The organism is Streptomyces sp. 4F14 (assembly GCF_048159485.1).
Taxonomy (GTDB): domain Bacteria; phylum Actinomycetota; class Actinomycetes; order Streptomycetales; family Streptomycetaceae; genus Streptomyces.
Genome location: NZ_JBLRVY010000025.1, coordinates 1 through 113,298, shown reverse-complemented (window position 1 = coordinate 113,298; position 113,298 = coordinate 1). Strand labels below are relative to the sequence as shown.

Here is a 113,298-nt window from a genome sequence, read left to right as displayed (position 1 = left end):
GCGGCCTTGCGGGCCAGACGGAACGGGGCGTACTCGTCCGGAAGAGCCAGCGACACGTCGAAAGCGGCCTTCCCGGGCAGGACCCGCGCCCGGCCGCCCAGGGAGCGGACGAGCCAGGCGACGTCGTCCGCGAGCCCGCGTGAGGCGGAACGGAGCGAGATGCCCGTGCCGTCGGTGTCGACGGTGCCGTCCGTGTCCAGCAGTCCTTGCAGCAGGGCGAGCCGGTTCTTGACCGAGGTGTTCTTGAAGTCCTCGGGGACGGACTCGGGGAGCGTGCCGTGGCCGAGGAGGTAGGGGTCCGACGGCAGTGCGGCGTCGCCTCCGAGGTCGACGGGGGTCGCCGCCGGGATGTGCCACTTCGTGGACCCGTCCGCTGCGAGCGTGTCCAGACGGATCTCCCGGGTCGTCATCACCTGGGGCGGCTCACAGCCCGTACCGACGATCCACAGGTGCTCGTCGTCGCACTCCACGGAGCTTCCGTCGGAGAGGACCAGGCGCCAGACAGGCCGCTCCCCTTGCGGGAAGACGCCGTCGACGAGCGCGATCTCGCCCTCCGGCACGATGACCTCGTCGCCCACAGCCAGACTCCCCATCCGCCGGAATCCGGTGGGGGTGAGGACCAGCGCGTCGAGCGGTTGGGCCTTGCCCGAACCGACCTCTCCCTGGAGGAGCCGGTGCATCGGGTGGCTCGTCGCGAGGTCGTCGAAGATCTCCTTGGAGACCTTCTGCTGGCCGTCGGTGAGGGTGAAGGGGAGGCGGTCGTCGAAGGCGGTGAGGAGGCCGTCGGGGGACGGGGCGCGGGGGACGGCGGGGAGCAGGGTGTCGGCGTGGCGGCGGCGGGCCAGGGCGACCTGGAGGACGAACGCCTCGTCCCATTTGAGGCGGGCGCGGGCCTCGGCGACGTCGGACTTGGTGTGGGGGCGGTGGATCTTGAGGAGGGCCTCGGGGAGGGAGACGAGGCCGCGGCCCTCGCGCAGGGCGGGCGGGAGGGGGTCCAGGGCCTCCTGGGCGGTGGGCAGGACCGTCTGGATCGCCTTGGCGAGCTTCCAGGACTCCAGCTTGGCCGTGGCGGGGTAGAGCGGGATCAGGGCTCCCGCCCAGGTCTCCACGGACTCGCCCGCTTCGGTGTCGTCGCCCTTGAGGAGCTGGTACGCGGGATGCGCGAGCTGGAGGCGGCGGTTGAAGACGGAGACCTTGCCGGAGAACATCGCACGGGTGCCGGGGAGGAGGTCCTTGTGGGGCTTGTGCACGCCGTTGCCGAAGAAGACGAGTTGGAGGCGGCCGCTGCCGTCGGTGATGGTGACTTCCAGTCGCTGTCCCTTGCCGCGGGGGGCTTTGGAGGAAGCGAACGTGTGCAGCCGGGCGTCGGCGACCATCGCGACCACCGTCACGTGCTCGTCCATGGGCAGGTCGGCGAGGTGGGTGAGCTGTCCGCGCTCCTCGTATCTGCGCGGATAGTGGTGCAGGAGGTCGCCGACCGTGTGCAGGCCGAGGTTCTCGGCCATCACCTTCGCGGTGGCGGGGCCGAGCACTTTTTTGAGCGGTTCTTCCAGTGCGGGCACGAGATCCATTGCACACCACGCCACTGACAATCCCCTAGACATGTCCTGAAACCCCTGGTCAGCCGCGTCGCTTGGGCCCTAGTATGTCGCGCCTCACGCCATCCCTTCCGCGGTCACCGCCCCATTACGGGACCGCCCGACCCCGCGCCGAGGCTTCTCCCCCCACCGGCGCTGTGACGATGGACTCCCAGACCTCGAAGTCATCCCAGGCATCCCAGTCACCTCACACGTTCCAGGTCGACCTGCGTGGTCTGGTGGACCTGCTCTCCCATCACCTCTACTCCAGTCCCAAGGTCTACCTGCGCGAACTGCTGCAGAACGCCGTGGACGCGATCACCGCCCGGCGGGCGGAGGATCCCGAGGCACCCGCGCGGGTGCGGCTGTTCACGGACGGCTCCGGCCTGCGCGTGGAGGACTCCGGCATCGGGCTGACCGAGTCGGACGTGCACAGTCTGCTGGCGACGATCGGGCGCAGCTCGAAGCGTGCCGAGGGTCTCCAGGAGGCGCGTTCGGACTTCCTCGGCCAGTTCGGGATCGGTCTGCTGGCCTGTTTCGTGGTCGCCGAGCGGATCCGGGTGGTGTCCCGGAGCGCGCGCACGCCGGGGGCGCGTCCGGTGGAGTGGACGGCGCGCGACGACGGCTCGTACTCCGTGCGCACGCTCCCGGACGAGGCGCGTCCCGAGCCGGGCACGACGGTGTACCTCCAGGCGCGCGCGGGGGCGGCCGAGTGGCTGTCCGAGGCGCGCGTGCTGGCGCTGGCGAAGGACTTCGGCTCGCTGCTGCCGTACGACGTGCGGGTGGGCGAGGAGGCGGTCACCGACCTGCCGGCGCCCTGGGACCGCTCGTACCCCTCCCCCGCGAACCGGCGGGTGGCGCTGGCCCGGCACTGCCACGGCCTGTTTGGGTTCACGCCGCTGGACTCGATCGAGCTGTCGGTGCCGCTGGCCGGGATCCGGGGCGTGGCGTACGTGCTGCCGGCGGCGGTGTCCCCGGCGCAGCGGGCGACGCACCGGGTGCACCTGAAGGGCATGCTGCTCACGGAGCGGGCCGAACAGCTCCTGCCGGACTGGGCGTTCTTCGTGCGCTGCGTCCTGGACACGGACTCCCTGCGGCCCACGGCGTCGCGCGAGTCGCTGTACGAGGACGAGACGCTGGCGGCCGTCCGTGAGGCGCTCGGGGAGCGGATCCGGGCGTGGCTGACGGGCCTCGCGGCGGGCGATCCGGAGCGCCTGGCGGCGTTCCTCGCGGTGCATCACCTGGGCGTGAAGTCGCTGGCCCGGCACGATCCGGAGATGCTGCGGACGATGCTGCCGTGGCTGCCGTTCGAGACGACGGACGGCCGCCTGTCGCTGGAGGAGTTCGCGCAGCGCCACCCGGTGGTGCACTTCACGCGCACGGTCGAGGAGTACCGCCAGGTCGCCCCGATCGCCTCCGCGCAGGGCATCGGTGTGATCAACGGCGGCTACACGTACGACAGCGAGCTGGTCGAGGCGCTGCCGTCGGTGCGTGCGGGCACGTCGGTGGCGGAGCTGGACGCGGACACGGTGACGGCTCATCTGGACGCCGTGGACACGGCGGAGGAGCTGGCGCTGGCGGGGTTCCTGGCGGCGGCGCGGGCGAAGCTGGACCCGCTGGGGTGTGACGTGGTGCTGCGGGCGTTCCATCCGCTGTCGGTGCCGGCGCTGCATCTGGACGACCGGCAGGCGCGGCACGAGCAGGCGCGCGCGCAGGCCGAGGAGCAGGCGGACGACCTGTGGGCGGGGATCCTGGGTTCGCTGCGGGGCGGCGCCCCGCGCGCGCGGCTGGTGCTGAACCATCTGAACCCGCTGATCCGGCGGATCAGTTCGCTGCGGGATCCGGAGCTGATCGGGACGGCGACGGAGTCGCTGTACGGGCAGGCGCTGCTGATGGCGCAGCGTCCGCTGCGGCCGGCCGATTCGGCCTTGCTGAACCGGGCGTTCATCGGTCTGCTGGAGTGGGCGACACACGGCGAGGGCGGCAAGGATGAGTGACATCGGAGACATCGGGGCCATCGGGGACTTCGACGCGCTGCGGCACGCGATGGCGGAGAACGGCGAGCAGCCGGAGGGTCCGGCGCGCAACGCGCGCGCGGAGCACCTGCTCGGGGAGGCGGAGCGGCTGGGGATCCCGCTGGCGGTGGTCGAGGCGCTCGGGCATCAGCTGAAGGTCTACAACTACAGCTCCGAGAAGGCGAAGATGTTCGTCCCGTTCGCGCGGCTGCTGCGCATGTGGGACGAGCGTCCGGAGGACTTCGACGAGTACGAGGCGCACTCGCTGCACTGGGTGTTCAAGTGGATGTCGGCGGGGATGCTGGACCAGCCGCACATCCCGCTGGCGTCGGTGGAGAAGTGGCTCGGCGAGATGGAGCACCGCTACCGGCTGGCGGGGCATTCGGAGCGGGCGGTGCGCAGCGCGGAGTTCAGTGTCGCGGCGCACGTCGGTGATCTCGCGCGCGCGGAGCGGGCGTTCTCGGCGTGGCTGGCGGCGGACCGGGACCAGATGGCGGACTGTCACGCGTGCGAGCTGCACGGCCAGGGCTGGTGGCGTGCGGAGTGCGGGCGCGACGAGGAGGCGCTGCGGCTGTGGGCGCCGGTCCTGGACGGCGAGTTCGCGTGCGCGCACGAGCCGCACACGGTCCTGGCGTCGTCCCTGGTGCCGCTGTTGCGGCTGGGGCGGCTGGACGAGGCGCGGGCGAACCATCTGCGGGGTTTCAGGCTGGTGCGGTCGATGGAGTCGATGCGGGGCGCGTACGCGGACCATGTCGAGTTCTGCGCGCTGACCGGCAACGAGGCGCGGGCGCTGGAACTGCTGGCGGAGCGTCCCGCGTACTTCACGGACGACGGTCATCCGCGTTCCAAGCTGGACTTCCTGAGTGTGGTGGCGCTGCTGACGGACCGGCTGACGGCGCTGGGTCTGGGGGGCCGGCCGGTGCCGGGTCCGGCGGGCCGGGAGTGGACGGCGGCACAGCTGTCGTCCCACGCGCGCGCGGAGGCGCTGCGGCTGGCCGGCGAGTTCGACGCCCGCAACGGCAGTACGCACGTGTCGCAGCGGGCCCGCGCGCGGATGGCGCAGGAGCCGCTGGCGGACCGGCTGCCGCTGGGGGTGCGCGGTGCGCGCCCGTCGGTGTCCGCGCCGGTGCCGGCGCCCCGGGTGGCCGAGGAGCCCGCCGGGGAACCGGATCTGGCGGCGCTGCTGGCGGAGGCCCGCCGTCAGTCGGACACCCTCCAGCCGCGTGCGATCGAGGCGTGGATGGCGGTGGGCGAGGCGGTCGGTGACGTCGGCGAGCTGACGGCCCGCGACCGTGCGGAGCTGGCCGAGCACGAGGGCATGGCGCGCGGCCCGGAGGGGCTGGCCTCCTTCGAGGAGGCGGCCCACTGGTACGCGGAGGCGGACGACCCGGGCGAGTGTCTGGCGTCCCGCGCGCGCGGCGCGTACGTGCGGGCGCTGGCCGGTGACGTGGAGGCGGCCCTCGCGGCGGTCGAGGAGCCCTACGACCGGGTCCTGGCGCTGTACGCCGAGGACGGCACCGGGGTGCGGCAGGCGGCCGGGGTGCTGATGAGCAGGGCGCGGATCCTGATGCGGTGCGCGCACGAGGAGGGTGCCGGGGAGGAGGTGTTCCCGGTCGCCGAGGCCGCCGTGCGCGAGGTGCTGGCGCTGGTCGGCGGGCGCGCGGGGGACGACGTCCGGCTGCACGCGCGCGTGGCGGAGGCGCACGCGATGCTCGCGGAGCTGGCGGCGCTCGGCGGGGACCCGGAGGGGGCGGCGCAGCTGTTCGCGCGCGCGTCGGCGGAGTTCGTGGCGGCGGGGCTGCCGTGGTTCGCGGTGGAGTACGAGGCGCGGCTCGCGTCCCTCGCGCACCACCTCGGGGACATGACGCAGGCGGAGCGGGCGCTGCGAGCGGCCCTGGAGCACGGCGGGCCGGTCCTGGAGCCCGTGGGGCGCGCTCAGCTGCATCTGCAGCTCGCGGAGGTCGTCGGGGGCCGGGGAGAGGCCGAGGAGGCCGCCGAGCACGCCCTGGAGGCCGCGCACTGGGCCGACGAGGCGGGCGAGGGGCCGACGTTCGGCGCGTGGGCCCGGCACCAGCTGGGCGGTCACCTGGTCCGGCAGGGCCGCTGGGCGGAGGCGGCGGAGGTCCTGGAGTCGGCGCTGGCGGACCTGACGGCCGAGACGCACGGCGACGGGACGGTCGTCCAGACGAAGTGGTGGCTCGGCGACTGTCTGAGCGAGCTCGGCGAGCACCGGGAGGCGGCCGAGCGCCGGCTCCAGGCGGCGGAGATCGCCCGGCACTGGCCGGAGCAGCACGACCACGCGACGCTGGCGCACCTGGCGGCGGAGTCGCTGAGCCAGGCGGAGCTGCTCCCGGAGGCCGATCAGGCGTACACGCGCGCGGGTGAGCTGTGGCGGGGCCTGGGGAACGTGCACGGCCTGGTGCGGGCCCTGCGCGCCCGCGCGTGGCTGGCGCTGCGCACGGACGACGGGGTGGGCAGCGCGCGCGAGCTGATGACGGCGGCGGTCACGGAGTGCGCGGACGCGCTGGACGCGCTGGATCCGGCGGACGACGAGGAGGCCCGCCACCGGCTGGTCGCGGAGCTGGGCCACACGCACCGCCAGTTCGGCGACCTGCTGGCCCGCTCGGCGCCCGAGGACGCGGACGACGACTCGATCCGCGCGGCTCTGGAGGAGGCCCTCGCGCAGGTGTCGGACGCGGTCGCGGTGTTCGCGGCCCTCGCGGACGACGCCCTGCACGCGCGCACGTCCGCCGAACTGGCCGCCGGCTGGCTGGAGGCGGACCTCGGCCGCCCGGAGGACGCCGCCGCCCGCGCGCGGGGGGTGCTGGCCGCGTACGGGCCGGGGGCGGACGACGATACGGCGGTGTCCCGGCGTACGGAGGCGGAGCAGTTGCTCCAGGGGGTGCGGGACGGCGGCTGAGTTACTCGGTTACTCGACGCCGATCAGCAGCAGCGACCCCTGGCGGCCGCCCCGGTACACCACCGTGTCGACCGCCAGGTACGCCTCGCGTACGCGCGCCTGGAGCTGGTCGGCGATGGTGTCGGGGGCGTCGTCGCCGAGGACGAGGGTGACGAGTTCGCCGCCCGCCGAGAGCATGCGGTCGAGGACCTTCCGGGCGGTGTCGGTGACGTCGGTGCCGATGACGGCGACGTCACCGTCGACGAGGCCGAGGACGTCGCCGGCCTGGCAGATGCCGGCCATGGTCCAGGACTGGCGTTCGGCGACGGTGACCTCGGCGTAGCGGGTGGCGCCGGCCGCGGAGGTCATGGCGACGACGTCCTCGTCGAAGCGGCGGTCGGGTTCGTGGACGGCGAGGGCGGCGATGCCCTGGACCGCCGAGCGGGTCGGGATCAGGGCGACCCGGATGCCCTCGGTGCGGGACTGTTCGGCGGCCGCGGCGGCCGTGTGGCGCAGGTCGGCGTCGTTGGGCAGGAGGACGACCTCGCGCGCGTGTGCGCGCCGGACGGCCTCGACGAGTTCGCCGCTCGCGGGCGGTTCCCCGGGACGCGCGAGGACGGTCGTCGCCCCCGCCTCGGTGTACAGCCCGGCGAGCCCCTCGCCCGGCACGACGGCGACCACGGCCCGCTGGACGCGTTCGCGGGGTACCCGCTCGCCGCGCGTGGTGTGCGCGTCCCCGGCGCCGAAGTGGGTGATCCGGATCCGGTAGGGCCGCCCCGCCTCCACGCCGGCCTCGACGGCGGCCCCGGCGTCGTCGACGTGGACGTGGACGTTCCACAGCCCGTCCCCGCCGACGACGACCAGAGAGTCCCCCAGCGCGTCCAGGCGGGTCCTGAGGCGGGCCACGGCCGCGTCCTCGGCCTCCAGGAGGTAGATGACCTCGAAGGCGGGCCCGTCGCCCTCGGCGCAGCCCGCGCTGTCGTCGGCATGCTCCACGCGCGCGGGGACCCCCAGTCCCACGCTCGTCACCCGTCCCCCCACCACGACCCTGGCCGGTGTCTCCCCCGTGAACGTCTCCACCAGCGCCCCCAGCACCGCCACCAGCCCCCGTCCGCCCGCGTCGACGACCCCCGCGTCCTGGAGGACGGCGAGCTGGTCCGGCGTGGCCGCCAGCGCCGTGCACGCCCCCTGGTAGGCCGCGCGGGCGACGGAGCCGCAGTCGCCGGGGTCCTGGGAGGCGGCGTCGGCGGCGGCCGTGGCGACGGTCAGGACGGTGCCCTCGACGGGGTGGGCGACGGCCTGGCGGGCGAGGTCGGCGGCGCGGTGCAGGGCGCGGCCGAGGCCGGGGCCGTCGGTGTGAGAGGCGTCACTGTCGGCGGCGAGGACCTGGGACATTCCGCGCAGGAGCTGGGCGAGGATCGTCCCCGAGTTCCCGCGCGCGCCTATGAGGGCGCCGTGGGCCATGGCGTGCGCGGCGTCGGCGAGCGAGGGCGCCGCGGGCTCGTGGGCCGTGAACACGGCCTCCACGGCGGTCGCGGCGGATTCCAGGGTCAGGTACAGGTTGGTGCCGGTGTCGCCGTCGGCGACGGGGTAGACGTTGATCGCGTCGATCTCCTCGCGGGCCCCGCCGAGGGCCGCCAGCGCGAGGCCGCACCAGGTGCGCACCGCGAGAGCATCGAGGAATGTCTGCGGCACCTGCGCCACCTGCGCCTCCCTGAGCTGCTGGATTGGACGCAGCGTAGACCGATCGTGGTAGTTTCGTTCAACGGAAGCAGTCGTTGTATGCTGCTCCGGTTGCCCGATCCCGATCGGGCCATTCCCCCGGTACCGCCACTTCCAGATCCTCGATCTCGATCCCGGCATGCCGGGATCATCCGTAAGTGCATCTGAAGTCTTTGGAGTGACCGGTGGCTGCTAACTGCGACGTCTGCGGCAAGGGTCCGGGCTTCGGCAACAACATCTCGCACTCGCACCGCCGTACGTCCCGTCGCTGGAACCCGAACATCCAGCGCGTCCGTACCGTGGTCGGCGGGACGCCGAAGCGCGTGAACGCCTGCACCTCGTGCATCAAGGCCGGCAAGGTTTCGCGCTGACGCTTCGCCGCTGAGCGCGTGGCCCCTGCTGGTCCGCCCGCATAGAGCCGATCCACCTCACGGTGGATCGGCTTTTTGCACGTCTACGACCTGACCCGCCAGCCGTGATCCACCGGCCCGATCCCCCCGCCGAGCGCGAACCCGCCCCGGATCGCCCCGGTGACGTATTCCTTGGCCGCCGCCACCGCCTCCGGTACGGCCGCCCCCTTCGCGAGCCCCGAGGCGATCGCCGACGCGAGTGTGCACCCCGTGCCGTGGGTGTGCCGGTTGTCGTACCGGGGAGCTCGGAGCCAGTGCTCCTCGCTCCCGTCCGTGAGCAGGTCCACGGCGTCCCCGGCCAGGTGCCCGCCCTTGATGAGCGCCCACGTCGGCCCGTACGCCAGCACGGCCACCGCGGCCTCCCGCATCCCCGCCTCCGTCTCGACGCGTACGCCGGTGATCTGGAGCACCTCGTCGAGGTTGGGGGTGGCGACGGTGGCCGCCGGGAGGAGCCGGTGGCGTACGGCGTCGAGGGCCGAGGCGGCGAGGAGGGCGTCGCCGTGCTTGGAGACGCCGACCGGGTCGACGACGACGGGGGCGTCGGTCGTGGCGAGCAGGCCGGCGACCGTCTCGACGAGTTCCGCCGAGGCCAGCATGCCGGTCTTCACGGCCTGGACGCCGATGTCGTCGACGACGCTGCGGTACTGGGCGCGCACGGCCTCGGCGGGGAGTTCCCAGGCGCCCTGGACGCCCAGGGAGTTCTGGGCGGTGACGGCGGTCACGACGCTCATGCCGTGCACGCCGAGCGCGAGCATCGTCTTCAGATCGGCCTGGATGCCGGCGCCGCCGCCCGAGTCGGAGCCGGCGACGGTCAGGACGCGGGGGATCACTCGACGTCCCCGAAGTGGTCCCAGCCGCCCTGCCGGGTCCAGGGCGCCCCGTCCACGGTGACCTGGGGCAGCGCGGAGGGGCCGAGGACCTCGCCGATGACCTTCCAGCGGGCGGGCAGCTTCACGTCCGGCGGGAACGTCGCCACGATCGCGTGGTCCTCTCCCCCGGTCAGCACCCACTGGATGGGGTCGACGCCGACCGCGTGGCCGATGTCGTTCATCTGTGTGGGGATGTCGATCGACTCGGAGCGGATGTCGATGCGGACCTTGCTGGCCTCGGCGATGTGCCCGAGGTCGGCGATCAGCCCGTCGCTCACGTCGCACATCGCGGTCGCGCCGAGCCGGGCCGCGGCCGGGCCCGCGTGGTACGGCGGCTCCGGACGGCGGTGCGCCTCCACGAAGGCGCGCGGCGAGCGGAACCCCCGGGCGAGGACCGCGTACCCGGCCGCCGACCAGCCCAGCCAGCCCGTCACGGCGACCAGGTCGCCGGGTTTCGCGCCGCCCCGGGTGATCGGCTCCTGGCCGCGCAGATCGCCGAGCGCGGTGATCGACACCATGATCGTGTCGCCGCGTACGACGTCCCCGCCGACCACGGAGGCGCCCGCGACCTGGCACTCGTCGCGCAGCCCGTCCATCAGCTCCGTCGGCCAGGTCACCGGCAGCTCCGCCGGGACGACCAGGCCGAGCAGCAGCGCGGTCGGTACGGCGCCCATCGCGGCGATGTCGGCGAGGTTCTGGGCGGCCGCCTTGCGGCCCACGTCGTAGGCCGTGGACCAGTCGCGGCGGAAGTGCCGGCCCTCCAGCAGGATGTCCGTGCTGGCCACGACCCTGCGGTCGGGCGCGGCGACCACCGCGGCGTCGTCCCCCGGGCCGACGCGGACCGCCGGGGTGGTGGTGAGCCGGGAGGTGAGCTCACGGATGAGCCCGAACTCGCCCAGCTCACCGACAGTGCCCTTCATCGCCCTAGAGCCCCTTCTGTGCCTGTCTCTGCCTGTCGTCGCCCGGTCGCGCGGGACCGGTGTCCTCGATACGGTCGAGGGAGCCGTCTGCTGCTGCCTTGCCGGCGCCCCGGCCCGGGGTCACGGTCATCGCGGGTCTCCCCCCGGCCCGCGGCGACGCGATACCGTGGCGTTCCTTTTCCCCACATGATCCTCGTGGCCGCCCTGGAGGTTCCGTGGTACAGGCGTACATCCTGATCCAGACGGAGGTCGGCAAGGCGTCGACCGTCGCCGAGACGATCAGCGCGATCCCTGGCGTCGTCCAGGCCGAGGACGTGACGGGGCCGTACGACGTGATCGTGCGGGCCCAGGCGGACACGGTCGACGACCTCGGGCGGCTGGTGGTCGCCAAGGTGCAGCAGGTGGAGGGAATCACCCGGACCCTGACCTGCCCCGTCGTCCATCTGTAGCCCCCGTCTACCCTTGGCCGGTGAACTTCTTCCGTCACCGGCTCAGTGGTCTGTCCGCCCTCGCCCTGCTCTGTGCCGCCGGCTGCTCATCGGCAGACGACAGCGCGTCGACCGCGGTTCCCAGTCCGTCCGCGAAAGCCGCGGAGATATGCCGGAAGCTGGACGCTGCGCTGCCGGCTCAGGTGGACGGCCTGCAGCGCCGGGACCCCGAACCCTCGTCGCCGCTGACCGCGGGTTGGGGAGACCCGGCGATCATACTGCGGTGCGGTGTCGTGAAGCCGCCGAAGATGGACGACGACAAGGCGGACGCCGGTGAGGCCGACGGGGTGGGGTGGCTGGTCGAGAAACAGGACGACGGAACGATCCGCTTCACGAGCGCGCTGCGGGTGGTGTACGTCGAGGTGACGTTGCCCAAGTCGCGGGCGGCGGAGGGGATGTCGCCGCTGATCGATCTGGCACCGGCCATGAAGAAGACGGTGCCCGAGGGGATCGCCGACTAGCGGAGCCCGGTGGAGCGGCGCAGGGCCGCCTGGATCAGGCGGTCCACCAGCTCGCCGTAGGCGACGCCCGTCTCCTCCCACATCTTGGGGTACATGGAGATCGGCGTGAAACCGGGCATCGTGTTGATCTCGTTGATGACGAACTCGCCGTCCTGGGTGAGGAAGAAGTCCGCGCGGACCAGGCCCTCGCAGGACGCCGCGTCGAAGGCCTGGACGGCCAAGTCGCGGACCTCGGCGGTCTGTTCGGGGGTCAGGGGGGCCGGGACGATGCCGGGGACCGAGTCGATGTACTTGGACTCGAAGTCGTAGTAGGCGTGGGCGGCGGGGATCTCCGCGGGGACCGAGGCACGCGGGCCGTCCTCGAACTCCAGGACGCCGCACTCGATCTCGCGGCCCCGGACGGCGGCCTCGACCAGGATCTTGGGGTCGTGGCGCTGGGCCTCGGTGATCGCCTCGTCCAGCCCGGCGGGGTCGTCGACCTTCGTGATGCCGATGGAGGAGCCGGCGCGGGCGGGCTTCACGAACAGGGGCCAGCCGTGGTCCGCCGCGAACCCGGCGATCCGCTTGCGGGCCCCGGACTCGTCCTGCGCCCACTCGCGGGGCCGGATCACCAGGTAGGGGCCGACCGCGAGGCCGAAGGAGGCGAAGACGCGCTTCATGTACTCCTTGTCCTGGCCGACGGCGGACGCGAGCACCCCGGAACCGACGTACGGCACACCGGACAGCTCCAGCAGCCCCTGGAGCGTGCCGTCCTCGCCGTACGGGCCGTGCAGCACCGGGAAGACGACGTCGACCTCGCCGAGCGCCTTCGGCACGGATCCCGGCTCGCTGTAGACGACTTCGCGGTCCGCGGGGTCCAGCGGGAGCACCACTCCCCCGTCGCCGCCCTCCGCGAGGTCGGTGACCTCGGGCGTACGGCGCTCCTCGATCGCCATCCGCTCCGGCGCGTCCGCCGTGAGCATCCAGCGGCCCTCCCGCGTGATCCCGATCGGCAGCACGTCGTACTTGTCCCGGTCGACCGCCCGCAGTACGGCGCCCGCGGTCACCACGGAGATCCCGTGCTCGGAACTGCGCCCACCGAACACGACGGCCACCCGCGGCTTGCGCGAGGGCTGCGACTCAGGGCTCTGGGGAAGGTTCTCGGTGCTCATATCGCGTCGAGAGTACCCGTAGGCAGCGGCCGAGTCAGCGTCCACCGCCCCGCTGTCGCTCAGCGTCGCGGGGCGTTCGCGGTACGTCGTGGCGGGAGTTGCCGGGCGGCCTCGGGACCCGTCGGCAACTCCCCGCCGCCCTACCGCCGTTCCGGCTTCGCGCTCCTCGACATCAGTTCCTTCAGCGCCACCACCGGCGGCTTCGCCTCGTGGACGATGTCGACGACCGTCTCCGTGATGGGCATGTCGACGCCGTGGTGGCGGGCGAGGTCCAGCACGGACCGGCAGGACTTGACGCCCTCGGCGGTCTGCCTGGTGACCGCGATCGTCTCCTGGAGGGTCATGCCCTTGCCGAGGTTGGTGCCGAAGGTGTGGTTGCGGGAGAGCGGGGAGGAGCAGGTGGCGACGAGGTCGCCGAGGCCCGCGAGCCCGGCGAAGGTCAGCGGGTCGGCGCCCATCGCGAGGCCGAGACGCGTCGTCTCCGCGAGGCCGCGCGTGATGAGGGAGCCCTTCGCGTTGTCGCCGAGTCCCATGCCGTCGGCGATGCCGACCGCGAGGCCGATGACGTTCTTGACGGCGCCGCCGAGTTCGCAGCCGACGACGTCCGTGTTGGTGTAGGGCCGGAAGTACGGGGTGTGGCAGGCGAGTTGGAGGCGCTGGGCGACGGCCTCGTCGGTGGCGGCGACGACGGCCGCGGCCGGCATCCGGGAGGCGATCTCCCGCGCGAGGTTGGGTCCGGTGACGACGGCGATGCGCTCGGCGGCGACCTTCGTGACGTCCTGGATGACCTCGCTCATCCGCATGGTGGTGCCGAGTTCGACGCCCTTCATGAGGGAGACGAGCACCGTGTCGGGCGCCAACAGGGGTGTCCAGTCGGCCAAGTTGGCGCGCAGCGTCTGGGAGGGCACCGACAGGACGGTGAAGTCGGCGCCGGCCATGGCCTCGGCGGGGTCGGTGGTCGCCCGTACCCGCTCGGGGAGTTCGAGGCCGGGGAAGTAATCGGGGTTCTGCCGCGCCGAGTTGATGGCCTCGGCGACCTCGGGGCGCCGCGCCCACAACGTCACCTCGCAGCCCGCGTCCGCGAGGACCACGGCGAAGGCCGTCCCCCATGAACCTGCGCTGAGGACTGCCGCCTTGACGGGCTCGCTCACGTGCCGATCTCTCCTTCGTGGTGCTGCGCCTCGGTACGGCGCCGCTGCTCGATCCGCTCCCGGCGCGGGTCGTAGGGCGTGTCGGGCGCCTTCTCGCCGCGGATGTCCTCCAGTTGGCGGGTGACGGCGGCCATGATGACCTCGGTGACCTCGCGCAGGAGTTCCGGCGTCATCTCCCGGTCGTAGTACGGCGTGAGGTCCAACGGCGGCCCGGCCAGCACGTGGTGGGTCTTGCGCGGCAGGATCTCGGGCTTCTTCGCGTAGGGCGGGAGGAGTTCGTTGACGCCCCACTGGGCGATCGGCACGACGGGGCACTTCGTCTCCAGCGCCACGCGCGCGGCACCGGTCTTGCCGGTCATGGGCCAGCCGTCGGGGTCGCGGGTGAGGGTGCCCTCGGGGTAGAAGACCACGCACTCGCCGCGGTGCACGGCGTCGACGGCGCCCCGGAAGGCGCTGAGCGCGTCGGTGGACTCGCGGTAGACGGGCACCTGGCCCGTGTTCCGCATCCAGGCGCCGACGATTCCCTTCTTGAAAAGCCCGCTCTTCGCCAGGAATCGCGGCATACGTCCGCTGTTGTACTGGAAGTGCGCGTACGCGAAGGGGTCGACGTAGGAATTGTGGTTCACCGCGGTGATAAATCCGCCCTCGGCCGGAATGTTCTCCATTCCGCGCCAGTCCCGCTTGAGGAGAGGCACCAGCAGTGGTTTGCAGATCACCGCGGCGAAGCGGTACCAGAAGCCGATTCTGCGGCGGGGCACGCGGACACCTACCTCTTCCTCTAGGAGCCAGGACGTCCCAGGGCCTGTTCCAAGGTCGTTCCGGGGGCCGGGAGCCGCACAAGTGTGGCCCCGGTCGGCCGGTCTGTCGAGAACACCGTACGCCCAGAAGGAAGAACCGCCAGATGGGCAAGGTTGCAGCCGGGTGACAATGACCGCGACGAGCAAGGGACGGTAAGCCGGTGCAGTGGACGTTGGTCATCCCCCTGAAACCCCTCGCGCGGGCCAAGAGCAGGCTGTCGGACACGGCCGGCGACGAGGTGCGGCCGGCTCTGGCGCTGGCGTTCGCGCAGGACACGGTGGCCGCGGCGCTGGCCTCGGCGGCCGTACGGGATGTGGCGGTCGTCACGGACGACCCGCTGGCCGGGCGGGAACTCGCGGCGCTGGGCGCGCGGATCGTCCCGGACACCCCGCGCGCGGGCCTGAACGCCGCTCTGGCGCACGGCGAGAGCGCCGTACGCGCCGTACGCCCGGAAACGGCTCTCGCGGCCCTGAACGCCGATCTCCCGGCCTTGCGCCCCCATGAATTGACCCGGGTCCTCGACGCCGCCGCGGAATTCTCCCGCGCATTTCTCCCGGATGCCGCAGGCATAGGCACGACTTTGCTGGCGGCAACCTCGGGCCATCCCCTGCTCCCCGCATTCGGCCAGGATTCCCGCCGCCTGCACCGCGCCTCGGGCGCGGCCGAACTCCTGCCGCCCGCCGTGGACTCCGTACGCCAGGACGTCGACACCGGCGACGATCTGCGTGCCGCCCTCCACCTCGGCGTGGGCCCGCACACCTCCGCCGCGACCGCCCGCCTGCTGACCCCCGGCCAGTAGGCTGCCCCCATGCAGGCGACGGCTTACACCTACGACCCCGAGACCCGCACCGGTCAGGTGCTCCTGGACGACGGGACGCCCCTGCCGTTCGGCGCGGAGGCGTTCGACGCGGGGGGCCTGCGGCTGCTGCGGGCCGGCCAGCGGGTGCGCATCGAGACCGACGAGGCCGCGGGGACGGGCAGCGCCTCGCGGATCACGCTGGTCACGCTCCAGACCTTCTGAGCTTTTCTGCGAACACACCGCGGGCCGGACTCCACAGGGTGTGGAAGTCCGGCCCGACGCGTGAGTACCGCCGACAGGGGCGCGCTTAGCTGGCCGCGGTCTTCTTCGCGGTGGTCTTGCGAGCCGTCGACTTCTTGGCCGGCGCCTTCTTCGCCGGGGCCTTCTTGGCGACGGCCTTCTTCGCGGTGGCCTTCTTGGCCGTCGTCTTCTTCGCGGCGGCGGTCTTGGCGGTGGCCGCCTTCTTCGCCGGGGCGGCCTTCTTCGCCGCGGCGGACGCCTTCTTGGCGGGCGCGGCCTTCTTCGCCGCCGCCTTCTTGACGGTCGCCGAGGCCGTACCGCTCAGGCTGCCCTTGGGGGCCTTCTTGACGGCCACGTCGTTCTTCGGGAGCTTCTTCGAGCCGCTCACCAGGTCCTTGAAACCCTGGCCCGCACGGAAGCGCGGGACGGAGGTCTTCTTGACCCGGACCCGCTCGCCCGTCTGGGGGTTGCGGGCGTACCGCGCCGGGCGGTCGACCTTCTCGAACGAACCGAAGCCGGTGACCGAGACCCGGTCACCCGCGACGACCGCGCGGACGATGGCGTCCAGAACCGCGTCCACCGCCTCGGCGGCGTTCTGACGGCCGCCGACCTTGTCGGCAATCGCTTCTACGAGCTGCGCCTTGTTCACGTCTTCCCCTTCGGAGACATTGCTGGAACGAAAGTGTCCAGGCTTTTTCGCACGTTAGGCAGATGTATACCGCAAATCAAACACGAAACGGGCTTATCACCCTTGTGCCGCAACGGACTCGACCGCATTGGGCTGTTCAGCGTTCCTCGTCGGGGAATCGCTCCTCGTCGAGGTCCGTCATGAACCGCTCCAGCCGCCTTGTCGCATCGGCGAGATCGTGCTTGGCCGCGGCCGTAATGACCAGCAGCTTCCGGGTCAGCGCCATCCGTACGCCCTCCGGGACTTGCAGTGCGCGCACCCTTCTGTGCGCTTCCTTGAGCTGGTCCGCGACGGCTCGGTAGAGCTTGAGTTGGCCGTCGTGTTCCATGCACAGATTGTGCCATCTAGGGCGAGTTGTCGCCCGCCAGGGGTGCAACTGCCGCCTCAAACAGCCGTCCGAGCACTGTTGGACACGGTGTCCACAGCAGCCGCGTACCCAGTCAACCACCCCTTTAACGTGGGAAGTTGGGAAGATTTCGAGGAGATGTGCGGGGCCGAACGGGTGCAGAAAACGCCGTACCCCCGATCGGACGGATCGGGGGTACGGCGTGGCTCGCGGTGGCCGAAAGTCGCTCTGGCGCTCAGACCTGGAGCGTGCGCGGCTTGTACGAGGGGCGCTTCGCCTCGTACGCGGCGATGTCGGCCTCGTTCTGGAGGGTGATGGAGATGTCGTCGAGCCCGTTCAGCAGCCGCCAGCGGGAGTTCTCGTCCAGCTCGAAGGAGGCGGTGACGCCCTCGGCGCGGACCTCCAGGGCTTCGAGGTCGACGGTGATCTCGGCCTGCGGGTCGCTCTCGACGACGTCCCACAGCGCGTCCACGGTCTTCTGGTCGAGGATGACCGTCAGCAGGCCGTTCTTCAGGGAGTTGCCCCGGAAGATGTCGGCGAAGCGGGACGAGATGACCGTCTTGAAGCCGTAGTTCTGCAGCGCCCACACCGCGTGCTCGCGCGAGGAGCCGGTGCCGAAGTCGGGGCCGGCCACCAGGACGGTCGCGCCCGCGCGCTCGGGGCGGTTGAGGACGAACTCCGGGTCCTTGCGCCACGCCTCGAAGAGCCCGTCCTCGAAGCCGTCCCGGGTCACCTTCTTGAGCCAGTGAGCAGGGATGATCTGGTCGGTGTCGACGTTGGAGCGGCGCAGCGGGACGGCCCGGCCGGTGTGCTTGGTGAATGCTTCCATCTGACTTCCTAGCGGAAGGGCCGACGGCTTTCGCCGCCGGGTGAATTGGTTCGTTCGCCCCCACGCCGACAAGCGGCGCGGTAATGTCGTTCCGCCCCTTGGGGGGTCGGTTCGGGCTGGACCGCAACCTTGAGGTTGGAAGCCCGCCGCGTCAGCGGTGGGCGGAGTCACGACTCTCAGACTCCAGTGGAGATATCTGAGAGATCGGCCGGAGAGGCCAGTCTGCCGAGGATGGCAGTCGCGGCGGCAACGGGCGGCGAGACCAGGTGGGTCCGGCCGCCCTTGCCCTGCCGGCCCTCGAAGTTGCGGTTGGAGGTGGACGCGGAACGCTCGCCGGGGGCCAGTTGGTCGGGGTTCATGCCCAGACACATCGAGCAGCCCGCGTGCCGCCACTCGGCGCCGGCCTCCTTGAACACGACGTCCAGACCCTCGGAGACGGCCTGCAGCCCCACTCGCGCGGAGCCCGGCACGACCAGCATCCGTACGCCGTCGGCGACTTTGCGGCCCTTGACGAGCTCGGCGGCGGCGCGCAGGTCCTCGATCCGGCCGTTGGTGCACGACCCCACGAAGACGGTGTCCACCTTGATGGACCGCAGCGGCTGCCCGGCCGCCAACCCCATGTATTCCAGGGCCTTTTCGGCGGCGAGGCGCTCCGAGGCGTCCTCGTACGAAGCCGGGTCGGGGACGTTCGCCGAAAGGGGCGCTCCCTGGCCGGGGTTGGTGCCCCAGGTGACGAACGGGGAGAGTTCGTCGGCCTTGATGACGACCTCGGCGTCGAACTCGGCGTCGTCGTCGGTGCGCAGCGTCTTCCAGTACGCGACCGCGGCGTCCCAGTCCTCGCCCTCGGGGGCGTGGGCGCGGCCCTTGAGGTAGGCGAAGGTCGTCTCGTCGGGGGCGATCATGCCCGCGCGGGCGCCGGCCTCGATGGACATGTTGCAGATGGTCATCCGGGCCTCCATCGAGAGCTTCTCGATGGCGGAGCCGCGGTACTCCAGGACGTAGCCCTGGCCGCCGCCGGTGCCGATCCTCGCGATGATGGCGAGGATCAGGTCCTTGGCGGTGACGCCGTCGGGCAGCTCGCCGTCGACCGTGATGGCCATGGTCTTCGGGCGGACCAGCGGCAGCGTCTGGGTGGCCAGCACGTGCTCCACCTGGGAGGTGCCGATACCGAACGCGAGCCCGCCGAAGGCGCCGTGCGTGGAGGTGTGGGAGTCACCGCAGACGACCGTCATACCGGGCTGGGTGAGACCGAGCTGCGGGCCGACGACGTGGACGACGCCCTGCTCGACGTCGCCCAGGGGGTGCAGGCGGACGCCGAACTCCGCGGCGTTCTTGCGCAGGGTCTCCAGCTGGACCCGGGAGACCGGGTCGGCGATGGGCTTGTCGATGTCGAGGGTCGGGGTGTTGTGGTCCTCGGTGGCGATGGTCAGGTCGAGGCGGCGGACCTTGCGGCCGCTGAGACGCAGTCCGTCGAACGCCTGGGGGCTCGTCACCTCGTGCAGCAGGTGCAGATCGATGAAGAGAAGGTCGGGCTCGCCCTCCGCGCGCCGGACGACATGGTCGTCCCAGACCTTCTCCGCGAGTGTCCTACCCATCGCTTTCCCTCCGGCCGGACAGGTGATGTCCCGGCGCAACTAGAGATCTCGGAAGCGGCGCCCGCCCCTGTTCCGGGCATCCGCCACCACGCCCGTCCGGTCAGCGGGCGTCGTACTCCCAAGGGTTGCGCGTCTCACGGGAAAATGAACTTGCGTTTCACAGAGTGAGACGCGAGTATCGTTGCATGGACAACAGTAGCGGCGTCGGCGTTCTGGACAAGGCAGCCCTTGTCCTGAGCGCCCTGGAGTCCGGACCCGCGACCCTGGCAGGACTGGTCGCGGCCACCGGACTGGCTCGACCCACGGCCCACCGGCTGGCCGTGGCCCTGGAACACCACCGCATGGTCGCCCGCGACATGCAGGGCCGGTTCATTCTCGGCCCGCGCCTCGCGGAGCTGGCGGCGGCGGCCGGCGAGGACCGCCTCCTGGCGACCGCGGGCCCCGTGCTCACGCACCTGCGGGACATCACCGGCGAGAGCGCCCAGCTGTACCGGCGCCAGGGTGACATGCGGATCTGTGTGGCCGCCGCCGAGCGGCTGTCCGGACTGCGGGACACGGTACCGGTGGGCTCGACGCTCACGATGAAGGCCGGTTCCTCCGCGCAGATCCTCATGGCCTGGGAGGAGCCCGAGCGCCTCCACCGCGGCCTCCAGGGCGCCCGCTTCACGGCCACGGCCCTGTCGGGCGTACGGCGCCGGGGCTGGGCCCAGTCCATCGGCGAGCGCGAGCCGGGCGTCGCCTCGGTGTCGGCGCCGGTGCGCGGCCCCTCGAACCGCGTCGTGGCCGCCGTCTCCGTCTCGGGCCCGATCGAGCGCCTGACCCGCCACCCGGGCCGGATGCACGCGCAGGCGGTGATCGACGCGGCGGCGCGGCTCTCCGAGGCGCTGCGCAGGACGGGCTGACCCACGCGAGAAGCTCCCGCGACAAGAGCCGTAGGACACAAGGGCCGGCCTCAACGCCGCGGCAGGCCCTTTTCACCTGGCTCTTTGTACAGGGAACACAAAAATGACCACCCGCCTCGTCTGAGGTGAGTGGTCATTCTGCTGTACCCCCGACCGGATTCGAACCGGCGCTACTGCCGTGAGAGGGCAGCGTGCTAGGCCGCTACACAACGGGGGCGGAGCTGGTCTACCTGGACTCGAACCAAGACTAACTGAACCAGAATCAGTCGTGCTGCCAATTACACCATAGACCAATGTTGGTTTAGACCAGTCAGTACCCCCGACCGGATTCGAACCGGCGCTACTGCCGTGAGAGGGCAGCGTGCTAGGCCGCTACACAACGGGGGCCCTAGCAGTCCCGACGCAAGATCGGAACCAGTACCCCCGACCGGATTCGAACCGGCGCTACTGCCGTGAGAGGGCAGCGTGCTAGGCCGCTACACAACGGGGGCGACGCAGATTTTGAGCTTCTGCAAGCTGGCCTACCTGGACTCGAACCAAGACTAACTGAACCAGAATCAGTCGTGCTGCCAATTACACCATAGGCCACTGGAACGCAAACCTTGGAAAGGATCTTGTTCTAGTAGTGCTCCCCCGGGTCTCTCGGCCTTTCGGCCCGCTCCCCGGCGGCGCAGAAAGAACATTACCCGAAGGTGGACGGGGCTCCAAAACGGGTATCCGCGCCGAGGAGCGCGGGGAGTTCGGCGAGGCTCGCGATCCGGTGCCGGCCGGGCAGGGCGACGGCGTCCGCGCCCCCGTCGTAGCGGTCGATCCAGACGGAGAGCAGGCCCGCCTCGGCCGCGCCCCGGCCGTCGATGTCGGGGTGGTCGCCGACGTAGGCGACCTGCTCGGGCGGCAGGGCGAGGGCCTCGCAGGCGGCGAGGAAGGCGCCCGCCTCGGGCTTGGAGACGCCGAGTTCGGCGGCGCAGATGATCGACTCGAAGCGGTCGTGGACGCCGAGCGTGCGGAGCTTGTGGTCCTGGACGTGGATGCTGGAGTTCGACAGGACGGAGTGCCGGTGGCTGGCCGCGAGGGCGTCCAGGACGGGCAGGACGTCCGGGAAGAGGGACCAGGCGGCCTCGTAGTGGCGCAGGTAGCGGGCGAACCAGGCGTCGGCCTCGGCGTCGGTCAGCGGCCGGTCCACGAACACCCGGACGCGGTCGCGGCGTTGGCCCTCGAAGGTGGTCTCCCCCGCGGCGAAGCGGGCCCACTGGCTGTCGGTGACCGCACGCCAGTGGGTGATGGCGTCCTCGACGGTCGGGTAGTCCGCGAGCAGCCCCTCGACGGCGAGATGGTCCCGCATGCCGAGGCTGTCGGCGGTCCTGTAGTCGAAGAGGGTGTCGTCCACGTCCCAGACCACGGCGCGAATGTCCATGATCCGACGGTACCGGGAACGGGCGGGGGCGGCACCCCGGTTGGATGCCGCCCCGGTGAACTGCCGTACTACGCCGCGAGCTTGGCGAGGGCCGCGTCGATGCGGGCCAACGACGCCTCCTTGCCGAGGACTTCGAGGGACTCGAAGAGGGGGAGGCCGACCGTGCGGCCGGTGATCGCGACGCGGACGGGGGCCTGCGCCTTGCCGAGCTTGAGGCCGTGGACCTCACCGGCGGCGAGGACGGCCTCCTTGAGGGACTCGGGGGACGTCCAGTCGGCCGCGTCCAGCTTCTCGCGGGCCGTGGCCAGGAGGGCGTCGCTGCCGTCCTTCATCGCCTTCGTCCAGGACGCCTCGTCCGCGACGGGCTCCTTCAGGAACAGGAAGTCGACGTTGTCGGTGATCTCCGAGAGGACCTTGAGGCGGGTCTGCGCGTGCGGGGCGATGGCCTCCCACTTCGCCTCGTCGAAGTCCTCCGGGGCCCAGGGCGCGAAGGGGGCCTTCAGCCAGGGGGCGCAGCGCCCGGTGAAGTCCTTGACGTCCAGCAGGCGGATGTGGTCGCCGTTGATCGCCTCGCACTTCTTCAGGTCGAAGCGGGCCGGGTTGGGCTGGACGTCCTTGATGTCGAACGCCGCGATCAGCTGGTCCGTCGTGAAGATGTCCTCGTCCGCCGAGAGCGACCACCCCAGCAGCGAGAGGTAGTTGAGCAGGCCCTCGGGGAGGAAGCCCTTCTCGCGGTAGAGGTTCAGGGACGCCTGGGGGTCGCGCTTGGAGAGCTTCTTGTTGCCCTCGCCCATGACGTACGGAAGGTGCCCGAACTCGGGGGTGGTCTTCGCGATGCCGAGGCCGATCAGGGCCTTGTACAGGGCGATCTGGCGCGGGGTGGAGGAGAGGAGGTCCTCGCCGCGCAGGACGTGCGTGATCTCCATCAGCGCGTCGTCGACCGGGTTGACCAGCGTGTACAGGGGGGCGCCGTTGGCGCGGACGATGCCGTAGTCCGGGACGTTCTCCGGGGTGAAGGTCAGCTCGCCGCGGACCAGGTCGGTGAACGTGATGGTCTCGTCCGGCATCCGGAAGCGGACGATCGGCCCCCGGCCCTCGGCCTCGTACTGCTCGACCTGCTCCGCGCTCAGGTCGCGGCAGTGGCCGTCGTAGCCGGAGGGCCTGCCGGCGGCGCGGGCGGCGTCGCGGCGGGCGTCCAGCTCCTCGGTGGAGCAGTAGCAGCGGTAGGCGTGGCCGGCGTCCTGGAGCTTCTGGGCGACGTCCTTGTAGATGTCCATGCGCTGGGACTGGCGGTACGGCGCGTGCGGGCCGCCGATCTCGGGGCCCTCGTCCCAGTCGAAGCCGAGCCAGCGCATCGCGTCGAGGAGCTGGTTGTAGGAGTCCTCGCTGTCGCGGGCCGCGTCGGTGTCCTCGATGCGGAAGACCAGGGTGCCCTGGTGGTGGCGGGCGAAGGCCCAGTTGAAGAGGGCCGTGCGGACGAGGCCGACGTGGGGGTTGCCCGTCGGGGAGGGGCAGAAACGTACGCGGACAGGTGCGCTAGTCACGCTTGACAACCTTGTTGGTGAGAGTGCCGATACCTTCGATGGTGACGGCGACCTCGTCGCCGGTCTCCAGGGGGCCGACGCCGGCCGGGGTGCCCGTGAGGATGACGTCTCCGGGGAGCAGGGTCATGGCCTCGGTGATGTTGACGATCAGGTCCTCGATGGGGGTGATCATCTCGCTGGTGCGGCCCAGCTGGCGCTGCTGGCCGTTGACCGTGAGCTGGATCGTGAGGTCGCTCGGGTCGAGGTCCGTCTCGATCCAGGGGCCGAGGGGGCAGGACGTGTCGAAGCCCTTGGCGCGCGCCCACTGCTTCTCGCGCTTCTGGACGTCGCGGGCGGTGACGTCGTTGGCGCAGGTGTAGCCGAAGATGACGTCCTTGACGCGCTCTCGGGGGACCTCGCGGCACATCCGGCCGATGACGACGGCGAGTTCGGCCTCGTGGTGCACCTCGGAGGAGAAGCCGGGGTACTGGATGGCGTCGCCGTGGCCGATCACGGACGTCGAGGGCTTGAAGAAGGCGAAGGGGGCGTCGGGTACCTCGTTGCCCAGTTCGCGGGCGTGCTCGGCGTAGTTGCGGCCGAAGGCGACGACCTTGTTGGGGAGTACGGGCGGCAGGAGCCGGACCTTGTTCAGCGGGACCTTCGTCCCGGAGAGTTCGTACTCGGCGAACGGGATGCCCTTGATGATGTCGAGGACGAGTTCGTCGTCCTTGTCACCCTCGACCGCGCCGAACGCGACGTTGCCGTCGATGGAGAACCTGGCGATGCGCACGGGATCCTCGCGCCCCTTTACCTTCTGCTGGCTGGAGTCTGACGCCCCAGGCTAACGCGCGAGACGGCCCCCACCTCGTCCATTACGGACGGGCGGGGGCCGCCTGAGTGTTTGGTGATCGTCGCGCGTACTACTCCGCGGAGACGCTGTTCGGCAGTTCCATGAGGATCGTGCGCCGCGGGTTCGCGGTCTGGGCGGGGAGGTCGGCGGAGTGTTCCTGGACCGGGGTCTCCAGCCCGTCGGCGTCCTTCAGGTGGACCAGGGTGGTGCGGCGGGGGTTGGCGGTCTTGCGGGACATGGGCGCGGGCTCCACTGGTCTCGTGTCGGATATGCCGAATCTGTAAAGCGTCAGGCTAAACATGGCATTCCCGGGGAAGTCACGGGGGGCCACCCGAGGGCGTGTGAGTTTGCTCACGGAACAGGCGTCAAACCGGTCAATTCAGGCCCGCAAGTGAACGCGGCGAAACGGACATTGACCGACTGAAGCAGTCATTCCGCTCCTGATCATGGCGACTGGGACACCTTGATCACTTTGTGGGTTTGCGGGGGTTCGAACGCTTTGGGGCGGATAGAAATCCACGCCGGGTGATTCCCCCCGTACACACTGTCACGGATGTCACAGCCAGGACACCAAACCTTGTTGGAGATCCGGCACTGTGCTGGAATCTCACGGACCGCCGCGGGATCGAGCCGGCGCGCAGGGGGCGCACAGAAGCGCCGAGTGGCGGCGAGATAGGGGGAACCAGCGCCGGGTCACTCAACGACCACCCGGGGGGCGCAGTCAGGGCGCCTCTCAAGACGCCGACACCGCCTTGTCCGTTCATTCGGGAAGGCGCCTGGTCCAGAGGTTGCGACGCTAGTGCAGGGACGATTCAAGAGGGACGGCAGTGCCCCGGCAGGGCCGGAGCCACGCGGCGGGACCGGCCCAACGACAGCCGGCGCCTCGCCCCAGCACGCCCAGAACCCGGGTCCCGCCCAGGCAGGCGACGGCAAGAGCCGCCCCGGCGCTCCCACCACCCCGGTGACCCCCACCGCCGTTCCCCCGATACCCCCGGTCAAGCCCACCAAGGGTGACTCCGGCAACCGCGTCGCCCTGCGCAACTGGCGCATCTCCACGCGCCTGGTGGCCCTGCTGACCCTCCCCGTGGTCGCCGCCACCACGCTCGGCGCGCTGCGCATCAACCAGTCCATGGAGGACATCCAGCAGCTCGACAACATGCGGCTGCTGACCGACATGACGAAGCAGGCGACCGAGCTGTCGATCGCCCTGCAGAACGAGCGCGACCGCTCCGCCGGCCCCCTCGCGCACGGCGGCAAGGCGGACGACGCCACCGTCAAGGGCCTGCGCACGACGACGGACCGCTCGCTGGACGCCTTCGTCAACGCGTCCGAGGAGATCGACGCCACCAGCAAGAGCGGCAACCTCCAGGGCGTCCGCGACAACCTCGTCGGCCTGGTCGGCGACCTCGGCAACCTGGCCAAGCTCCGCTCGACGGCGTACGTGGCGCAGGGCAACGCGATGCAGACGGTGGAGGGCTACCACCGGCTCATCACCCGCCTCGTCGACCTCTCCCAGGACATGGCCGAGGCCACCTCCAACCCGGAGATGATCCAGCGCACCCGCGCGCTGGCCGCGTTCTCCTCCGCCAAGGAGTACTCGTCGATGCAGCGCGCCGTGCTGACGGCCGCGCTCCCGGTGAACAACAAGGTCTTCGGCGACCTCAGCGACAACGACCGCAACTACGGCGAGACCGCGGTCGAGGGCGAGGACTCCGAGCTGGCGATCTTCCGCTCGATCTACGGCGACGAGGGCGCCGAGGAGCTGCTGAAGCCCATCGAGTCGGGCAACGCCACGATCGAGGAGGCCGACCAGTACGCGAACCGCGCCTTCGCCTCGGACTCCGGTCTGGAGTCGCAGGACAAGCGGTCGTACCAGGACTGGCTGGACGCCTCGGGCACCAAGCTCCAGCAGATGAAGAACATCGAGTCCGAGCTGCTCGACGACATGGAGCAGAAGGCCCGCGAGCTGCGCAACGAGACCGAGCGCGACGCGATCATCTCGGGTGTGCTGATCCTGCTGGTGCTCGGTGTCTCGCTGGTCGGCGCGTTCGTCGTCGCCCGCTCGATGATCCGCTCGCTGCGCCGCCTCCAGGAGACGGCCACGAAGGTCGCCCAGGAACGGCTGCCCGAGCTGGTCAAGCAGCTCTCCGAGTCGGACCCGCAGGACGTCGACACCTCCGTCGAGTCGGTCGGTGTGCACTCCCGGGACGAGATCGGCCAGGTGGCCGCGGCCTTCGACGACGTGCACCGCGAGGCCGTCCGGCTCGCCGCCGAGCAGGCCCTCCTGCGGGGCAACGTCAACGCGATGTTCACCAACCTCTCGCGCCGCTCCCAGGGCCTCATCCAGCGTCAGCTGTCGCTCATCTCCGAACTGGAGTCCCGCGAGGCCGACCCGGACCAGCTGTCCTCGCTGTTCAAGCTGGACCACCTCGCGACCCGTATGCGCCGTAACGGCGAGAACCTCCTCGTCCTCGCGGGTGAGGAGCCCGGCCGGCGCTGGACGCGTCCGGTGCCGCTGGTGGACGTGCTGCGTGCCGCCGCGTCCGAGGTGGAGCAGTACGAGCGCATCGAGCTGGCGTCCGTGCCGACCACCGAGGTCGCCGGGCGGGTCGTCAACGACCTCGTGCACCTCCTCGCCGAGCTCCTTGAGAACGCCACGTCGTTCTCCTCCCCGCAGACCAAGGTCAAGGTCACCGGTCACGCGCTGCCCGACGGGCGGGTCCTGATCGAGATCCACGACACCGGTATCGGCCTTTCCCCCGAGGACCTGGCCTCCATCAACGAGCGGCTCGCCTCGCCGCCGACCGTGGACGTGTCGGTGTCCCGGCGCATGGGCCTCTTCGTGGTCGGCCGCCTCTCGCAGCGGCACGGCATCCGTATCCAGCTGCGGCCCTCCGACTCGGGCGGCACGACCGCGCTGGTCATGCTGCCGGTCGACGTCGCGCAGGGCGGCAAGAAGCCCCAGCCGAAGCCCGGTCAGGGCGGTGCCCAGCCCGGTGGTCCGGCGGCGGCGCAGGCGTCGGCGGGCGCGGCCGCCGCGCGCCGCCAGGGCGGTCCCGGCAGCCAGGGCGGACCCGGTCAGGGTGCTCCCGGCGGCTTCGGCGGCGGTCCGGCCGGCGCGGGTGCGCCGGGCGGCGGCAAGGGCGGCAACTTCGGTGCCGGGCCCGGTGGTCCGGGCTCCGGCGGCGCCTTCGGCGGGTCCGGCGCGTTCGGCTCGGGTCCCGGCGGTGCCGGTGCCGGGTTCGGCGCGGGTCCCGGGGGCGGCGCCCTCGGCGGCGGTCCGCGGACCGCGCTGCCCGGACGGGACGGCGCTCCGGCACGCGGCCAGCAGCAGGGCGGGCGCCCCTCGGCGCCGGCGCCCGCGGGGACCGGTTCCTTCAACGGCCTCCAGGCCGCTCCCCCGCAGGGCCAGGGACAGGGACAGCAGGGCCAGGACCTCTTCGGCGGCGGTTCGCGTCCGCCGCGCGGCAAGGACGGGCGCGGCAACGGCAAGGACGCCGGCGAGCAGGGGCGTGGCCGGCAGCCGCAGCTCCCGGCGCGCGGTGGCCCCCGGGCCGAGCTGCCCGGCGGCAACCCCCAGCCCCGGACGCCGAGTTGGGGCGACGAGAGCGCCCGCACGCCCGCGCTGGACGCCCCGCGTGGACACGACGAGCCCGATGTGGCGCGCACCTCGCAGATGCCGCGCATCGAGGGTCCCGGCTCGACCGCCGAGATACCCCGGATCGAGGGCGACTTCGGGCGGCCGAACCCGAACCTCGTACAGAACACCGGGCAGTTCCCGGCGCTGGGCGCCCCGCAGGGGCAGAACCCGGGGCGCCAGGACGACTTCCAAGCGACGAGCCAGTTCCCGGCGATCGGCGGGGGCCAGTTCCCGGCCGACAACAGCGGGCAGTTCCAGCGGCCGGACGTCTTCGGGACCAACCCGGCGCCCGCGCAGCGCGCTCCGCAGGGGTACGACGGCTCGTCGACCGGCCAGCACGCGCTGCCGGGGCGGGTCAACGGGGCCAACAACGGGTACGCCGCCCCGCCGCAGCGTCCCGCCGCGCGCCCCGAGCCGGAGGCGCTGCCGCCGGCCGGCCCCGGGGACGGTCGTACGCCGTTGTACGACACGCTGGAGACGAACTGGTTCCACCAGCAGCAGGCTCAGCAGGGGGGTCAGGCGCAGGGGGTGCCGCAGCAGCCGCAGGCTCAGGCGCCCGCTCCCGCGCCGGTCCCGGCGCCCGCTCCGGCGGCTCCGCAGCGGCCCGCGGCCGCGCCGGCGGCGTCGTCCTCGTGGCGGGCCACTCCGAACGACGATCTGGTCCGGCAGGCCGAGCGGGTGCGTCAGCCCGCCTCGGGCGGGATCACCACCTCAGGTCTGCCGCGCCGGGTGCCCCGGGCGAACCTCGTGCCGGGCACCGCGCAGCAGCAACAGCACCAGGCGGGTCCGCAGGTCTCGCGCGCGCCGGACGACGTGCGCGGACGGCTGACCAACCTCCGTCGGGGCATCGCTCAGGGCCGCCAGGCCGGGAGCGGGCAGACAGACAGCTTCCCGAGCCCCACCCACCAGCAGGAGCGTTAGTTGAGCCAGATGAGCCAGGCGGCACAGAATCTGAACTGGTTGATCACCAACTTCGTGGACAACACCCCGGGGGTCTCGCACACCGTGGTGGTCTCCGCGGACGGTCTCCTGCTCGCGATGTCCGAGGGCTTCCCGCGTGACCGCGCCGACCAGCTGGCGGCGGTCGCCTCCGGGCTGACCTCGCTGACGGCGGGCGCCTCGCGGATCTTCGAGGGCGGCAGCGTCGCGCAGACGGTCGTGGAGATGGAACGCGGGTTCCTCTTCCTCATGTCCGTCTCGGACGGTTCGTCGCTCGCCGTCCTCGCCCACCCCGAGTGCGACATCGGCCTCGTCGGCTACGAGATGGCGCTGCTCGTCGACCGCGCGGGCGCTGTGCTCACGCCGGATCTGCGGGCCGAACTGCAAGGCAGTCTGCTCCACTAGACCGCCCCGGCACCACCCACCTCACCAAATCACCGTCCGGTCGGCACAAACCCCCCACCGGCCACCAGGGACGGCACGCGACTAAGACTTGCCGATTTGCTTGGCCCGCCCGGAGGATCCATGACCCCGCCCACCGCCCATCATGATCCGTACGCGGACCCGTACACGGACGAGGGCGACCAGCCGCTGGTGCGGCCCTACGCGATGACGGGTGGCCGGACCCGGCCGCGCTACCAGCTCGCCATCGAGGCGCTGATCAGTACGACGGCCGACCCGGCGGCGCTCATGGGGCTGCTCCCCGAGCACCAGCGGATCTGCCACCTGTGCCGCGAGGTCAAGTCGGTGGCGGAGGTCTCCGCGCTGCTCGCGATGCCGCTGGGGGTGGCCCGGATCCTGGTCGCGGACCTCGCCGAGGCCGGTCTGGTGGCGATCCACCAGCCGGGCGGCGACGAGAACAACGGCGGCGCTCCGGACGTGACGCTGCTCGAAAGGGTGCTCAGTGGACTTCGCAAGCTCTGACGGAGGCCGGGCCACCACCTCCGCGAAGATCGTGGTGGCGGGCGGCTTCGGCGTGGGCAAGACCACGTTCGTGGGCGCCGTCTCCGAGATCAACCCGCTGCGTACCGAGGCCGTGATGACGTCCGCCTCGGCGGGGATCGACGACCTGACCCACACCGGGGACAAGACCACCACGACGGTGGCGATGGACTTCGGGCGTATCACGCTGGACCAGGACCTGATCCTGTACCTGTTCGGGACGCCCGGGCAGGACCGGTTCTGGTTCATGTGGGACGACCTGGTGCGCGGGGCGATCGGCGCGATCGTGCTGGTGGACACGCGCCGGCTCGCGGACTGCTTCCCGGCGGTGGACTACTTCGAGAACAGCGGGCTGCCGTTCGTCATCGCGCTGAACGGCTTCGACGGGAGTCAGCCGTACTCGCCGGACGAGGTGCGCGAGGCGCTCCAGATCGGTCCGGACACCCCGATCATCACGACCGACGCCCGGCATCGCGCGGACGCGAAGTCGGCGCTGATCACGCTGGTCGAGCACGCGCTCATGGCCCGCCTGCGGTGATCATCAAGTAGACGCTGCCGTAGGGCAGTTGCCGTAGACTCAACCGGAGCCGACTGTGGCCTTTGACACGGTCGGCTCCGGTGTTCATAACGTTTCGGCAGAGGAATCGGGTGGTACCGCCACGCGTCGCGGTCGTGCGGTACCGCTGTGCGCATGGTGGCCCCGTCTTTTGACGGGGCTCGCTCTGTATGACCGTTTTATGAGCGCTTTACATCACACGTAATCGGCTCTTCTCACTGTTTGGAAGAGCACTGTTCGCCATGCTGGAATGCCTGAACTGCCCAATAGTCAATGACGTAACTAGCTACGAACGCAGTCGATGGCTGACTGGGCGTTGAGAGACACTGCCGCCGAGAGGTTGTTGGTCGAGTGAGGCGAAGCAAGAAAAGTCCCGAGCCTGAGGCCCGGGGCAACTTCACCCCGCCGCCGCGCGGAGCGGCGACCGCCCCCATGCCGGGCTCGGAACCCCAGGCCGCGCCGGCCAAGAGCGGTGGCCGGCTCTCCCCCCGCAACTGGCGGGTGCCGACCAGGCTGAACGCGATCCTGCTCATACCCGTGGTGGTCGGCCTCGTGATGGGCGGCTTCCAGGTGAAGGGCTCGATCGACACCTGGCAGGAGGCGCAGGACGCGGAGAACACCGCGAAACTGGTGCGGGCCGCGCTCACCTACAGCAACGCCCTCCTGGTCGAACGCGACGTCACCGCCGCCCCCCTGCTCCAGGGCAAGGGCGAGAACGACCCGACGGTCGTCGCCGCCCGCAAGGCCACCGACAAGGCGTCCGACGACTTCGACACCGCCGCGCAGTCGATGCCCGACCGCGCCAACCTGGTCCGCCGCCTCAAGGGCTTCCGCGACGTCGAGCCCCAGCTCCAGACGCTCCGCGCGGACGCCTACACCGCCAAGATGACCGGCGTGAGGACGGAGGAGGGGTACGTCAACGTCGAGCACAAGCTCCTGGAGTTCTCCAACGAACTCGGGCTCGGCACCGGCAACATCACCTCCTACGGCCGCACGGTCTACGCGCTCGCACTCGGTCAGGGCGCGCTCTCCCTCCAGCGCTCCATCGGCATGCACCTGCTGATCAAGCCGGGCACCAGCCAGACCAGCCTCTCCCAGCAGCGGGTCGCGCTCACCTCGTACGCCTACCTGGAGAACATCGCGACCCAGGAGTACCAGAGCGGCGGCACCGAGCAGGACATCGCGAAGCTCGCGGCGGCGCAGAAGCAGATCCAGGCCGACGCGGCGACGATGATCCAGGAGCAGAAGGCCAAGAACCCGGACTACGTCGCCCCGCCGACCGACCCGGTGCAGTTCCTGACCGCGATCGCCTCCATCCAGTCGACGGACGCCAGTGAGCGCGCCGCCCTCGCCGAGCAGGGGGTGACCGCCGAGAACTGGTGGGCCATGACGACCCTCAAGTTCGACGCCTACCGCAAGATGGAGTCCAGCCTCTCGGACACCGCGGTGACCGAGGCGTCCGGCATCGCGTCCGACGCCCAGCGCGACGCGTACATCACCGGTGCCATCGTCGTCGTCGCCCTGCTGCTGGCGTTCATCCTGGCCTCCGCGGTCGCCCGGCAGATGTCCCGCTCGATGCGCCAGCTGCGCAACGCGGCCTTCGGGATCGCCGAGCAGCGGCTGCCGATGCTGGTCGACCAGCTCTCGCGGACCGACCCGGGCCGGGTGGACACGCGGGTCGCGCCGATCCCGATCAACACGACGGACGAGATCGGCGAGGTCGCCCGCGCCTTCGACCAGGTCCACCGCGAGGCCGTACGGCTCGCCGCCGAGCAGGCCCTCCTGCGGGGCAACATCAACGCGATCTTCACCAACCTCTCGCGCCGCAACCAGTCGCTGATCGAGGGCCAGCTGACCCTGATCACCGACCTGGAGAACAACGAGGCCGACCCGGACCAGCTGGAGAACCTCTTCCGCCTGGACCACCTCGCGACCCGTATGCGCCGCAACGGCGAGAACCTCCTCGTCCTCGCCGGCGAGGAGCCGGGCCGCCGCTGGGACCAGCCGGTCCCGCTGGTCGACGTGCTGCGCGCCGCCTCCTCCGAGGTGGAGCAGTACGAGCGCATCGAGCTGTCGGGCGTCCCGGAGGCCGAGATCCACGGCCGCGCGGTCACCGACCTCGTGCACCTGCTCGCCGAGCTCCTGGAGAACGCCACCACGTTCTCCTCCCCGCAGACCAAGGTCCGCGTCACCGCGACCCGGCTGCCCGACGGCCGCGTGATGATCGAGATCCACGACAAGGGCATCGGCCTCACCGCCGAGGACTTCGCGGACATCAACCACAAGCTGGCCAACCCGCCGACCGTGGACGCCGCGATCTCGCAGCGCATGGGCCTCTTCGTGGTCGGGCGCCTGTCCGACCGGCACGGCATCCGCGTCCAGCTGCGCCCCTCGGGCGAGCAGGCCGGGACGACGTCGCTGGTCATGCTGCCGGACGCGATCACGCACGGCGGCGGTGGCGAACACCAGCCGGAGCAGGACCAGTTCACGGTCTCGCAGATCATCCCCGAGCAGCAGTTCGGCAAGCCCGGCGGCGAGAGCTTCGGCCAGCCGCAGCAGCAGCCGATGCGCACGGCGGCCGAACTCGGCTTCGACGACACCCGCTACGAGGTGCCGGACGACATCCGCGACCTGGACCCGGTGGGCCGTTCGCTGATGCGCGAGGAACGCCGGGCGGCGCTGGAGGCCCCTCAGGCCCCTCAGAACGACGCCTCCTTCGGCGGCCCGCAGCAGACGCAGGAGACGCCGCTGTACGGGGATTCCTTCACGGATTCTCCGCAAGTGACCCAGCAGACTCCGCAACTCCCCTACGGATCCCCGCAGAACGGCTTCGACGGGGCCCCCACGGGCTTCGTGGAGCAGCCCCAGGCTCCCCAGTCCCCCTACGGCGCCCAGTCGCCGTACGAGGGCGCACAGCAGGCGTCGTACGAAGAGCCGTACTTCGCGCCGCAGGCTCCTGCGAACGGCGGCGGGGGCTACCCGGAGCCGGGCGCGCAGGAACGCGGGGCCGGGGCGTCGAACGGGTACCCGGGCTTCGAGGAGCCGTCCTACCAGGACGACTGGCCGCAGCAGGGCGACTACCGCAACGGCTACCCGGACCAGTACGCTCCCGAAGCGGAGTCCGCGCAGGTCGCCGACGAGGCGCAGCACGTAGGCTTCGACCGTCCGGGACCTGCCCCCTCCGCCGCCCACTCGCTGACCGACGCCGGGCTCCCGCGCCGCGGGGGCGGGGCGAGCGGTGCCGGAGCGGGCGACGCCGGGGCGAACGGGGTCGGGGCCACTGCCGGAACGGGGGTCAATGGTGTCGCGCAGTCCGCGCAGCAGCAGGAGACGCCTGCTCCGCAGGCGGCGTCCGACGACGGCTCCTGGCGTTCCGCGAACGACGAACGCTGGCAGCAGGCTTCGCAGTTGCGCAAGCCGAAGGCCGGCGGGGTCACCTCCTCCGGTCTGCCGCGGCGGGTCCCCAAGGCCAACCTGGTCGAGGGCGCCGCGGAGACCACCCAACAGGGAGGTCCTCAGATCTCCCGCGCTCCCGAGGACATCCGGGGCAGGTTGAGCAACCTGCGTCGCGGGGTCCAGCGCGGACGCACCGCAGGCAGTGAAACGAACGGCCAGGGCTTCGGCCCTGACAGCACCTACAACCAGGAGCGTTAGTGTGAGCCCGATGAGCCAGGCGGCACAGAACCTGAACTGGTTGATCACCAACTTCGTGGACAACACCCCGGGGGTGTCCCACACCGTGGTGGTCTCCGCCGACGGACTCCTTCTGGCGATGTCCGAAGGCTTCCCCCGCGACCGCGCCGACCAGCTCGCGGCCGTCGCCTCCGGTCTGACGTCCCTGACGGCAGGCGCCTCCCGGATCTTCGAGGGAGGTGCCGTGAACCAGACGGTTGTGGAGATGGAGCGGGGATTCCTCTTCATCATGTCCGTATCCGACGGTTCCTCGCTCGCGGTGCTCGCCCACCCGGAGGCGGACATCGGCCTCATCGGGTACGAGATGGCGCTTTTGGTGGACCGTGCCGGTTCGGTCCTGACGCCCGATCTTCGTGCGGAGCTCCAGGGGAGCCTGCTCAACTAGCAGACGGACGGTGCGTTTTGGCGTCCCGAGGCCGTAGGGTTTCGGGACGCGGCTCCACACACGCTGCTGGAGCCCGGCACAGTCGGAGGAGGAGAGAAAGTGGCAACACCCCCAGGCGGTTCCCATCCGGGCGATTGGTCGTACGGCTCCGGCCACGGCCAGGGCGACGCCTCTCAGAACCCGAACCGCTACAACTTCCCCTCCGCACCCAGCCAGCCACGGCAGCCGTACGCCCCGCAGGGCCCCGGCCCCTCCCCGTACGACCAGCAGCCCGCGCCGCGCATCCAGCCGGTGCAGCCCCCGCAGCGCCGCATGCCCGAGCCGTCGCCCGCCGGCTCCTCGAACAACCCCCTGGTGCGTCCGTACGCCATGACCGGCGGCCGGACGCGCCCGCGCTACCAGCTCGCCATCGAGGCACTGGTGCACACCACCGCACAGCCGCACCAGATGCAGGGGCAGTTGCCCGAGCATCAGCGGATCTGCAACCTGTGCCGCGAGATCAAGTCGGTGGCGGAGATCTCCGCCCTGCTGACCATCCCTCTCGGCGTGGCCAGGATTCTCGTCGCCGACTTGGCGGAGGCGGGCCTGGTCGCCATCCATCAGCCCGGCGGCGACGAGAACGCCGGAGGCCAGCCAGACGTGACATTGCTCGAAAGGGTGCTCAGTGGACTTCGCAAGCTCTAGCGGCGGTCCTTCCCGCTCCACCACCTCCGCGAAGATCGTGGTGGCGGGCGGCTTCGGCGTGGGCAAGACCACGTTCGTTGGTGCTGTCTCGGAGATCAATCCGCTGCGTACCGAGGCCGTGATGACGTCCGCTTCCGCGGGCATCGACGACCTCACCCACACGGGGGACAAGACGACGACGACCGTCGCCATGGACTTCGGCCGTATCACGCTCGACCAGGACCTCATCCTGTACCTGTTCGGCACGCCCGGCCAGGACCGCTTCTGGTTCATGTGGGACGACCTGGTGCGGGGCGCCATCGGCGCGATCGTGCTCGTCGACACCCGCCGCCTCGCCGACTGCTTCCCGGCCGTCGACTACTTCGAGAACAGCGGGCTGCCGTTCGTCATCGCCCTCAACGGCTTCGACGGGAACCAGCCCTACTCCCCCGACGAGGTCCGCGAGGCGCTCCAGATCGGGCCCGACACCCCGATCATCACGACCGACGCCCGGCATCGGGCCGACGCCAAGTCGGCGCTGATCACGCTGGTCGAGCACGCGCTCATGGCCCGCCTGCGGTAGGGGTTTCCGCTCGAATCGGTTGCGGCCCTCGTCTTCCCTGTGGTTCTTGTGGGGGGATGGGGGCCGTTCTTTTTTGGCCTGCGAGGGGTTTCTGTGGGGGCTTACATGAACTCTGAAGACGCCGCTATGGAGTTGGGCGCGGCCGTGGGGCGGGTGGCTGCTCAGGCTTGGCTCGGCGGGCCGGTGGGGGTGCCGCTGGGTGAGCTGGTGCCGATGCAGGTGTCCGGGCGGCGGCTGGGCGATGCCGTGCTGCGGCAGTTCGGGGAGATCGCGGGGGCTGTGTACGACCGGCTGGAGCCGTTTCTCGGGCGGGAGCTGCGGGGGCTGGGCGAGGAGGAACGGCGGGCGCTGGTCGACGGGGTGAGCGGGGCGCTGGGGGTCGTGGAGCTGAGGGGCGGGGAGAGCGCCGCCGAGTCCGTGCGGAGGATCACCGGCGCCGTGCGGGTGCCCGGCGGGCGGCTCGGGGAGGCGTTGTTCGCCGAGTGCTGCGAGTACGCGGTGCGGGTCGTGCGGGCCCTGCCCGTCTTCGAGGAGCGGACCGCCGGCGTGGCCTTCGGGGTCGATGTGGCGCGGATGGTGGAGCGGTTGCCCGATCGGGCCCTGCTCGCGGAGGAGGGGATGGACCGGGACACCGCCTTTCGGCGGCGGTATCTGGAGGTCGTCAGCGAGACCCTGGACGAGGTGGAGTTGTTCCGACGGGGGGCCGAGGGGCGGTTGTCCGTGGCCTATGTGAGTCTGCGGGCAACTGGTGGGGGTGAGGGGCGCGTTGGGCGGCGGGGGGTGCCTGTGCTGCGGCCCGACATGAGCGGGTGGGAGGAGTTCACGGGGGCTGATGCGGGTGGGATGCGGGTCGAGGCGGCGCTTCGGGGGGCCTCGCGGGTACTGCTGCGCGGTGAGGCCGGGTCCGGGAAGACGACGTTGCTGCGGTGGTTGGCGGTCACTGCTGCTCGGGGGGCCTTTACCGGGGAGTTGGCCGAGTGGAACGGGGTCACTCCCGTGTTCGTGAAGCTGCGGGAGTACAGCGGGAAGGCGCTGCCCTTGCCTGGAGCCATGCTCGACTCCGTCGCCGGACCCATCACCGGGGACATGCCTGCGGGGTGGGTCGAGCGGCAACTCACCGCTGGCAGCGCGCTGTTGCTCGTCGACGGGGTGGACGAGTTGCTGGACAGCGAGCGGAGGAAGGTGCGGGAGTGGGTGCGGAAGCTTTTGATCGCATATCCCCGGGCGCGGGTGGTGGTGACGTCTCGGCCTGGGGCTGCGGGTGCGGACTGGTTGCGGCGGGATTCGTTCGTGTCGCTGCATCTGGATCGGATGAGTCCGCCGGATATCGCCGCGTTCGTTCGGCAATGGCATCTGGCTGTGCGGGAGTTGGGGGAGGAGCAGCCGGAGTATGAGCAGTCGTTGCTCAACAGCCTGAAGGATCGGGCTCATTTGCAGGCGCTGGCTGGGACTCCGCTGCTTGCGTCAATGCTGTGCGCGATGCATATGAACCGGGGGAGTCAACTGCCGCGTGACCGGATGGAGTTGTATCGGAGTGCGCTGCACATGCTGGTTCATGAGCGGGATGCGGCGCGGAATGTGCCCAGTGCGGCTGGGGAGTTGAGCCTCGGGGACAAGGTGGTGTTGTTGCGGGATCTGGCTTGGCGGTTGTCCGACAACGACCGGAGTGAGATGTCGGTGGGGCAGGCGGAGTCTTACGTGGGGCGGAAGTTGACGGGGATGCGGCACATCGGGGAGCCGGATGGGGTGGGGGTGCTGGAGCAACTGCGGGAGCGGTCCGGGATGTTGCGGTTGCCCTCTGAAGGGAGGTTGGGGTTCGTGCACCGGACGTTCCAGGAGTACTTGGCGGCGGAGGAGGCAGCCGAGGAGGACCGAATGGGGAATCTGGTCGGGCGGGCTCATCTGGATATCTGGCGCGAGACGATCATCATGGCTGCGGGGCATGCGAATACGCGGCAGCGGGAGGAGTTGCTGGGCGGCATCCTGGATCGGGCTGCGCGGGAGCCTCGGCATGCCCGGAAGCTGCGGTTGTTGGCGGCTTCCTGTCAGGAGACGATGCCGATGGTGTCCGACGGGCTCGCCGGGCGACTGGATGAGGCGGTGGATGCGCTGCTTCCGGCACGGCGGGTGACTGATCCGCCGGCGCTGGCGGCTGTGGGGGGCAGTCTGCTGCGGAAGATGCCTCGGTCGTTGGAGGGGTTGTCGGAGACAGCCGCCGTGCAGACGGTGCTGACGGCGGCTCTCATCGGGGGACGAGAGGCGTTGTCATTGCTGGTCGGCTACACGGGCGACGAACGCCGCGCAGTCATCCGTACACTCATCAGCGCCTGGGACTACTTCGACGCGCACGCGTACGCGGCCGAGGTACTGGCCGACCTGCCTCTCGCGGACTACCTCGTCACCCTGTCACACACGGGACAGTGGAGCGCGGCTGCCGACCTGTCTCACTTGCGCCGAGTATCTGCCAGCCTCCCTGCCATGGGCCTGACTCCTGTCTCCGAGCTGCCACCCCTTGATTACCTGTTCCTCATCGGCCGCCAAGACACCCTCGATCTCACTCCGCTGACGTCTCAGCCCGAGCTGACCCACCTCCACCTGGCAGGGTTCACGTCAGTCACGGGGGTGGAGGTCCTTGAGGAACTGTCACAGCTGGAGTGCTTGGTTCTGGGCATCAGCCGTCAGACGGACCTCACGAAGCTCCGCCTCGGGCCGAGCCTCACCACCCTTCAACTGTGGGACGCCGACGTACGGACGTGGCTGCGGGCCGAGTCCTTCCCCTCCAGCCTCCGCAGCCTCCTCCTCGACAACTGCACCCTCCCCGAAAACATGAATGACCTCGACTTCCCAGGTGTGAAAGTCGAGGTCATCTAGCAACAGCTCAACGCCAACTGTGCGGCGCCCTAAACCCGTTCTCGCGCTCCAACCGGCGCCAGCCCGCCTTCACGCGCCCCCGGTGCGACGGGGCCTCGGCAGAACGGGACGCCGCCCTTGCCAGGAGGATCGCCGTGATGGCCGCGACTTCCTCCGGCTCGGCGTTGCCCTTTTCGACTCGGATGTCAGGGGTGTTCATAAGTTTGAGTCTCCGTGAGAGAGGTTTCCGCAGGGTTACTGCGGGGGGTTGCCGTGTTTGCGGGACGGCAGGTCCGCGTGCTTGGAGTGGAGCATCGCCAGGGACTTGATGAGGACTTCGCGGGTCTCCGCGGGGTCGATCACGTCGTCCACGAGGCCACGTTCCGCCGCGTAGTACGGGTGCATCAGCTCGGCCTTGTACTCCTTGACCATGCGCGCGCGCATCGCCTCGGGGTCCTCCGCGCCGGCGATCTGACGGCGGAAGATGACGTTGGCCGCGCCCTCCGCGCCCATGACGGCGATCTCGTTGGTGGGCCAGGCGTACGTGAGGTCCGCGCCGATGGACTGGCTGTCCATGACGATGTAGGCACCGCCGTACGCCTTGCGCAGGATGAGGGAGATACGGGGGACCGTGGCGTTGCAGTACGCGTACAGGAGCTTCGCGCCGTGGCGGATGATGCCGCCGTGTTCCTGGTCTACGCCGGGGAGGAACCCGGGGACGTCCAGGAAGGTGACGATCGGGATATTGAAAGCGTCACACATCTGGACGAAGCGCGCAGCTTTTTCGGACGCCTCGATGTCGAGGACCCCGGCGAGGGTCTGGGGCTGGTTGGCGACGATGCCGACGACCTGGCCGTCGAGGCGGGCGAGGGCGCAGATGATGTTGCGGGCCCAGCGCTCGTGGACCTCGACGTAGTCGCCGTCGTCGACGATCTCCTCGATGACCTTGGTCATGTCGTACGGGCGGTTGCCGTCGGCGGGGACCAGGTCGAGCAGGACGTCGCTGCGGCGGTCGGCGGGGTCGGTGGACTCGACGCGCGGCGGGTTCTCGCGGTTGTTCTGCGGGAGCAGCGACAGGAGGTAGCGGACCTCCGCGATGCAGGTCTCCTCGTCGTCGTACGCGAAGTGGCAGACGCCGGAGGTCTCCGCGTGGACGTCGGCGCCGCCGAGGCCGTTCTGGGTGATCTCCTCGCCGGTGACGGCCTTGACGACGTCGGGGCCGGTGATGAACATCTGCGAGGTCTCGCGGACCATGAAGACGAAGTCGGTGAGGGCGGGGCTGTAGGCGGCGCCGCCCGCGCAGGGGCCGAGCATGACGGAGATCTGCGGGATGACGCCGGACGCCTTGGTGTTGCGCTGGAAGATGCCGCCGTACCCGGCGAGGGCGGAGACGCCCTCCTGGATGCGGGCGCCCGCGCCGTCGTTCAGCGACACCAGGGGGGCGCCGGCCGCGATGGCCATGTCCATGATCTTGTGGATCTTCGTGGCGTGGGCCTCGCCGAGGGCGCCGCCGAAGATGCGGAAGTCGTGGGCGTACACGAAGACCGTGCGGCCCTCGACGGTGCCCCAGCCGGTGATGACGCCGTCGGTGTAGGGCTTCTTGGCCTCCAGGCCGAAGCCGACCGCGCGGTGGCGGCGGAGTTGTTCGACCTCCTGGAAGGAGCCGGGGTCGAGGAGCAGCTCGATGCGCTCGCGGGCGGTCAGCTTGCCCTTGGCGTGCTGCGCCTCGGTCGCCTTCTCGCTCGGGCCGGCGATCGCGCTGGCACGGATCTCGTGCAGCTCGGCCACGCGGCCTCGCGCGTCCGCGGGTCCACCCGTCGCTTCTTCCAAAACGGTCATGTAGTGACCTTACGAAGCGCTCCAAGCATTCCGGGACGTCGACTCCGTACAGTCTCCGGCCCGTTTTCCTGGTACCCCTGAACATAAGCCGGGGCGGGTGCACTCCTTCCGACTGTTCAGGGGGGTGGTGTGTTGTGGGGGCTCCACAAAGGAGTGATGTGAGACGCGGGTCACACGCGAGGAAACGCGGCCGGACTCCAGTTCTCCTGGAGGCGATCTTCCGCGACGGAGAGTAGCTTGTCCGACACGGTAAGGAAGTTGAATGGAGGACATGATGGGGCTTTTCGGCCGCAAGAACGACGATGAGGCGCCTGCGGCGAGTGGTGACCTCGCCACTCTCACCGGCGACTACACGATCGACCCGGCGCACTCGACGCTCGGCTTCACCGCGCGGCACGCGATGGTGACGAACGTGAAGGGCAAGTTCGACGAGTTCAGCGGCGAGCTGCACCTCGACGGCTCGGACCCGTCCGCGTCCACGGCGTCCCTGGACATCGTGATGGCGAGCATCGACACCGGCTCCGCCGACCGCGACGGGCATCTGAAGAGCGCGGACTTCTTCAGGACGGACGAGTTCCCGGCGATGACGTTCCGCTCGACGAAGGCGGAGTCGCTGGGCGGGGACGACTACCGCGTCACCGGCGACCTCACGATCCTCGGGACGACGAAGCCGATCAGCATCGACCTGGAGTTCAACGGCGCCGCGAAGGACCCGTTCGGCAACGAGCGCGTCGGCTTCGAGGGCAAGGCGGAGCTGCTGCGGTCGGAGTGGGGCATCACCTGGAACGCGGCGCTGGAGACCGGTGGCGTCCTGGTGTCCGACAAGATCAAGCTCAGTTTCGACATCTCGGCGATCAAGAAGGGCTGAGAGCCGGTCGCGCAACCGTCCTCCCGGGGCAGTTTCCGTCTTTTCCTGGCAATCGGCACCAAAGGCGACTCTTCGGCCGCTTTCGGGGCATCACCCAGGCTCGGAAACACCGGCCCCGGGAGGCACGTTGAGCACGATGTCAGGTCCGCAGAACTACCCCGGCGCGGACCGCGGTCACTGGTACCAGACGAAGTACGGCGGCGACCGCATGGAGGTCAACGTCGTCGTCCTGCATACGACGGAGGGCCGTAACCTCCCCGACTACCAGGGGGGCGCCGCCGCCCCCAACCTCACCGCGGTGCCCGACCTGGCCGCGCAGAAGCTCCGCTGGTACCAGCACTTCCAGATCGACGTCTCCTCGCGCGCGCTCGTCAACTCCCCCGGCGGGGTCCAGACGAACACGCTGAACGTGTGCCAGGTCGAACTGGTCGGCACCTGCGATCCCGACATCCACGGCAAGTGGAAGGGGAACAGCACCCCGCACATCTACTGGCCGCAGGCTCCCGACTGGGCCCTGCGCGAGGTCGCCCGGTTCCTGGCCTGGATGCACGACCACCACGGCGTCCCCCTCAAGGGCCCCGCCCTGTGGCCCGCGTACCCCGCCTCGGCCGGCAACCGGGGCGGCCAGCGCATGAGCCACGACCGCTGGAACGGCTTCCGGGGTGTCTGCGGCCACATGCACGTCCCCGAGAACTGCGTCCACCCCGACACCCCGGTCCTGCGCGCCGACCTCACCTGGCAGCGCGCCGGCGGCCTCCAGGTGGGCGACGAGATCGTGTCGTTCGACGAGGAGCCACCGGACCGGCGCTACCGGACCGGCACCGTCACCCGCAACGACCCCGGCGTGAAGGAGAGTTGCCGGATCACCACCGCCGACGGCGAGCTCACCGCCACGTACGACCACCCCTGGCTGGTCCGCGAGGGCGACGGCCTCGTCTGGGTCCCCAGCAAGGAACTCGCCCCGTTCCGCCACCGCATCCTGCGGGTCCGCCCCGGCGCCGGGTGGGAGGGCACGCCCGTGGGCGCCGACGACACTGCCGTACTCGGTGTCGAATACGTGGGTGAGCAGCCCATCGCGTCCCTGTCGACCAGCACACGGACGTACGTCGCCGACGGGCTGCTCTGTCACAACACCCATGGCGATCCCGGGTCGATCGACTTCGAGCGGCTGATCGAGTTCGCCAAGGAGGGCTAGAACCAGTGCAGGCAGTGCGGAGTGCGGTCGGCGCGGAAGAGGGCGTCGGCTCGTGAGGCCGCGTCCGGGTGGTGGGCCCGGATGCGGCCGGCCCGTACGAGGGTCGTGGGTGTGGTGCCGCCCAGGTAGATCGAGCCCAAGTCGCTGACGTCCAGGGAGAGATCGGGGTCCCGGTCGGTCCGTACGCACTCCGCCTTGCCGTCGGTGACGGTCAGGAGGTAGCGGCCCCCTTCCGTGAGGAACCTGTCCTCGACGTCGAGGACCAGTTCGCCGTCCGTGAACCAGCCGCGTGCGGTGAGGGCGCGCGGGATGTCCAGGAGGCGGACCCACAACCAGTCCATGTGGCCGCTCAGTTCGCCGGCGCGGAAGTCCTCGAACTGCCAGCTGAGCGGGTGCTCCGGCGGGAACTGCTTGAACACGGCCGTCTGGGAGAGGTCGTGTTCGAGTACGTACCTGGCGAGCGCCGTGAACACCGCGTCGTCGGCGGTGATCGTCTCGTCGACGGTCACGGTGGAGCCGTCCTTCGAGTAGCTGGCGTACCCGTCGGGGGTGCCGTCCGCGTCGCGGTGGACGGCGATGTAGCGGTGGGCCGGGGCGATCGGGGGCTGGCCGGCGCGCTTCTCCCACCAGCGGTGGGGGCGGGAGAGGGCGCCGGGCTGGGTGCGGCGGTAGGTGTCGTAGACCTGTTCCATGATCTCCACGGCGGCCTCGCGGTGCAGGACCTCCACGGTGCCGGGGGCCGGCTGCGCCGGTATGAGGGCCGACCTGTGGCGCGGGACCGTCAGGGTCCGGGTGTACGTCGCCGGGCCGTAGCCGAACCTGCGGTAGATCACGGCCTCCGAGGCGAGCAGGACGGCGAGGGACTCGCCCTGTGCGCGCAGGTCGGTGAGCTGGTGGCGCATCATCGCCGTGAGGGCGCCCCGGCGGCGGTGCGTCGGGAGGACGCCGACCGCCGTGACACCGGGCGCGGAGATCAACTGCTCGCCGGGGAGGGTGAGTTCGAAGCCGTACGAGCCTGCCGTGCCGACCGGCGTTCCGTCCGGTGTCTCGGCGAACAGGTTGCGGTCCATCTCCGCCGCCGCCCACCAGACTCCCCCGCCGTCGTCCGCCGGGGTGTCGGGGGCCAGGGCGAACGCGGTGAACATGGTGGTGACGAAGAGGTCGCGGTCTTCGTCGGTGGCGGGGCGGATGTGCATGGGGTGCGGCGCCTTCCCGAAGGGGTCGTGATGATTCGCCACTGTGCCGTGCCGGGGTGCGGCGGGGTCAAGCGAATTAGCGGCACCATGGGGGGATGAACGGGGACCACATCGATTTCCGGGGCGGAACCTTCTACGGGCCGGTGTACGGCAAGGTCGAGGGCGGGACGTCGGCCGCGGTGTCGACGCTGCCCGGGGCGCCCGCCGCCTTCACCGGGCGGGAGGGTGAAGTCGCCGCTGTGCTGGGGGCGTTGGCGTCGGACCGGGTGGTCGCCGTGTCCGGGCTGGCGGGGGTGGGGAAGACGGCGTTGGCGGTCGCGGTGGCCCACGAGGCCCGGGAGCGGGGTCTCTTCCCCGGCGGTGTGCTCTTCATCGACCTGCGGGGGTACGACGAGGTTCCGGTGAGCACGGAGCAGGCCGTGTCGTCGCTGCTGTGGGCGCTCGGTGTGCGGGGCGGGGAGGCCGCCCGGTTCCGGAGCGAACTGGCGCCCCGGGAGGCGATGTTGGTGGTTCTCGACAACGCGGGCGGCAGTGAGCAGGTGGTGCCGCTGCTGCCCGGGGAGGGGGCCGGGCACCGGGTGCTGGTGACGTCCCGGGAGGTGCTGGACGCGTTTCCGGTGCGGTCGGTCGAGGTGGAGGCGTTGTCCGGGGACGCGGGGCGGGAGTTGATCGAGCGGGCGCTGCCCGGTGATCCCCGTCTCGGGGACGGCGTACGGGAGTTGGTGGAGGTGTGCGGGGGGTTGCCGTTGGCGTTGGTGATCGTCGCGGCCTTGTTGCGGAAGCGGCGGGGGTTGGGCGTGCGGGAGTTGGTGGCCGAGTTGGAGCGGGACCGGGTCGGGGTGCTGGTGGCGGAGGGGGTGGATCAGTACGGAAAGCTGCTGGTGCTGCGGCCGGTTCTCGACGCGATGTACCGGAGGTTGGGGGAAGGGACCGCTCGGGTTTTCCGCGGGCTGGGGGTGGCTCCCGGGAAGTTCGTCGATTCCGTTTCGGGTCAGCTCCTCGGTGGGGTGATGGAGGAGGGGTGGCGGGCGGCTGCGGATGAGTTGGTGGCGGCGTCACTGCTGAGTGCGTTGCCGGGCGGTGGGGGGTGGCAGATGCATGACCTCGTGCGGGCGTACGCGGGTTCCCTCGTCACGGCGGAGGAGGCGGGGCAGGCTCGGATGCAGCTCCAGGTCATGTACTACGCCCGGCTGACGCTGGCCTACGAGGTGATCACGAAGCCGGATCAGCCGGAGAAGCTGTTCCCCGGCGGGCCCGAGGGGGCGCTGAGCTGGTTCGAGGCCGAGCGGACGGGGCTGCTGAACGCGGTGCGGTGGGCCGAGAGCGAGGACCGGCAGACGGCCGTGCTCGCGCTGAAGACGGCCCTCGCGCTCACCCCCCACCTGCGCAACCGGAGCTCCTTCGACGACATGCTCGACGTGGCGACGATCGCTCGCGACACCGCTCGTCGCCTCGGCGCCGTCCAGGAGGAAGCGACCGCGCTCAACTCGCTCGACTCCGCGCTGATCTATCTGCGCCGGTTCGAGGAAGCGCTCGCCACCTCCCGGGAGGCGCTGGAACTGTGCGACCGTGTGGGCAACCTGGAGGGGCGGTACTACGCGTCGAGCGGCATCGCGGTGGCGCTGCTGCGGCTCGGGCGGCTCGACGAGGCACTCGAAGCGCGCGAACAGGCGCTGGCGCACGCCCTCGCGCTGGACGACCCGTCGTACGCCGCCCTCGCCCGGGCTCATCTCGCCACGACCCTCGCCGAGCGCGGGCGGCCGGAAGAGGCGTGCGAGGCACTGTCGTTGGCGATCGCCGAGTTCGAAGAGCTGGGCATGCGGCACCAGTTGACGGAGCCACTGTTCAACCTGGCCCAGTTCCTGCGGGGCCTCGGGCGGCTCGACGAGGCGTTGCCCCATGTCGTGCGCTCCCTGCGGATCAGCGGTGAACTCAACGACTGGCGTGGCAAGGCGGGTTCGTGGGGGCTCATCGGCTACATCCTCAGCGAGCTGCGCCGCCCCGGGGAGGCGCTGGAGGCGCTCACCCGTTCCCTGGAGTGGAGCAAGCTGATCGGCGACGAACACCAGGCGGCCGTGGCCTGGCTGGGGCTCAGTGCCACGCTGACCGACCTGAAGCGGTACCGCGAGGCGATCGACGCCGCCCGCTCGGCGATCGAACTCGGCACGCAGTTCGAGGAGTGGAGCATCGTCGGTGACGCCGGCTTCAACCTCGGGCTGTCGCTGCACAGAATCAGACACAGGAGCGAAGCCCGCCTCGCGTTCCGTGCCGCCGCCGACGCCTACACACGCGGCGACCTGCTCGAAGAGGCCACGCGGGCGCGGAAGTTGGCGGGCGGCTCCTGACTCCTGGCCAAAAACTCGTGTTCCTCCGGCTCGTTCCCACCCCTTGCGCGAACACTTACCGCTTTCTCATAATCCACCGAAGATCCTTGACCCGCCCATGACGACTCGTTGGACTTCTTATGGCGTCCGGAGTTGGCATGAGCACGACAGGATCGGTACCCGTTGCAGGTCCGTCAAGCTCCATACCCCCCTCACGGAAGGCAACACAACGGTGAAGAAGCTCCTCACGCTGGCGAAGAGATGTATGGCCGCCGCAGCCGTCACCCTCGCGGTCGTCAGCCTCCAGCCCCTCTCCACGGCCACCGCCGCGCCCGCGCCGGTCGTCGGCGGCACCCGTGCCGCGCAGGGCGAGTTCCCGTTCATGGTCCGGCTCTCCATGGGCTGCGGCGGCTCGCTGTACACCTCCCAGATCGTGCTGACCGCCGCGCACTGCGTGAACGGCACCGGCGCGAACACCAGCATCACGGCGACCGCGGGTGTCGTGGACCTCCAGTCCACCACCGGCCGCCAGCAGGTCCGTTCGACGTACGTCTACCGCGCGCCCGGCTACAACGGCACCGGCAAGGACTGGGCGCTGATCAAGCTCGCGTCCCCGATCACCGGCCTCGCGACGCTGCCGATCGCCACCACCACGGCCAACAACACCGGCACCTTCACCGTCGCCGGCTGGGGTGCGGCCGTCGAGGGCGGCGCCCAGCAGCGCTACATGCTGAAGGCCCAGGTCCCGTTCATCTCCGACGCCACCTGCCGTGCGTTCGGCGGCCTGTACAACGGCCTCGTCCCGAGCGAGGAGATCTGCGCCGGGTACGCCGCGGGCGGCACCGACACCTGCCAGGGCGACTCCGGCGGCCCCATGTTCCGCCGCGACGCGAACAACGCCTGGATCCAGGTCGGCATCGTCAGCTGGGGCGACGGCTGCGCCCAGCGCAACGCGCCCGGCGTCTACACCGAGGTCTCGACCTTCGCCTCCGCTATCGCGGCAGCGGCCCGGACGCTCTGACGTCCGCCCCGACCCTGTCGTACGGACCCGGTGCCGCAACTCGGCGCCGGGTCCGTCCCGTTGGCGTCAGAAGTCGCCGCCGAAGTCCCCTCCCCCGCCGCCGAGATCGCCGCCGCTGTCGCCGAACCCGCCCCCGAAGTCACCGGGGTCGAAGTCCGCGCCGGACAAGTCACCGCCGCCGTAGTCCTGTTGGGCGCCGAGGTCCGAGGCGTACGACGGGGTCGTCATGAGGCTCCCCAGCATCGTGCCGACCAGCAGGCCCGGCAGCAGGCCGCCGCCGAAGTAGCCGCCCGCCCAGGGGCCGTACGCCGGGCCCGCCTCCCAGTAGGGGCGGCGGCCGTAGTCGCTGTCCACCTCGCGGATCACCGGGTCGCGGCCGTCGGCCAGGCGGGTGCGGTCCGCCGCGCAGACCGGGACCTCGCGGGGGCTGCCGCCGGGCGGGGTCCAGGGCGCGTCGGACACCGAGGGGCCGTGCCGGGGGTCGAAGAAGCACGGGGGGCGGCGTTCGGGCAGCGGGCGGCCCTCCCTGCGCGCCGCGAGCTGCGCCAGCGAGAAGCGGCCGTCCTCCAGGGCCTGGGTGACCCCCCGGACGTCGTCCGGCCGCGCCGCCGCCGCCATCGCCGACTTCGCCGTGTCGTACGCGTCCAGGGCCCGTTCGTAGTCGGCGCGCATCGCGTCGTCCGCGCCCTGCTCCGCCGGGTGGAAGTCGAGGCGGTCCAGCTCCTCGCCGAACGCGGTGATGTCCTCGTCGACGACCACCCGCAGCCGGGCGAGCGCGGCCTCCTGCTCCTGCGCCCTGCGGCGCCGGGTGCGCCGTACGAGGACGTACGCTCCCCCGCCCGCCGCCGCGAGGACGCCGCCCGTCGTGATCAGCGCGGCCGTCGAAACGCCGTTGCCGTCAGGGGAACCCCAGGCCGCGGGGGCCTTGCCGTTCATGTTGGTCAGGGCCCGGGTGGTGAAGTCGGTGAGCTGGGTGCTGGTCGGGGTCGTCGTGCGGACGCTCTGTACGAGGTTGGCGACGGCCGTTCTCGGCAGGACCGCGGAGTCGGCGCGGGCGTCGAAGCGGGTGCCGAGGCGGATCGCGTACAGGCCGGTGACTCCGGTGGCCGTGCGGAGGTTCTGGAAGAGGGCCGTGGTCGGGTAGCCGGCCGGGAGGACCGCGACGAACAGGGGTTTTCCGGCGTCCTCGATGCGGTCGGCGAGGGTGCGGGCGTCCTGCTCGGAGAGCTGGTCGCGGGCGGCCGGGTCCACGTATACCGGGTTCTCGCGCAGGGCCTCCGCGATCGTCGTCAGGCTCGTCGCCGAGCGGGCCGGTGGGGCGGTCGCCGGGAGGAGGATCAGGACCGCCAAGGCCAGCCCCAGGAGGATGGCGGCTTTGACCTTCATGCTGTCGACGCTACCCGAATATCGGACAAAGGGGGCTGGGGAGGGGTTCGGGCATGATCACCGTGCCAGCATGCGGTCATGGCGGACACGGGGTGGCAGTGGGAGACCGACGGGCAGCGGCGGGCGTATCAGCAGGCGGTACGGGCCTGTCTCGCCGACAGCCGGCTGTGGGAGCTGCTGGAGCGGCGGCCGTCGGTGACGCGCGGGGCCGTGGTGGCGACCATGAGCGGGGCGGCGTACGTGGAACGGGCGCTGGAGGGGCGGGCCTTCCAAGGGGTCGCCGTGCGGTTCGCCCGGGTGCGGCGGCTGTGCCGGCCGGTGCGCGGGATGATGCCGGAGGACCAGCCGCTGGCGGAGGTGCTGGAGGGGCACGTCACGTGGGCGTGGCTGGCGCGGATGGGGCAGATGGCCGCCTGCTACGCCGCCCTCGCGCTGGTGGTGGTCCTCTGGGCGCCCTGGCCGGTGTCCCTGTGCGTGTACCTGCTGCCCACCGCCCTGCTCGCGGTGCACCTGCGGCGGACCGGGCGCTCCCTGGTCGAGGCGCTGGTGAACCCCTACGCCTGCACGCTGTGGTGGGCGGAGCGGGCCTTCGAGTGGGCGTGGAGCCGCGAACTGCGGGACGACGACTTCCACCAGGAGGTCCGCCGGGCCGTCGAGGACCTGCTCGGTGACGACCGGGGCACCCTCCTCGTCGTCGGCGGGGAGGAGGGGCTGCGGACGCCCCAGGGCGCCGGCTACTACGTCGAGAACGCTCCCGCCCGTGAACTGCGGCGCAAGATGGACCAGTTGGACGGCGGGACGATCGCCGTCAGCGGGCCGCGCGGGGCCGGCAAGAGCACGCTGATGCTCGCCGTGATCCGGCGGCGGGACTTCCACGTCGCCGTCCCCGCCCCGGCCACCTACGCCCCGCACGACTTCCTGACCTCCCTGTTCATCAGCGTCTGCCAGACGTACGTCGAGCGGGCGGGGCACCGGGTGCCGGAGTTCGTGCGGCTGTCGTACGGGCACCGGGTGTGGCGGCGGATACGGCCCGCGGTGCGGTTCCTCGTCCGGGCGGTGGTCGTGGGGATACCCGCCGCGCTGCTCATCGGGGTCGGGGTGTACGCGGCGGCGAAGCGGTTCGTGACCCGGGAGGAGCCTTGGGTGGCGGGCCGGCTGGAGGCGCTGCGGGAGGCGGTGACCTCGTTCCTCGGGGACGTGGTGGCGGGGCGGGAGCCCGCGGGGGCGGTGCTGCTGGTGCTCGCCGGGGCGTATGTGTGGACGCTGCGGACTCCGCGGTTCCGGGTGGGGCTGCTGCGCAGGGGCGGGCCGATAGCCGTGGCCGTCCTCGGGATCGCTCTGTTATCCTCCGCCCTCGTACAGCTGCTCGGCGGGATCGGTCCCGAGACGGAGATCGCCTGGTGGCAGTTGCTGCTGTTCTTCTGCTCGCTGTCGTGCTCACTGGCGTGGCAGATGACGACCCCGTCGTCCGTCCTGCGCGTCGGCAGGGTGCGGATGAACGCGCAGGTGGCCTTCGGGACGGCGGCCGTGCTGCTGCCGCTCACACTCCTGCTGCTGATGGCCGCCGTCCCGTCGTCCCGCGAGATGTTCGACCACCGGGGAGCCGCCTCTCTCACAGGGCTGCTGGTGATCGGTGTGGCGCTCTTCAACCTCCCCCGCACCCCGTGGCGCCTCCCCGGCACCGCCCCTCATCTCGTCACCGCCTGCCGCAACCACCTCTACCGGCTCCAGACCGTGCAGAGTTCGACCGCCGCGTTCACCAGCAGTGCCGCCCAGCTTCTCACGCTGGGTTCCTCGCACAGCACCGCCGTGACGACCGTGCCGCCCAACTACCCGGGTCTGGTCGCGGAGTTCAGGGCGCTGCTCGGGAGGATCGCGCAGGACGAGCACGGCAAGGGGAACCGGGTCGTCATCGCCATCGACGAGGTGGACCGGCTGGGCAGCGAGGTCCAGGCGCGGGCGTTCCTCGCGGAGATCAAGGCGATCCTCGGGGTGCCGCACGTGCACTACCTGATCTCCGTCGCCGAGGACGTGGGCGCCGCCTTCGTCCGGCGGGGGCTGCCGCACCGGGACGTCACCGACTCCTCGCTGGACGACGTACTGCACGTGCGGGCCTGCACGCTGGAGGAGTCGACGCGGATCCTGCGGCGGCGGGCGCCGGGGATCGGTGATGCGTACGTGGCGCTCGCGCATGCCCTGTCCGGAGGCATCCCGCGCGATCTGATCCGGTACGCGCGCAGGCTGGTGGAGATCCGGTCGGCCACCGCCCGGGTCGAACTCACCGACGTGGCGCGGACGTTGGTGGTCGAGGAGCTGTCGGAGACGCTCGCCGGGTTCCGGACGCTGCTCGCGAAGCACGAGTGGGGGGAGCAGGGGGCCGAGGTGCTGGGCGCGTTCCGGAGTCTCGGGGCGCATCTGCGCGGGGCGTGTCCCTGCCCCGAGCGGGCGGAGCCGCTGCGGCAGGCGCTGGCGCACTTCGTGACCCGGGATGTGGGGCAACTGGGCGGGAGCGAGCGGCAGTTGCTGGACGAGGCGGCCGCCTACGCGTATCTGTCGCTCACGTTGCTCGACGTGTTCGGGGCGCCTGCCTTCAACGTGCGGCGGGAGGTGGCCGCCTCGGTCGCCGACGGGGACCTCGACCTGTTGGCCGAGGCCCGTCAGGAGCTGGCGTTGTCGCCCGCGAGCGCGCGGGGGCTGGTCGACGCGATACGGGTGGCCTGGGGGGTGGGGGTGGTGGCACCCGTCGCGGGGATTCCGGTGCCTCGGCGGGGTGGGTGCCGGGTGCACGGGAGCGGGAGCGGGGGGTCGTAGCTCCGTCGTGGGGCCCTTGTGGGGCCGGGCGGGGTCGGGCCTGCGGGTCGGGCGGGCCCCGCCGTGCAGAAGGCCGGTGGCCGCACGGGTGGGGTGGGTGGCGTACGGCTTACTCCGCCGGGGTCACGCCCGCGCGCAGCAGGCCGTACGTGTACGCGTCCTCCAGGGCCTGCCAGGACGCGGCGATGACGTTGGCTCCTACGCCGACCGTCTGCCATTCGCCGGAGCCGTCCGTCGTGGAGATGAGGACGCGGGTCGTGGACTGGGTGCCGTGGACGCCCTCCAGGATGCGGACCTTGTAGTCGACGAGGTCCAGTTTGGCGAGCTGTGGGTAGATCTTTTCGAGGGCTACTCGGAGGGCGCGGTCGAGGGCGTTGACCGGGCCGTTGCCCTCGGCCGTCGCGACGATGCGCTCGCCCTTGGCCCAGAGTTTGACGGTGGCCTCGTTGGCGTGGGTGCCGTCGGGGCGGTCCTCGACGATCGCGCGCCAGGACTCGACCTCGAAGTAGCGCAGGGCGCTGCCCTTGACCTCGGCGCGCAGCAGGAGTTCGAAGCTGGCGTCGGCCGCTTCGTACGTGTAGCCCTTCAGTTCGCGTTCCTTGACGCGGTCCACGACGCGGCCGACGAGTTCACGGTCGCCGCCGAGGTCGATGCCGAGTTCCTTGCCCTTCAGCTCGACGGAGGCGCGGCCCGCCATGTCGGAGACCAGCATGCGCATGCTGTTGCCGACGAGCGCCGGGTCCGTGTGCTGGTAGAGGTCCGGGTCGACCTTGATCGCGGAGGCGTGCAGGCCCGCCTTGTGGGCGAACGCGGAGACGCCGACGTAGGGCTGGTGCGTGGAGGGGGTGAGGTTGACGACCTCGGCGATGGCGTGGGAGATGCGGGTCATCTCGCGGAGCCTGCCCTCGGGGAGGACCTGCTTGCCGTACTTCAGTTCCAGGGCGGCCACTACGGGGAAGAGGTTCGCGTTTCCTACGCGCTCGCCGTAGCCGTTCGCCGTGCACTGGACGTGGGTCGCGCCCGCGTCGACCGCGGCGAGGGTGTTGGCGACCGCGCAGCCGGTGTCGTCCTGGGCGTGGATGCCGAGGCGGGCGCCGGTGTCCGCGAGGACGGTCGTGACGACGGCCTGGATCTGGGCGGGGAGCATGCCGCCGTTGGTGTCGCAGAGGATGACGACGTCGGCGCCGGCCTCGCTCGCGGCGCGGACCACCGACTTCGCGTACTCCGGGTTCGCGCGGTAGCCGTCGAAGAAGTGCTCGCAGTCCACGAAGACGCGGCGGCCCTGGTCCCTGAGGTGGGCGACCGTGTCCCGGACCATCTCCAGGTTCTCGTCCAGGGTCGTGCGCAGGGCGAGTTCCACATGGCGGTCGTGGGACTTCGCGACGAGGGTGATCACCGGGGCGCCGGAGTCCAGGAGGGCCTTGACCTGGGGGTCCTCCGACGCCTTCGCGTTCGCGCGCCGGGTCGCGCCGAAGGCGACGAGCTGGGCGTGCTTGAACGTGATCTCCTGCCGCGCCCGTGCGAAGAACTCCGTGTCCCTCGGGTTCGCGCCCGGCCAGCCGCCTTCGATGAAGCCGACGCCGAAGTCGTCCAGGTGGCGGGCGATGGCCAGCTTGTCGGCGACGGTGAGGTTGATGCCTTCGCGCTGGGCGCCGTCGCGGAGGGTGGTGTCGAAGACGTGGAACGCGTCGTCGGTGTCGGTGGCGGTCATGGTCGGGGCTCCTCGATGCGGGTCGCGTGCTTCCTGGAAAACGAAAAGACCCCTCGCGGGTGCGAGAGGTCTGCGCGGGTCGCTGTGCGGCTTGCTCAGCTAGGACCGGCGCTTGTTGCTAATAATCGTGACGTTTGAGGGCACGGGGCAGTCTTGCACGGGTTTCGGGTGAGGGCGGGGGGTGTCTCAGTATGCGGGAGGGGTTTGGGACGCGCGCTCGTCTGCCTGGTGGAGATTTGCGGGCGGGTGCAGGCCGGTTCGTGGTTCTCGCGCCCACGCGGCGGAGCCGCACATCAGATGCAGCCCCGCGCCCCCAGCGGCATACAGTCCCGCCCACTACGACGTCACCCTTCGATCTTGTGCATCCAGCCGTGCTCGTCCTGCGTCGTTCCCCGCTGGATGTTCAGGAGGGCCTCGCGCAGCTTCAGCGTGACCTCGCCCGGCTCGCCGCCCGACTGCTGCCACTCCTTGCCCTCGCGCTTGACCGTGCCGACGGGGGTGATGACCGCTGCCGTGCCGCAGGCGAAGACCTCGGTGAGGGTGCCGTTCTCCGAGTCGCGCTGCCACTGGTCGATGGAGACGCGGGACTCCTCGGAGGTGTAGCCGAGGTCGCGGGCGACCTGGAGGAGGGAGTCGCGGGTGACGCCCTCCAGGATGGAGCCCGTGAGGGCGGGGGTGACGATCTTGTCGCCGTAGACGAAGTACAGGTTCATGCCGCCCAGTTCCTCGACCCACTTGTGCTCGACGGCGTCGAGGTAGCAGACCTGGTCGCAGCCCTTGGCGGCGGCCTCGGCCTGGGCGAGGAGGGAGGCCGCGTAGTTGCCGCCGGTCTTCGCGTCGCCCATGCCGCCGGGGACGGCGCGGACGCGGTCCTCGGAGAGCCAGATGGAGACGGGCTTGACGCCGCCGGGGAAGTACGCGCCGGCCGGGGAGGCGATGACGAGGAAGAGGTACTCGTTGGCCGGCTTGACGCCGAGGCCGACCTCCGTGGCGATCATGAAGGGGCGCAGGTAGAGGGATTCCTCGCCGCCGTGGGCCGGGACCCATGCCTCGTCCTGGCGGACCAGCGCGTCGCACGCCTCGATGAACGTCTCGACCGGCAGCTCGGGCATGCCGAGGCGGTGCGCGGACGCCTGGAACCGCTTCGCGTTCTTCTCCGGCCGGAAGACCGCGACCGAGCCGTCGGGCTGGCGGTACGCCTTGAGGCCCTCGAAGATCTCCTGCGCGTAGTGCAGGACGGTCGTCGCCGGGTCCAGGGAGAGCGGGCCGTAGGGGACGAGCTGGCCGTCGTGCCAGCCACGGCCCTCGGTCCAGCGGATCGTCACCATGTGGTCGGTGAAGTGGCGGCCGAAGCCGGGGTTCTTCAGGATGGCCTCGCGGTCGGCCGTGGCCAGGGGGACGGCGGACGGCTTGAGCTCGATCGTGGGCGTCGTCATGAGTGGTTGTCCTTCACCGGTTGTAGTGACGGCCGCGCACACCGTCGTACAGCACTCCCGTATTCCGCGGCTCCACGTTCGATTATCGCGCGGACGGCGGCGGCACGGGAGAAACGGGGTGATTGCGGCCTGGGGCAGATGCTTTCACCCGGCGAGGGCATGGCAAAAGCCGCCGGGCGCGGATGCGGCCCGGCGGCTTCGACGGCGGTTCCGGCCGCGCCCTGAAGGGGCGCGGGGAACTGCGCGACCAGCCACGACGGTGCCGCAGTCGAAAGACGGCACCTCGCAGCGGTTTCCCGCGATGTGCCTAGCTGGTTACTCGTACGACGAGGGCGTCGCCGATCTCGGAGGTGGACCGGGCCGGGAGCGAGGCGCGCTCGGTGAGGTCGGCGGTGACCGCCTCCTCGACGCGGGTCGCCTCGGCCTCGTAGCCGAGGTGGCGCAGCAGCAGGGCGACGGACAGGACCGTGGCGGTGGGGTCGGCCTTGCCCTGGCCGGCGATGTCGGGGGCGGAGCCGTGGACGGGCTCGAACATCGACGGGAAGTCACCGGAGGGGTTGATGTTCCCGGACGCGGCGACGCCGATGCCGCCGGAGACGGCCGCGGCGAGGTCGGTGATGATGTCGCCGAAGAGGTTGTCGGTGACGATGACGTCGAAGCGGGCGGGGTCGGTGACGAGGTAGATCGTCGCCGCGTCGACGTGGATGTAGTCGGTGGTGACCTCGGGGTACTCCTCGGCCACCTGGTTGAAGATGTTCGTCCACAGGTGCCCGGCGAAGGTCAGCACGTTGTTCTTGTGGACCAGCGTGAGCTTCTTGCGCGGGCGGGCCTGCGCGCGGGCGAAGGCGTCACGGACGACGCGCTCGACGCCGTACGCCGTGTTGACGGAGACCTCGGTGGCGACCTCGTGGGGCGTGCCCTTGCGGATCGTGCCGCCGTTGCCCGTGTACGGGCCTTCCGTGCCCTCGCGGACGACGACGAAGTCGATCTCGGGCTGGCCGGCGAGGGGGGTCGCGACGCCGGGGAGCAGCTTCGAGGGGCGCAGGTTGACGTGGTGGTCGAAGGCGAAGCGGAGCTTCAGGAGGAAGCCGCGCTCCAGGACGCCGGAGGGGACGCTCGGGTCGCCGATCGCGCCCAGCAGGATGGCGTCGTGGTTCTTGAGGGAGTCGAGGTCGGCGTCGGTGAGGGTCTCACCGGTCGCGTGGTAGCGCTGGGCGCCGAAGTCGTACTCCTTCGTCTCCAGCTTCACGTCCTCCGGGAGGACAGCGGAGAGGATCTTGAGGCCCTCGGCCACGACTTCCTGCCCGATGCCATCACCGGGGATCACTGCGAGATCGATGCTGGGAGACATGGCGGCAGCCTAGCCGCCGGTCCCAGGGGGTGACACGGGGCGTCCGCGATACGGACACCCCGTGTCTACCAGGATGCGGCTCCCGGTGACTCGGCGGCCGGTATCAGTGGCCGGTCTCGCCGCCGTTGTCCCGGCGGTCGAGGGCGCGCTGGAGGGCGGCGGCCGCGTTCTTGCGGTCGTTCTCACCGGTGCGGGACACACGGCGGACTCGGCGGCGGACGGTCGTCTCGGCCATGGGTGATCGGCTCCTTCTTCACCAAGGGAACGGGTACGAGACGCCGGTGGGCGGGGAGCTGCGGACCGCAGGGGTGGCTGCGTGGGGCCCGGCTCGCGTCCGCCGTTCGCTTGGTCGAGCGAGACGTTCGGCTCCTACAAAGTTACGGGGGCGGAGCGCCGTTGTCTGCACAGTTACTCGGACTTCCTACTATCTGAGACGGCACCCCCTCTGACCTGCGCTTCACGCGCTGTGCGTGGCGCCCCTGATCGTCCGCCAGCGCTTCAGGAAGAAGTGGAGGTACAGGGTCTCGGCGAGGACGGCGTACCCGAGGACCGCGAGCACGATCAGCAGGTCGCTCGTGAAGGACCCGGAGTGCGCCTGGACCAGGAAGTACCCGCCCAGCACCTCCGCGAGCGCCCCGGTGCTGAGTATGAACACGGCCGTCGCGACGTACGGGTACCCCATGTGCGTACCGGAGGACACGAGCCGCCCCTCCCACTCCAGGTACTCCCCGCCGAGGTGGGCGTTGATCTGGTGCTCGACCTTCATGACACCGCGCCCGGCGCGCTGCGAGCGGTGGTACTCCCCCAGCCAGATCAGCAGGCTGGCCTTGGCGGCGCCCGGTACGAAGACCAGGCAGGCGGGGATCAGCACGCCTTCGGGGAGGCTGGAGTTGAGGACGGCGGCGATGACGACCGCGAGCGAGGTGAACGCGAAGTTCATGATGGTGATGCGGTTGCTGATCGCCTGGAGGCTCTCCTGGCGAAGGGAGTTGTACTCGGCGAGGAGGGCGACGAGGACGGGGTCTTCCCGGGAGGTTCTGTCCGTCATCCTCTGATGCTGTCCAGCAGACCGTCCGGCAAGGCTCCGGAGGTGGCTGAGAAGGAGTACGCCAGGGTGCGGAACCCGGCCGCGCGGGCGCGGGACAGGTTGCGGGGGCGGTCCTCGACGACGAGCGTGGCCGCGGGGTCGAGGTGCTGGGCGGCGCGCTCGAACAGACCTTGTCCCGGGGTGCCCTTGGAGACGCCCTCGCGGCAGGAGAGGAAGACGAGGGCGGGGTCGATCCACTTGTCGAGGCGCAGGCGGCCGGCCTGTTTGGCGTACCAGAACGTCGTGTTGTTGGAGACGATGCCGATGCGGTGGGTCGCGGCCGCGGAGAGCAGCGCCTCGGCGGCCGGGTTCGCGGTGAGGAGTCTCTCCTCCAACTCCCTTATCAGGAAAGGGGAGACGGGCTGGCCGAGGCGGCGGGAGAGGGCCTTCCAGTAGTCCTGCTCGGACGTCTCGCTCAGGCTGAAGCGGTGCCACAGCTTGCGGCCCGCCTCGGCGACTTGCGTGCGGTCGAGGCCCAGGCGGTCGGCGAGGCCGGTGCGTTCGGTGAGGAGGAGGGTCTCCCACGGGTCGCAGAAGAGGACGTCGCCGAGGTCGAAGAGGACTGTGGACACCGGCTCCGGGCTCATCTCGTGTGCCTTCCCGCAGAGTTGGTCCGCCACGCGTGCCGTCGGGGTCCGGGGTGCGTGACGTTAGCACGCACCCCGGGACAGGTCAGCCCATGTGCGGATACGTGTAGTCCGTGGGCGCGACCAGCGTCTCCTTGATGGCCCTGGTCAGCGTCCAGCGCATCAGGTTCTGCGGGGCGCCCGCCTTGTCGTCGGTGCCGGAGGCCCGCCCGCCGCCGAAGGGCTGCTGCCCGACGACCGCGCCGGTGGACTTGTCGTTGATGTAGAAGTTCCCGGCCGCGTACCGGAGTTTCTCCATCGTGTACGCCGCTGCCGCACGGTCCCCGGCGATGACGGAGCCGGTGAGCGCGTAGTCGGAGACCGACTCCATCTGCGTCAGCATCGCGTCGTACGTGTCGTCCTCGTAGACGTGCACGGCGAGGAACGGGCCGAAGTACTCGGTGCGGAACACCTCGTTCTCCGGGTCCGTGCACTCGACGACCGTCGGGCGGACGAACCAGCCCACGGAGTCGTCGTAGGAGCCGCCCGCGACGATCGTGCACGTCGGGTCCTGCTCGGCGCGGTCGATCGCGGCCTTGTTCTTGGCGAACGCCCGCTCGTCGATGACCGCGCCGACGAAGTTGGCGAGGTCGGTGACGTCGCCCATGGTCAGGTGGTCGACCTCGGCGGCGAACTCCTCGCGGAAACCGTCGTTCCAGATGGACGCCGGGATGTAGGCGCGGGACGTCGCGCTGCACTTCTGGCCCTGGTACTCGAACGCGCCGCGCGTCAGCGCCGTCTTGAGGACCGCGCGGTCGGCGCTGGGGTGGGCGACGACGAAGTCCTTGCCGCCGGTCTCGCCGACGAGGCGCGGGTAGGCGCGGTACTTCTCGATGTTGGCGCCGACCGTCTTCCACAGGTACTGGAAGGTCCTGGTGGAGCCGGTGAAGTGGATGCCCGCCAAGTCGCGGTGCTCCAGGGCGACTTCGGAGACGGCGATACCGTCGCCGGTGACGAGGTTGATGACGCCCTTGGGGAGACCCGCTTCCTCAAGGAGCCGCATGAGCAGGACGGCCGCGTGGGTCTGCGTCGGCGACGGCTTCCAGACGACGACGTTGCCCATGAGAGCGGGCGCGGTCGGCAGGTTGCCCGCGATGGCGGTGAAGTTGAAGGGGGTGATCGCGTAGACGAACCCCTCCAGCGGGCGGTGGTCGAGGCGGTTCCACACGCCCGGGGAGTTCGCCGGGGGCTGCTCGGCGAGGATCTGGCGGGCGTAGTGGACGTTGAAGCGCCAGAAGTCGACCAGTTCGCAGGGCGTGTCGATCTCGGCCTGCTGGACCGTCTTCGACTGGCCCAGCATCGTCGACGCGGCGATCGTCTCCCGCCAGGGCCCGGCGAGCAGTTCGGCCGCCCGCAGGATGATCGCGGCCCGGTCGTCGAAGGCCATGGCCCGCCAGGCGGGGGCGGCGGCGAGAGCGGCGTCGATCGCGTCCCGCGCGTCCTGCTGGGTGGCGTTGCGGTAACTCCCCAGCACGGCCTGGTGGTTGTGCGGCTGAACAACGTCGAAGGCGTCCCCGCCGCCCATCCGCTTCTCGCCGCCGATCGTGCACGGCAGCTCGATCGGGTTCTCCGCGAGCTCCTTCAACTTGGCTTCCAGCCGGGCCCGTTCGGGAGAGCCGGGGGCGTAGCCGCGCACCGGCTCGTTGACGGGGGTGGGGACCTGGGTCACAGCGTCCATGGACAACTCCCTTGTAGATATCAGTGCTTGGTGAGCGTGGAGCGCGCACTGTGCTTGCCCGGGGGACAACCCCCGGACCCCCGGCAGACGCCGCAGCGGCCGTGCCGCAACGGCCACCGGGATCGGCCCCCGCACAGAGAAGCCGAGGCCGGCCCCCCTCCGACGAACCGCCTCATGCTGCGTCCGGCCGGAAGGCAGCCTCCGCGAAGCGGCCCTCTCCCGTCAGCCACGGCCGACCACGCTCCGCAGGAAGAACCTCAGGTTCGCCGGCTTCTCCGCGAGGCGTCTCATGAAGTAGCCGTACCAGTCCGTCCCGTACGCCGTGTACACCCGCATCCGGTGTCCCTCGGCGGCCAGCCGCAGGTGTTCGTCGCTGCGGATGCCGTACAGCATCTGGAACTCGTACTCGTCGGGCTTGCGGTGGGCGCGGTGGGCGAGTTCCTGGGCGATGGAGATCAGGCGGGGGTCGTGGGAGCCGATCATGGGGTAGCAGTCGCCGTCCATGAGGGTGCGCAGGATGCGGACGTACGCCTTGTCGATCTCGTGTTTTTGTTGGTACGCGACTTCGGCGGGCTCTTTGTACGCGCCCTTGACCAGGCGGACCCTGCTGCCGCTCGCGGCGAGGCGGCGGGCGTCGGTCTCGGTGCGGAACAGGTACGCCTGGATGACGCAGCCGGTCTTCGGGAAGTCGCGGCGCAGGTCCGTGTGAATCGCGAACATCGAGTCGAGGGTGGTGTGGTCCTCGGCGTCGAGGGTCACGGTCGTACCGATCGCGTCGGCGGCCTCGACGACCCGGCGGACGTTGCGGTGCGCGGTCTCGGGGCCGTCGGGGAGGGACTGGCCGAACATCGACAGCTTGACGGAGACCTCGGCGCGCTCGCCGAGGCCGAGGTCGCCGAGGCGTTCGAGGAGCCGGAGGTAGGCGTCGCGGGCGGCGGTGGCCTGCGCGGGGGTCGTGATGTCCTCGCCGACGACGTCGAGGGTGAGGTCGAGGCCCTTCGCCGTGAGGTCGGTGACGATCGGGACGACGTCGTCGACCGTCTCGCCGGGGATGAACCGGTCGACGACCTGCCTGGTCACCGGGGCCGCCGAGATCAGGCGGCGCATCCGGTCGCTGCGCGAGGCGGCGAGAATCACGGGACCCAGCACGGGCACCTCCACAGACATAAAGCACCAAGTCACCGTGAACCTATGGATCTCTCCGATCGTGGGCCATCGACAGGTGTCACGCATCCGTGGCGGGGATCTCAGACAGATGTATGAACCGCCCCCGTCCCTGGCGCAGAATGGCCGGGTGACCCCGACCTACCAGGACCTCGTGGACGAGATCTCCGGCCTCCTCGGCGTCCCCGCGACCCTGGAGAGCCGGGACTTCGAACTGATCGCGTTCGGCGCGTACGACAGCGACGCCGACCTGGACGCCTCCGCGCTCGACCCGGTCCGCGCGCGCTCGATCCTGACCCGGCGTTCGACGGCCGCCGTACGGGAGTGGTTCGAGGGGTTCGGGATCACCCGCGCGAGCGGGCCCGTACGGATCCCGCCGACCCCGGAGGCGGGGGTGAACCGGGGCCGGATCTGCCTCCCCGTACGCCATCGCGGCGTCGTCCTCGGCTACGTCTGGCTCCTCGACTCCGGCACCCTCGACGACGCCCGGCTGGCGGCGGCCATGGAGGTGACGGCGCGGATCGGGGTGCTGCTCGGGGACGAGGCGCGGCACGGGGCGGACCTGAGCCGGGAGCTGCGGGCGGTGCTGGACGCGGAGGCCGGCTGGCAGCGGGACATGGCGGTCGCGGAGCTGCGTACGGCGGTGGGCGACCGGGCGGACGGCGCGTGCGTGGTGGTGTGCGTGACGCCGTGGGCGGCGGAGGTGCCGTCGGTGCGGACGGTGCCGGGGGCGGTCGCGCTGTGCGGGGTGACGCAGGGTCTCGCGGTGCTGGTCCGGCTCCGGCCGGGCGTCGACGCCGGGGTACGGCTCCTGGAGCGGGCCGGGGCGGACGCCGTCGCCGGGGTCTCGGCTCCCCGGGTGGGCCTCGGTGAGCTGGGGCTCTCCTGGACGGAGGCGTCCTCGGCGGCGCGGGCGGCGCGGGCCGAGCCGCGGTTCGGGCCGGTCGCGGAGTGGGGGCGGATCGGGGCGTACCGGCTGCTGACGGCGCTGGGGCCGGCCGCCGATCCCGCCGTGGCGCCGCTGCTCTCCCCCTCCCAGCGGGAGCTGGCGCGGACGGCCGAGGTGTATCTCGACTGCGCGGGGCAGGCGGGGCGGACGGCGGCGGTGCTGGGGATCCACCGGCAGACGCTGTACTACCGGCTGTCGCGGGTGGAGCAGTTGACGGGGCTGGACCTGGGGGACGGGGAGGACCGGCTGTTGCTGCACATGGCGTTGAAGGGGGCGCGGCTGTGAGGTGAGGGGGCGGGCGGCCGGGGACAAAGGGGGCGACTGTTGAAAACGATTGTCATCATGCTACGGTCTGGGCGACTGTGCCCTTGACCGCCCCTTTACCCGGAGTGCTCCGTGCGCCTGCCCGCTCGCCGTCTCATACCCGCCACGGCCCTCACCGCCGCCTCGGCCCTGCTCCTGTCGGGCTGCTTCACGGGGTCGTCCGAGTCGAGCGGCGACGGCGGCAAGCGCATCCGCGTCGCGATGATGCAGCCGCCGAGGTCGGGCCTGTCCCCGCTCTCCGACGACGCGTTCAAACTGTCCCGCTGGTCCACGGCGGAAACCCTCGTGAAGCTGGACGCCGACGGCGACGCCCAGCCCGCGCTGGCCACCAAGTGGACGCGTTCGGGGAAGAGTTGGACGTTCGCCCTGCGCGACGGCGTCACCTTCCACGACGGTACGGCGCTGGACGCCGAGGCGGTCGTCCGCTCCCTGGCGAGGGCCGCCGGCGCCGCCCCCAAGCCCCGCATCCTGGACGGCGTGGAGCTGACGGCGCGGGCGTCCGGTGACAACGTCGTCGTCACGACCGGTGACGAGGACCCGCTCCTCCCCCAGCGCCTCAGCTCCCCCCAGCTCTCGATCCTCGCGGCGAAGGCGTACACCGGGAAGACGGTGAACCCGCTCGGCGCCGGCACCGGCCCCTTCGAACTGGTCAAGGTGAACGGCACCTCGTCCGCGACCCTCGACCGGTACGACGGCTACTGGGGCACCAAGGCCAAGTCCCCCGGCATCGACGTGAAGTTCGTCCCCGACGGCACCGCCCGCGCGGCGGCCCTGCGCAGCGGCGAGGCGGACATCGTCGAGGCGGTCCCCGTGTCGCAGGCGGCGCTGCTCGACAAGAAGCTGATCACCGAAGTCCCGATGCCCCGCACCAACACCCTCTACCTGAACACTTCTTCGGGCCCCTTCAAGAACGCCTCCCTGCGCGCCGCCGCCCGCGAGGCCGTGGACGCCGAGTCGATCGTGAAGGGCGTGTACGAGGGCCGCGCGGACGTCGCTCAGGGGCTGCTCGGCCCCGCGCTGCCGTGGGCCGCCGGGCTGCGCAAGCCGGTGACGCGCGCCGCCGCCACCGACCCGAAGGGCGCGAGCATCACCATCGGCACGTTCACCGACCGCGCCGAACTCCCGGAGGTCGCCGCCGCGCTCCAACAACAGCTCCAGAAGGCCGGGTTCAAGGTGAAGCTGGAGGTGCGGGAGTACGCGGCGATCGAAGCGGACGCGCTCGCCGGGAAGTTCGACGCGTTCATCCTCTCCCGGGCGACCGTCCTCGACTCCGGTGACCCGGCGGCGTACCTGTACAGCGACTTCGCCTCGGACGGCTCCTTCAACATCGCGCAGCTCAAGAACCCCGCCGTGGACGCCGAGTTGAAGAAGGCGGGCGCTCAGCCGACCGGGGACGCGCGGCGGGCCGCGATCATCGCCGGGGAGGCCGCCGTGCTGGGGACGGACGCGGCTGTGCCGATGCTGCACGAGCGGGTGATCCAGGGGGACGCGGCCGGGGTGGAAGGCGCCGCGCACGACCCGCGCGAGCGGGAGTTGGTCACGGCTTCGACGTACGTCGGTTCATGAGGTCCTTCCCGCGTCCGAGTCCCGCCGGCCTGACCCGGACTCTCGGTCTCCTCACGGTCGTCGCGGCCGTCGGACTGCTCCCCTGGCTCTCCGGGAACGACCCCGCGCTGACCGTCCTGCGGGCCCGCTCCGCCGAGCAGGAGCCGACGAAGGAGGCCCTCGACGCGATCCGCCGGGACCTCGGGCTGGACGCCGGTCCCCTGTCCCTGCTGGGGAGTTGGGCCGCCGACCTGCTGCGCGGCGACCTCGGCACGTCCTGGGTGTCCGGCACCGACGTCCTGCCGTCGGTCACCGCCGGGCTCCAGGTCTCGCTGGCCCTGATGGGCGCGGCCCTCGGCGTCGCGATCCTGCTGGCCGCGCTGCTCGTCGCGCCGGTACTGGTGCGCGGGCGGGGTTCGGCGGGCGCCGGGGCCGCGATGCTGGCGGCCGTACCGGAGTTCCTGCTCGCGACCGTCGCGCTGCTGGCGTTCGGGGTGTGGCTCGGCTGGCTCCCCACGTCCGGCTGGGAGGGCCCGACGCACATGGTCCTGCCCGCCGTCGCCCTCGGCGTCCCGGCCGGCGGGCTGCTGGGGCGGCTCGTCGCGGACGCGCTGCCGTCCGTCCTTGACGAGCGGTGGGTCGAGCTGTGGCGGGGCGCAGGGGTGAGCCGTACGCGGGTCGCCGGGGCGGCGCTGCGGCGTGTACTGCCGCCGCTCGTACCGCAGTTCGGGATGGCCGCCGTCGGCCTGACGGGCGGCGCGGTCGCCGTGGAGACCGTCTTCGCGGTCCCCGGCATCGGCCGTACGGCGCTCGGCGCGGCCAAGTCGCAGGATCTGCCGCTGCTCCAGGGCTCGGTGCTGGCCCTGCTGCTGCTCGGGCTCGTCATCGGGGCGCTGTCTGCGCTGCTGCGGCGCCGGCTGCTGGGGCCGGCCCTGCGGGACGCGTCGCTCACGCTGCCGCCGCCCCGGCCGGTCCGGGTGCCGGTCGCGGTGCCGGTGACGCTGTTCGCGCTGCTCGCGGTGGCGATCGGGTGGGGGCTGCTGCGTGATCCGTACGCCGTGAACACGAACGAGCGGCTCCTGGCGCCGAGTTGGGGGCATCCGCTGGGCACGGACGGGCTGGGCCGGGATGTGCTCGCGCGGCTCGGGCACGGGGCCGCCACGACCGTCGGGACCGCGGCGGCCGTCTGTCTGCTGGGGCTGCTCGTCGGGCTCGCGCTCGGGTTCCTGCCCGGCGTCGCCTCGGGGGCCGCGGACATCGCGAACGCGCTGCCGCCGGTCATCGTGGGAATTCTGGTCGCGGCGGTGACCGGGCCCGGAACCGGCGGTGCCGCCTTGGCCGTCGCGCTGGTGTCGTGGCCCGCGCTCGCCGCGCACTCGGCCGCGCTGGTGCAGGAGGTCCGGGCCTCGGCGTTCCTCACCGCCCAACGGGCCATCGGGGCGACGCCGTTGTGGATCCTCACCCGGCATGTGCTGCCCACGGTGGCGAGGCCGGTCGCCCGGCACGCGCTGCTGCGGCTGCCGGGGGTGGCGCTGGCGCTGGCCTCGCTCGGGTTCCTCGGGCTCGGGGCCCAACCCCCGGCGCCCGAATGGGGGTTGCTGCTCGACGAGTCACGGGCCTACGTGGAGCGGGCGCCCTGGGCGGCGCTGGCGCCCGCGGTGGCTTTGGCGGTGCTGGCGGGGCTCGCGGTGTCGGGGGCAGCGTTCGTGGAGGGGCGGGAGCGGCGGAGGGCGAAGGATGAGGTGTCTCTTGCAGCATGATGAAGTGGTGGAAGCCAAAAGGGGGTTGAAGAGCGAGCAGATGCCTGCTCCCCTGCTCTGCGTCCGTGACCTCCGGGTCTCCTTCTCCGGCGTCGAAGCCGTCCGGGGCGTCTCCTTCGACGTCCGGCCCGGTGAAGTCCTCGCGATCGTCGGGGAGTCGGGCGCCGGGAAGTCGCTCACGGCCCGCGCGCTGCTCGGGATGCTGCCGAGGGAGGCGGTGCGAACCGGTTCCGTGACACCGGACTTGTCGGGTGAGCGGGGGCGGCGAATCGCGCTGGTCCCCCAGGACGCACTGTCCGCCCTCTCCCCCGTCCACCCCGTCGGGGACCAACTCGCCGCCGCCGTACGGTCGGTGCGGCGTATCTCGCGGGCCGAGGCGCGTGCCGTGGCCGTCGCCGCGCTGGAGCGGGTCGGCATTCCGGACGCCGCGCGGAAGGCGCGGGCGTATCCGCACGAGTACTCCGGGGGGATGCGGCAGCGGGCGGTCGTCGCGATGGCGACCGTCAACGAGCCGGAGATCCTCGTCGCCGACGAGCCCACGACCGCGCTGGACGAGGAGCGGCGCGAGCAGGTCCTCGGGCTGCTGCGGGCCCAGCCGGCCGCGCTGGTCCTGGTGACGCACGATGTGGAGGCGGTCCGGCGCCACGCGGACCGGGTGCTGGTGATGTACGCCGGACAGGTCGTCGAACTCGGTTCCGTGGAGCGGGTGCTGGAGACGCCGCGGGCGCCCTACACGGCCGGGCTGCTGGCCTCGCTGCCCCGGCCGGGCGGGCCGGAGCGGCTGCCCGTCCTCGCCGGGCACCCCCCGTTGCCGGGGGCGATGCCGGCGGGGTGCGCGTTCGCGCCGCGCTGCTCGTTCGCGACGGAGGTGTGCCGGGTCGAGGAGCCCCGGCTCCGCGAGACCGACGGGCGGACGGTCGCCTGCCACCATGGGGAGAGCGTGTGAGCGAGTACCTTCTCGACGTCCGTGACCTCGTCGTCCGCTACGGTTCCGCGCTCGCCGTGGACCACGTGTCCTTCTCGCTGCGGGCCGGCGAGACGCTCGCGCTGGACGGGCCGAGCGGGTGCGGGAAGTCGTCCACCGCGCTGGCCGTGCTGCAGCTGCGCCGCCCCGACTCGGGTGAAGTGCGCTTCGAGGGCCGGGAGTTGACCGGGCTGTCCGAACCGGAGCTGCGGGCGGTGCGCCCCCGTATGCAGCCCGTCTTCCAGGATCCCTACGGCTCGCTGAGCCCTCGCCACCGGGTCCGGGACGCCGTCGCCGAGCCGCTGAAGGTCCAGGGCCGCTGGGATCCGGCGACCGGCCCCGCGAAGGTCGCCGAACTCCTCGACCGGGTCGGCCTCGCCCCCGCCCACGCGGACCGGCGCCCCCACGAGCTGTCCGGCGGCCAGTGCCAACGCGTCGGCATCGCGCGGGCGTTGGCCTCGCAGCCCCGGCTCCTGGTCCTCGACGAGCCGGTGTCGGCGCTGGACCCGTCGGTGCGGGCCGGGGTGCTCAACCTGCTCGCCGATCTGCGGGACGAGCTGGGGCTCGGGTACCTGTTCATCTGTCACGACCGGTCGGTGGTACGGCACTTCGCGGACCGGGTCGTGGAGATGAGGGACGGGCGGATCACGTCACCGCAGGCATGAGAAAGGGCGGACCGATGCGACTCGGTCCGCCCTGAAGACTTTTGGCCTCAGACCAGGTTCACCGCGCGGGCCGACGTCGCGCCGATCTCCTCGGCCACCTCCGTCAGCACGCTCGCGGCGACCGCCTCGTCGACCGTGAGGACGGCCAGCGCCTCCCCGCCGGCGGCGGAGCGGGCGACCTGCATGCCGGCGATGTTGATGCCGGCCTCGCCGAGGACGCGGCCGAGCGTGCCGACGACGCCCGGCCGGTCCTCGTACCGCAGGACGAGCAGGTGGTCGGCGACGGCGAGGTCGACGTCGTACTCGCCCACGGCGACGATCTTCTGGACGTTCTTGGTGCCGGCCAGCGTGCCGGAGACCGAGACCTCCTCGCCGTCGGAGAGGGTGCCGCGGACGGTCACGACGTTGCGGTGGTCGGTGGCCTCGGAGGAGGTCGTGAGACGCACCTCGACGCCGCGCTCCTGGGCGAACAGGGGGGCGTTGACGTAGGAGACCGTCTCGTCGACGACGTCCTCGAAGACACCCTTGAGCGCGGACAGCTCCAGCACCTTCACATCGTGCTGCGTGATCTCGCCGTACACCTCGACGTCGAGGCGGACGGCGACCTCACCGGCGAGGGCGGTGAAGATGCGGCCCAGGCGCTCGGCGAGCGGCAGCCCCGGCTTGACGTCCTCGGCGATGACGCCGCCCTGGACGTTGACCGCGTCGGGGACCAGCTCGCCGGCGAGGGCGAGGCGGACCGACTTCGCGACCGCGATGCCCGCCTTCTCCTGGGCCTCGTCGGTGGAGGCGCCCAGGTGGGGGGTGGAGATGACCTGGTCGAACTCGAAGAGCGGGGAGTCGGTGCACGGCTCCTTCGCGTAGACGTCGAGGCCGGCCCCGGCGACGCGGCCTTCCTTCAGCGCCGAGTACAGCGCCTCCTCGTCGACGATCCCGCCGCGCGCGGCGTTGACGATGCGGACGGTCGGCTTGACCTTGCGCAGCGCCTCGTCGCCGATGAGGCCGACGGTCTCGGGGGTCTTGGGGAGGTGGACGGTGATGAAGTCGGAGACTTCGAGCAGCTCGTCCAGGGAGAGGACCTTGACGCCCATCTGGGCGGCGCGCGCGGGCTGGATGTAGGGGTCGTAGGCGACGACCTTCATGCCGAACGCGGACATCCGCTGCGCGACGAGCGCGCCGATGCGGCCGAGGCCGACGACGCCGAGGGTCTTCTCGGCCAGCTCGACGCCGGTGTACTTGCTGCGCTTCCACTCGCCGTTCTTGAGCGCGGCGTTGGCCTGCGGGATGTGCCGCGCGGTGGCGAGCAGCAGGCCGCAGGCGAGTTCGGCGGCGGTGACGATGTTGGAGGTGGGCGCGTTGACGACCATCACGCCGGCCTTGGTGGCGGCGGACACGTCGACGTTGTCGAGGCCGACGCCGGCTCGCGCGACGACCTTCAGCTTGTTCGCGGCGGCGATGGCCTCGGCGTCCACCTTGGTGGCGGAGCGGATCAGGATCGCGTCGACATCGGCGATGGCGGGGAGCAGTTCGGCTCGGTCCGCTCCGTTGCAGTGCCGGATCTCGAAGTCGGGGCCAAGCGCGTCCACGGTCGCGGGCGACAGCTCTTCAGCGATGAGTACGACAGGTTTCGAGCTCACGTGAGTCCTCACAGGTCCAGTGCCGTGCGGACGGCCGTCCCGGCGGCCGCAGGCGGAGGAGGGGGCTACCGCGGAAGACGCACGACACTGTGGGCCTGACGCGTGATGTGCAGCAGTGTAATAGCGCCGGGAGGTGTCTTAGACGTCTCGGGAAAATTACGGGACAGGGCTCCGGCAAAAGGCGTGCGGAGGGGCCGGAACGCGTCGTACCGGCCCCTCCGTCAGAGGCTCACGCCTCTTCGTTCACCCAGCTCATCAGCTTGCGGAGCTGCTTGCCGGTGGTCTCGAGCAGGTGCTCGGAGTCGGCGTCCTTGTACTCGTTGTACTTCTTCAGGCCGCCGTGGTACTCGTCCATCCAGTTCTGGGCGAAGGTGCCGTCCTGGATCTCGGCGAGGACCTGCTTCATCTCGGCCTTGGTGGCGTCGGTGATGATGCGGGGGCCGGTGACGTAGTCGCCCCACTCGGCGGTCTCGGAGACGGACCAGCGCATCTTCTCCAGGCCGCCCTCGTACATGAGGTCGACGATGAGCTTCAGCTCGTGCAGGCACTCGAAGTAGGCGATCTCGGGCTGGTAGCCGGCCTCGACCAGCGTCTCGAAACCGGCCTTGACCAGGGCGGACGTACCACCGCAGAGGACGGCCTGCTCACCGAACAGGTCGGTCTCGGTCTCCTCGGTGAAGGTCGTCTTGATGACGCCGGCCCGGGTGCCGCCGATGGCCTTGGCGTACGACAGGGCGAGCGCGAAGGCGTTGCCCGTGGCGTCCTTCTCGACGGCGGCGATCGCGGGGACGCCGCGGCCCTCCTCGTACTGGCGGCGGACGAGGTGGCCGGGGCCCTTGGGGGCGACCAGGGCGACGTCGACGCCCTCGGGGGCCTTGATGAAGCCGAAGCGGATGTTGAAGCCGTGGGCGAAGAACAGCGCGTCGCCGTCCTTCAGGTTCGGGGCGATGGACTCCTCGTAGACCTTGGCCTGGATCGGGTCCGGGATCAGGATCATGATGAGGTCGGCCTCGGCGGCGGCCTCGGCGGGGCTCACCACGCGCAGGCCCTGCTCCTCGGCCTTGGCCTTGGACTTGGAGCCCTCGTGCAGGCCGACGCGGACGTCCACGCCCGAGTCGCGCAGGGACAGCGCGTGGGCGTGGCCCTGGCTGCCGTAGCCGATGACCGCGACCTTGCGGCCCTGGATGATGGACAGGTCGGCGTCGGCGTCGTAGAACAGCTCGGCCACTGTGGGTTCTCTCCTTGAGTGCAGGTGTTGCGTCCCACCCCACCGTATGACGGCGGGGTGGGGGGAAGTTCCGGGGTCTCGGTATACGGATTACGCGCTGCGGTCGAGGGCGCGCAGCGAGCGGTCCGTGATGGAGCGGGAGCCGCGGCCGATGGCGATCGTGCCGGACTGGACGAGCTCCTTGATGCCGAAGGGTTCCAGCATCTTCAGCATGGCGCCGAGCTTGTCGGCGCCGCCGGTGGCCTCGATGGTGACGGCCTCCGGGGAGACGTCGACGGTCTTGGCGCGGAAGAGCTGGACGATCTCGACGATCTGGGAGCGGGTCTCGTTGTCGGCGCGGACCTTCACCAGAACGAGTTCGCGGTGGACGGCCTGTGCGGGTTCCAGTTCGACGATCTTCAGGACCTCGACGAGCTTGTTGAGCTGCTTGGTGACCTGTTCCAGGGGCAGTGCGTCGACGCTCACGACGATGGTGATGCGGGAGATGTCGGCGTGTTCGGTGACCCCGACGGCGAGGGAGTCGATGTTGAAGCCGCGGCGGGAGAACAGGGCGGCGATCCTGGCGAGGATGCCGGGCTTGTTCTCGACCAGGACGGAGAGCGTGTGCTTGGACATGTTCTGCTGAAGCTTTCTCTCAGTCGTCTTCGTTGTCGCCGAAGTCGGGGCGGACGTTCAGGGCGGCCATGATCTCGTCGTTGGAGGCGCCGGCGGCGACCATCGGCCACACCATGGCGTCCTCGTGGACGATGAAGTCGATGACGACCGGGCGGTCGTTGATCGCGTTGGCCTCTTCGATGACCTTGTCGAGGTCGTCCGGGGACTCGCAGCGGATCGCGTGGCAGCCCATCGCCTCGGACAGCTTCACGAAGTCGGGGATGCGGGTGCCGCGCGCCTCGGGGTTGACGTCCTCGGGGCCGGAGTGCAGGACCGTGTTCGAGTAGCGCTGGTTGTAGAACAGGGTCTGCCACTGGCGGACCATCCCGAGGGCGCCGTTGTTGATGACGGCGACCTTGATCGGGATGTTGTTCAGGGCGCAGGTGGTGAGTTCCTGGTTGGTCATCTGGAAGCAGCCGTCGCCGTCGATGGCCCAGACGGTGCGCTCGGGCCGGCCCGCCTTGGCGCCCATGGCCGCGGGGACCGCGTACCCCATGGTCCCGGCGCCGCCGGAGTTGAGCCAGGTCGCCGGGTTCTCGTACTGGATGTAGTGGGCGGCCCACATCTGGTGCTGGCCGACGCCCGCGGCGAAGATCGTGCCCTCGGGGGCGAGCTGGCCGATGCGCTCGATGACCTGCTGGGGGGAGAGCGTGCCGTCCTCGGGCAGGTTGTAGCCCAGGGGGTAGGTGTCGCGCCAGCGGTTGAGGTCCTTCCACCAGGCCGTGTAGTCGCCCTGGTGGCCCTCGCTGTGCTCCTTCTGGACGGCCTGGACGAGGTCGGCGATGACCTCGCGGGCGTCCCCGACGATCGGGACGTCGGCGGCGCGGTTCTTGCCGATCTCCGCGGGGTCGATGTCCGCGTGGACGATCTTCGCGTCGGGGGCGAAGCTGTCGAGCTTGCCGGTGACGCGGTCGTCGAAGCGGGCGCCGAGGGTGACGAGCAGGTCGGACTTCTGCAGCGCGGTGACCGCGGCGACGGAGCCGTGCATGCCGGGCATGCCCAGGTGCTGGGGGTGGCTGTCGGGGAAGGAGCCCAGCGCCATCAGGGTGGTGACGACGGGGGCGCCGGTCAGCTCGGCGAGGACCTTCAGCTCGGCCGTCGCCTGCGCCTTGATGACACCGCCGCCGACGTACAGCACGGGCCGCTTGGCCTGGGTGATCAGCTTGGCTGCCTCGCGGATCTGCTTGGCGTGCGGCTTGGTCACCGGGCGGTAGCCGGGCAGGTCCATGACCGGCGGCCAGGAGAACGTCGTCCTCGCCTGGAGGATGTCCTTGGGGATGTCGACCAGGACCGGTCCGGGGCGGCCGGTGGAGGCGATGTGGAACGCCTGCGCGATCGTGCGCGGGATGTCCTCGGCCTTGGTGACCAGGAAGCTGTGCTTGGTGATCGGCATGGTGATGCCGACGATGTCCGCCTCCTGGAAGGCGTCCGTGCCGATCGCGGCGGAGACGACCTGCCCGGTGATCGCCACGAGCGGCACCGAGTCCATGTTCGCGTCCGCGATCGGGGTGACCAGGTTGGTGGCGCCCGGCCCGGAGGTCGCCATGCAGACGCCGACCTTGCCGGTGGCCTGCGCGTAACCGGTCGCCGCGTGACCGGCGCCCTGCTCGTGGCGGACCAGGACGTGGCGCACCCGCTTGGAGTCCATCATCGGGTCGTACGCCGGCAGGATCGTGCCGCCGGGGATACCGAAGACCGTGTCCGCACCGACCTCCTCAAGGGAGCGGATGAGGGACTGCGCACCCGTGACGTGCTCGACGGGCGTGGCGTGTCCTCCGGATCGGGGCCGCGGCTGCGGATGCGGGGTGGCCCCGGTGGCCTGCTCGGTCATCGTCATTCTCTTCTCGATGCTGAGGGTTTTTGCGGGTTTTGTGCGGAGTGCGGCGGTTGCCCGGAGGGCGTCCGTGCAACAAAAAACCCCTCGTGCCGGAAGGCAAGCGAGGGGAGCGCGTCGGGTGCGTGCGCTGGGAGTTCCGGGTCTTCCGGGCGTCCACAGCTTCAGCCGACGCGCTGTCCAAGTACGAGAATTCGGGTGCGCATGGCACTGACCCTCCCCCCGACGCGCACCCAGTGTCAAGCGGGTGGGACGGGGGTCTCAGTATGTGGGCCACGGTGTCAGCTGTGCGCCGGCCCCCCGCCCGCCAGCACCGGTTCCCCGGGCCCGTGCGGAACCGGATAGTGCCCGGACGCCAGCGCCCTGCGCAAGCGGTACTCGTCGAGCGGCTCGGAGAACGCCGCGCCCTGGCCGTGCGTGCACCCCATCTCCCGCAGGGCGACGACCTGGTCGGGCAGGTCGACCCCTTCGGCGACGGTGTCGAGGCCCAGGTCGGCGGCGATCCTGAGGACCCCGGCGGTGATCTTGTGCAGCCGCGCGGACTCCACGACGCCCTCGACGAGCCCCCGGTCCAGCTTGAGGACGTCGACAGGCAGCCTGCGCAGCGCCGTGAGCCCCGTACAGCCCGTGCCGAGACCGTCGAGGACGATCCGGACGCCGAGCCGCCGCAGGGCGCCCAGACGCCGTTCCAGGTCCTCCAGGGGCACCTGCGGGTCGACGTCGGCCAGTTCGACCGTGAGCGCCCCGGACGGCAGCCCGTGCCGGGTCAGCAGCGCCTCGATGGAGGCGAGCGGCGAGGACCGGTCGACGAGGCGCCGCGCGCCCGTGCGGACCGTCACCGGCACGGACAGTCCCGTCGCCGCGCGCTCGGCGGCCCGCTCGACCGCCTCGGCCAGCACCCACTGCGCCAGCTCGGCCGTCTTGTCACCGTCCTCGGCGACCCGCAGGAACTCGGCCGGCGTGAACAGCACCCCCTGCGAGGACCGCCAGCGCGCGAGCGCCGCGACGGACGAGATCCGGCCGTCCGCGAGCCGTACGACGGGCTGGTGCACGAGCGTGAACTCGCCGTCGTTGAGCGCCGCGCGCAGCCGCGTGGCCAGCTCCGCCTTGCGCACCACGTCCTGCTGCATCTGCGGCTGGTACAGCTCGACGCGGCCCTTGCCGCCGGACTTCGCCCGGTACATCGCGAGGTCCGCGTTGCGCAGCAGCTCGCCCGCGCCCAGACCCGGTTCGGCGAAGGCGACGCCGATGGAGGCGGCGACCCGTACGTCGTTGCCGTCGATGGCGTAGGGCTGCGACAGGGCGATCCTGAGGCGGTCGGCGAGCTCCAGGATGTGCCGTTCGCGGGCGCTGCGGTCGCGGGAGTTGTCGCCCATGATGAGCGCCGCGAACTCGTCGCCGCCGAGCCGGGAGGCGGTGTCGCCCTGCCGGACGGCGTCCTGGAGGCGGCGGGCGGCCTGGATCAGCAGGTCGTCCCCGGCGGCGTGGCCGATGGTGTCGTTGACGGCCTTGAAGCCGTCGAGGTCGATGAACAGGACGGCCGTGTTGCGCAGGGCGTGGCCCCGGTCGGAGCTGCGGCGGCCGGAGAGCGCCTGCTGGACGCGCTGCGTGAACAGGGCGCGGTTGGGCAGGTCGGTGAGCGGGTCGTGCTCGGCGCTGTGCTGGAGCTGGGCCTGCAGCCGGACGCGTTCGGTGACGTCGCGGCTGTTGAAGATCAGGCCGCCGTGGTGGCGGTTGACGGTGGACTCCACGTTCAGCCAGCCGCCGTCGCCGGAGCGGAAGCGGCACTCGATACGGGTGGTGGGTTCGTCGTAGGGGTTGATGGCGAGGAAGCGGCGCACCTCGTGGACGACGCCGCCGAGGTCGTCGGGGTGGATGAAGTGGGCGAGCTCGCGGCCGAGCATCTCCTCGGCGGGGCGGCCGTACACGCCCGCCGCGGCCGGGGAGACGTACTTCAGGGCGCCGCTCGGGGCGGCGATCATGATGACGTCGCTGGAGCCCTGGACCAGGGAGCGGAAGTAGTTCTCCTTCTGCGCCAGCTCCTGGGTGAGCTTGACGTTGTCGAGGAGCATGATGCCCTGGCGGACGACGAGGGCGAGGACGACGGCGCCTCCGGTGAGCAGGACGACGCGGTCGACGCTGCGGCCGTTGAGGACGTTGTAGAGGATGCCCAGGGTGCAGACGGCGGCCGCGAGGTAGGGCGTGAGGGCGGCCAGGGAGCCCGTGATGGGGCGGGTGGTCTGGTAGCGGTCGGGGGGCGGTGTGCTGGGCCTCGGGCGCGGGCGGTCGAGGGTCGGCGGCGCGGGGTGGCGGTGGTCGCGGCCCGGGATGTGCTCGTGGACCACGCGGGGGTCGCCGCCCCAGGCGCTGGTGCCGGTCTCGGCGCGGGAACCGGCGACGGCCCAGGGCGCGTACGCCAGCAGGAGGGAGCCGGCGAACCAGCCGGCGTCCAGGAGCTGGCCGGAGTGGTAGCCGTTGTGCAGCAGCGGGGAGGTGAACAGGGCGTCGCACATCACCGTGAGCGCGAGGGCGCCGACGGCCGTGTTGACGGCGGTGCGGTTCACCGAGGACCTGCGGAAGTGCAGGACGAGGACCATGCTGACCAGCGCGATGTCCAGCAGCGGGTACGCCAGGGACAGGGCCGTGTGCGCGACGCCGGTGCCGTCGAACTTGGCGGCCTGGGCGAGGGCGAGGCTCCAGGAGAGCGTCAGCAGGGAGCCGGCGATCAGCCAGGCGTCCAGCGCGAGGCAGACCCAGCCGGCCTTCGACACGGGCCGGGTGGCGAGCACCAGGAGGCCGACGATGGCGGGCGGCGCGAAGCACAGGAAGAACAGGTCGGCGTAGCTCGGGCTCGGGACCGGGACGCCGAGGACGACCTCGTACCAGCCCCAGACGAGGTTGCCGAGCGAGGCCATCGCGGAGGAGAGGGCGAACAGCAGCCAGGCCGGTCGAAAGCGGACGTGGCGGCTGCGGGCGTAGAAGAAGCACGACACGGCGGCGGTGCCGGCGGCCGCGCTGAGCCCGAAGTCGCCCATGATCAGGGCGAGTCGCCGATCGCCCCAGCCGAGCGCGGAGCCGACGGCGTAGCCCGCGCAGACCAGGGCGATGAGGAGTTGGTGGACCAGGGTGCGGGTGGAGCCCCGGGAGGCCGGAGGCCGGGGCGGTGGCGTCCCCGGTGCGGGGTGGGGGCGCAGCATGTCGTCGAGCGTCGTCGTCATGGCGGAGGGCGGCGCGTTCACCAGGGCCTCCCGGTCTGCTTCGGCCCCGGGCGGCGGTGGTCGCCTGCGTGGGGCGGGTGGTCGGTGCCGACGTGGGACGCGCTGTTCCGGTTGCCGTGCGCGGTGGTCTCGGCGGTGGTGTGACCGCCTTGCGAGCCGTTTCTGCGTGGCGCGGTGCTCCAGGGCCGCCGTCGGCGGCCCTGCCGCGTCGGATCGTTCGCCCGTAGGCCGTGCATCGCCCGTCGCCCCCCTCACAAGTCCGTGAACGTCCATCCCCGGCGCCGAATGTGCGTGGCGCAGCCCCTGTCCGGGACGATACACCAGTCTCGTCACTCAGGGACATAGTCCCTCTACGCTCCGTGACGACCAGCGACTATGCCGGTACACCCCGCGTCCGGAGGACTGCGGAGGGTACCTGAATCCGATTACACGCCTGCCGCGCCCGTCGTCAGGATCACGTTCCGCAGAGGTTCGCGGTTCACATATCGCACCAACTGGTCCACCAGCAGACGCTTGGCCCTCGGCAGGAAAGCGCTGCTCGGACCGCCGACGTGCGGACTGATCAGGACTCCCGGCGCGCTCCACAGCGGATGTCCGGCGGGCAGCGGCTCGGGATCCGTGACGTCCAGCGCGGCCGTCAGCCGCCCCGACTCCAGCTCCGCGAGCAGCGCCTTGGTGTCCACGACCGCCCCACGCGCCACATTGACCAACAGTGCGCCGTCCTTCATGCGGGCGAGAAACGGCTCATTGACGAGCCTGCGAGTGCTCTGCGTGAGCGGCGTCACCACTATCACGACATCCGCGACCGGAAGCAGTTCCGGCAGCTCCTCGATGGAATGCACCGGTCCGCGCTCCGTCGTGCGCCCGGCGCGCGCGACCCGCACCACCCGCGCGACCTCGAACGGAACGAGCCGGTCCTCGATCGCCGCGCCGATCGCGCCGTAACCGAGGATCAGGACCGTGCGGTCGGCGAGCGCCGGGTGGAAGCCGCCCTGCCACTCCTGGCGGTCCTGCGCGCGCACGAAGCCCGGGATGCCGCGCAGGGAGGCGAGCGTGAGCGTGAGGGCGAGTTCGGCGGTGCTCGTCTCGTGCACCCCGCGCGCGTTGCACAGGTTCACGCCGGGCGGCAGGCCGTCGAGGTGCGGGACGACGTCGTCCACCCCCGCCGTGAGGGTCTGCACCAGGCGCACGCCGGTCATCCCCGCGAGCGGGCCGACCCGGACCTCCTGCGCCTTCATGTACGGGACGACGTAGACGCCGCAGCGCGCGGGGTCGCCGGGATAGGGCTGGGTGCCGTCGGGACCGCCGTCCCAGAACAGGTAGTTGAGGCCCTCCGGGAGACCCTCGATCTCCTCCGGCGGGATGGAGAGCCAGACGTCTTGAACGCTGTGACGTGCGGTGTCGTCAGTCATGGGCAGGAGGTTATGTCAGGCGCGTGCGCGCGCAGAGGTTAGGTTTGAGGGTCAGGACTGAGGGAGGGTCACGGGCAGGTGGAGCGCAGGACGATCGGCGCCGGCGCGCTCTCGGCGGGGGCCGTCGGACTCGGGTGCATGCCGATGAGCTGGGGGTACAGCGGGTCGCGGCGGCGCGGTGACGAGTCCGCGCGGGCGGTGCACCGGGCGCTGGACCTGGGGGTTTCCTTATTGGACACCGCCGACATGTACGGGCCGTTCACCAACGAGCTGCTCGTGGGGCGGGCGGTGAAGGAGCGGCGCGGTGAGGCGTTCGTCTCCACGAAGGTGGGGCTGCTGGCCGGGGACCAGCACATCGTCGCCAACGGCCGTCCCGGGTACGTCCGTCGCGCCTGCGACGCGTCCCTGCGCAGGCTCCAGACCGACGTCATCGACCTCTACCAGCTCCACCGCGCCGACCCCGAGATACCCGTCGAGGAGACGTGGGGCGCGATGGCCGACCTCGTCCGGGCGGGCAAGGTGCGGGCGCTCGGGCTGTGCGCGCTCGGCGCGCGCGGGGGACGCCGGTCCACCGCACACCTCCACGAACCGACCCTCCGTCAGTTGACGCGCGTCCAGCAGGTGTTCCCCGTCGCCGCCGTCCAGGCCGAACTGTCCGTCTGGTCCCCCGAGGCGCTCACCTCGCTCCTCCCGTGGTGCGCCTCCCGGAACATCACCTTCCTCGCCGCGATGCCCCTCGGCAACGGCTACCTCACCGGCACCCTCACCCCGGGCCAGGGCTTCGAACCCGACGACATGCGCGCCCACCACCCCCGGTTCACCGCCGAGATGATGGCCGCCAACCAGCCGATCCTCTCCGGCCTGCGCCGCGTCGCCGCCCGCCACGAGGCGACCGTCGCCCAGATCGCGCTCGCCTGGGTACTGACCCAGGGGAAACAGGTGATCGCCCTTCCGGGGGCCAAGCAGGAACGTTGGGTCACCGAGAACGCGGGGGCGACGGGGATACGGCTGACCGCGGAGGACCTGGCGGAGGTGGCCGCGCTGCCCCGGGCGCTGGGGTCGTGGGACTGAGGCGGGTGGAGCGGGAACTTGTGGGGCGTGCGGCACGTATGACAGGCAGAGGTCGGCGGGTGGAAGGGACCGGGTTCGTGGGACGTCGAGGTGTGGTGGCCGGGGTCGCGGCGGGCGTGCTGCTGTTGGGGGCCGGGTGTTCTTCCGGGGACTCCGGGGAGCCCGAGGGGGCGCCGTCCGGTGGGGCTTCATCGGCCGCGGGGAGTCCCTCTCCGCAGGGGGAGGCCGTGCCGCCGCCCGCGAAGGGGTCCGTGCGGGTCGTGCGGACCGTCGCCGAGGGGCTGAAGTCGCCCTGGGGGGTCGCCGCGATCCCCGGCGGGGGACTGCTGGTCGGGTCCCGGGACGAAGGGACGGTCACGCTCGTGGAGGGCGGGGCCAGGACCGAGGTGGGCGAGGTGCCCGGGGTGTCGGCCGACGGGGAAGGGGGGCTGCTCGGGCTCGCGCTGTCACCGCAGTTCGCCTCCGACCGGATGGTGTACGCGTACTTCACCTCCGAGTCCGACAACCGCATCGTCCGGATGCGGTACGACGACCAGCGGCCCGCGGGGCAGCAGCTGGGCGCTCCCGACACGGTGTTCAGGGGTATCCCCAAGGGGCGTATCCACAACGGCGGGCGGATCGCGTTCGGCCCCGACGGGATGCTGTACGCGGGCACGGGCGAATCCGGCGACACCGGGCTCTCCCAGGACCTCGGCTCCCTCGGCGGGAAGATCCTCCGCCTCACCCCCGAGGGCGAGCCCGCGCCGGGCAACCCCTTCCCCGACTCCCCCGTCTACTCCTACGGCCACCGCAACGTCCAGGGCCTCGCCTGGGACTCCCGGCAGCGGCTCTTCGCCGCCGAGTTCGGGCAGAACACGTGGGACGAGCTGAACGCGATCGCCCCCGGCGGCAACTACGGCTGGCCCGACGCGGAGGGCAGGTCCACCGACCCGAAGTACCGCAACCCCCTCGCCCAGTGGTCCACCGCCGACGCCTCCCCCAGCGGCATCGCCTACGCCGAGGGCTCCCTCTGGATGGCCGGGCTCCGCGGCCAGCGCCTGTGGCGGATCCCGCTGAACGGCACTGAGGCTTCCGCCGAACCGCAGGCGTTCCTGGAGGAGAAGTACGGGCGGCTGCGGACCGTGCTGTCCGCCGGGGGCGACAAACTCTGGGTGACGACGAGCAACACGGACGGCCGGGGCGTGGTCAGGAACGGCGACGACCGGATCCTGGAACTACAGGTGAGCTGAACGGCGTGTGACCTGGGGAGCCGCTTCCGCCACCGGCCGGTCACGCGCTGAGCGCCGGTCGCCCCTGAGCGCGACCCGGCCGTCAGCCCGTGCCCGAGCTGTCCTCCGGACCGTCCTCGGCCGGTGCGTCCGCCGACGGCTCCCCCGCCTTCGGCATCCGCACGGTGACCTTCCCCGACGACAGGTCTATCGGCCCCCGCCCCGGATCCCCGTCCCCGACGTCCTCCCGCGTCAGCTCCAGCCGGTTCTGCTCGTCCTGGGTGTGCTTGCGGCCCGGGGAGAAGAGTTCCTCGAAGGCGTTGAACATCGTGATTCCTCCGGGCCGCGTCGGGACGGTCGTCTATTCGTCGAGCAGTGACTTGTCGAGAATCGCCACGGAAACCAGGATCAGGAACGCCCTGTGCACCATGTAATCGACAGCGAGGCCGGGCGCGACGGAGACAACCCGGATGTCCTCACCGCTGACGGCCTGCGAGACCGGGGTGAAGGGGTCCTCAGCCAGTTTGAGAAGTCCGCGTTCCAGGAGTTTGCGACGGTCTTCGGGAAGGGCATCACGCTGCGCTGCGGCTTGCTCGGTGAACTGGATCTGGTACAACACAGCTCCCTCCAGGGCTCATGGTTGCTCTCATTCTCCCGCACCCGCCCCCACTCCGTCTCGCCCGGGGGCAGGCACGGTCAGCCCGCCCCCACCGGGAACAGGCCCAGGCGGTGGGCCAGCGCCGCCGCCTCTCCTCTGCTCGACACCGACAGCTTCGCCAGGATGTTGGAGACGTGGACGCTGGCGGTCTTCGGGGAGATGAAGAGGTGCTCGGCGATCTGGCGGTTGGTGTGGCCCTCGGCGACGAGGCGCAGGACGTCGTGCTCGCGGGTGGTGAGGCCGAGGGAGTCGGTGGGGGTGGGGGGCGCGGTGAGGCGGGCGCGGCGGGAGAGGTGGGCGGCGGATTCGAGGAGGGGGCCGGCCTTGAGGTGCTCGGCGACGGCCTTGACCAGGCGCAGGAGCTCCGCCGCCCGGGCCCGGTCCTCGTCCCCGCCGGAGACGGCCAGCGTCTCGGCGAGGCGGTGGCGCACGCGCGCCAGGTCGTAGGGCCGCTCCAGGCACTCGAAGGCGGTGACGACGTCGGACCACTCGTCGACGGTGTCGCACCCCTGCGCCCGGTGGAGTTCCGCGCGCACCCACAGGTCGTACGCCCGCCAGATCGGCGCGGGCGTGGCGAGTTGCAGCGCCGTCTCCCGGATGCGGGACACGTGCGCGGCGGAGGCCTCCCTGGCGTCCGCCTCGGCGCTCGCGGCGGCCAGCAGCAGCGGCCAGGCGTCCCGGTGGACGTGCGGGGCGAGCCCCTCGTCGAGGACGGCCGTCAGTTCCGTACGGGCGTCGTCGATCCGGCCCTCGGCGGCGGCGAGGGTGAGGGCGAGGGTCGCGTGGGGCAGGGCGTACTGGGGCATCCGGTCGCGCTGGTCGAACATGGCCCGGCCCTCGGCTAGGTAGCGGGCCGCGTCGGTGAACCGGCCACGCGCGAGGGCGAGGGCGGTGAGGAAGTAGAAGCCCGAGCCGCGGGGTTTCGTGGCCTGGGCGGCGTACCGCGCGGTGAAGGCCGCTTCGGCGGCCTCGTCCCACCGGCCGAGGGAGATCAGGGATTCCGCGAGGTTGGCCCAGATCCAGGGTTCGTTGTTGCGCAGCCCCCACTCCTTGACGATCCGCAGCCCTTCGCGCAGGAGGGTCACGGACTCGGCGGAGCGGCCGACGCTCTCCAGCGCGGACGGCAGGTTGACGTGGGCGCGGCCGATCCCGGAGAAGATGCGGCGGGCCACGACCTGCCGGGTGACCTCGCGCATCTCGGCGAGCCCGGTCTCGATGTCCCCGGCGCCGACCATCAGCCCGCCGAGGTCCAGGCGGGCGTGGAGTTCGATCTCCTCGGCGCCGACCATGCGCGCGTACTCGACGGCCCGCTGGGCGGCGCTGATCGCCTCGGGCCCGGGTTCGTGGAGCATGTACCAGCCCGCGGCGGAGGCCAGCACCTCGGCGTGGACGGTGGACGGCGGGAGCCCGCGGACCAGGTCCTGGGCGGTGGACAGCTCCTGCCAGCCGTCGCCGCGCCCGAGCGCGGGGAGCAGTTTGGAGCGCTGGACCCAGAACCAGGCGGCGCGCAGCGGGTCGGGGTCGTCGTCCAGGAGCCGCAGGGCCCGCCGGGTGATCTTCAGGGCCCGTTCCCGCTCGCCGGAGAGGCGGCCCACGACGGCGGCCTCGGCCATGAGGTCGAGGTACCTGAGCGGGGTCGTCTCCGGGTCGCAGCCGCACGGAGGGTACGCCTCCGCGTAGTCGAGGGGCCGCAGCCGCGCGAGGACCTCCGCGGGGGCCGCGTCCCACAGCTCCATCGCCCGCTCCAGGAGCCGCAGTTGCTCGCTGTAGGCGTGCCGGGACCGGGCCTCGACGGCCGCGTCCAGGACGGCGGGCAGGGCCTTCGCCGGGTCGTGGGCGTGGTACCAGTAGCTGGCCAGCCGGGTGGCCCGCTGGTCGGCGGGGACCAGCCCGGGATCGGCCTCCAGCGCCTGCGCGTACCGCCGGTTGAGCCGCGACCGCTCGCCGGGCAGGAGGTCGTCGCCGACGGCCTCGCGGACGAGGGCGTGCCGGAAGCGGTAGCCGTCGCCCCCGGGCGCGGCGATCAGGATGTTCGCCCCGACGGCCGCCCGCAGCGCTTCGATGAGGTCGTCCTCGCAGAGCCCGGCGACGGCCGCGAGCAGCGGGTGCTCGACGGTCGAGCCCCCTTCGGCGGTGATCCGCGTGACGCGCTGCGCGTGGTCGGGCAGCGCCTCCACGCGGACGAGGAGCAGGTCGCGCAGGGAGTCCGTGAGCCCGGCGCAGCAGTCGTCGGAGCAGGCCACGGCGAGTTCCTCGACGAAGAACGCGTTCCCGTCGGACCGCTCGAAGATCTCGTCGACCTGTGCGGGGTCGGGTTCGGCGGCGAGGATGCCGGCGATCTGCCGGCCGACCTCCTCGCGCGTGAAGCGGGCGAGTTCGATGCGGCGGACGGTCCGCAGGCGGTCGAACTCGGCGAGGAGGGGGCGCAGGGGGTGGCGGCGGTGGATGTCGTCGCTGCGGTAGGTGGCGAGGACGAGCAGCCGGCCCGTACGCACCGTACGGAACAGGTACGACAGGAGGTGGCGGGTGGAGGTGTCCGCCCAGTGCAGGTCCTCGATGACGACGACGACCGTACGCCCGTCGGCGACGCGCTCCAGGAGTCGCGCGGTGAGTTCGAAGAGGCGGGCGGTGCCCTCCTCGTCGTGCCGCCCGCGCGCGGTCTCGCCGAGTTCGGGCAGTAGCCGGGTCAGCTCCTCCTCCTGGCCGGCGGCAGCGGCGGCGAGTTCCTCGGGCAGGGCCCGGCGCAGGGCGCGCAGGGCAGTGGAGAAGGGTGCGAACGGCAGCCCGTCGGCGCCGATCTCGACGCATCCGCCGACCGCGACGACGGCCCCCTGCCGCTCGGCGGCGGCCCCGAACTCCTCGACGAGCCGCGTCTTCCCGACCCCCGCCTCGCCTCCGACGACCAGCGTCTGCGGCTCCCCCCGCGCCGCGCGCGCGAGCGCGTCGTCCAGCGCGCCGAGCTCATCCGCTCGACCCACGAACACGGGACTGACCGACCTCATCTCCACGCTGCCGAGCATCGCACAAGGGTCTGACAACGCCCCAGCGGTTATCGCGAGCGCGGGTACGCCGGAGGGGCGGCCGACCCCCGTACGGCCGCCCCTGTCCGCCGTGTTCACGCCGCCCGTGTGAACCGGTGCCGTTGGAGCTGCTTGGTATCGGAGGTCTTCTCGGCGTCCTTGCGCGCGCGTGCGGCCTCGTTGACCAGCCGCTCGTGGTCCGCGCGGCGGATGAGTTCGGCGGAGCGGAGCTGGTGGGACTCGAACTGGAACATCTGGACTCCCGTGTCTCGATGGTGTGTCTCGGTGGTGGTTCCACCTTCGTTCCCGAGGGGGGTCGGGCACATCGGGAGAGTTCCGCATCTTCGCCGGGGGCGGGGGCCTTAGAAACATGAGAAGGGTCCTTAGGGACCGCCGTAAGTACCTACGGCGGTCCCTGAGGACCCTCGGGGCAGGCTCTGGTCAGGTCGCCGACGGCAGGCCGAGGATCGCGTCGCTGTACTTGAGCACGGCGAGCAGGAGGCCGATGACGCCGAGCGCGACGCCGCCCCAGGCGATGGACTTGATCCACGCGGGCTGCTGCCGGTCGGGGCTGCCGAAGGCGGGGCGGACCAGGACGACGACGGCGGTCACGAGGGCGGTCAGGGCGAAGAGGCCCGCCCACATCGCGCTGGTCTTCCAGGCGTCGCCGTACACCTCCTTGACCTGCGTGGCGACGCTCGCCGAGGACGAGGTCTGGAGCTGGCCCACGAGCGTCTCGCGCGCGGCCGCGACCGTGCCGAGCCAACTGCCGCTCAGCGAGACGAAGCCGAGGGCGGCGGAGACGACGGCGGCGGCGCCCTGGCCGACGTACGAGGGCTCCTTCGGGGCCTGTTCCTCGCCCTCCGCGAGGAGTTCGTCGTCGTCCTCCTGGAGGGAGTCCTCCTCGGTGACGCTCTCCTCGGTGACGTCCTGCTCCGCGACGTCGTTCCCGGAGCTCTTGGTCAGCTCCACCTCGGAGATCTCCCCGGCGCTGTCTTCAGTCTTCGTAGCCATACCGCGCACCGTACGGACGCTGTCTGAGAGGTTCCTTAACGATCGCTGTGCGCGGTACGCCACTCCGTCGCGAGCAGCGACCAGATCTCGATGTCGTGCCGCTCGCCCCTGTGGAGGTGGCTCTCGCGCAGGACGCCGTCGCGCCGCATGCCGAGGCGGCGGGCGACGTTGAGGCTGGGGGTGTTGCCGGAGGCGGCGTACCACTCGACGCGGTGCATGCCGCGTACGTCGACGGCCCAGTCGATCAGGACGTGCATGGCGCGGGTGACGAGGCCCTTGCCGACGGCGGCGGGCTCCAGCCAGCAGCCGACCTCGCAGACGCCGGTGGCCGCGTCGAACGTACGGAACAGGACGCCGCCGACGAGCGTGCCGTCGTACCAGATGCCGTGCAGCGAGCCGGAGTCCTCGGTGCGTTTGTCGGCGTAGCGCTTGAGGAGCGCGCGCGTGGAGTCGACGTCGGTCTCGCGGGAGCCGAAGCCGATGAACCGACCGATGTGGTCACGGCCCCGGTCGAACATCGCGAGGAGTTCCTCGGCGTGCCACGTCTCCAGGGGCCGCAGCTCGGCCCCGTCGTCCCCCAGGGACACCCCGTACATACCGCTGCCTCTCGCGTAGGTCCGCCGTCGGACGACCTTCTCACGGCCCCCGGATCCGGCGGCGGGCTACCCCTCGCCGGGTTACAGGGGGGTAACAACTCCCGTCCCTGCAACAACTATTCGAGCGCCCGCGACTCCAACACCCGTAGGAACCGCACAGTCCTTCCACAGGGGGAACGTTGCCCATCCGTCAGGTGAACAGGCCCGACCGGCCGCCGCGGCTCGCACTCGTCGACGGGCTGCGCCTAGCGGCGGCGCTCGCGGTCGCCTGTTTCCACTACTTCGGCCAGAACTTCCCGAGCATATGGGGGGAGGCGCCCAGAGAGTTCGCGTTCACCGTGCACCGCGCCTCGATGTACGGCTGGCTCGGGGTCGAGATGTTCTTCCTGATCAGCGGGTTCGTGATCTGTATGAGCGCGTGGGGGCGCACGCCGGGCGAGTTCGCGGTCTCGCGGCTCTCGCGGCTCTTCCCCGCGTACTGGGCGGTGATCGTGCTGCTCGTCACCCGTCTCGCGGTGTTCCCCCAGAAGTCCGACAACCTTCCGGAGGACCTGCACCCGCGGACGGTGCTCTCCAACCTGACGATGTTCCCGGGCCCGTTGGACGTCGATCTGCTCGCCGGGGTGGCCTGGACGCTCGATCTGGAGGCGCGTTTCTATCTGCTGATGGCGGTCGTGCTGAAGTTCGGCGCGACCTACGAGCGGCTGCTCGGCTTCTGCACGGTCTGGCTGGTCGCCGCGTACGTCACGCACTCCACCCAGAACAAACTGCTCGACCAGTTCGTCCTGAGCGGCTACGCGGGGCTGTTCGTCGCCGGGATCGCGCTCTACCTGATGTTCCGCTTCGGGCAGAACCTGATGCTCTGGACCCTGCTGGGGATGGCGTGGGCGTACCAGCTCAGCGTGCTCCAGATACGCGTCAACTGGCACCTGGCCGGGCCCGGCAGCACCAACACCGTCTCCTGGAGCCTGTGCGCGCTGCTGCTGACGGCGTTCCTCGGCGTTCTCATGCTGGCCACCATCGGCCCACTGCGGGACGTGAACTGGCGCTGGCTGGTGACGGCCGGGGCGCTGACCTACCCGTTCTACCTGGTCCACATGAGCCTCGGCTTCCCGCTCGCCAAGGGCCTCACCCGGCACGTCCCCGCCCTCGGCCACTGGGGGAACATGGCCGTCGTGACGACCGCGATGCTGCTCCTGTCGTACGGCATCTGGCGGTGGGTGGAGCTCCCGATGGGACGGTGGATGCGCAGGGGGCTCGCCCGTGGGCTCGCGGCGGCGCGCGCGCCGAAGGAGCCGGTGGCCGAGGGAACGCCGGCTGAGGGAACGCCGGCCGAGGAGACGGTTCGGGTCCCCGTCAGTGTGCCTGGTCCCCGAACGCCATCACCATGACGCCCAGGACCAGCAGCCACAGAGCGCGCCGGGTGTGCCCCCGGGATCCGAGGAACGCGGCGAACGCGCAGATCGCGGCGCCCGTGGCGAACGCGGCCGGGACCAGGGCCGAGGAGCTGCCGCCGATCCGCATGAGGGCGGCGGCGAGACCGGCGAGGGCGAGCAGGACGCCGGTGCCGGTGGCCGTCCAGCGGGCCCGGCGGGCGTCGTCGACGGGGTCCATGTCGTCGTCCTCCGCGTCCCCGGCGGCGGCGTTGTTCATGGGGTGGGTCGTCGTCACGTCGTCGGTCTCGTCCCGGGTGTCGGTCCTCATGGCGCGGGAGCGTAGCGCGCCGGCCTGAGAGGGCTTTCGTGAACGCTCTCGTGAGCGCTCCCGGTGAGGAGTACGGTCCTGATCCCCCGTATCACTCAACGCCTCCCCCCTCAGGCCCAGGCCCTGTCGCCAGACTCAAGGAGCCCGCACAGCATGACCGAGACCGCGTCGGTGTCGTCGACCGTCGACCTCAGCCACCCCCACCGCCCCCGCAGCAACCACTACGACCCGAGCTGGGTCGTGGAGAACCAGATGGGCGCCCACCCCCTGTGGCTCCTGGAGTGGCTCGCGCCCGCCCTCGGGCTGGACACGCTGCGCCCCGGCGCACGGGTCCTGGACCTGGGCTGCGGGCGCGCGTTGACCTCGGTGTTCCTCGCCCGTGAGTACGACCTCCAGGTGACCGCCGTCGATCCGCTGATCGCCCCCGACGACAACGCCCGGCGCATCGCCGACGCCGGGTTCGCGGACCGGGTGCAGGCGGTGCGCGCCGGTGCGCGCGAACTGCCGTTCAGCGAGGGGAGTTTCGACGCGATCGTGTCCGTGGACGCGTTCCAGGAATTCGGCGCCGATGACCTCTATCTGCCCACACTGACGCGGCTGTTGAAGCCGGGCGGGCGGATCGGGGTGGTCGTACCGGCGCTGCGGGAGGAGCTGCCGGGGGCCGAGCCGCCCGCGCATCTCGCCGCCGACTGGCGTCCCGCGTACTGGGCCTACCACTCGGCCGCGTGGTGGCGGCGGAACTGGGAGCGGACCGGGGCGGTCGTGGTGGAGGGCGCCGAGTGGCAGGAGGAGGGGTGGCGGGACTGGCTGCGGTGGAGCGAGGTGTTCGCGGCGACGTGTGAACGGGCGCGGGAGACCGCCGAGTTGCTCCGGGTGGACGAGGGGCGGGCGCTCGGGTTCGTGCGGGTGGTGGGGCGGCGCCGGTAAACCCGTAAAGGGGGAAGGGGGTTGACGTTGTCGCTCGTCAACCCCCTTCGGGACTTCAGGACTTCGGGATCAGCCCTCCGTCACACCCAACTGCTCCAGGATCAGTTCCTTGACGCGTGCCGCGTCCGCCTGGCCCCGCGTCGCCTTCATGACCGCGCCCACCAGCGCACCCGCCGCGGCGACCTTGCCGCCGCGGATCTTGTCGGCGATGCCGGGGTTGCCCGCGATGGCGTCCTCGACGGCCTTGTTGAGCGCGCCGTCGTCGGAGACGACCTTCAGGCCCCGCTTGTCGACGACCTCGTCCGGGGTGCCTTCGCCCGCGAGGACGCCCTCGATGACCTGCCGGGCCAACTTGTCGTTCAGGTCACCCTTGGCGACGAGTTCGGAGACCCGGGCGACCTGGACCGGCGTGATCGCCAACTCGTCCAGGGCGGTCTGGGACTCGTTGGCGCTGCGGGCCAGCTCGCCCATCCACCACTTGCGGGCGGAGGCCGCGTCGGCGCCGGCGTCGATCGTCGCGACGATCGGGTCGAGGGCGCCGGCGTTGAGGATGGCCTGCATCTCGGTGCCGGTGATGCCCCACTCGGCGAGCAGCCGGTTGCGTCGGGCGAGCGGCAACTCCGGGAGTCCCGTACGGATTTCCTCGACCCATGCGCGCGAGGGCGCGACGGGGACGAGGTCGGGCTCCGGGAAGTACCGGTAGTCCTCGGCCTCTTCCTTGACGCGGCCCGAGGTCGTGGACCCCGTGTCCTCGTGGAAGTGGCGGGTCTCCTGGATGATCGTGCCGCCGGCGTTCAGGACCGCCGCGTGCCGCATGATCTCGAAGCGGGCGGCGCGCTCGACGGACCGCAGCGAGTTGACGTTCTTCGTCTCGCTGCGGGTGCCGAACTTCTCCCGGCCGTGGGGGCGCAGCGACAGGTTGACGTCGCAGCGCATCTGGCCCATCTCCATGCGGGCCTCGGAGACGCCGAGCGCCTTGATCAGCTCGCGCAGCTCACGGACGTACGCGCGGGCGACCTCGGGGGCGCGCTCGCCGGCGCCCTCGATCGGCTTGGTGACGATCTCGATGAGGGGGATGCCGGCGCGGTTGTAGTCGAGCAGGGAGTGGGACGCGCCGTGGATCCGGCCGGTGGCGCCGCCGACGTGCGTCGACTTGCCGGTGTCCTCCTCCATGTGCGCGCGCTCGATCTGCACGCGGAAGGTCTCGCCGTCCTCCAGCTGGACGTCCAGATAGCCGTTGAAGGCGATCGGCTCGTCGTACTGGGAGGTCTGGAAGTTCTTCGGCATGTCCGGATAGAAGTAGTTCTTCCGGGCGAAGCGGCACCACTCGGCGATCTCGCAGTTCAGCGCGAGGCCGATCTTGATCGCGGACTCGACGCCGGTCGCGTTGACGACCGGGAGCGCGCCGGGCAGGCCGAGGCAGACCGGGCAGGTCTGGGTGTTCGCCTCCTGCCCGAGGGCGGTCGAACAGCCGCAGAACATCTTGGTCTTGGTGCCGAGTTCGACATGGACCTCAAGGCCCATGACGGGGTCGTACGACGCGAGAGCGTCCTCGTACGACACCAGGTCGGTCGTGGTGGTCACGGTGAAAACTTCCCTCTCAGCCCAGCAGGACGTCGTCGTCGCCCAGCCGCTTCAGCTCGCGGTACAGGATGGCGAGGCCGGTGACGATCGCGACCGCGGAGACGGTGGCGTCGATCAGGCGCAGGGTGTCCTGCTCGGCGCGGGCCTTCTTGATCTGCTTGGCGACACCGAACGCGCCGAACGCGGTGGTGGCGATGGACACGTACGTACCGGACTTGGACTTCTTGAAGCCCTTGGCCTTCGACAGTGCGTTGCTCACAGCGACGGAGCCTCCTCCAGGAGCGGGTGACCCCACCTTTCCACGAAGGCGGCCTCTACGGCGGCCCCGACCTTGTAAAGACGGTCGTCCTTCAGGGCGGGGGCGATGATCTGGAGGCCCACCGGGAGGCCGTCCTCCGGCGCGAGGCCGCACGGCAGTGACATCGCCGCGTTGCCCGCGAGGTTGGTCGGGATCGTGCACAGGTCGGCCAGGTACATCGCCATCGGGTCGTCGGCGCGCTCGCCGATCGCGAAGGCCGTCGTCGGCGTCGTCGGGGACACGATGACGTCCACCTGCTCGAACACCTTCTCGAAGTCCCGCGTGATGAGCGTGCGGACCTTCTGGGCGCTGCCGTAATAGGCGTCGTAATAACCGCTGCTCAGCGCGTACGTGCCGAGGATGATCCGGCGCTTGACCTCCGGGCCGAAGCCGTCGGCGCGGGTGATCGAGGTGACCTCCTCCGCCGAGTGCGTGCCGTCGTCGCCGGTCCGCCGGCCGTAGCGCAGGCCGTCGAAGCGGGCCAGGTTGCTGGAGCACTCGGAGGGCGCGATCAGGTAGTACGCCGACAGCGCCAGGTCGAAGCTCGGGCAGTCCAGCTCGACGATCTCGGCGCCCAGCTCCTTCAGGAGCGTCACCGACTCGTCGAAGCGCTGGAGGACGCCCGCCTGGTAGCCCTCGCCGCGGAACTGCTTGACCACGCCGACGCGCATGCCCTCGACGCTGCCGTTGCGGGCCGCCTCGACGACCGCCGGGACCGGGGCGTCGATCGACGTCGAGTCCAGCGGGTCATGGCCGGCGATCACCTCGTGCAGCAGCGCCGCGTCGAGCACCGTACGCGCGCACGGGCCGCCCTGGTCGAGGCTGCTGGAGAACGCGACCATGCCGTAGCGGGAGACCGCTCCGTACGTCGGCTTCACGCCGACCGTGCCGGTGACGGCGGCGGGCTGGCGGATCGAGCCGCCGGTGTCCGTGCCGATCGCGAGGGGGGCCATGTGGGCGGCGAGCGCGGCACTCGACCCACCACCTGAACCGCCGGGGATCTTGGTCAGGTCCCAGGGGTTGCCGGTGGGGCCGTACGCGCTGTTCTCCGTGCTCGACCCCATGGCGAACTCGTCCATGTTGGTCTTGCCGAGGATGACGACGTCGGCGGCCTTCAGCCGCTTCGTGAGCGTCGCGTCGTACGGCGGGATCCACCCCTCAAGGATCTTCGACCCGACGGTCGTGGGGATCCCCTCGGTGGTGAAGATGTCCTTCAGCGCGAGCGGGACACCGGCCAAGGGGCCGAGCTTCTCGCCCCTCGCCCGCTTCTCGTCGACCGCGCGCGCCTGCTTCAGCGCGCCCTCGCGGTCGACGTGCAGGAAGGCGTGCACCTTCTCGTCGACCGCCTCGATCCGCGCGAGGTGTGCCTCGGTGACCTGTACGGCGGTGAGCTCGCCGGACGCGATCTTCTCGGCCGTCTCAGCGGCCGTGAGCTTGATGATGTCCGTCACTGTTTAGTCCTCCCCCAGGATCTGCGGCACCTTGAAACGCTGCTGCTCCTGGGCCGGGGCGCCCGAGAGCGCCTGCACGGGGGTGAGCGAGGGACGGACCTCGTCCGCCCGCATGACGTTCGTCAGCGGCAGCGGGTGCGAGGTCGGGGGTACGTCCTGATCGGCGACCTCACTGACGCGGGCCACCGCGCCGATGATGTCGTCCAGCTGTCCCGCGAAGTGATCCAGCTCTTCGCTCTCCAGCTCCAGACGCGCCAGCCGGGCGAGGTGGGCGACCTCCTCGCGCGTAATGCCAGGCATGCAGCGTTCCTCTGGGGTGAGTGTGTGTGGTTTGAGGCCAATCCTAGGGGGCGGGGGTGGGTGGACGGTAAACGGTTTGGGGGCGAGGGGCCGAGGGGGTGGGTCGGGGGTGCCGGAAACGGGTGGGGGTCCGGGGTCCGCGTCGATACCGTGGCCGTATGTGTTTCTACTCCTCGGTCTTCTACAAGCCGCACTACGCGTGCGTCTCCTGCCGCGTCAGCTTCAAGCGGCACATCGAGGCCGGGGCGGAGAATCCGTGTCCCAACTGTGCGCGGCCCTTGGTCTGTGCGGGGTTCGACTTCGCCGCGCCGCCCCGGCGGGACGTTCGGGCCTGGTCCGTGGTGGCCGCCGTGCTGGGGGAAGGGCTGCGGTACGACGGGCGGTCGGGGTGCGGGTGCGGGAAGGAGCCGAAGTATCGGCCCCGTACGCGGGCCGAGCTGCGGGCGCGGCGCGCTGTCGCCGTACGGGAGGGAGTTCCCCTGCGCGAGGCCCTCTCCCGGCCCGATCCCCTCACGCCGGTCGGCTGAGGCTCACGCCGGTTCCCACAGCTCGATGCGGTTGCCCTCGGGGTCGGTGACCCAGCCGAACTTTCCTACGCCGTCCATCTGCTGGGTCTCCTCCGCCACGTCCGCTCCCTTCTCGCGGAGCTGCGTGAGCATCGCGTCCAGGTCGCGGACCCGGAAGTTCAGCATCGTCCGCTGGTTCCCGGTTCCGAAGTACTCCGTGTCGGTCTCGAACGCCGCGAACACCGTGGGGCCGGCCTCCTGATGCCACAGGCCGTTGTCGCCGGTGTCCAGGCCCAGGCAGTCGCGGTACCAGGTGTGGAGGGCTGCGGGGTCGTTGGCGCGGATGAAGTAGCCGCCGATTCCCAGGATGTGTTCCATGGGGGCATCGTGACAAAAGAACGAGCATTCGGCAGGGCCGAGGGGACGGTGGGGCTCGCGGGGTGGGGAGGCTCGGTGAGGAGCGTGAGGTGGGGGTGGGGGCAGCGGGGGATGCTTGTGGGCTGCGGGGGTGCTCGTGAGGGGCCTTTGAGGGGTGGGGGGTGCTTTGAGGGGTGGGGGTGGGTGTAGTGGATGGGCGCGGCAGCGTCTGCTCAGGGACGGGCGCGGCAGCGCCCACTCAGGGGCGCGGGGCTGCATCGATTTGCGGCTACCGCCGCGCGGGCGCGACCAGCCACAACGAAACCGGTCACCGTGAGACGGCGTGGCGGGGCAGGACGTACGAGAAGCAGCGAACCCGCAGCCGCCGACGGCGAAAGCGCCCCACGGGAGACGTCCGCCTCTTGAGGTGCTGGAAACGGGTGGGCGGGTGGGTTACTCGGCGGCTGGGAGTGCGGCTCGCGGACGTTGCCAGCCGCGCGCACCTCGCGCTCGTAGCCACGCCGTCGTCTCCTCCGGCGGCATCGCCGCGGCCACCAGCCAACCCTGGACGGCGTCGCAGCCCAGGTCGCGGAGGCGTTCCCAGGTCTCGTCGTCCTCGACGCCCTCGGCGACGACCAACAGGCCCAGGGAGTGGGCGAGGTCGACGGTGCAGCGGACGATCTCCGCGTCCTGGGTGTCGACGGCGAGCCGGGCGACGAAGGAGCGGTCGATCTTCAGTTCGCTGACGGGGAGGCGGCGGAGGTGGACCAAGGACGAGTAGCCGGTGCCGAAGTCGTCGAGGGACATCTTCACGCCGTGGCCGGTGAGCCCGTTGAGCGTGTCGGCGGCACGCTGGGGGTCCTCCAGCAACACGTGCTCGGTGATTTCGAGTTGGAGCGCTCCCGCGGGGACCCCGTGCCGGGCGAGGCGTGCCGCGACGGACCCGGCGAAACCAGGGGTGTGGACGTCACGCGGCGAGACATTGACGGCGACCGGCACATGCAAACCCTGTGCGCGCCACCGCGCGACCTGTGCGAGGGCCGTCTCCAGCACGTACTCCGTGAGGTGGGGCATCAGCCCGGACGACTCGGCGATGGCGATGAACTCGTCCGGCGGCACCTTGCCGCGCTCGGGGTGGACCCACCGCACGAGCGCCTCAAGTCCCGCGACCTGCCCGTCGAACCGCACCTTGGGCTGGTAGTGCAACTGCACCTCGTGCGCGTCGAGGGCCCGCCGCAGGTCCCCCAACAGCCCGAGCCGGTCGGGGGTGTTGGAGTCCCGCTTGGACTCGTAGACCTCGACTCCCGTACGGTCCCGCTTCGCCTGGTACATCGCGACGTCGGCCCGCCGTAGCATCCCTTCCGCGTCGACGGCGTGATCGGGGAACACGGCGACTCCGGCGCTGGCCTCCAGCACGAGGGTCAGCCCGTCGAGGTCGAGCGGCGAACTCAGCGTCGTGACAAGGGATCGAGCCACCCGCGTCGCGGACGTCGTGGAGTCGGCGACCGGCAGCAGCACCGCGAACTCGTCCCCGCCGAGCCGCGCGACCTCGGCCCCGCGGGGCAGCGCCTCCTTGAGCCGGTCCGCTATCTGCAACAGGAGCCGGTCGCCCGCGAGATGCCCGAGCGTGTCGTTGACGGACCGGAACCGGTCGAGGTCGATGAGCATCAACGCGGCCCGCGCGCCGATGCGTTCGGCGTCGTCCAGCGCGGTCCAGATCCGCTCCAGGAGCCACTGCCGGTTGGGCAGCCCGGTCAGGGGGTCGCGGAGCTGTTCCTCGGCACGCAGGCGGGCGATCCACAGGGTGGAGTCGAGCGCGATGAGCGGGATGGAGAACAGGGGCAGCAGCGCGGGCTGCGCGTCGGCGACGACGCAGACGAGGGGCGCGATCCCGAGGAGCGCGACGGCGACGAGGAACTGCCGTACGAGGGCGGTGCGGGCGACCGTGGGCACGCCGCCGTGGGAGGGCCCCTGGAGGAACCAGAGCAGGACGCGGGTGACGGCGAGGTACGCGACGGCGACGAGGACGATCTGCGGCGCGGTGTAGACGGTCCAGGTCTCGGGGTCCCAGGGCTTCTCGACGGACGGCACGCGCCCGCACACCGCGAGGACCAGCGCGCCCGCCCCGATACCGAGGATGTCGACGGCGCCGTGCAGAATCCCCTGCCGCCACCGATGCCGCCGCGCGACGCCGACGAGTACGACGACGGTGAGGCTGACGAGCCCGGCGGGCACCCAGCCGTAGAGCAGCAGGACGGCGAGGGTGAGCGCGGCCCCGGACCCCGTACCGCCCCACCAGCGGGCGCGTCCGAGCATGACGAGGTGTCCGACGACGACGCCGGTGAGGAGCGCGAGGGACCAGCCGAGGGTGCCGGAGGGGAACAGGGCGTGTCCGCCGGTGAAGGCCCGGTAGAACCCGGCGCCGAGCGCGAACGCGGCGGCCGCGACGACGGCCGCGGGCAGGGCGGGCAGCTTCTGCCGTCCGCTCCCGTCGTCCGGCGCGGGGGCGCCCGGGAGGGGCACCGCGCCTTCGGCTACCGGCAGCGCCACCAGGGCCTCGTCGGCCGTGCGGCCGGCCCACAGACCGCGCGGGCTGATCCCGGCCGTCCGGCGCGGGCGCGGCCGGGAGTCCGGTACGGCGCTCTCGGTCGGTTTCATTCCCGTCCCTCTCACAGCCGGCGGTGCCCACGCCGTGCGGCGCACACCCGGGACTGCTCCGGGCGGCGCCGCGTGGGAAAACTCTGGTCCCCGGTTCTGACAAGCCGGGGATGCTCCGACCGCAACTGGGCACGGCAGGCGCACAACTCAACAGTAGGCCGATCAGGGCGTGTCCGGGCAGCGGTCGGCGACGGTTGCCCGAATGCGCACCGGCCACCCGTATCGCTCCGAAATGCGCCGAACGGGTGGCCTTTCACGGCTACTCCTCGACCGGAAGAGCGGCATCCGCCGCTGCCTCGGGACCTTGCTCCAGGAGGACCGCGAAGCCTTCCTCGTTCAGGACCGGCACCTTGAGCTGCATCGCCTTGTCGTACTTGGACCCGGGATTGTCGCCTACGACGACGAAGGACGTCTTCTTCGAAACCGAGCCGGTGACCTTTGCTCCTCTCGTCTGAAGCGCTTCCTTCGCCCCGTCTCTGGTGTGGTGCTCCAGCGTGCCGGTGACGACGACGGTCATGCCCTCCAGCGGGCGCGGGCCCTCGTCCTCACCGGAGTGCTCGTCCTCCATGCGCACGCCCGCCGCGCGCCACTTGCGCAGGATCTCCTGGTGCCAGTCCTCGGCGAACCACTCCTTCAGCGAGGCCGCGATGATCCCGCCGACGCCGTCCGTCCCGGCGAGTTCCTCCTCGGTGGCCTGCTCGATGCGCTCGATGGACCGGAACTCGCGCGCGAGCGCCTCGGCGGCGACCGGCCCCACGTGCCGGATCGACAGTCCGGTCAGTACGCGCGCCAGCGGGCGTTCCTTCGCCGCCGCGATGTTCTCCAGCATCGCGACCGCGTTCTTCTTCGCCTCGCCCTGCTGGTTGGCGAAGACGGTGGCGATCTTCTCCTCGCCGGTCTTGGGGTCGCGCTTGGGCAGGCCGCTGTCCTGGTCGAGGACGTACGCCTTGATGGGCAGGAGCTGTTCGATGGTGAGGTCGAAGAGGTCGCCCTCGTCGAGCAGGGGCGGGGTGTCGGGCTCCAGGGGCTTGGTGAGGGCGGCGGCCGCGACGTACCCGAAGTGTTCGATGTCGAGGGACTTGCGGCCCGCGAGGTAGAACAGGCGCTCGCGCAACTGGGCGGGGCAGCTACGGGCGTTGGGGCAGCGCAGGTCGACGTCGGCCTCCTTCATGGGCCGCAGCGGCGTACCGCACTCGGGGCACTCGGCGGGCATCACGAACTCCCGCTCGGTGCCGTCCCGCAGGTCCACCACCGGCCCGAGGATCTCCGGAATGACGTCCCCGGCCTTGCGCAGCACGACCGTGTCCCCGATGAGGACGCCCTTCGCCTTGACGACGTCCTGGTTGTGCAGGGTCGCGAACTCGACCTCGGAGCCGGCGACCGTCACCGGTTCGACCTGCGCGTACGGCGTGACACGGCCCGTACGGCCCACGCCCACGCGGATGTTGATCAGCTTGGTGTTGACCTCCTCCGGCGCGTACTTGTACGCGATGGCCCAGCGCGGCGCGCGCGAGGTGGAGCCCAGGCGGCCCTGGAGGGGGATCTCGTCGAGCTTGACGACGACGCCGTCGATCTCGTGCTCGACGGAGTGGCGGTTGTCGCCGTAGTGCTTGATGAACTGCCGTACGCCGTCGAGGTCGTTGACCACCCGGTTGTGCGCGGAGGTCGGCAGGCCCCAGGTGCGCAGCAGGTCGTACGCCTCGGAGAGGCGGGTGAGGCCGTCGTAGCCCTCCAGGGCGCCGATGCCGTGGACGACCATGTGCAGGGGGCGGCTCGCGGTCTTGCGGGGGTCCTTCTGGCGGAGTGAACCGGCCGCCGCGTTGCGCGGGTTGGCGAAGGGCTTGTCGCCGATCGCGACCAGGTGGGCGTTGAGCTCGGCGAACTTCTCCATCGGGAAGTAGACCTCGCCCCGGATCTCCACGAGGTCGGGGACGCGGTCGCCGGTGAGGCGGTCGGGGATCTCGGCGATCGTGCGGACGTTGGGCGTGATGTCCTCGCCCGTGCGGCCGTCGCCGCGCGTCGCCGCGCGGGTGAGGCGGCCGTGCTCGTACGTCAGGTTGACGGCGAGGCCGTCGACCTTCAGCTCGCACAGGAAGTGGTGGACGGTTGCGCCGACGTCCTTGTGGACGCGCTCGGCCCAGGCGGCGAGTTCGAGGTCGTCGAAGGCGTTGTCGAGGGACAGCATGCGCTGGCGGTGCTCGACGGACGTGAACTCCGTCTCGTACGCGCCCGCGACCTTCTGGGTCGGCGAGTCCGGGGTGCGCAGCTCCGGGTACTCCTCCTCCAGTGCCTCCAGCGTGCGCAGGAGCTTGTCGAACTCCGCGTCGCTGACGACGGGGGCGTCCTTCACGTAGTACCGGAAGCGGTGTTCCTCGATCTGCTCCGCGAGCTGGGCGTGCCGCTCGCGGGCCTCCGTCTGCTTGTCGCCGGCCACCTTTGTCCTCCGTTACTCAGGGTTGTCCGCGAGGGATCTCGCCGCCCGGACGCAGTGGGCGAGCGCGGTGCGGGCGTACGCGGGGGAAGCGCCCGCCAGCCCGCACGCCGGGGTCACCGTCACGGCCTCGGCGAGAAGCGCCGGTGACAGCCCCAGCCTGCGCCACAGCGTCCTGACACCCATGACGCTACCGGCAGGGTCTGACAATGCCGTGTCCGTGCCCGGCACGACACCGGTGAACAGCTTCAGGCCCGCTTCGACGGCCTCGCCGATCGCGTCGTCGTCACGCTCGGTGAGGAGCGAGAAGTCGAAGGAGACGGCGGCGGCTCCGGCCCGGCGCAGCAGGGCGAAGGGGACGTCCGGGGCGCAACTGTGAACGATCCCGTGAGCGTTCACGCCGAGGACGTCCCTCAGGGTCGCCTCGACGAGCTGGCGGTCCACGGCGCGGTGGGTGCGGTAGCCGCTGGCCGTCTTCACGTGTCCGCGCAGGACCGCGGTGAGGGAGGGTTCGTCGAGCTGGAGGACGAGCCGGGCGCCGGGCACACGCCGCTGGACCTCCGCGAGGTGCTCGCGCAGGCCCTCCGCGAGGGAGCCGGCGAGGTCGCGGCAGGCGCCCAGGTCGGACAGCGCGGACTCGCCGTTGCGCAGCTCCAGGGCGGCGGCCAGCGTCCAGGGGCCGACGGCCTGCACCTTCAGCACGCCGTCGTACTCCTGCGTGAACTCCTCCAGGGCGTCCAGGTCCTCGCCCAGCCACGAACGCGCCCGCTTCGTGTCCCGGCCCGGCCTGTCCCCCAGGCGCCAGCCGCTCGGCTCCACGCGCGCGTACAGCTCGACGAGCATCCCCGCCGTACGGCCGATCATGTCGGCGCCCGGCCCGCGCGCGGGGAGTTCCGCGAGGTGGGGGAAGTCCTCGAACGAGCCGGTGACCGTCTTGGCGGCCTCCCTGGCGTCGCCGCCGGGCAGGGAGCCGACGCCGGTGGCGGGGGCGAAGCGAAAGTCTGGGTTCACAGGCGGAAGCCTACGTAGGCGCGCGCGGGGCAAGGCGGGGGTGTCGTCGATCGACGCGGCCGGTGATCGTTTCTGAACGGATCAGCGGCCCGGGCGGACCGTCAGGTCGTTGATCTCCGCGTCCCTCGGGAGGTCGATCGCGGTCAGGATCGCCGTCGCCACGGACTCCGGGTCGATCCAGCGCTGCGGGTCGTACTCCTTGCCCTCCTGCTGGTGCACCTTCGCCTGCATCGGGCTCGCCGTCCGGCCCGGGTAGACCGAGGTGACCCGTACGCCGTTGCCGTGCTCCTCGTGGCGGAGGGAGTCGGCGAGGGCCTTGAGGCCGTGCTTCGAGGCGGCGTACGCGGACCACTCCGCGTGGGCGTTCAGACCGGCGCCGGAGTTGACGAAGACGACGTGGCCCTTCGTCGTGCGGAGTTGGGGGAGGAAGTGGCGGGTCAGCTCCGCCGGGGCGATCAGGTTGACGTTCAGCTGGTGGCGCCAGGTCTTGGGGGTGAGGTCGCCCACCGGGCCGAGGTCCACCACGCCCGCGATGTGCAGGAGCGTGTCCACACGGTCGGGGAGCGACTGGTGGGAGAACGCCCAGCTGAGTTTGTCGGGGTCGGCGAGGTCGCCCACGAGGGTCTGTGCTCCGGGGAACTGAGCGGCGAGTTCCTTCGCCCGTCCGGCGTCCCGGGCGTGGAGTACGAGGTCGTCGCCGCGGGCGTGGAGGCGGCGGGCTACGGCTGCGCCGATGCCGGAACCGGCGCCGGTGATCACGTGTGTTGGCATGCGGGTCATTCTCGCGTTCTCGCGCCGCCGATGAGTTTCGGGTTCCAGTACCGTCTACCCCTCGCTACTGCTCGGAGCGGAAAGAGGCGGTCATGGGTTACATCGACATCGACGGGATCTCCCTGTACGTCGAGGAGCACGGGGGCGGTTCGGGTACGCCGCTGGTCCTTCTGCACGGTGGTCTGGGGTCCGGGGAGATGTTCGCGCCTCTGCTGCCGTCGTTGACCGAGGGGCGGCGGGTGCTGGTCGTCGATCTTCAGGGTCACGGTCGTACGGCCGACGTGGACCGGCCCTTGCGGGCGGAGACGATGGCCGATGACATCGCCGGGCTGCTGCGGGAGCTGGGGATACCTCAGGCGGACGTCCTCGGCTACTCGGTGGGCGCGGACGTCGCCCTCCGAACCGCGATCCAGCATCCCGGGATCGTCCGGCGCCTGGTCGTCGTCTCCACGCCGGTCCGTCGGGACGGGTGGTTCCCCGAGGTGCTGGCCGGCATGGACGCGATGAGCTCCGCCGCTGCCGAGCCCATGAAGCAGTCGCCGGTGTACGAGATGTACGCCCGGCTCGCGCCCCGGGTCGAGGACTGGCCCGTCCTCGTGGGGAAGGTGGCCGAGCTGAAGAAGGTGCCGTACGACTGGACCGCGGACGTGGAGGGCATCTCGGCGCCGGTGCTGCTGGTGTTCGGCGACGCGGATGCCGTGCGGCCGGCTCATATGGTCGAGTTCTACGGGTTGTTGGGCGGGGGTTTGAAGGACGCGGGGTGGGACGGGTCCGGGCAGGTGGAGTCCCGGTTGGCTGTGCTGCCGGGGGTGACGCATTACGACGTGCTGATGTCGCCGTTGTTGGCGGGGGCGGTGGGGGCGTTCTTGGGGTGAGCGCGGTACGGGGGGTGGCGGGGGTCGTCCGGCGGGCGCGGGTCCGTCGTCCGCTCAGCTCCCCGTCAAGTACGCCAGTGCCTCCCCCGGTTCCTTCGCGAAGTGCATCAGGTTCGAGAGTGGGACCGGGAGGAAGCCTTCCGACTCCATGCGGCGGAACTGTTGTTCCAGGCCGTCGTAGAAGCCCGCGGTGTTGAGGAGGACCACCGGCTTGGTCGTGTGGCCGTGCTTCTTCATCTCCAGGATCTCCGTGGCCTCGTCCAGCGTGCCGGTTCCGCCGACCATGATGACCACCGCGTCGGCCTTCTCGATCAGGAGTTTCTTGCGTTCGGCCAGGTCCTTGGCCACGATCATCTCGTCCACGCCGGGGCGGACCTTCGCCACGAGGAATTCCACCGAGACTCCGCAGAGGCGGCCGCCGGACTCCTCGACGCCGTCCGCGACCACCTTCATCAGGCCCGCGTCCGAGCCGCCCCACACCAGGGTGTGGCCGCCTTTGCCCAGGAGCCTCGCGAACTCCCTCGCCGGGAGTGTGTAGCGGTCGTCGAGGTCTGCTGCGGAGAGGAAGACACAGATGCGCATGGCGCCTACCGTACGGGGGATGACCAATGGACATCACATCACTGTCGAACCGTCGTCCGCGCGCGTGCGGGTAGTGCACGGTGAGCATGTACTCGCCGACAGCGAGCGAGCGCTGCTCCTCAAGGAGACGGGGTGTCCGCCCCGTTACTACATCCCCGCCGAGGACGTACGCCTGGACCTGCTGACGCCGTCCGAGACCCACACCGTCTGCCCCTTCAAGGGGACCGCCTCCTACTGGTCCCTCCCCGACGCACCCGACCTCGCGTGGGCCTACCCCGAGCCCTACGACGCCGTCGCGGCGATCAAGGACCACCTCTGTTTCTACGAACCCGACGTGTCCTGACGGAGTCTCACGCGGCCGCTGCCGTACGGCGCCGGTGGCCGGCTCCGTCGCCAACAGTTCCGCAAACGCCTGGATGCGGTCGAGCAGGTAGCGTTGCCGCCGAAGGAGTCGAGGGGCGTCGTCCTCGGCGTGCTGCGCGAACTGTTGAGGTGAGCACCTTGCCCGAGGTGAAGTGGATCGAGTCGTCGTGCTCCGGGGAGGGCGCGGCCCTCAGCCGTGCTGCCTTCACCGCCCTCGTGAAGTCCCTGTGAGCCAAGAAGCCGAGCAGATCCGTCACTTCTGGCAGCGGCTCGGACTTCCCGGTCTCGTCGATGTCCACACCCACTTCATGCCCGAGCGCGTCCTCCGCAAAGTGTGGGACTACTTCGACTCCGCCGGCCCCCTCACCGGCATGGACTGGCCCATCACCTACCGCGTCGAGGAAGCCGAACGCACCGCCCTGCTACGGGAGTTCGGCGTCCGCGCCTTCACCGCGATGCTGTACCCGCACAAGCCCGGCATGGCCCGCTGGCTGAACGGGTGGGCCGCGGAGTTCGCCGGGCGTACGCCCGACTGCCTGCACACCTCGACTCTTTTCCCGGAGCCCGGCGTCGAGTTGTACGTCAGGGAGGCCGTCGAGGCGGGGGCGCGGGTGTTCAAGGCGCATGTGCAGGTGGGGGGTTACGACCCCACGGATGAACTGCTCGACCCCGTATGGGGGTTGCTCGCCGAGGCGGGCGTACCGACCGTCATCCACTGCGGGTCGGGGCCCGCACCGGGCAAACACACCGGCCCCGAACCGATCGCCCGCATCCTCGCCCGCCACCCCCGACTCCCCCTGATCATCGCCCACATGGGCATGCCGGAGTACGTGGAGTTCCTCGACCTCGCCGCCCGGTACCCCGAAGTCCGCCTGGACACGACCATGGCGTTCACAGACTTCATGGAGGCCATGACGCCGTACCCGCCCGCCGCCGTGCCCCGCCTCGCGGACCTCGGTGACCGCGTCCTGCTGGGCACGGACTTCCCGAACATCCCGTACCCCTACCTGCACCAGCTCCAGGCACTGGAGGCCCTGGGGCTGGGCGGGGAGTGGCTGCGGGGTGTGTGCCACGACAACGCGGCGGCGTTGTTCGGGCTCTGATCCGTCAGGCGTTCGCCGTCTCGCGGCGCGTCGTCGTCGCGATCGTCGCCGAGCCGACGACCCGCGTCCCGTCGTAGAGGACGATCGCCTGGCCGGGGGCCACGCCACGGACCGGTTCCGTGAACTCCACCTGGAGTTCCCCGGCGACCAGTTCCGCCGTGACCTCGGTCTCGCCGCCGTGGGCGCGGAGCTGAGCCGTGTAGACCGCCGAGCCCGTGGGTACCGTCCCGCACCAGCGGGGCTTGATCGCGGTGAGGGCCGTCACGTCGAGGGCCTCGGCGGGGCCGACCGTCACCGTGTTGTCGACCGGCGAGATGTCGAGGACGTAGCGCGGCTTGCCGTCGGCGGCGGGCGTGCCGATGCGCAGGCCCTTGCGCTGGCCGATCGTGAAGCCGTACGCGCCCTCGTGGGTGCCGAGCTTGGTGCCGGACTCGTCGACGATGTCGCCCTCGGCCTTGCCGAGGCGGTTGGCGAGGAAGCCCTGGGTGTCGCCGTCTGCGATGAAGCAGATGTCGTGGGAGTCGGGCTTCTTGGCGACCGCGAGGCCACGGCGTTCGGCTTCGGCGCGGATCTCGTCCTTCGTCGTCACCGTGTCGCCGAGCGGGAACAGCGCGTGCGCGAGCTGCTTCTCGTCGAGGACTCCGAGGACGTACGACTGGTCCTTCGCCATGTCGCTGGCGCGGTGCAGCTCGCGGGTGCCGTCCTCGCCGATCACGACCTGCGCGTAGTGGCCCGTGCACACCGCGTCGAAGCCGAGGGCGAGCGCCTTGTCGAGGAGCGCCGCGAACTTGATCTTCTCGTTGCAGCGGAGGCAGGGGTTGGGGGTGCGGCCGGCCTCGTACTCGGCGACGAAGTCCTCGACGACGTCCTCGCGGAAGCGGTCGGCGAGGTCCCAGACGTAGAACGGGATGCCGATCACGTCGGCCGCGCGGCGCGCGTCGCGGGAGTCCTCGATCGTGCAACAGCCTCGCGCGCCCGTGCGGAACGATTGTGGGTTCGCCGAGAGGGCGAGGTGGACACCGGTCACGTCGTGGCCGGCTTCCGCTGCTCGGGCAGCGGCAACTGCGGAGTCGACCCCGCCGGACATGGCGGCGAGGACTCGGAGGGGGCGCGCGGTCTCAGTCATAGCCCCTCCAGGGTACGGGGCCCCGGGAACCCGGGCTCACGGATATGCGTTGGGGATCATGTGGGGGCAGTGCGAGAAGGGGTTCCATGGGGTCGAGACAGCGGGAAGGCGAGCGGCGCATCGGGCGGCGGGCGCTGATCTTCGGGGGTGTGGCGGCGGCCGTCGGCGGCGGCGCGGTCCTCGCGCGGGACGACCTGTCGCGGCTGTGGTGGAAGCTGCCCGGGAACCAGCGGCCCCGGGTCGAGGGCGCCGTCGACTTCGCGGGCGCGCGGTGGGTGGAGGCGTCCGACGCGAACTTCCGGTGGGCGGACCGGCCCGACGACTACGACGTCGACATGATCGTCGTCCATGTCACCCAGGGTGACTTCGACAGTGCCGTGAAGGCGTTCCAGGACCCCGGGCACCTGGCCGCCGCGCACTACATCGTCGGCCAGGACGGACGGATCGCCCAGATGATCCGCGAGCTGGACGTCGCGTACCACGCGGGAAACCGGTCGTACAACGAACGCAGCGTGGGCATCGAGCACGAGGGGTTCGTGGACCGGCCGGAGGACCTCACGGATGCCATGTACGCCGCTTCCGCGCGGCTCGCTGCGGGGATCTGCGTGCGGTACGGGATTCCGGTGGACCGGAAGCACATCATCGGGCACGTGGAGGTGCCGGGGACCGATCACACGGATCCCGGGGAGCACTGGGACTGGGACCGGTACCTGAGGCTGGTCGGGGAGGCGAAGGAGGCGTTGGGGAAGGCGGAGGCATAACGACTGGGTAACGCCCGAAGCGTCCGTTGCCTCCCCTGTCGGGAACATGACCTGCGGCGATGTAACCCCCGGATAAACAAGGGAAGTTGAGGGACCAAGCTCCCCCACAGCGCACCCGTGCAACTCCTAACTTCAGCCCAGTGCGCGCACAGACCGCCGCTCCAGGCTCCCCGCCATGACGCACTCCACAGAGCACACGAACAGCGGCAAGGGCGAGCACGCGAAGGTCACCCGGCACGGAAAAGGGCTGCACCGGCGGAAGTTCCTCGGCGGGATGGCGGGCATCGGGTTCGGGGCGGTCGCGGGCGCCGGGACGACGATCGGGCTCCTCGGCGGGACCGGCGGGAACAAGGCGAGCGCCGCGACGAACACGGCGACCCTGACCGTGCCGGACCTGCTGGAGGGGACCACCTCGGGGACGACGACCACGTTCACGCTGGAGGCGCAGACAGGCACGCACGAAGTGGTGAGCGGTGTCTCCAGCACCAGCGCCGGCTACAACGGGAGTTACCTCGGCCCGACCCTGAAGTGGACCAACGGCTCGACCGTCCTGCTGAACATCACCAACAGCCTCGGCGACGACACGACCGTCCACTTCCACGGCGCGCACATCCCCGCCGAGATGGACGGCGGTCCGCAGAACGCGTTCGCCGACGGCAAGACCTGGTCGCCGACGTTCGAGGTGAAGGACGAGGCGAAGACGCTCTGGTACCACCCGCACGCGCTCGGCACGACCGCCGAGCAGGTCGTGCGCGGCCTCGCCGGGATGATCATCGTCGAGGACGACTCGACGACGTCCGCCGCGCTGCCCAGCGACTACGGCGTGGACGACATCCCGATCATCCTCCAGTCGCTGGCCGCCGACAGCAGCGGTGACGTCAAGTACAACCTCTCCGGGTACCTCGGCGGCAGCCTCGTCTATCCGCTCCTGTGCAACGGGGTCAACGTGGACGACACGACGCTCACGTTCACCGCGACCAAGACGCGGACCCGGTTCCGGGTGCTCAACGCCTCCCCCGCCGACATCCTCACCCTCCAGCGCAGCGACGGCGGCACGCTGACGCAGATCGCCACCGACCAGGGGTACTTGGCGTCCGCCGCCGAGGTGACGTCCATCCGGCTCGTCGCCGGCGCGCGCGCCGAGTTCGTCATGGACCTCAGCGACGCCGTGACCCTCCAGACCGTCGTCACGACCGGGTGGGTACGGGGCGGCAGCGGGACGTACGACTTCCTGACCGTCACGCCGAGCGCCTCCGACACGCCCGCCGATCTGCCGTCCGCCCTCAACTCCATCACCCGGTACGACACTTCGTCGTTCACCGCGCGGACCATCACGCTCGGGCAGAGCGGGCTGAACATGACCATCAACGGATCCGTCGGGACGACCATGTCCGGGATGGCGATGATCAGTACGACGCTCGACGCGGAGGAGATCTGGACGATCACCAACGCCACCCAGCTGGAGCACTCCTTCCATCTCCACGACGTGCCCTTCCAGTTGATCGAGATCAACGGGGAGGAGCCGACCGGGGTGGACCTCGGGTGGTTCGACACGTACGAGGTCGTCGGCGGCGGGTCCATCAAGATCGCCATGAAGTTCACGGACTTCACGGACGACACGTACATGTACATGCTGCACTGCCATCTCCTCCAGCACGAGGACGAGGGGATGATGGCGGCGCTGATGGTGACCGAGAGCTGAACTCCGGTGGCGGCGGGGCCTGTTACGTCAGCCCTGCCGCCCTCGCGCGTTCCACCGCCGGGCCGATCGCCTTGGCGACCGCCTCGATGTCGGCCTCGGTCGACGTGTGGCCCAGGGAGAAGCGGAGGGTGCCCCTCGCGAGGTCCGGGTCCGTGCCCACCGCCAGCAGGACGTGGCTCGGCTGCGCCACACCGGCCGTACAGGCGGAGCCCGTCGAGCATTCGATGCCCTGCGCGTCCAGGAGCAGGAGCAGGGAATCGCCCTCGCAGCCCGGGAACGTGAAGTGCGCGTTCGCGGGGAGCCGGCCGGCGCTCGCCGGGTCACCGCCCAGGATCGCGTCCGGAACCGCCGTACGCACCGACTCCACGAGGGTGTCCCGCAGGGTGCCGATCCTGCTCGCGAACAACTCCCTGTTCTGCGCGGCGTGTTGGCCCGCCACCGCGAACGACGCGATTGCCGGGGTGTCCAACGTGCCCGACCTGACGTGGCGTTCCTGGCCGCCGCCGTGCAGGACCGGTACGGGGGTGTACTCGCGGCCCAGCAGGAGGGCGCCGATGCCGTACGGGCCGCCGACCTTGTGGCCCGAGACCGTCATCGCCGCGAGGCCCGACTCCGCGAAGTCCAGGGGGAGTTGGCCGTACGCCTGGACAGCGTCGGCGTGCAGGGGGATGCCGTACTCCGCTGCCACGGCGGCCAGTTCGTGGATCGGCATGATCGTGCCGATCTCGTTGTTCGCCCACATGACCGTGGCCAGGGCCACGTCGTCGGGGTTCCTCGTGATCGCTTCGCGGAGGGCGTCGGGGTGGACTCTGCCGTAGCCGTCCACCGGGAGGTACTCGACCGTCGCGCCCTCGTGGTCCGCGAGCCAGTCGACCGCGTCCAGCACTGCGTGGTGTTCCACGGGGCTGGCGAGTACGCGGGTCTTCTGCGGGTCCGCGTCTCTCCTCGACCAGTACAGGCCCTTGACCGCGAGGTTGTCCGCCTCCGTGCCGCCCGAGGTGAAGACGACCTCGCTGGGGCGGGCGCCGAGGGAGTCCGCCAGGGTTTCCCTCGCTTCCTCGACTGTGCGGCGGGCTCTGCGGCCTGCCGCGTGCAGGGCTGAGGCGTTGCCGGTGACTCCCAGGTGGGCGGTCAGTGCCTCTGCCGCTTGCGGGAGCATCGGGGTGGTTGCGGCGTGGTCGAGGTAGGCCATGGTTCAGCGATTGTACGGGCCGGGGGTGCAGGTGCGGGTTGGCGGGTGGTGCGGCGCGGCTGCTCGCCGTTGGGGGTGAGGTGGGCGGCCGAGTGCGGGTGCGTTGTGGCTGGTCGCGCTCACGCGGCGGTAGCCGCACATCGGCACAGCCCCGCGCCCCCAGGTAGCTGGGGGTGACTGTGTTTTGTTGAGCGCGGGTGGTCCGTCGCGGTCAGAAGCTCCAGGAGATTGACGCGTCTGCCTGCATGAACGCGAACAGGACCACCAGGTCCGCCATGCCCAGCGTCAGGCCCAGGAGGGCTCGGCCTCGGCGAGCTGTGCCTCGGAGCAGGGAGACCGTTGCCAGGACTATCGCTATCGGGCCCAGGAACAGGTTCAGGACCAGGAGGCCCAGCAGGCCCAGGATGAACGACGCCACCGCCATGCCGTCCGGGTCTCGGGGGGTGGTGGTCGAGGTGGGGGTGGGGGGTGCTGTCAGGCGGAGCATCAGGCTTCCCTTCGGGGGCCGGTGGTGCGGCGGCGGGTCGTGCGTTCCCGGATGGCGAAGATCGCCAGCCAGGCCGCTATGACCGTCGCGGCTATCAGCGTGACGCTCAGGGGGGCGTGCGCGACCGTGCCCATGGCTACGCCGAGCAGGAGCAGCGCGGCTACCAGGAACAACATCGGGGGATCCCTTCGCGAGGCTCGTCACAGGTGAGTGAACAGTTGTGGTTACAGTTGTTCACTGACTTAGGAGTCTAGTCCCTGTGGCCGGCTTTGCGATTACGGAGAACAGTTGTTAACTGGAGAGATGAGTCACACGGTCGGCGTCCGCCAGGCGCAGAAGCAGAAGACTCGGCAGGCGTTTCTGGATGCCGCGTTGGAGTTGCTGGAGGAGCAGAGCCTGAGCAGCCTGGGGCTCCGCGAGGTGACTCGGGCCGTGGGGGTGGCGCCTACCGCGTTCTACCGGCACTTCCGGTCTATCCCCGACCTCGGGGTCGCCCTTGTCGAGCAGGCGCTCGGGAGTCTGCATCCGATGATCCGTACGACCGTCATCGCGAGCGATGATCCCGAGCAGCGGATCGCCCGCGCGCTGGAGTTGATCGACGGGCATGTGTCCGCGCACCCCGCGCATGTGCGGTTCATCGCGCGGGAGCGGCATGGTGGGGTGCAGCCCGTTCGGGAGGCGATCCGCGCTCAGCTCGCGCGGTTCGCGGAGGAGGTGCGCGATGAACTCGCGAAGGACTCCGAGGCCGAGGGGTGGAGTGCGGGGGATCTGCTGATGCTGGCTCAGTTGTACGTGGATCAGATGCTGATCGTGGCTTCGTTGTTTCTGGAGACGTTGGATGCGGGGGCTGAGGAGCGGGGGGTTGTGGTGGATCGGGTTGCCCGGCAGATGCGGTTGATCAGTGTTGGGCGGGTGCATTGGAATGCGTAGTGGGGGGCGGGGAGCGCGGGTATGTGCGGCGCCGTTGCGGCTTGTCGCGCCCGCGCGGCGGCAGCCGCACATCGACACAGCCCCGCGCCCCTGAAGGACGGCAGTGTCGCTGTAACTCGGTTGCTCAGCCCTGCTGTTGGGCCTGCCGGCCCTGTGCCGCGCCGCCCGGGCCGCCTCCGCAACCGCCGCCGCCCTGGCTGCCTCCGCCGGGGCCGCCCTGGCCGCCTTGAGCACCCTGGCCGCCCCCCGCCGTCGGCATCCCGGACGGCATCGCCGTCGGACTGCCCGTCGGGGCGCCGCTCGGTGCCCCCGTCGGCATGTTCGTCGGTGCTCCGCTCGGGCGGGCCGTTCCCGTGGGCATGTTCGTCGGGGCCTGGCACTGCTGTTGTGTGGAGTTGCCCGGGGTCGTCGAGGAGGACGAGTCGCTGGAGCCGCAGGCTGCGAGGGCCAAGGGGGAGAGTGCCAGGAGGGCCACTGCGGGGACGAGGCGCGCGCGGTTCATGAGAGACAGCTCCAAGGAGGGTGAGGAAGTCCTGAGGGAGTGAACTCAACCAACGGCGTCTGGGGCTTTGTTGGGGGTCGTCTGTGGGGTGGCTGTTCGATGGGTAAAGCGTTGTTCAAGGTGCCGCGTACAGGGCCGTGAGAGAAGCGAGCGCCTCACGGAGTTGGGCTCGGACCTCCGGCGGGGAGAGGACCTCCACGCGGTCGGAGAACATGAGGAGGTGGCAGGTCGCAGCGAGCTGGTTGTAGGTGAGGCGTACGGTCACCCACTCCCCCGACAGGTCCAACTCCTCCTGTGGAGCAGCCAGTTGCGCTGCCGCGAGGCGCAGGAAGAAGTCGATCCAGTCGCGGCGGACCCGGACGACGACCTCGATCCCGTCCGGGCGTTCCTCGACCTGGCGTCTCAACACCTGCCAGGCGTCGGCGAGTTCGACGCCGGGGCGGCGCTGGACGGGGTCGGCGAGCTGCTTCGCGGACTGGATCCGGTCGGCGCGGAAGAGCTGGGGTCTTCCGCGGCGGTCGGCGACGAGGTACCAGACCCCCGCCTTGGCGACCAGGCCGTACGGGTCGACGGTGTACGTGCGGGGGTCGGTCGTGCCGCTGTGCCGGTAACGCAGGCGCAGGCGGCGGTCCGTGAAGACCGCGTCCTGGAGGATGTCCAGGTCCACGGCCTTCGCCTCGCCGCCCCACCAGCGCGTCGCGTCGACGAGGATGCGGCGGCTGGTGACCTCGGCGGCGGGGCGGTGCGGCGCGGGGAGGGCGGCCATCACCTTCCGCAGGGCGGAACCGAGCGCCGAGTCCAGGCCGAGCGCCTCGTGCGCGCCCTGGGCCGCGAGGACGAACAGGGCGCGGGACTCGTCGGCGGTCAGTCCGGTGACGTCCGTACGGAAGCCCGGCAGGAGGCGGATGCCGCCGTGCCGGCCGCGCTCGGTGTAGACGGGGACGCCCGCCGCCGACAGGGACTCGACGTCGCGGTAGATGGTCCGCTCGGACACCTCCAGCCGCGCGGCCAGTTCGTGTGCGGGGACCTGGTCCCGGGTCTGGAGCAGCAGCAGGATGGAGAGGAGGCGCTCGGATTTCACGGGACCAGCATCCCGCAAAAGCTGACGGCGGGTGTCAGGTTTCGGGGTCAGCATCGGCATACACAGCGGCCGCTACGAAAGGTACGACCATGACTGCCGACCCTCGTTCCCTGTATGCCCAAGCTACCGCCCAGGTGGGGGAGTTGATCGATGCCGTGCGCGGTGAGCAGTTCGGGGCGGGGACGCCGTGTCCGGAGTTCGACGTGCGGGGGCTGTTGTCGCATGTCGTCGGGGTGATGGTGCGGGTCGCCGTGACCGGGGAGGGCGGGGACGGGCTGGTCGTGGAGGCGTTCGTGGACGGGGTGGGGGACGACGAGTGGGGGGTGGTATTCGAGGAGGCGCGTGTTCGGGGTGTGAAGGCGTGGGAGGACGACGCGTCGCTCACCCGGACCGTGCGGGTGCCGTGGGGAGAGGTGCCGGGGACCGCCGCCCTGTCGGGGTATGTCATGGAAATCGCCACGCACACCTGGGACTTGAGCGAGGCCCTCGGGTGGCCTGTGCAACTCTCCGACGAGGTCGGGGAGTTCGCGCTCGCAGCCGCGTTGCGTAACCTCCCCGGACCCCAGCGGCCCGCCGGGATTCCGTTCGGGTCGGCCGTCGAAGCCGCCGAAGGGGCCGACTCCTACGGGAAGTTGGCCGCCTGGACCGGGCGGGAGCCGCTTACGGCAGCGTGACGCGGGCGAGTTGGCGGGACTGGGCCACCAACCGGTCCTCGCTGTCCCAGACTTCCGCGTCCTCCTCCAGGAAGCCGCCCGCGAGGTTGCGGGTGGTGATGGCGACGCGGACCGGGCCGGGTGCGGGCAACGCCCTGATGTGGGCGGTGAGTTCGACGGTGGGGACCCAGCCCTTGATGCCGAGGTCGAAGGCCGTCGGGGGGAGGGCGTCGACGGCGAGGAGGAGGGAGAGGGGGTCGGCGTCGCGGCCGTCGGCGAGGCCGAACCAGGCCCGGGACTCGCCCTTGCCGGAGGGCTGGCCGAGGGCCCAGCCGACGGTCGCGGGGTCGAGCTTGAGCATCACGCGCTGCGCGATGGGCTGCTGGTCGGCGGAGCCGGGGGCGTCCTCGGGGCCGACGCAGTGGGGCAGGGGCGGGAACGCCGGGGGCTTCGCCGAGGTGCGGACGTCGTCGGGGAGGCTCGCGAGGTCGCCGTAGGAGGCGAGGACGCGGATGCGTTCGACTTCGGCGCCTGTCTCGTCGTACTGGAACAGGGATGCCTGGCCCGTCGAGAGGGTGCGGCCGGTGCGGACCGGTTCCGCGCGGACCGTCGCCGGGCCGGGGCGGGAGGCGCTCAGGTAGTGGGCCGAGATCGTGAAGGGGTGGGGGTGCGGGAGGGTCTCGCCGAGGGCGCGGCCGAGGACGGCCAGGAGGTAGCCACCGTTGAGCGCGCCGAAGATCGTCCAGCCCGCCGGGAGGTCGATGTCGTACACACCGGGTACGCCGGGGTCGCGGGGGGTGAGTGTCGTCGCGCGGTCGAACTCGCTGTCTCCGACGGTGGCGGGGGCGGCTGTCTCTGGCATGGGTGAACAGTACAACAGGCGATTACTAAGCGGTAGCTTTACGGCCCGCCCCCGACCCGCCCCCCGGCCCGCCCCGGTGCCGCCCGGCAATTTCTCGGTAAGCGTCCGCACACGTCCGTAAACCTCATGCCCGCATTTTCCCTCTGTAGGGACATGAGCCTTACCGGGACCCCGTTCCTCTACACGCTGATCGCGCTGGCGGTCGTCGCCGTCGTGCTCCCGCTGTTCCTGTGGACGCGGCTGCGCGGACCGCGCGTCCTGCGGGGCGGGGTGCGCTTCCTGATGCTGCTGTTCGCGCAGGGCACGGCCGTCGCACTGGTCTTCACACTCGTCAACAACTCCAACAACCTGTACGACAACTGGTCCGACCTGCTCGGCACCGGATCGCACGTCAACCAGGCCCGTGACCTCGGCGCGAGCGGCACCGGCGGGATATCGGTGAAGAAGCTCCCGAAGGTGAAACAGAAGTTCACCGACGCCGAGGGGCCCGGCATGCGCGCGGCCGGCGGGGTCATGCAGACCGAGCTGAAGGGGCGGGTCTCCGGCGTCACCGCCGAGGTCTACGTCTGGCTGCCCCCGCAGTACAACGACCCCTCCCTCAAGAACATCCACTTCCCCGTCGTCGAGCTCCTCCCCGGCTACCCCGGCTCCGCGAAGGCGTGGTTCGGCTCCCTGCACGCCCACGAGCAGCTCGCCACGCTCATGCGGCAGGGCAAGATCGCGCCGTTCATCCTGGTCGCGCCGCGTACGACGCTCCTCGCGGGCGTCGACACCGGGTGCGCGAACGTCCCGGGCACCGTCAACGCGGACACCTGGCTCAGTGTCGACGTACCGAAGATGGTGACCGACAACTTCCGCGCGCTCCCGGCGCCCAAGGGCTGGGCCGTCGCCGGGTACTCGGCGGGCGCCCACTGCGCGACCAAGCTCGCCATCGCCCACCCCGACCGCTACCGCGCCGCCGTCAGCCTCTCGGGGTACAACGACCCGATCGGCGAGCGCTCCTCGCTGACCGCGCAGGACCCCACCCTGCGGCGTACCACCAACCCCTACTTCATGCTGAAGAACGCGGCCACTCCCCCGGCGGTCTCCCTCTACCAGTCCGGCCAGCCCGGCGACGGGTACGAGGCGGGTCTCGCCCTCAAGAAGGAGGCCAAGGCGCCGACGGTCGTGCACGTCGTCTACATCCCGAAGAAGGTCGGCGGCCACAACATGAAGCTGTGGAAGCCGCAGGTCGTCCCGATGTTCCAGTGGCTGACCGTGCAGATGGGGCTGACGAACGTGAAGGGCGACGGCGACGCCGCAGGTACTACGGGTAGTACGGAGGCGTCCGGCAGCGCGGGCGCCACCGGTTCGGGGACGGGGGCCGCCGGTACCAGGGGTACTACTCCTCTCGAACAGTAGAGCGGCGGTTCCAGGCTCGCGGTGCGCGCCAGTGGTAGTGCATCGCGAGCAGGCGCAGGACGAACGCGGTCGTGGCCGCGAGGCCGCTGGTCAGCGGGGTGAGCGCCTCGTAGTGGATGCAGACCACGACCATCGTCGCGCCCACCATCGCCGGGACCGCGTACAGGTCGCGGTCCCAGCGCAGGAGGGACGGGACCTCGTTGGCGAGGACGTCGCGCAGGACGCCACCGCCCACGCCCGTCGCGAGGCCCAGGGTGGCCGAGGCGGTCAGGCCCAGGCCGTGGTCGTACGCCTTCGTCGTGCCCGCCACGCAGAACAGGCCGAGGCCCGCCGCGTCGAAGACGTTGACCGCGTTCTGGATGCGCTCCACCTCCGGGTGGAGGAAGACGACGATCAGCGCGGCGATCAGCGGGGTCAGGAAGTAGCCCAGGTCCGTGAAGGCCGCCGGGGGGACCGCGCCGATCACCAGGTCCCGGAACAGTCCCCCGCCCAGCGCGGTGACCTCGGCGAGGACGGCGATGCCGAACACGTCGAAGTTCTTGCGGACGGCCAGCAGCGCGCCCGAGAGCGCGAAGACGAAGATGCCGGCGAGGTCCAGGGTGTGCTGGACGGAGGGGCTGAAGATCTGCTGAAGCACCCGCACATTCTTGCTTATCGCCGGGTGTCTTCCTTGCTATGCAAGGAGCTGAGGGGCTACAGGGTCGGTTTCCCTGTCGTGAACAGCCAGGTCTGGAAGAGGTCGTCGAGCTGCTGGCCCGAGATCTTCTCCGCGAGGGCGATGAACTGGGCCGTGTTCGCGTTGCCGTAGCGGTGCTGCTTCGTCCAGGCCGGGAGGAGCTTGAAGAACGCCGCGTCGCCGATGCGTTCGCGCAGGACCTGGAGCGTCATCGCGCCCCGCTGGTAGACCGCCGACGCGAACATCGTGTCGCGCTGCGGGTCGCCCACGGTGACCTGCCAGAACGTGCTGGTCGGCGGGCGGGAGTTGTAGCCCGCGAGGAACGCGTCGTGCGCCGTGCGGGTGCCCTTGTGCTCGTCCCACAGCCACTGGCTGTACGTCGCGAAGCCCTCGTTCAGCCAGATGTCCTTCCAGTGCGCGACGCTCACGGAGTCGCCGAACCACTGGTGGGCCAGTTCGTGCACGATCGTGATCTCGCTGCGGACGGCCGAGTAGACCGGCTTGCTCTGAACCTCCAGGGAGAAGCCCGCTTCCGGCATGTCGTCGACGATCGCGCCGGTCTCCTCGAAGGGGTACGGGCCGAAGACCTGGGACCAGTAGTCGGTGGCCGCGGCCGTCACTCCGTACACGTCGACGCTGTTGCTGTTCGCCAGCACCGGGTCTATCGCCACGTAGATGGGGGTGCCGGCGGGGGTCGTGCCCGTCCGTACGTCGAACTTGCCTATCGTCGCCGTCGCCAGGTACGTCGCCATCGGCTTCGACTCTCGCCAGTGCGTGTACGTCGAGTCGCCCTTGTCGAACGTCGAGATCAGGCGGCCGTTCGAAACCGCCGTCAGGCCCTTGGGAGTTCGGATGCGGATGTCGTACGTCGCCTTGTCCGAGGGGTGGTCGCTGGAGGGGAACCAGGTCGACGCGGCGTTCGGTTCGCAGGCGACGAAGACTCCGTCGGTGGTCTTCATCCAGCCGTAGTCCGAGCCGAAGACGATCGGGCCGCCCAAGGGTTCCGGTACGCCGCCGTACGTCACGCTCACCTTGAACGTGCGGCCCTTCTTGAGGAACTGACGGGGCGTTATCTTGATCTCGTCGCCCTCCCTCGTGAACTTCGCCTTCTTTCCGTTCACTTCGACCCTCGTGACCTCCAACTTCTGGAGGTCCAGGTCGAATCCGGAGAGGTTCTGGGTCGCTCTCGCGGTGACGGTGGTGGTGCCGTCCAGGCGGTCCGTGTCCGGGTTGTACGCGACGCCGAGGTCGTAATGCAGGGCGTCGTAGCCGCCGTTGCCCAACTGGGGGAAGTAGGTGTCGCCTACGCCGTCCGCGCCGGGGGTGGGGGCGGGGGAGGCGGCTACGACGAAGAGGGTGGCGGCTGCCGCGGTGGCTGCGCCTGCCCATGCCGAACGGGAGAGTGCCATGGTCGTCCCTTTCGTACGGTGCCGATGTATCGACGGGGACGACTTTGCAGGGCAGCTTGTGGGCATGTGCATGACTTTGCCAAGTCATGAGGGGCGCTGCGCGACGAGCCACGGGGTGGGTGCAGCCGGTTCGTTGTCGGGTGCGGGTTCGTCGTGGCTTGTCTCGCAGCGCCCCGCGCCCCTGAAAGGACGCGGCTGATCGAAGCCGGCAAGCACGGGTTCATTGCGGTTGGTCGCGCCCGCGCGG

The 113,298-nt window shown here is 71.0% G+C and carries 100 protein-coding genes and 5 tRNA genes (1 of these 105 only partly in view); 40 read left to right on the top strand and 65 right to left on the bottom strand.

The features are described 5' to 3' along the window. Positions 1-1,571, bottom strand: the 5' portion of a protein-coding gene (locus tag ACLZOT_RS35090) for a helicase-related protein (RefSeq protein WP_416973190.1). It extends 1,417 nt beyond the left edge of the window; only the first 1,571 of its 2,988 coding nucleotides appear in the window; its start codon is at positions 1,569-1,571; its stop codon lies off the left edge, out of view. A 170-nt stretch (positions 1,572-1,741) separates the two neighbouring features. On the opposite strand from ACLZOT_RS35090, the gene ACLZOT_RS35085 reads away from it, so the two are divergent. Both ACLZOT_RS35085 and ACLZOT_RS35080 read left to right on the top strand, forming a co-directional pair. Next, positions 1,742-3,574 carry an HSP90 family protein gene (locus ACLZOT_RS35085; RefSeq protein ID WP_416973189.1) on the top strand — a complete coding sequence of 611 codons (1,833 nt, stop codon included), beginning with the start codon at positions 1,742-1,744 and terminating at the stop codon, positions 3,572-3,574. Continuing rightward, positions 3,567-6,512: a tetratricopeptide repeat protein gene (locus ACLZOT_RS35080; protein ID WP_416973188.1), complete on the top strand. Its 2,946-nt coding sequence runs from the start codon at positions 3,567-3,569 to the stop codon at positions 6,510-6,512. Before ACLZOT_RS35085 ends, ACLZOT_RS35080 begins: the two co-directional genes overlap by 8 nt. A gap of 9 nt (positions 6,513-6,521) precedes the next feature. Here the strand turns inward: ACLZOT_RS35080 and ACLZOT_RS35075 are convergent, their stop codons facing one another. After that, positions 6,522-8,195: a DAK2 domain-containing protein gene (locus ACLZOT_RS35075; RefSeq protein ID WP_416973187.1), complete on the bottom strand. Its 1,674-nt coding sequence runs from the start codon at positions 8,193-8,195 to the stop codon at positions 6,522-6,524. A gap of 203 nt (positions 8,196-8,398) precedes the next feature. Here ACLZOT_RS35075 and rpmB point away from each other — a divergent pair, with 203 nt between their 5' ends. Next, complete coding sequence (gene rpmB / locus ACLZOT_RS35070; protein WP_003993230.1) at positions 8,399-8,584, top strand: 50S ribosomal protein L28; 186 nt, start codon at positions 8,399-8,401, stop codon at positions 8,582-8,584. Between the two features lie 83 nt (positions 8,585-8,667). Here rpmB and thiD read toward each other — a convergent pair whose 3' ends face one another. From thiD to ACLZOT_RS35055, 3 genes are read right to left on the bottom strand one after another with little or no spacing between them, the layout of a single operon-like run. After that, positions 8,668-9,453, bottom strand: coding sequence for a bifunctional hydroxymethylpyrimidine kinase/phosphomethylpyrimidine kinase (thiD, locus tag ACLZOT_RS35065; protein ID WP_416973186.1), 786 nt, complete (start codon positions 9,451-9,453; stop codon positions 8,668-8,670). Next, complete coding sequence (locus ACLZOT_RS35060) at positions 9,450-10,412, bottom strand: thiamine-phosphate kinase (protein WP_055724029.1); 963 nt, start codon at positions 10,410-10,412, stop codon at positions 9,450-9,452. The genes thiD and ACLZOT_RS35060 overlap by 4 nt, the downstream gene beginning before the upstream one ends. Before the next feature lie 4 nt (positions 10,413-10,416). Next, entirely contained in the window at positions 10,417-10,542 is a 126-nt protein-coding gene (locus ACLZOT_RS35055) for a hypothetical protein (protein ID WP_416973185.1), read from the bottom strand. An 85-nt stretch (positions 10,543-10,627) separates the two neighbouring features. Between ACLZOT_RS35055 and ACLZOT_RS35050 the strand changes: the two genes are divergently transcribed. Then, positions 10,628-10,861, top strand: a complete 234-nt coding sequence (locus tag ACLZOT_RS35050; protein ID WP_416973184.1) for an Lrp/AsnC family transcriptional regulator — start codon at positions 10,628-10,630, stop codon at positions 10,859-10,861. 20 nt (positions 10,862-10,881) lie between these two features. Then, on the top strand, positions 10,882-11,361 hold the full coding sequence (locus ACLZOT_RS35045) for a DUF3515 domain-containing protein (protein WP_416973183.1): 480 nt from the start codon (positions 10,882-10,884) through the stop codon (positions 11,359-11,361). Here ACLZOT_RS35045 and ACLZOT_RS35040 read toward each other — a convergent pair. The 3 genes from ACLZOT_RS35040 to ACLZOT_RS35030 form a co-directional block, all read right to left on the bottom strand. Next, positions 11,358-12,512: a D-alanine--D-alanine ligase family protein gene (locus ACLZOT_RS35040; RefSeq protein ID WP_416973182.1), complete on the bottom strand. Its 1,155-nt coding sequence runs from the start codon at positions 12,510-12,512 to the stop codon at positions 11,358-11,360. The two genes, ACLZOT_RS35045 and ACLZOT_RS35040, sit on opposite strands and share 4 nt — an antisense overlap. 140 nt (positions 12,513-12,652) lie before the next feature. Then, on the bottom strand, positions 12,653-13,663 hold the full coding sequence (locus ACLZOT_RS35035; RefSeq protein WP_416973181.1) for an NAD(P)H-dependent glycerol-3-phosphate dehydrogenase: 1,011 nt from the start codon (positions 13,661-13,663) through the stop codon (positions 12,653-12,655). Further along, positions 13,660-14,421 carry a lysophospholipid acyltransferase family protein gene (locus tag ACLZOT_RS35030; RefSeq protein ID WP_416973180.1) on the bottom strand — a complete coding sequence of 254 codons (762 nt, stop codon included), beginning with the start codon at positions 14,419-14,421 and terminating at the stop codon, positions 13,660-13,662. Before ACLZOT_RS35030 ends, ACLZOT_RS35035 begins: the two co-directional genes overlap by 4 nt. A gap of 200 nt (positions 14,422-14,621) precedes the next feature. Here ACLZOT_RS35030 and cofC point away from each other — a divergent pair, with 200 nt between their 5' ends. Further along, complete coding sequence (cofC, locus tag ACLZOT_RS35025; RefSeq protein WP_416973179.1) at positions 14,622-15,260, top strand: 2-phospho-L-lactate guanylyltransferase; 639 nt, start codon at positions 14,622-14,624, stop codon at positions 15,258-15,260. Positions 15,261-15,269: 9 nt separating this feature from the next. Continuing rightward, positions 15,270-15,482: a hypothetical protein gene (locus ACLZOT_RS35020; protein WP_416973178.1), complete on the top strand. Its 213-nt coding sequence runs from the start codon at positions 15,270-15,272 to the stop codon at positions 15,480-15,482. A gap of 85 nt (positions 15,483-15,567) precedes the next feature. Here the strand turns inward: ACLZOT_RS35020 and ACLZOT_RS35015 are convergent, their stop codons facing one another. The 4 genes from ACLZOT_RS35015 to leuC all read right to left on the bottom strand — a co-directional run bounded on the left by ACLZOT_RS35015 (position 15,568) and on the right by leuC (position 18,958). Beyond that, positions 15,568-16,149: an HU family DNA-binding protein gene (locus ACLZOT_RS35015; protein WP_416973177.1), complete on the bottom strand. Its 582-nt coding sequence runs from the start codon at positions 16,147-16,149 to the stop codon at positions 15,568-15,570. A 136-nt stretch (positions 16,150-16,285) separates the two neighbouring features. Then, positions 16,286-16,516 (bottom strand): hypothetical protein, encoded by a 231-nt coding sequence (locus tag ACLZOT_RS35010; RefSeq protein WP_416973176.1) that lies wholly within the window; start codon positions 16,514-16,516, stop codon positions 16,286-16,288. A 253-nt stretch (positions 16,517-16,769) separates the two neighbouring features. After that, the gene (gene leuD, locus ACLZOT_RS35005) at positions 16,770-17,363 is read right to left on the bottom strand and encodes a 3-isopropylmalate dehydratase small subunit (protein WP_416973175.1); all 594 of its coding nucleotides are present in this window, start codon (positions 17,361-17,363) and stop codon (positions 16,770-16,772) included. Positions 17,364-17,539: 176 nt separating this feature from the next. Then, positions 17,540-18,958: a 3-isopropylmalate dehydratase large subunit gene (gene leuC / locus ACLZOT_RS35000; RefSeq protein ID WP_416973174.1), complete on the bottom strand. Its 1,419-nt coding sequence runs from the start codon at positions 18,956-18,958 to the stop codon at positions 17,540-17,542. Positions 18,959-19,143: 185 nt separating this feature from the next. On the opposite strand from leuC, the gene ndgR reads away from it, so the two are divergent. Then, the gene (gene ndgR, locus ACLZOT_RS34995) at positions 19,144-19,860 is read left to right on the top strand and encodes an IclR family transcriptional regulator NdgR (protein ID WP_007384919.1); all 717 of its coding nucleotides are present in this window, start codon (positions 19,144-19,146) and stop codon (positions 19,858-19,860) included. Positions 19,861-20,004: 144 nt separating this feature from the next. Here ndgR and ACLZOT_RS34990 read toward each other — a convergent pair. The 9 genes from ACLZOT_RS34990 to ACLZOT_RS34950 form a co-directional block, all read right to left on the bottom strand. Next, positions 20,005-20,077, bottom strand: a tRNA-Glu gene (locus ACLZOT_RS34990). Between the two features lie 4 nt (positions 20,078-20,081). Then, positions 20,082-20,153 (bottom strand) — tRNA-Gln (locus ACLZOT_RS34985). Positions 20,154-20,174: 21 nt separating this feature from the next. Next, positions 20,175-20,247 (bottom strand) — tRNA-Glu (locus ACLZOT_RS34980). A gap of 31 nt (positions 20,248-20,278) precedes the next feature. Then, positions 20,279-20,351: transfer RNA gene (locus tag ACLZOT_RS34975), tRNA-Glu, on the bottom strand. A 25-nt stretch (positions 20,352-20,376) separates the two neighbouring features. Then, a tRNA-Gln gene (locus ACLZOT_RS34970) sits at positions 20,377-20,448 on the bottom strand. A gap of 94 nt (positions 20,449-20,542) precedes the next feature. After that, complete coding sequence (locus tag ACLZOT_RS34965) at positions 20,543-21,274, bottom strand: HAD family hydrolase (protein ID WP_416973173.1); 732 nt, start codon at positions 21,272-21,274, stop codon at positions 20,543-20,545. 68 nt (positions 21,275-21,342) lie between these two features. Next, on the bottom strand, positions 21,343-22,827 hold the full coding sequence (gene gltX, locus ACLZOT_RS34960) for a glutamate--tRNA ligase (RefSeq protein WP_416973172.1): 1,485 nt from the start codon (positions 22,825-22,827) through the stop codon (positions 21,343-21,345). After that, positions 22,811-23,587 (bottom strand): fumarylacetoacetate hydrolase family protein, encoded by a 777-nt coding sequence (locus tag ACLZOT_RS34955; RefSeq protein WP_416973171.1) that lies wholly within the window; start codon positions 23,585-23,587, stop codon positions 22,811-22,813. The genes gltX and ACLZOT_RS34955 overlap by 17 nt, the downstream gene beginning before the upstream one ends. Positions 23,588-23,717: 130 nt before the next feature. Next, positions 23,718-23,885, bottom strand: coding sequence for a hypothetical protein (locus ACLZOT_RS34950; protein ID WP_416973170.1), 168 nt, complete (start codon positions 23,883-23,885; stop codon positions 23,718-23,720). Positions 23,886-24,446: 561 nt separating this feature from the next. On the opposite strand from ACLZOT_RS34950, the gene ACLZOT_RS34945 reads away from it, so the two are divergent. From ACLZOT_RS34945 to ACLZOT_RS34905, 9 genes are all read left to right on the top strand, one after another. Further along, on the top strand, positions 24,447-28,208 hold the full coding sequence (locus tag ACLZOT_RS34945) for a nitrate- and nitrite sensing domain-containing protein (protein WP_416973169.1): 3,762 nt from the start codon (positions 24,447-24,449) through the stop codon (positions 28,206-28,208). A gap of 9 nt (positions 28,209-28,217) precedes the next feature. Next, positions 28,218-28,631 carry a roadblock/LC7 domain-containing protein gene (locus ACLZOT_RS34940; protein ID WP_003993189.1) on the top strand — a complete coding sequence of 138 codons (414 nt, stop codon included), beginning with the start codon at positions 28,218-28,220 and terminating at the stop codon, positions 28,629-28,631. 120 nt (positions 28,632-28,751) lie between these two features. Then, entirely contained in the window at positions 28,752-29,150 is a 399-nt protein-coding gene (locus ACLZOT_RS34935) for a DUF742 domain-containing protein (protein ID WP_010354692.1), read from the top strand. Continuing rightward, entirely contained in the window at positions 29,131-29,706 is a 576-nt protein-coding gene (locus ACLZOT_RS34930) for a GTP-binding protein (protein ID WP_010354691.1), read from the top strand. The genes ACLZOT_RS34935 and ACLZOT_RS34930 overlap by 20 nt, the downstream gene beginning before the upstream one ends. A 369-nt stretch (positions 29,707-30,075) precedes the next feature. Further along, complete coding sequence (locus ACLZOT_RS34925) at positions 30,076-33,378, top strand: nitrate- and nitrite sensing domain-containing protein (RefSeq protein WP_416973168.1); 3,303 nt, start codon at positions 30,076-30,078, stop codon at positions 33,376-33,378. A 10-nt stretch (positions 33,379-33,388) separates the two neighbouring features. Further along, positions 33,389-33,802 carry a roadblock/LC7 domain-containing protein gene (locus ACLZOT_RS34920; RefSeq protein WP_007384910.1) on the top strand — a complete coding sequence of 138 codons (414 nt, stop codon included), beginning with the start codon at positions 33,389-33,391 and terminating at the stop codon, positions 33,800-33,802. A gap of 99 nt (positions 33,803-33,901) precedes the next feature. After that, positions 33,902-34,486 carry a DUF742 domain-containing protein gene (locus ACLZOT_RS34915; RefSeq protein ID WP_416973167.1) on the top strand — a complete coding sequence of 195 codons (585 nt, stop codon included), beginning with the start codon at positions 33,902-33,904 and terminating at the stop codon, positions 34,484-34,486. Beyond that, on the top strand, positions 34,467-35,048 hold the full coding sequence (locus ACLZOT_RS34910) for a GTP-binding protein (protein ID WP_029183992.1): 582 nt from the start codon (positions 34,467-34,469) through the stop codon (positions 35,046-35,048). The genes ACLZOT_RS34915 and ACLZOT_RS34910 overlap by 20 nt, the downstream gene beginning before the upstream one ends. Before the next feature lie 105 nt (positions 35,049-35,153). Then, positions 35,154-37,919, top strand: a complete 2,766-nt coding sequence (locus ACLZOT_RS34905; RefSeq protein WP_416973166.1) for an NACHT domain-containing protein — start codon at positions 35,154-35,156, stop codon at positions 37,917-37,919. Positions 37,920-37,926: 7 nt separating this feature from the next. On the opposite strand, the gene ACLZOT_RS34900 is transcribed toward ACLZOT_RS34905, so the two are convergent. Together ACLZOT_RS34900 and ACLZOT_RS34895 are read right to left on the bottom strand one after the other, a co-directional pair. Continuing rightward, entirely contained in the window at positions 37,927-38,118 is a 192-nt protein-coding gene (locus ACLZOT_RS34900) for an acyl-CoA carboxylase subunit epsilon (protein WP_416973165.1), read from the bottom strand. A 35-nt stretch (positions 38,119-38,153) separates the two neighbouring features. Continuing rightward, entirely contained in the window at positions 38,154-39,737 is a 1,584-nt protein-coding gene (locus ACLZOT_RS34895; protein WP_416973164.1) for an acyl-CoA carboxylase subunit beta, read from the bottom strand. Positions 39,738-40,011: 274 nt separating this feature from the next. On the opposite strand from ACLZOT_RS34895, the gene ACLZOT_RS34890 reads away from it, so the two are divergent. Together ACLZOT_RS34890 and ACLZOT_RS34885 are read left to right on the top strand one after the other, a co-directional pair. Beyond that, on the top strand, positions 40,012-40,605 hold the full coding sequence (locus ACLZOT_RS34890) for a YceI family protein (protein WP_416973247.1): 594 nt from the start codon (positions 40,012-40,014) through the stop codon (positions 40,603-40,605). Between the two features lie 136 nt (positions 40,606-40,741). Further along, the gene (locus ACLZOT_RS34885) at positions 40,742-41,800 is read left to right on the top strand and encodes a Hint domain-containing protein (protein WP_416973163.1); all 1,059 of its coding nucleotides are present in this window, start codon (positions 40,742-40,744) and stop codon (positions 41,798-41,800) included. Here the strand turns inward: ACLZOT_RS34885 and ACLZOT_RS34880 are convergent. Then, positions 41,797-42,996, bottom strand: coding sequence for a GNAT family N-acetyltransferase (locus tag ACLZOT_RS34880; RefSeq protein WP_416973162.1), 1,200 nt, complete (start codon positions 42,994-42,996; stop codon positions 41,797-41,799). The two genes, ACLZOT_RS34885 and ACLZOT_RS34880, sit on opposite strands and share 4 nt — an antisense overlap. Before the next feature lie 95 nt (positions 42,997-43,091). Between ACLZOT_RS34880 and ACLZOT_RS34875 the strand changes: the two genes are divergently transcribed. Both ACLZOT_RS34875 and ACLZOT_RS34870 read left to right on the top strand, forming a co-directional pair. Beyond that, entirely contained in the window at positions 43,092-45,341 is a 2,250-nt protein-coding gene (locus ACLZOT_RS34875) for an ATP-binding protein (protein ID WP_416973161.1), read from the top strand. 211 nt (positions 45,342-45,552) lie between these two features. Then, positions 45,553-46,341, top strand: a complete 789-nt coding sequence (locus tag ACLZOT_RS34870) for a S1 family peptidase (protein WP_416973160.1) — start codon at positions 45,553-45,555, stop codon at positions 46,339-46,341. A gap of 66 nt (positions 46,342-46,407) precedes the next feature. Here the strand turns inward: ACLZOT_RS34870 and ACLZOT_RS34865 are convergent, their stop codons facing one another. Then, complete coding sequence (locus ACLZOT_RS34865) at positions 46,408-47,727, bottom strand: hypothetical protein (RefSeq protein ID WP_416973159.1); 1,320 nt, start codon at positions 47,725-47,727, stop codon at positions 46,408-46,410. 78 nt (positions 47,728-47,805) lie between these two features. On the opposite strand from ACLZOT_RS34865, the gene ACLZOT_RS34860 reads away from it, so the two are divergent. Further along, positions 47,806-50,538 (top strand): hypothetical protein, encoded by a 2,733-nt coding sequence (locus ACLZOT_RS34860; protein ID WP_416973158.1) that lies wholly within the window; start codon positions 47,806-47,808, stop codon positions 50,536-50,538. A 109-nt stretch (positions 50,539-50,647) separates the two neighbouring features. Here ACLZOT_RS34860 and cimA read toward each other — a convergent pair whose 3' ends face one another. From cimA to ACLZOT_RS34820, 8 genes are all read right to left on the bottom strand, one after another. Then, positions 50,648-52,249, bottom strand: coding sequence for a citramalate synthase (gene cimA / locus ACLZOT_RS34855; RefSeq protein WP_416973157.1), 1,602 nt, complete (start codon positions 52,247-52,249; stop codon positions 50,648-50,650). Positions 52,250-52,593: 344 nt separating this feature from the next. After that, the gene (locus tag ACLZOT_RS34850) at positions 52,594-53,685 is read right to left on the bottom strand and encodes a branched-chain amino acid aminotransferase (protein ID WP_416973156.1); all 1,092 of its coding nucleotides are present in this window, start codon (positions 53,683-53,685) and stop codon (positions 52,594-52,596) included. A gap of 307 nt (positions 53,686-53,992) precedes the next feature. Continuing rightward, on the bottom strand, positions 53,993-55,036 hold the full coding sequence (locus ACLZOT_RS34845) for a 3-isopropylmalate dehydrogenase (RefSeq protein WP_416973155.1): 1,044 nt from the start codon (positions 55,034-55,036) through the stop codon (positions 53,993-53,995). Between the two features lie 103 nt (positions 55,037-55,139). Continuing rightward, entirely contained in the window at positions 55,140-55,271 is a 132-nt protein-coding gene (locus ACLZOT_RS34840; RefSeq protein WP_416973154.1) for a hypothetical protein, read from the bottom strand. Positions 55,272-55,493: 222 nt separating this feature from the next. Then, the gene (locus tag ACLZOT_RS34835; RefSeq protein WP_416973153.1) at positions 55,494-56,084 is read right to left on the bottom strand and encodes a hypothetical protein; all 591 of its coding nucleotides are present in this window, start codon (positions 56,082-56,084) and stop codon (positions 55,494-55,496) included. After that, positions 56,081-56,695 (bottom strand): HAD family hydrolase, encoded by a 615-nt coding sequence (locus tag ACLZOT_RS34830; protein ID WP_416973152.1) that lies wholly within the window; start codon positions 56,693-56,695, stop codon positions 56,081-56,083. Before ACLZOT_RS34830 ends, ACLZOT_RS34835 begins: the two co-directional genes overlap by 4 nt. 100 nt (positions 56,696-56,795) lie before the next feature. After that, a complete protein-coding gene (gene pruA / locus ACLZOT_RS34825) occupies positions 56,796-58,427 on the bottom strand; it encodes an L-glutamate gamma-semialdehyde dehydrogenase (protein ID WP_416973151.1) in 1,632 nt (543 codons plus the stop codon). A gap of 222 nt (positions 58,428-58,649) precedes the next feature. Further along, positions 58,650-59,576: a proline dehydrogenase family protein gene (locus tag ACLZOT_RS34820; protein WP_416973150.1), complete on the bottom strand. Its 927-nt coding sequence runs from the start codon at positions 59,574-59,576 to the stop codon at positions 58,650-58,652. Between the two features lie 106 nt (positions 59,577-59,682). Here ACLZOT_RS34820 and ACLZOT_RS34815 point away from each other — a divergent pair, with 106 nt between their 5' ends. From ACLZOT_RS34815 to ACLZOT_RS34795, 5 genes are all read left to right on the top strand, one after another. Beyond that, positions 59,683-60,825, top strand: a complete 1,143-nt coding sequence (locus tag ACLZOT_RS34815; RefSeq protein WP_416973149.1) for a PucR family transcriptional regulator — start codon at positions 59,683-59,685, stop codon at positions 60,823-60,825. A gap of 111 nt (positions 60,826-60,936) precedes the next feature. Next, entirely contained in the window at positions 60,937-62,430 is a 1,494-nt protein-coding gene (locus ACLZOT_RS34810) for an ABC transporter substrate-binding protein (protein ID WP_416973148.1), read from the top strand. Continuing rightward, complete coding sequence (locus tag ACLZOT_RS34805) at positions 62,427-64,169, top strand: ABC transporter permease subunit (RefSeq protein WP_416973147.1); 1,743 nt, start codon at positions 62,427-62,429, stop codon at positions 64,167-64,169. Before ACLZOT_RS34810 ends, ACLZOT_RS34805 begins: the two co-directional genes overlap by 4 nt. A gap of 40 nt (positions 64,170-64,209) precedes the next feature. Continuing rightward, positions 64,210-65,115: an ABC transporter ATP-binding protein gene (locus tag ACLZOT_RS34800; RefSeq protein WP_416973146.1), complete on the top strand. Its 906-nt coding sequence runs from the start codon at positions 64,210-64,212 to the stop codon at positions 65,113-65,115. After that, positions 65,112-65,798, top strand: a complete 687-nt coding sequence (locus tag ACLZOT_RS34795; RefSeq protein ID WP_416973145.1) for an ATP-binding cassette domain-containing protein — start codon at positions 65,112-65,114, stop codon at positions 65,796-65,798. The genes ACLZOT_RS34800 and ACLZOT_RS34795 overlap by 4 nt, the downstream gene beginning before the upstream one ends. A gap of 47 nt (positions 65,799-65,845) precedes the next feature. Here ACLZOT_RS34795 and serA read toward each other — a convergent pair whose 3' ends face one another. The 6 genes from serA to ACLZOT_RS34765 all read right to left on the bottom strand — a co-directional run bounded on the left by serA (position 65,846) and on the right by ACLZOT_RS34765 (position 75,781). Beyond that, entirely contained in the window at positions 65,846-67,435 is a 1,590-nt protein-coding gene (gene serA / locus ACLZOT_RS34790; RefSeq protein WP_416973144.1) for a phosphoglycerate dehydrogenase, read from the bottom strand. 229 nt (positions 67,436-67,664) lie between these two features. Next, complete coding sequence (ilvC, locus tag ACLZOT_RS34785) at positions 67,665-68,663, bottom strand: ketol-acid reductoisomerase (protein WP_416973143.1); 999 nt, start codon at positions 68,661-68,663, stop codon at positions 67,665-67,667. Positions 68,664-68,753: 90 nt separating this feature from the next. Next, positions 68,754-69,278, bottom strand: coding sequence for an acetolactate synthase small subunit (gene ilvN, locus ACLZOT_RS34780; RefSeq protein ID WP_355861180.1), 525 nt, complete (start codon positions 69,276-69,278; stop codon positions 68,754-68,756). 19 nt (positions 69,279-69,297) lie between these two features. Then, positions 69,298-71,148, bottom strand: a complete 1,851-nt coding sequence (locus ACLZOT_RS34775; protein WP_416973142.1) for an acetolactate synthase large subunit — start codon at positions 71,146-71,148, stop codon at positions 69,298-69,300. Positions 71,149-71,432: 284 nt separating this feature from the next. Further along, positions 71,433-74,369 carry a putative bifunctional diguanylate cyclase/phosphodiesterase gene (locus ACLZOT_RS34770; protein ID WP_416973246.1) on the bottom strand — a complete coding sequence of 979 codons (2,937 nt, stop codon included), beginning with the start codon at positions 74,367-74,369 and terminating at the stop codon, positions 71,433-71,435. A gap of 425 nt (positions 74,370-74,794) precedes the next feature. Continuing rightward, positions 74,795-75,781, bottom strand: a complete 987-nt coding sequence (locus tag ACLZOT_RS34765; protein WP_416973141.1) for a 2-hydroxyacid dehydrogenase — start codon at positions 75,779-75,781, stop codon at positions 74,795-74,797. A gap of 78 nt (positions 75,782-75,859) precedes the next feature. Here ACLZOT_RS34765 and ACLZOT_RS34760 point away from each other — a divergent pair, with 78 nt between their 5' ends. Together ACLZOT_RS34760 and ACLZOT_RS34755 are read left to right on the top strand one after the other, a co-directional pair. After that, positions 75,860-76,852, top strand: coding sequence for an aldo/keto reductase (locus ACLZOT_RS34760; RefSeq protein ID WP_416973140.1), 993 nt, complete (start codon positions 75,860-75,862; stop codon positions 76,850-76,852). Between the two features lie 38 nt (positions 76,853-76,890). Continuing rightward, positions 76,891-78,081, top strand: a complete 1,191-nt coding sequence (locus ACLZOT_RS34755; protein WP_416973139.1) for a PQQ-dependent sugar dehydrogenase — start codon at positions 76,891-76,893, stop codon at positions 78,079-78,081. 82 nt (positions 78,082-78,163) lie between these two features. Here the strand turns inward: ACLZOT_RS34755 and ACLZOT_RS34750 are convergent, their stop codons facing one another. The 6 genes from ACLZOT_RS34750 to ACLZOT_RS34725 form a co-directional block, all read right to left on the bottom strand. Further along, entirely contained in the window at positions 78,164-78,388 is a 225-nt protein-coding gene (locus ACLZOT_RS34750; protein ID WP_416973138.1) for a DUF6191 domain-containing protein, read from the bottom strand. Between the two features lie 33 nt (positions 78,389-78,421). Then, positions 78,422-78,679: a type II toxin-antitoxin system RelE family toxin gene (locus ACLZOT_RS34745; RefSeq protein WP_240001556.1), complete on the bottom strand. Its 258-nt coding sequence runs from the start codon at positions 78,677-78,679 to the stop codon at positions 78,422-78,424. A 77-nt stretch (positions 78,680-78,756) separates the two neighbouring features. Next, entirely contained in the window at positions 78,757-81,738 is a 2,982-nt protein-coding gene (locus ACLZOT_RS34740; RefSeq protein ID WP_416973137.1) for a helix-turn-helix transcriptional regulator, read from the bottom strand. 95 nt (positions 81,739-81,833) lie between these two features. Beyond that, entirely contained in the window at positions 81,834-81,992 is a 159-nt protein-coding gene (locus tag ACLZOT_RS34735; RefSeq protein ID WP_416973136.1) for a hypothetical protein, read from the bottom strand. A gap of 187 nt (positions 81,993-82,179) precedes the next feature. Next, positions 82,180-82,761, bottom strand: a complete 582-nt coding sequence (locus ACLZOT_RS34730; protein ID WP_416973135.1) for a hypothetical protein — start codon at positions 82,759-82,761, stop codon at positions 82,180-82,182. A gap of 26 nt (positions 82,762-82,787) precedes the next feature. Further along, a complete protein-coding gene (locus tag ACLZOT_RS34725; RefSeq protein WP_416973134.1) occupies positions 82,788-83,348 on the bottom strand; it encodes a GNAT family N-acetyltransferase in 561 nt (186 codons plus the stop codon). Between the two features lie 194 nt (positions 83,349-83,542). Between ACLZOT_RS34725 and ACLZOT_RS34720 the strand changes: the two genes are divergently transcribed. Beyond that, on the top strand, positions 83,543-84,739 hold the full coding sequence (locus ACLZOT_RS34720) for an acyltransferase family protein (RefSeq protein WP_416973133.1): 1,197 nt from the start codon (positions 83,543-83,545) through the stop codon (positions 84,737-84,739). Here ACLZOT_RS34720 and ACLZOT_RS34715 read toward each other — a convergent pair. Next, the gene (locus ACLZOT_RS34715) at positions 84,705-85,001 is read right to left on the bottom strand and encodes a hypothetical protein (protein ID WP_416973245.1); all 297 of its coding nucleotides are present in this window, start codon (positions 84,999-85,001) and stop codon (positions 84,705-84,707) included. The two genes, ACLZOT_RS34720 and ACLZOT_RS34715, sit on opposite strands and share 35 nt — an antisense overlap. Before the next feature lie 204 nt (positions 85,002-85,205). Between ACLZOT_RS34715 and ACLZOT_RS34710 the strand changes: the two genes are divergently transcribed. Beyond that, positions 85,206-85,979, top strand: coding sequence for a methyltransferase domain-containing protein (locus ACLZOT_RS34710; RefSeq protein ID WP_416973132.1), 774 nt, complete (start codon positions 85,206-85,208; stop codon positions 85,977-85,979). 69 nt (positions 85,980-86,048) lie between these two features. Here ACLZOT_RS34710 and gatB read toward each other — a convergent pair whose 3' ends face one another. Genes gatB through gatC form a run of 4 tightly spaced genes read right to left on the bottom strand, consistent with a single transcriptional unit; the run spans position 86,049 to position 89,612 of the window. Then, positions 86,049-87,563: an Asp-tRNA(Asn)/Glu-tRNA(Gln) amidotransferase subunit GatB gene (gatB, locus tag ACLZOT_RS34705; RefSeq protein ID WP_416973131.1), complete on the bottom strand. Its 1,515-nt coding sequence runs from the start codon at positions 87,561-87,563 to the stop codon at positions 86,049-86,051. 16 nt (positions 87,564-87,579) lie between these two features. Then, positions 87,580-87,822 (bottom strand): hypothetical protein, encoded by a 243-nt coding sequence (locus ACLZOT_RS34700; protein ID WP_010356884.1) that lies wholly within the window; start codon positions 87,820-87,822, stop codon positions 87,580-87,582. Next, entirely contained in the window at positions 87,819-89,312 is a 1,494-nt protein-coding gene (gene gatA, locus ACLZOT_RS34695; protein ID WP_416973130.1) for an Asp-tRNA(Asn)/Glu-tRNA(Gln) amidotransferase subunit GatA, read from the bottom strand. Before gatA ends, ACLZOT_RS34700 begins: the two co-directional genes overlap by 4 nt. 3 nt (positions 89,313-89,315) lie before the next feature. Next, on the bottom strand, positions 89,316-89,612 hold the full coding sequence (gatC, locus tag ACLZOT_RS34690) for an Asp-tRNA(Asn)/Glu-tRNA(Gln) amidotransferase subunit GatC (RefSeq protein WP_010356882.1): 297 nt from the start codon (positions 89,610-89,612) through the stop codon (positions 89,316-89,318). A 158-nt stretch (positions 89,613-89,770) separates the two neighbouring features. On the opposite strand from gatC, the gene ACLZOT_RS34685 reads away from it, so the two are divergent. Beyond that, positions 89,771-90,139 (top strand): hypothetical protein, encoded by a 369-nt coding sequence (locus ACLZOT_RS34685; RefSeq protein WP_416973129.1) that lies wholly within the window; start codon positions 89,771-89,773, stop codon positions 90,137-90,139. Between the two features lie 3 nt (positions 90,140-90,142). On the opposite strand, the gene ACLZOT_RS34680 is transcribed toward ACLZOT_RS34685, so the two are convergent. The 5 genes from ACLZOT_RS34680 to ACLZOT_RS34660 all read right to left on the bottom strand — a co-directional run bounded on the left by ACLZOT_RS34680 (position 90,143) and on the right by ACLZOT_RS34660 (position 97,355). After that, on the bottom strand, positions 90,143-90,496 hold the full coding sequence (locus ACLZOT_RS34680; RefSeq protein WP_416973128.1) for a VOC family protein: 354 nt from the start codon (positions 90,494-90,496) through the stop codon (positions 90,143-90,145). Positions 90,497-90,928: 432 nt separating this feature from the next. Then, positions 90,929-93,133: a putative bifunctional diguanylate cyclase/phosphodiesterase gene (locus ACLZOT_RS34675; RefSeq protein WP_416973127.1), complete on the bottom strand. Its 2,205-nt coding sequence runs from the start codon at positions 93,131-93,133 to the stop codon at positions 90,929-90,931. A gap of 259 nt (positions 93,134-93,392) precedes the next feature. Continuing rightward, positions 93,393-95,567 (bottom strand): NAD-dependent DNA ligase LigA, encoded by a 2,175-nt coding sequence (gene ligA, locus ACLZOT_RS34670; protein ID WP_416973126.1) that lies wholly within the window; start codon positions 95,565-95,567, stop codon positions 93,393-93,395. Between the two features lie 12 nt (positions 95,568-95,579). Continuing rightward, positions 95,580-96,575 carry a methionine synthase gene (locus tag ACLZOT_RS34665; protein WP_416973125.1) on the bottom strand — a complete coding sequence of 332 codons (996 nt, stop codon included), beginning with the start codon at positions 96,573-96,575 and terminating at the stop codon, positions 95,580-95,582. 81 nt (positions 96,576-96,656) lie between these two features. Beyond that, entirely contained in the window at positions 96,657-97,355 is a 699-nt protein-coding gene (locus ACLZOT_RS34660; protein WP_416973124.1) for an SDR family oxidoreductase, read from the bottom strand. 83 nt (positions 97,356-97,438) lie between these two features. On the opposite strand from ACLZOT_RS34660, the gene ACLZOT_RS34655 reads away from it, so the two are divergent. Continuing rightward, the gene (locus tag ACLZOT_RS34655) at positions 97,439-98,221 is read left to right on the top strand and encodes an alpha/beta fold hydrolase (protein ID WP_416973123.1); all 783 of its coding nucleotides are present in this window, start codon (positions 97,439-97,441) and stop codon (positions 98,219-98,221) included. A gap of 54 nt (positions 98,222-98,275) precedes the next feature. Here ACLZOT_RS34655 and ACLZOT_RS34650 read toward each other — a convergent pair whose 3' ends face one another. Continuing rightward, complete coding sequence (locus tag ACLZOT_RS34650; RefSeq protein WP_416973122.1) at positions 98,276-98,803, bottom strand: TIGR00730 family Rossman fold protein; 528 nt, start codon at positions 98,801-98,803, stop codon at positions 98,276-98,278. Positions 98,804-98,822: 19 nt separating this feature from the next. On the opposite strand from ACLZOT_RS34650, the gene ACLZOT_RS34645 reads away from it, so the two are divergent. Then, the gene (locus ACLZOT_RS34645; RefSeq protein ID WP_416973121.1) at positions 98,823-99,146 is read left to right on the top strand and encodes a DUF427 domain-containing protein; all 324 of its coding nucleotides are present in this window, start codon (positions 98,823-98,825) and stop codon (positions 99,144-99,146) included. Between the two features lie 247 nt (positions 99,147-99,393). Beyond that, positions 99,394-100,269: an amidohydrolase family protein gene (locus tag ACLZOT_RS34640; protein WP_416973120.1), complete on the top strand. Its 876-nt coding sequence runs from the start codon at positions 99,394-99,396 to the stop codon at positions 100,267-100,269. A gap of 4 nt (positions 100,270-100,273) precedes the next feature. On the opposite strand, the gene mnmA is transcribed toward ACLZOT_RS34640, so the two are convergent. Beyond that, positions 100,274-101,395, bottom strand: a complete 1,122-nt coding sequence (gene mnmA / locus ACLZOT_RS34635) for a tRNA 2-thiouridine(34) synthase MnmA (RefSeq protein ID WP_416973119.1) — start codon at positions 101,393-101,395, stop codon at positions 100,274-100,276. A gap of 86 nt (positions 101,396-101,481) precedes the next feature. Here mnmA and ACLZOT_RS34630 point away from each other — a divergent pair, with 86 nt between their 5' ends. Both ACLZOT_RS34630 and ACLZOT_RS34625 read left to right on the top strand, forming a co-directional pair. Continuing rightward, complete coding sequence (locus ACLZOT_RS34630) at positions 101,482-102,156, top strand: N-acetylmuramoyl-L-alanine amidase (protein WP_416973118.1); 675 nt, start codon at positions 101,482-101,484, stop codon at positions 102,154-102,156. 175 nt (positions 102,157-102,331) lie between these two features. Then, complete coding sequence (locus ACLZOT_RS34625; RefSeq protein ID WP_416973117.1) at positions 102,332-103,858, top strand: multicopper oxidase family protein; 1,527 nt, start codon at positions 102,332-102,334, stop codon at positions 103,856-103,858. Between the two features lie 22 nt (positions 103,859-103,880). Here the strand turns inward: ACLZOT_RS34625 and ACLZOT_RS34620 are convergent, their stop codons facing one another. From ACLZOT_RS34620 to ACLZOT_RS34610, 3 genes are all read right to left on the bottom strand, one after another. After that, on the bottom strand, positions 103,881-105,050 hold the full coding sequence (locus ACLZOT_RS34620) for a cysteine desulfurase family protein (RefSeq protein WP_416973116.1): 1,170 nt from the start codon (positions 105,048-105,050) through the stop codon (positions 103,881-103,883). Between the two features lie 211 nt (positions 105,051-105,261). Then, on the bottom strand, positions 105,262-105,537 hold the full coding sequence (locus tag ACLZOT_RS34615; RefSeq protein WP_416973115.1) for a DUF4190 domain-containing protein: 276 nt from the start codon (positions 105,535-105,537) through the stop codon (positions 105,262-105,264). After that, positions 105,537-105,713, bottom strand: coding sequence for a hypothetical protein (locus tag ACLZOT_RS34610; protein ID WP_165854455.1), 177 nt, complete (start codon positions 105,711-105,713; stop codon positions 105,537-105,539). The genes ACLZOT_RS34615 and ACLZOT_RS34610 overlap by 1 nt, the downstream gene beginning before the upstream one ends. A gap of 127 nt (positions 105,714-105,840) precedes the next feature. Between ACLZOT_RS34610 and ACLZOT_RS34605 the strand changes: the two genes are divergently transcribed. After that, positions 105,841-106,467, top strand: coding sequence for a TetR family transcriptional regulator (locus ACLZOT_RS34605; RefSeq protein WP_416973114.1), 627 nt, complete (start codon positions 105,841-105,843; stop codon positions 106,465-106,467). A gap of 124 nt (positions 106,468-106,591) precedes the next feature. Here the strand turns inward: ACLZOT_RS34605 and ACLZOT_RS34600 are convergent, their stop codons facing one another. Together ACLZOT_RS34600 and ACLZOT_RS34595 are read right to left on the bottom strand one after the other, a co-directional pair. Continuing rightward, positions 106,592-106,969: a hypothetical protein gene (locus ACLZOT_RS34600; RefSeq protein ID WP_416973113.1), complete on the bottom strand. Its 378-nt coding sequence runs from the start codon at positions 106,967-106,969 to the stop codon at positions 106,592-106,594. Positions 106,970-107,084: 115 nt separating this feature from the next. Beyond that, on the bottom strand, positions 107,085-108,050 hold the full coding sequence (locus ACLZOT_RS34595; protein ID WP_416973112.1) for a helix-turn-helix transcriptional regulator: 966 nt from the start codon (positions 108,048-108,050) through the stop codon (positions 107,085-107,087). Positions 108,051-108,139: 89 nt separating this feature from the next. Between ACLZOT_RS34595 and ACLZOT_RS34590 the strand changes: the two genes are divergently transcribed. Beyond that, positions 108,140-108,724 (top strand): TIGR03086 family metal-binding protein, encoded by a 585-nt coding sequence (locus tag ACLZOT_RS34590; protein WP_416973111.1) that lies wholly within the window; start codon positions 108,140-108,142, stop codon positions 108,722-108,724. Here ACLZOT_RS34590 and ACLZOT_RS34585 read toward each other — a convergent pair. Next, positions 108,711-109,565 (bottom strand): thioesterase family protein, encoded by an 855-nt coding sequence (locus tag ACLZOT_RS34585; protein WP_416973110.1) that lies wholly within the window; start codon positions 109,563-109,565, stop codon positions 108,711-108,713. The two genes, ACLZOT_RS34590 and ACLZOT_RS34585, sit on opposite strands and share 14 nt — an antisense overlap. Positions 109,566-109,718: 153 nt before the next feature. Between ACLZOT_RS34585 and ACLZOT_RS34580 the strand changes: the two genes are divergently transcribed. Next, positions 109,719-110,966: an alpha/beta hydrolase gene (locus ACLZOT_RS34580; RefSeq protein ID WP_416973109.1), complete on the top strand. Its 1,248-nt coding sequence runs from the start codon at positions 109,719-109,721 to the stop codon at positions 110,964-110,966. Here the strand turns inward: ACLZOT_RS34580 and ACLZOT_RS34575 are convergent. Together ACLZOT_RS34575 and ACLZOT_RS34570 are read right to left on the bottom strand one after the other, a co-directional pair. Continuing rightward, on the bottom strand, positions 110,947-111,603 hold the full coding sequence (locus tag ACLZOT_RS34575) for a trimeric intracellular cation channel family protein (RefSeq protein ID WP_416973108.1): 657 nt from the start codon (positions 111,601-111,603) through the stop codon (positions 110,947-110,949). The two genes, ACLZOT_RS34580 and ACLZOT_RS34575, sit on opposite strands and share 20 nt — an antisense overlap. Before the next feature lie 56 nt (positions 111,604-111,659). Beyond that, positions 111,660-113,051 (bottom strand): M1 family metallopeptidase, encoded by a 1,392-nt coding sequence (locus ACLZOT_RS34570; RefSeq protein WP_416973107.1) that lies wholly within the window; start codon positions 113,049-113,051, stop codon positions 111,660-111,662. Positions 113,052-113,298 lie beyond the last annotated feature (247 nt).

Excerpts from the sequence above, each read along its gene's own strand:
- ACLZOT_RS35085 (WP_416973189.1), top strand. The coding sequence starts at position 1,742 with ATGGACTCCCAGACCTCGAAGTCATCCCAGGCATCCCAGTCACCTCAC.
- ACLZOT_RS35080 (WP_416973188.1), top strand. The coding sequence starts at position 3,567 with ATGAGTGACATCGGAGACATCGGGGCCATCGGGGACTTCGACGCGCTG.
- ACLZOT_RS35060 (WP_055724029.1), bottom strand. The coding sequence starts at position 10,412 with ATGAAGGGCACTGTCGGTGAGCTGGGCGAGTTCGGGCTCATCCGTGAG.
- ACLZOT_RS35055 (WP_416973185.1), bottom strand. The coding sequence starts at position 10,542 with ATGACCGTGACCCCGGGCCGGGGCGCCGGCAAGGCAGCAGCAGACGGC.
- ACLZOT_RS35040 (WP_416973182.1), bottom strand. The coding sequence starts at position 12,512 with ATGAGCACCGAGAACCTTCCCCAGAGCCCTGAGTCGCAGCCCTCGCGC.
- ACLZOT_RS35020 (WP_416973178.1), top strand. The coding sequence starts at position 15,270 with ATGCAGGCGACGGCTTACACCTACGACCCCGAGACCCGCACCGGTCAG.
- ACLZOT_RS35010 (WP_416973176.1), bottom strand. The coding sequence starts at position 16,516 with ATGGAACACGACGGCCAACTCAAGCTCTACCGAGCCGTCGCGGACCAG.
- leuD (WP_416973175.1), bottom strand. The coding sequence starts at position 17,363 with ATGGAAGCATTCACCAAGCACACCGGCCGGGCCGTCCCGCTGCGCCGC.
- leuC (WP_416973174.1), bottom strand. The coding sequence starts at position 18,958 with ATGGGTAGGACACTCGCGGAGAAGGTCTGGGACGACCATGTCGTCCGG.
- ndgR (WP_007384919.1), top strand. The coding sequence starts at position 19,144 with ATGGACAACAGTAGCGGCGTCGGCGTTCTGGACAAGGCAGCCCTTGTC.
- ACLZOT_RS34965 (WP_416973173.1), bottom strand. The coding sequence starts at position 21,274 with ATGGACATTCGCGCCGTGGTCTGGGACGTGGACGACACCCTCTTCGAC.
- ACLZOT_RS34950 (WP_416973170.1), bottom strand. The coding sequence starts at position 23,885 with ATGTCCCGCAAGACCGCCAACCCCCGCCGCACCACCCTGGTCCACCTG.
- ACLZOT_RS34940 (WP_003993189.1), top strand. The coding sequence starts at position 28,218 with ATGAGCCAGGCGGCACAGAATCTGAACTGGTTGATCACCAACTTCGTG.
- ACLZOT_RS34935 (WP_010354692.1), top strand. The coding sequence starts at position 28,752 with ATGACCCCGCCCACCGCCCATCATGATCCGTACGCGGACCCGTACACG.
- ACLZOT_RS34920 (WP_007384910.1), top strand. The coding sequence starts at position 33,389 with ATGAGCCAGGCGGCACAGAACCTGAACTGGTTGATCACCAACTTCGTG.
- ACLZOT_RS34905 (WP_416973166.1), top strand. The coding sequence starts at position 35,154 with ATGAACTCTGAAGACGCCGCTATGGAGTTGGGCGCGGCCGTGGGGCGG.
- ACLZOT_RS34900 (WP_416973165.1), bottom strand. The coding sequence starts at position 38,118 with ATGAACACCCCTGACATCCGAGTCGAAAAGGGCAACGCCGAGCCGGAG.
- ACLZOT_RS34895 (WP_416973164.1), bottom strand. The coding sequence starts at position 39,737 with ATGACCGTTTTGGAAGAAGCGACGGGTGGACCCGCGGACGCGCGAGGC.
- ACLZOT_RS34890 (WP_416973247.1), top strand. The coding sequence starts at position 40,012 with ATGGGGCTTTTCGGCCGCAAGAACGACGATGAGGCGCCTGCGGCGAGT.
- ACLZOT_RS34885 (WP_416973163.1), top strand. The coding sequence starts at position 40,742 with ATGTCAGGTCCGCAGAACTACCCCGGCGCGGACCGCGGTCACTGGTAC.
- ACLZOT_RS34880 (WP_416973162.1), bottom strand. The coding sequence starts at position 42,996 with ATGCACATCCGCCCCGCCACCGACGAAGACCGCGACCTCTTCGTCACC.
- ACLZOT_RS34875 (WP_416973161.1), top strand. The coding sequence starts at position 43,092 with ATGAACGGGGACCACATCGATTTCCGGGGCGGAACCTTCTACGGGCCG.
- ACLZOT_RS34865 (WP_416973159.1), bottom strand. The coding sequence starts at position 47,727 with ATGAAGGTCAAAGCCGCCATCCTCCTGGGGCTGGCCTTGGCGGTCCTG.
- ACLZOT_RS34860 (WP_416973158.1), top strand. The coding sequence starts at position 47,806 with ATGGCGGACACGGGGTGGCAGTGGGAGACCGACGGGCAGCGGCGGGCG.
- cimA (WP_416973157.1), bottom strand. The coding sequence starts at position 52,249 with ATGACCGCCACCGACACCGACGACGCGTTCCACGTCTTCGACACCACC.
- ACLZOT_RS34850 (WP_416973156.1), bottom strand. The coding sequence starts at position 53,685 with ATGACGACGCCCACGATCGAGCTCAAGCCGTCCGCCGTCCCCCTGGCC.
- ACLZOT_RS34845 (WP_416973155.1), bottom strand. The coding sequence starts at position 55,036 with ATGTCTCCCAGCATCGATCTCGCAGTGATCCCCGGTGATGGCATCGGG.
- ACLZOT_RS34840 (WP_416973154.1), bottom strand. The coding sequence starts at position 55,271 with ATGGCCGAGACGACCGTCCGCCGCCGAGTCCGCCGTGTGTCCCGCACC.
- ACLZOT_RS34835 (WP_416973153.1), bottom strand. The coding sequence starts at position 56,084 with ATGACGGACAGAACCTCCCGGGAAGACCCCGTCCTCGTCGCCCTCCTC.
- pruA (WP_416973151.1), bottom strand. The coding sequence starts at position 58,427 with ATGGACGCTGTGACCCAGGTCCCCACCCCCGTCAACGAGCCGGTGCGC.
- ACLZOT_RS34815 (WP_416973149.1), top strand. The coding sequence starts at position 59,683 with ATGTATGAACCGCCCCCGTCCCTGGCGCAGAATGGCCGGGTGACCCCG.
- ACLZOT_RS34805 (WP_416973147.1), top strand. The coding sequence starts at position 62,427 with ATGAGGTCCTTCCCGCGTCCGAGTCCCGCCGGCCTGACCCGGACTCTC.
- ACLZOT_RS34800 (WP_416973146.1), top strand. The coding sequence starts at position 64,210 with ATGCCTGCTCCCCTGCTCTGCGTCCGTGACCTCCGGGTCTCCTTCTCC.
- ilvN (WP_355861180.1), bottom strand. The coding sequence starts at position 69,278 with ATGTCCAAGCACACGCTCTCCGTCCTGGTCGAGAACAAGCCCGGCATC.
- ACLZOT_RS34775 (WP_416973142.1), bottom strand. The coding sequence starts at position 71,148 with ATGACCGAGCAGGCCACCGGGGCCACCCCGCATCCGCAGCCGCGGCCC.
- ACLZOT_RS34770 (WP_416973246.1), bottom strand. The coding sequence starts at position 74,369 with ATGACGACGACGCTCGACGACATGCTGCGCCCCCACCCCGCACCGGGG.
- ACLZOT_RS34765 (WP_416973141.1), bottom strand. The coding sequence starts at position 75,781 with ATGACTGACGACACCGCACGTCACAGCGTTCAAGACGTCTGGCTCTCC.
- ACLZOT_RS34755 (WP_416973139.1), top strand. The coding sequence starts at position 76,891 with ATGACAGGCAGAGGTCGGCGGGTGGAAGGGACCGGGTTCGTGGGACGT.
- ACLZOT_RS34750 (WP_416973138.1), bottom strand. The coding sequence starts at position 78,388 with ATGTTCAACGCCTTCGAGGAACTCTTCTCCCCGGGCCGCAAGCACACC.
- ACLZOT_RS34740 (WP_416973137.1), bottom strand. The coding sequence starts at position 81,738 with ATGCTCGGCAGCGTGGAGATGAGGTCGGTCAGTCCCGTGTTCGTGGGT.
- ACLZOT_RS34735 (WP_416973136.1), bottom strand. The coding sequence starts at position 81,992 with ATGTTCCAGTTCGAGTCCCACCAGCTCCGCTCCGCCGAACTCATCCGC.
- ACLZOT_RS34725 (WP_416973134.1), bottom strand. The coding sequence starts at position 83,348 with ATGTACGGGGTGTCCCTGGGGGACGACGGGGCCGAGCTGCGGCCCCTG.
- ACLZOT_RS34715 (WP_416973245.1), bottom strand. The coding sequence starts at position 85,001 with ATGAACAACGCCGCCGCCGGGGACGCGGAGGACGACGACATGGACCCC.
- ACLZOT_RS34710 (WP_416973132.1), top strand. The coding sequence starts at position 85,206 with ATGACCGAGACCGCGTCGGTGTCGTCGACCGTCGACCTCAGCCACCCC.
- gatC (WP_010356882.1), bottom strand. The coding sequence starts at position 89,612 with ATGCCTGGCATTACGCGCGAGGAGGTCGCCCACCTCGCCCGGCTGGCG.
- ACLZOT_RS34685 (WP_416973129.1), top strand. The coding sequence starts at position 89,771 with ATGTGTTTCTACTCCTCGGTCTTCTACAAGCCGCACTACGCGTGCGTC.
- ACLZOT_RS34680 (WP_416973128.1), bottom strand. The coding sequence starts at position 90,496 with ATGGAACACATCCTGGGAATCGGCGGCTACTTCATCCGCGCCAACGAC.
- ACLZOT_RS34675 (WP_416973127.1), bottom strand. The coding sequence starts at position 93,133 with ATGAAACCGACCGAGAGCGCCGTACCGGACTCCCGGCCGCGCCCGCGC.
- ACLZOT_RS34660 (WP_416973124.1), bottom strand. The coding sequence starts at position 97,355 with ATGACCCGCATGCCAACACACGTGATCACCGGCGCCGGTTCCGGCATC.
- ACLZOT_RS34655 (WP_416973123.1), top strand. The coding sequence starts at position 97,439 with ATGGGTTACATCGACATCGACGGGATCTCCCTGTACGTCGAGGAGCAC.
- ACLZOT_RS34650 (WP_416973122.1), bottom strand. The coding sequence starts at position 98,803 with ATGCGCATCTGTGTCTTCCTCTCCGCAGCAGACCTCGACGACCGCTAC.
- ACLZOT_RS34645 (WP_416973121.1), top strand. The coding sequence starts at position 98,823 with ATGACCAATGGACATCACATCACTGTCGAACCGTCGTCCGCGCGCGTG.
- mnmA (WP_416973119.1), bottom strand. The coding sequence starts at position 101,395 with ATGACTGAGACCGCGCGCCCCCTCCGAGTCCTCGCCGCCATGTCCGGC.
- ACLZOT_RS34630 (WP_416973118.1), top strand. The coding sequence starts at position 101,482 with ATGGGGTCGAGACAGCGGGAAGGCGAGCGGCGCATCGGGCGGCGGGCG.
- ACLZOT_RS34625 (WP_416973117.1), top strand. The coding sequence starts at position 102,332 with ATGACGCACTCCACAGAGCACACGAACAGCGGCAAGGGCGAGCACGCG.
- ACLZOT_RS34620 (WP_416973116.1), bottom strand. The coding sequence starts at position 105,050 with ATGGCCTACCTCGACCACGCCGCAACCACCCCGATGCTCCCGCAAGCG.
- ACLZOT_RS34615 (WP_416973115.1), bottom strand. The coding sequence starts at position 105,537 with ATGCTCCGCCTGACAGCACCCCCCACCCCCACCTCGACCACCACCCCC.
- ACLZOT_RS34610 (WP_165854455.1), bottom strand. The coding sequence starts at position 105,713 with ATGTTGTTCCTGGTAGCCGCGCTGCTCCTGCTCGGCGTAGCCATGGGC.
- ACLZOT_RS34605 (WP_416973114.1), top strand. The coding sequence starts at position 105,841 with ATGAGTCACACGGTCGGCGTCCGCCAGGCGCAGAAGCAGAAGACTCGG.
- ACLZOT_RS34600 (WP_416973113.1), bottom strand. The coding sequence starts at position 106,969 with ATGAACCGCGCGCGCCTCGTCCCCGCAGTGGCCCTCCTGGCACTCTCC.
- ACLZOT_RS34590 (WP_416973111.1), top strand. The coding sequence starts at position 108,140 with ATGACTGCCGACCCTCGTTCCCTGTATGCCCAAGCTACCGCCCAGGTG.
- ACLZOT_RS34585 (WP_416973110.1), bottom strand. The coding sequence starts at position 109,565 with ATGCCAGAGACAGCCGCCCCCGCCACCGTCGGAGACAGCGAGTTCGAC.
- ACLZOT_RS34580 (WP_416973109.1), top strand. The coding sequence starts at position 109,719 with ATGAGCCTTACCGGGACCCCGTTCCTCTACACGCTGATCGCGCTGGCG.
- ACLZOT_RS34570 (WP_416973107.1), bottom strand. The coding sequence starts at position 113,051 with ATGGCACTCTCCCGTTCGGCATGGGCAGGCGCAGCCACCGCGGCAGCC.